92 protein-coding genes, 1 tRNA gene and 1 riboswitch are annotated in these 84,756 nt (G+C 41.5%); of the genes, 27 read left to right on the forward strand and 66 right to left on the reverse strand.

The window, feature by feature from the left end:
* The first annotated feature begins 154 nt into the window (after positions 1–154).
* Entirely contained in the window at positions 155–1,432 is a 1,278-nt protein-coding gene (locus tag ACTG7L_RS02715) for an O-acetylhomoserine aminocarboxypropyltransferase/cysteine synthase family protein (RefSeq protein ID WP_439287388.1), read from the forward strand.
* 165 nt (positions 1,433–1,597) lie between these two features.
* Here the strand turns inward: ACTG7L_RS02715 and argH are convergent, their stop codons facing one another.
* Genes argH through argC form a run of 3 tightly spaced genes read right to left on the reverse strand, consistent with a single transcriptional unit; the run spans position 1,598 to position 4,798 of the window.
* On the reverse strand, positions 1,598–2,974 hold the full coding sequence (gene argH, locus ACTG7L_RS02720) for an argininosuccinate lyase (protein ID WP_439287389.1): 1,377 nt from the start codon (positions 2,972–2,974) through the stop codon (positions 1,598–1,600).
* 24 nt (positions 2,975–2,998) lie between these two features.
* Positions 2,999–3,772, reverse strand: a complete 774-nt coding sequence (gene argB, locus ACTG7L_RS02725; protein ID WP_439287459.1) for an acetylglutamate kinase — start codon at positions 3,770–3,772, stop codon at positions 2,999–3,001.
* 15 nt (positions 3,773–3,787) lie between these two features.
* Positions 3,788–4,798: an N-acetyl-gamma-glutamyl-phosphate reductase gene (gene argC / locus ACTG7L_RS02730; RefSeq protein WP_439287390.1), complete on the reverse strand. Its 1,011-nt coding sequence runs from the start codon at positions 4,796–4,798 to the stop codon at positions 3,788–3,790.
* An 86-nt stretch (positions 4,799–4,884) separates the two neighbouring features.
* On the opposite strand from argC, the gene argE reads away from it, so the two are divergent.
* Complete coding sequence (argE, locus tag ACTG7L_RS02735) at positions 4,885–6,027, forward strand: acetylornithine deacetylase (RefSeq protein WP_439287391.1); 1,143 nt, start codon at positions 4,885–4,887, stop codon at positions 6,025–6,027.
* A gap of 184 nt (positions 6,028–6,211) precedes the next feature.
* Complete coding sequence (gene glnA, locus ACTG7L_RS02740; protein WP_439287392.1) at positions 6,212–7,633, forward strand: type I glutamate--ammonia ligase; 1,422 nt, start codon at positions 6,212–6,214, stop codon at positions 7,631–7,633.
* A gap of 128 nt (positions 7,634–7,761) precedes the next feature.
* Here glnA and ACTG7L_RS02745 read toward each other — a convergent pair whose 3' ends face one another.
* The gene (locus ACTG7L_RS02745) at positions 7,762–9,186 is read right to left on the reverse strand and encodes an FAD-dependent oxidoreductase (RefSeq protein WP_439287393.1); all 1,425 of its coding nucleotides are present in this window, start codon (positions 9,184–9,186) and stop codon (positions 7,762–7,764) included.
* Positions 9,187–9,275: 89 nt separating this feature from the next.
* Positions 9,276–13,742 (reverse strand): glutamate synthase large subunit, encoded by a 4,467-nt coding sequence (gene gltB / locus ACTG7L_RS02750; RefSeq protein ID WP_439287394.1) that lies wholly within the window; start codon positions 13,740–13,742, stop codon positions 9,276–9,278.
* Between the two features lie 499 nt (positions 13,743–14,241).
* Between gltB and gdhA the strand changes: the two genes are divergently transcribed.
* Positions 14,242–15,591 (forward strand): NADP-specific glutamate dehydrogenase, encoded by a 1,350-nt coding sequence (gdhA, locus tag ACTG7L_RS02755; protein WP_386692479.1) that lies wholly within the window; start codon positions 14,242–14,244, stop codon positions 15,589–15,591.
* A 119-nt stretch (positions 15,592–15,710) separates the two neighbouring features.
* Here the strand turns inward: gdhA and rplI are convergent, their stop codons facing one another.
* The 7 genes from rplI to nanQ form a co-directional block, all read right to left on the reverse strand.
* Complete coding sequence (gene rplI, locus ACTG7L_RS02760) at positions 15,711–16,160, reverse strand: 50S ribosomal protein L9 (RefSeq protein WP_439257148.1); 450 nt, start codon at positions 16,158–16,160, stop codon at positions 15,711–15,713.
* Between the two features lie 17 nt (positions 16,161–16,177).
* Positions 16,178–16,405 (reverse strand): 30S ribosomal protein S18, encoded by a 228-nt coding sequence (rpsR, locus tag ACTG7L_RS02765; protein WP_005759927.1) that lies wholly within the window; start codon positions 16,403–16,405, stop codon positions 16,178–16,180.
* A 12-nt stretch (positions 16,406–16,417) separates the two neighbouring features.
* Positions 16,418–16,744: a primosomal replication protein N gene (gene priB, locus ACTG7L_RS02770; RefSeq protein WP_439257149.1), complete on the reverse strand. Its 327-nt coding sequence runs from the start codon at positions 16,742–16,744 to the stop codon at positions 16,418–16,420.
* Entirely contained in the window at positions 16,731–17,111 is a 381-nt protein-coding gene (gene rpsF, locus ACTG7L_RS02775) for a 30S ribosomal protein S6 (protein ID WP_439239846.1), read from the reverse strand. The genes priB and rpsF overlap by 14 nt, the downstream gene beginning before the upstream one ends.
* Positions 17,112–17,300: 189 nt before the next feature.
* Entirely contained in the window at positions 17,301–17,453 is a 153-nt protein-coding gene (locus tag ACTG7L_RS02780) for a hypothetical protein (RefSeq protein WP_439287395.1), read from the reverse strand.
* A gap of 8 nt (positions 17,454–17,461) precedes the next feature.
* Positions 17,462–18,865: a membrane-bound lytic murein transglycosylase MltF gene (mltF, locus tag ACTG7L_RS02785; protein ID WP_439287396.1), complete on the reverse strand. Its 1,404-nt coding sequence runs from the start codon at positions 18,863–18,865 to the stop codon at positions 17,462–17,464.
* Positions 18,866–18,872: 7 nt separating this feature from the next.
* Positions 18,873–19,343 carry an N-acetylneuraminate anomerase gene (gene nanQ / locus ACTG7L_RS02790; RefSeq protein ID WP_439287397.1) on the reverse strand — a complete coding sequence of 157 codons (471 nt, stop codon included), beginning with the start codon at positions 19,341–19,343 and terminating at the stop codon, positions 18,873–18,875.
* A 178-nt stretch (positions 19,344–19,521) separates the two neighbouring features.
* Here nanQ and ACTG7L_RS02795 point away from each other — a divergent pair.
* A tRNA-Ile gene (locus ACTG7L_RS02795) sits at positions 19,522–19,598 on the forward strand.
* 11 nt (positions 19,599–19,609) lie between these two features.
* Here the strand turns inward: ACTG7L_RS02795 and ACTG7L_RS02800 are convergent.
* Together ACTG7L_RS02800 and ACTG7L_RS02805 are read right to left on the reverse strand one after the other, a co-directional pair.
* Complete coding sequence (locus ACTG7L_RS02800) at positions 19,610–21,016, reverse strand: sugar porter family MFS transporter (protein WP_439287398.1); 1,407 nt, start codon at positions 21,014–21,016, stop codon at positions 19,610–19,612.
* Positions 21,017–21,019: 3 nt separating this feature from the next.
* The gene (locus ACTG7L_RS02805; RefSeq protein ID WP_439287399.1) at positions 21,020–22,138 is read right to left on the reverse strand and encodes an alpha/beta fold hydrolase; all 1,119 of its coding nucleotides are present in this window, start codon (positions 22,136–22,138) and stop codon (positions 21,020–21,022) included.
* Between the two features lie 108 nt (positions 22,139–22,246).
* Here ACTG7L_RS02805 and ACTG7L_RS02810 point away from each other — a divergent pair, with 108 nt between their 5' ends.
* The 10 genes from ACTG7L_RS02810 to lipA all read left to right on the forward strand — a co-directional run bounded on the left by ACTG7L_RS02810 (position 22,247) and on the right by lipA (position 31,042).
* The gene (locus tag ACTG7L_RS02810; RefSeq protein WP_439287400.1) at positions 22,247–23,170 is read left to right on the forward strand and encodes a helix-turn-helix domain-containing protein; all 924 of its coding nucleotides are present in this window, start codon (positions 22,247–22,249) and stop codon (positions 23,168–23,170) included.
* Positions 23,171–23,291: 121 nt separating this feature from the next.
* Positions 23,292–23,600 (forward strand): ribosome silencing factor, encoded by a 309-nt coding sequence (rsfS, locus tag ACTG7L_RS02815; RefSeq protein WP_439239838.1) that lies wholly within the window; start codon positions 23,292–23,294, stop codon positions 23,598–23,600.
* A gap of 28 nt (positions 23,601–23,628) precedes the next feature.
* The gene (rlmH, locus tag ACTG7L_RS02820; RefSeq protein WP_439257155.1) at positions 23,629–24,096 is read left to right on the forward strand and encodes a 23S rRNA (pseudouridine(1915)-N(3))-methyltransferase RlmH; all 468 of its coding nucleotides are present in this window, start codon (positions 23,629–23,631) and stop codon (positions 24,094–24,096) included.
* A 6-nt stretch (positions 24,097–24,102) separates the two neighbouring features.
* Positions 24,103–26,088, forward strand: a complete 1,986-nt coding sequence (gene mrdA / locus ACTG7L_RS02825) for a penicillin-binding protein 2 (protein ID WP_439287401.1) — start codon at positions 24,103–24,105, stop codon at positions 26,086–26,088.
* The gene (rodA, locus tag ACTG7L_RS02830) at positions 26,085–27,206 is read left to right on the forward strand and encodes a rod shape-determining protein RodA (protein WP_439287402.1); all 1,122 of its coding nucleotides are present in this window, start codon (positions 26,085–26,087) and stop codon (positions 27,204–27,206) included. Before mrdA ends, rodA begins: the two co-directional genes overlap by 4 nt.
* 55 nt (positions 27,207–27,261) lie before the next feature.
* Positions 27,262–27,753: a septal ring lytic transglycosylase RlpA family protein gene (locus ACTG7L_RS02835; RefSeq protein ID WP_439287403.1), complete on the forward strand. Its 492-nt coding sequence runs from the start codon at positions 27,262–27,264 to the stop codon at positions 27,751–27,753.
* A 20-nt stretch (positions 27,754–27,773) separates the two neighbouring features.
* Positions 27,774–28,955 carry a serine hydrolase gene (locus ACTG7L_RS02840; protein ID WP_439287404.1) on the forward strand — a complete coding sequence of 394 codons (1,182 nt, stop codon included), beginning with the start codon at positions 27,774–27,776 and terminating at the stop codon, positions 28,953–28,955.
* A 94-nt stretch (positions 28,956–29,049) separates the two neighbouring features.
* A complete protein-coding gene (gene ybeD, locus ACTG7L_RS02845; RefSeq protein WP_439257160.1) occupies positions 29,050–29,355 on the forward strand; it encodes a DUF493 family protein YbeD in 306 nt (101 codons plus the stop codon).
* Between the two features lie 13 nt (positions 29,356–29,368).
* Positions 29,369–30,040, forward strand: coding sequence for a lipoyl(octanoyl) transferase LipB (lipB, locus tag ACTG7L_RS02850; RefSeq protein ID WP_439287405.1), 672 nt, complete (start codon positions 29,369–29,371; stop codon positions 30,038–30,040).
* A gap of 39 nt (positions 30,041–30,079) precedes the next feature.
* Positions 30,080–31,042, forward strand: a complete 963-nt coding sequence (lipA, locus tag ACTG7L_RS02855; protein WP_439239829.1) for a lipoyl synthase — start codon at positions 30,080–30,082, stop codon at positions 31,040–31,042.
* 70 nt (positions 31,043–31,112) lie between these two features.
* Here lipA and rapZ read toward each other — a convergent pair whose 3' ends face one another.
* The 6 genes from rapZ to ACTG7L_RS02885 all read right to left on the reverse strand — a co-directional run bounded on the left by rapZ (position 31,113) and on the right by ACTG7L_RS02885 (position 35,107).
* Positions 31,113–31,970, reverse strand: a complete 858-nt coding sequence (rapZ, locus tag ACTG7L_RS02860) for an RNase adapter RapZ (protein ID WP_439287406.1) — start codon at positions 31,968–31,970, stop codon at positions 31,113–31,115.
* Positions 31,971–31,990: 20 nt separating this feature from the next.
* A complete protein-coding gene (locus ACTG7L_RS02865) occupies positions 31,991–32,485 on the reverse strand; it encodes a PTS sugar transporter subunit IIA (RefSeq protein WP_439287407.1) in 495 nt (164 codons plus the stop codon).
* Between the two features lie 11 nt (positions 32,486–32,496).
* Positions 32,497–33,222 carry an LPS export ABC transporter ATP-binding protein gene (lptB, locus tag ACTG7L_RS02870; RefSeq protein WP_439239799.1) on the reverse strand — a complete coding sequence of 242 codons (726 nt, stop codon included), beginning with the start codon at positions 33,220–33,222 and terminating at the stop codon, positions 32,497–32,499.
* An 11-nt stretch (positions 33,223–33,233) separates the two neighbouring features.
* Positions 33,234–33,755: a lipopolysaccharide transport periplasmic protein LptA gene (gene lptA, locus ACTG7L_RS02875; RefSeq protein WP_439287460.1), complete on the reverse strand. Its 522-nt coding sequence runs from the start codon at positions 33,753–33,755 to the stop codon at positions 33,234–33,236.
* A complete protein-coding gene (gene lptC, locus ACTG7L_RS02880) occupies positions 33,733–34,335 on the reverse strand; it encodes an LPS export ABC transporter periplasmic protein LptC (protein WP_439239800.1) in 603 nt (200 codons plus the stop codon). Before lptC ends, lptA begins: the two co-directional genes overlap by 23 nt.
* Positions 34,336–34,402: 67 nt before the next feature.
* Positions 34,403–35,107 carry a YggS family pyridoxal phosphate-dependent enzyme gene (locus ACTG7L_RS02885; RefSeq protein ID WP_439287408.1) on the reverse strand — a complete coding sequence of 235 codons (705 nt, stop codon included), beginning with the start codon at positions 35,105–35,107 and terminating at the stop codon, positions 34,403–34,405.
* Between the two features lie 324 nt (positions 35,108–35,431).
* Between ACTG7L_RS02885 and thrA the strand changes: the two genes are divergently transcribed.
* The 10 genes from thrA to ACTG7L_RS02935 all read left to right on the forward strand — a co-directional run bounded on the left by thrA (position 35,432) and on the right by ACTG7L_RS02935 (position 46,249).
* Positions 35,432–37,882: a bifunctional aspartate kinase/homoserine dehydrogenase I gene (gene thrA, locus ACTG7L_RS02890; protein WP_439287409.1), complete on the forward strand. Its 2,451-nt coding sequence runs from the start codon at positions 35,432–35,434 to the stop codon at positions 37,880–37,882.
* A gap of 11 nt (positions 37,883–37,893) precedes the next feature.
* On the forward strand, positions 37,894–38,844 hold the full coding sequence (thrB, locus tag ACTG7L_RS02895) for a homoserine kinase (protein ID WP_439287410.1): 951 nt from the start codon (positions 37,894–37,896) through the stop codon (positions 38,842–38,844).
* Between the two features lie 140 nt (positions 38,845–38,984).
* Entirely contained in the window at positions 38,985–40,259 is a 1,275-nt protein-coding gene (gene thrC, locus ACTG7L_RS02900) for a threonine synthase (RefSeq protein ID WP_439287411.1), read from the forward strand.
* Positions 40,260–40,325: 66 nt separating this feature from the next.
* Positions 40,326–40,673, forward strand: coding sequence for an ArsC family reductase (locus ACTG7L_RS02905; protein WP_439287412.1), 348 nt, complete (start codon positions 40,326–40,328; stop codon positions 40,671–40,673).
* Positions 40,674–40,846: 173 nt separating this feature from the next.
* Positions 40,847–41,119, forward strand: coding sequence for a BrnT family toxin (locus ACTG7L_RS02910; RefSeq protein WP_439239805.1), 273 nt, complete (start codon positions 40,847–40,849; stop codon positions 41,117–41,119).
* Positions 41,082–41,375: a BrnA antitoxin family protein gene (locus tag ACTG7L_RS02915; RefSeq protein ID WP_439239806.1), complete on the forward strand. Its 294-nt coding sequence runs from the start codon at positions 41,082–41,084 to the stop codon at positions 41,373–41,375. Before ACTG7L_RS02910 ends, ACTG7L_RS02915 begins: the two co-directional genes overlap by 38 nt.
* 49 nt (positions 41,376–41,424) lie before the next feature.
* Positions 41,425–42,555, forward strand: a complete 1,131-nt coding sequence (gene dapE, locus ACTG7L_RS02920; RefSeq protein ID WP_439287413.1) for a succinyl-diaminopimelate desuccinylase — start codon at positions 41,425–41,427, stop codon at positions 42,553–42,555.
* A 272-nt stretch (positions 42,556–42,827) separates the two neighbouring features.
* The gene (locus ACTG7L_RS02925) at positions 42,828–43,508 is read left to right on the forward strand and encodes a M15 family metallopeptidase (RefSeq protein WP_439287414.1); all 681 of its coding nucleotides are present in this window, start codon (positions 42,828–42,830) and stop codon (positions 43,506–43,508) included.
* Positions 43,509–43,556: 48 nt separating this feature from the next.
* On the forward strand, positions 43,557–44,723 hold the full coding sequence (locus ACTG7L_RS02930; RefSeq protein WP_439287415.1) for an EmrA/EmrK family multidrug efflux transporter periplasmic adaptor subunit: 1,167 nt from the start codon (positions 43,557–43,559) through the stop codon (positions 44,721–44,723).
* 11 nt (positions 44,724–44,734) lie between these two features.
* The gene (locus tag ACTG7L_RS02935) at positions 44,735–46,249 is read left to right on the forward strand and encodes a DHA2 family efflux MFS transporter permease subunit (RefSeq protein WP_439287416.1); all 1,515 of its coding nucleotides are present in this window, start codon (positions 44,735–44,737) and stop codon (positions 46,247–46,249) included.
* Between the two features lie 65 nt (positions 46,250–46,314).
* Here ACTG7L_RS02935 and folB read toward each other — a convergent pair whose 3' ends face one another.
* From folB to ypfJ, 15 genes are all read right to left on the reverse strand, one after another.
* Complete coding sequence (folB, locus tag ACTG7L_RS02940) at positions 46,315–46,662, reverse strand: dihydroneopterin aldolase (RefSeq protein WP_439287417.1); 348 nt, start codon at positions 46,660–46,662, stop codon at positions 46,315–46,317.
* Between the two features lies 1 nt (position 46,663).
* On the reverse strand, positions 46,664–47,332 hold the full coding sequence (gene thiE, locus ACTG7L_RS02945) for a thiamine phosphate synthase (RefSeq protein WP_439287418.1): 669 nt from the start codon (positions 47,330–47,332) through the stop codon (positions 46,664–46,666).
* Entirely contained in the window at positions 47,322–48,131 is an 810-nt protein-coding gene (gene thiD, locus ACTG7L_RS02950; protein ID WP_439287419.1) for a bifunctional hydroxymethylpyrimidine kinase/phosphomethylpyrimidine kinase, read from the reverse strand. Before thiD ends, thiE begins: the two co-directional genes overlap by 11 nt.
* Positions 48,124–48,921, reverse strand: coding sequence for a hydroxyethylthiazole kinase (thiM, locus tag ACTG7L_RS02955; protein ID WP_439287420.1), 798 nt, complete (start codon positions 48,919–48,921; stop codon positions 48,124–48,126). The genes thiD and thiM overlap by 8 nt, the downstream gene beginning before the upstream one ends.
* Before the next feature lie 51 nt (positions 48,922–48,972).
* Positions 48,973–49,074, reverse strand: a riboswitch (TPP riboswitch).
* 41 nt (positions 49,075–49,115) lie between these two features.
* Positions 49,116–49,607: a type 3 dihydrofolate reductase gene (gene folA / locus ACTG7L_RS02960; RefSeq protein WP_439287421.1), complete on the reverse strand. Its 492-nt coding sequence runs from the start codon at positions 49,605–49,607 to the stop codon at positions 49,116–49,118.
* Positions 49,608–49,611: 4 nt separating this feature from the next.
* Positions 49,612–50,133: a DUF1523 family protein gene (locus tag ACTG7L_RS02965; protein WP_439287422.1), complete on the reverse strand. Its 522-nt coding sequence runs from the start codon at positions 50,131–50,133 to the stop codon at positions 49,612–49,614.
* A 72-nt stretch (positions 50,134–50,205) separates the two neighbouring features.
* Entirely contained in the window at positions 50,206–51,099 is an 894-nt protein-coding gene (locus ACTG7L_RS02970; RefSeq protein ID WP_439287423.1) for an Rpn family recombination-promoting nuclease/putative transposase, read from the reverse strand.
* Positions 51,100–51,300: 201 nt separating this feature from the next.
* Positions 51,301–52,083 carry a TatD family hydrolase gene (locus tag ACTG7L_RS02975; protein WP_439287424.1) on the reverse strand — a complete coding sequence of 261 codons (783 nt, stop codon included), beginning with the start codon at positions 52,081–52,083 and terminating at the stop codon, positions 51,301–51,303.
* A gap of 8 nt (positions 52,084–52,091) precedes the next feature.
* Complete coding sequence (locus ACTG7L_RS02980) at positions 52,092–53,069, reverse strand: DNA polymerase III subunit delta' (RefSeq protein ID WP_439287425.1); 978 nt, start codon at positions 53,067–53,069, stop codon at positions 52,092–52,094.
* Positions 53,070–53,210: 141 nt separating this feature from the next.
* Complete coding sequence (locus ACTG7L_RS02985; RefSeq protein WP_439287426.1) at positions 53,211–53,609, reverse strand: hypothetical protein; 399 nt, start codon at positions 53,607–53,609, stop codon at positions 53,211–53,213.
* Positions 53,610–53,624: 15 nt separating this feature from the next.
* On the reverse strand, positions 53,625–53,903 hold the full coding sequence (locus tag ACTG7L_RS02990; RefSeq protein ID WP_439239822.1) for a hypothetical protein: 279 nt from the start codon (positions 53,901–53,903) through the stop codon (positions 53,625–53,627).
* Positions 53,904–54,162: 259 nt separating this feature from the next.
* Positions 54,163–54,807: a dTMP kinase gene (tmk, locus tag ACTG7L_RS02995; RefSeq protein WP_439287427.1), complete on the reverse strand. Its 645-nt coding sequence runs from the start codon at positions 54,805–54,807 to the stop codon at positions 54,163–54,165.
* A 1-nt stretch (position 54,808) separates the two neighbouring features.
* Positions 54,809–55,837, reverse strand: a complete 1,029-nt coding sequence (mltG, locus tag ACTG7L_RS03000; RefSeq protein ID WP_439287428.1) for an endolytic transglycosylase MltG — start codon at positions 55,835–55,837, stop codon at positions 54,809–54,811.
* A 9-nt stretch (positions 55,838–55,846) separates the two neighbouring features.
* Entirely contained in the window at positions 55,847–56,443 is a 597-nt protein-coding gene (plsY, locus tag ACTG7L_RS03005; protein WP_439239825.1) for a glycerol-3-phosphate 1-O-acyltransferase PlsY, read from the reverse strand.
* A 149-nt stretch (positions 56,444–56,592) separates the two neighbouring features.
* Complete coding sequence (gene ypfJ / locus ACTG7L_RS03010) at positions 56,593–57,429, reverse strand: KPN_02809 family neutral zinc metallopeptidase (protein WP_439287429.1); 837 nt, start codon at positions 57,427–57,429, stop codon at positions 56,593–56,595.
* 176 nt (positions 57,430–57,605) lie between these two features.
* On the opposite strand from ypfJ, the gene lysM reads away from it, so the two are divergent.
* A complete protein-coding gene (gene lysM / locus ACTG7L_RS03015) occupies positions 57,606–58,049 on the forward strand; it encodes a peptidoglycan-binding protein LysM (RefSeq protein WP_439287430.1) in 444 nt (147 codons plus the stop codon).
* Between the two features lie 66 nt (positions 58,050–58,115).
* On the opposite strand, the gene rdgC is transcribed toward lysM, so the two are convergent.
* From rdgC to ACTG7L_RS03170, 31 genes are all read right to left on the reverse strand, one after another.
* Positions 58,116–59,033: a recombination-associated protein RdgC gene (gene rdgC / locus ACTG7L_RS03020; RefSeq protein WP_439287431.1), complete on the reverse strand. Its 918-nt coding sequence runs from the start codon at positions 59,031–59,033 to the stop codon at positions 58,116–58,118.
* 27 nt (positions 59,034–59,060) lie between these two features.
* The gene (locus ACTG7L_RS03025; RefSeq protein WP_439257196.1) at positions 59,061–59,357 is read right to left on the reverse strand and encodes a helix-turn-helix domain-containing protein; all 297 of its coding nucleotides are present in this window, start codon (positions 59,355–59,357) and stop codon (positions 59,061–59,063) included.
* A gap of 42 nt (positions 59,358–59,399) precedes the next feature.
* Positions 59,400–59,669 (reverse strand): type II toxin-antitoxin system RelE/ParE family toxin, encoded by a 270-nt coding sequence (locus ACTG7L_RS03030; protein ID WP_439257197.1) that lies wholly within the window; start codon positions 59,667–59,669, stop codon positions 59,400–59,402.
* 164 nt (positions 59,670–59,833) lie between these two features.
* Positions 59,834–60,217 (reverse strand): hypothetical protein, encoded by a 384-nt coding sequence (locus ACTG7L_RS03035; RefSeq protein ID WP_439287432.1) that lies wholly within the window; start codon positions 60,215–60,217, stop codon positions 59,834–59,836.
* Between the two features lie 126 nt (positions 60,218–60,343).
* On the reverse strand, positions 60,344–60,544 hold the full coding sequence (locus ACTG7L_RS03040) for a hypothetical protein (protein WP_439287433.1): 201 nt from the start codon (positions 60,542–60,544) through the stop codon (positions 60,344–60,346).
* 114 nt (positions 60,545–60,658) lie between these two features.
* Positions 60,659–61,753: a hypothetical protein gene (locus ACTG7L_RS03045; RefSeq protein ID WP_439287434.1), complete on the reverse strand. Its 1,095-nt coding sequence runs from the start codon at positions 61,751–61,753 to the stop codon at positions 60,659–60,661.
* Positions 61,754–61,922: 169 nt separating this feature from the next.
* Positions 61,923–62,408, reverse strand: a complete 486-nt coding sequence (locus ACTG7L_RS03050) for an Lrp/AsnC family transcriptional regulator (RefSeq protein ID WP_439287435.1) — start codon at positions 62,406–62,408, stop codon at positions 61,923–61,925.
* 132 nt (positions 62,409–62,540) lie between these two features.
* Positions 62,541–64,067, reverse strand: coding sequence for a YfcC family protein (locus ACTG7L_RS03055; protein WP_439287436.1), 1,527 nt, complete (start codon positions 64,065–64,067; stop codon positions 62,541–62,543).
* Between the two features lie 50 nt (positions 64,068–64,117).
* Positions 64,118–65,047 (reverse strand): carbamate kinase, encoded by a 930-nt coding sequence (arcC, locus tag ACTG7L_RS03060; protein ID WP_439287437.1) that lies wholly within the window; start codon positions 65,045–65,047, stop codon positions 64,118–64,120.
* A 9-nt stretch (positions 65,048–65,056) separates the two neighbouring features.
* On the reverse strand, positions 65,057–66,061 hold the full coding sequence (locus ACTG7L_RS03065) for an ornithine carbamoyltransferase (RefSeq protein WP_439287438.1): 1,005 nt from the start codon (positions 66,059–66,061) through the stop codon (positions 65,057–65,059).
* A 337-nt stretch (positions 66,062–66,398) separates the two neighbouring features.
* On the reverse strand, positions 66,399–67,637 hold the full coding sequence (locus ACTG7L_RS03070; RefSeq protein WP_439287439.1) for an NAD(P)/FAD-dependent oxidoreductase: 1,239 nt from the start codon (positions 67,635–67,637) through the stop codon (positions 66,399–66,401).
* 12 nt (positions 67,638–67,649) lie between these two features.
* Positions 67,650–69,983 (reverse strand): MMPL family transporter, encoded by a 2,334-nt coding sequence (locus ACTG7L_RS03075; protein ID WP_439287440.1) that lies wholly within the window; start codon positions 69,981–69,983, stop codon positions 67,650–67,652.
* A 17-nt stretch (positions 69,984–70,000) separates the two neighbouring features.
* Entirely contained in the window at positions 70,001–70,588 is a 588-nt protein-coding gene (locus tag ACTG7L_RS03080; protein WP_439287441.1) for an outer membrane lipoprotein carrier protein LolA, read from the reverse strand.
* 19 nt (positions 70,589–70,607) lie between these two features.
* On the reverse strand, positions 70,608–71,054 hold the full coding sequence (locus tag ACTG7L_RS03085) for an acyl-CoA thioesterase (protein WP_439287442.1): 447 nt from the start codon (positions 71,052–71,054) through the stop codon (positions 70,608–70,610).
* 21 nt (positions 71,055–71,075) lie between these two features.
* Positions 71,076–71,498 (reverse strand): excinuclease ABC subunit A, encoded by a 423-nt coding sequence (locus ACTG7L_RS03090; protein WP_439256798.1) that lies wholly within the window; start codon positions 71,496–71,498, stop codon positions 71,076–71,078.
* A 71-nt stretch (positions 71,499–71,569) separates the two neighbouring features.
* Complete coding sequence (locus tag ACTG7L_RS03095) at positions 71,570–72,832, reverse strand: AMP-binding protein (RefSeq protein ID WP_439287443.1); 1,263 nt, start codon at positions 72,830–72,832, stop codon at positions 71,570–71,572.
* A gap of 1 nt (position 72,833) precedes the next feature.
* A complete protein-coding gene (locus ACTG7L_RS03100; RefSeq protein WP_439287444.1) occupies positions 72,834–73,784 on the reverse strand; it encodes an LpxL/LpxP family acyltransferase in 951 nt (316 codons plus the stop codon).
* The gene (locus ACTG7L_RS03105) at positions 73,781–74,503 is read right to left on the reverse strand and encodes a glycosyltransferase family 2 protein (protein ID WP_439287445.1); all 723 of its coding nucleotides are present in this window, start codon (positions 74,501–74,503) and stop codon (positions 73,781–73,783) included. The genes ACTG7L_RS03100 and ACTG7L_RS03105 overlap by 4 nt, the downstream gene beginning before the upstream one ends.
* Entirely contained in the window at positions 74,496–75,779 is a 1,284-nt protein-coding gene (locus ACTG7L_RS03110) for an AMP-binding protein (RefSeq protein WP_439287446.1), read from the reverse strand. The genes ACTG7L_RS03105 and ACTG7L_RS03110 overlap by 8 nt, the downstream gene beginning before the upstream one ends.
* Positions 75,760–76,329: a hypothetical protein gene (locus tag ACTG7L_RS03115; protein ID WP_439287447.1), complete on the reverse strand. Its 570-nt coding sequence runs from the start codon at positions 76,327–76,329 to the stop codon at positions 75,760–75,762. The genes ACTG7L_RS03110 and ACTG7L_RS03115 overlap by 20 nt, the downstream gene beginning before the upstream one ends.
* 181 nt (positions 76,330–76,510) lie before the next feature.
* The gene (locus ACTG7L_RS03120; protein WP_439287448.1) at positions 76,511–76,870 is read right to left on the reverse strand and encodes an ApeI family dehydratase; all 360 of its coding nucleotides are present in this window, start codon (positions 76,868–76,870) and stop codon (positions 76,511–76,513) included.
* Complete coding sequence (locus ACTG7L_RS03125) at positions 76,854–77,108, reverse strand: acyl carrier protein (protein WP_439256791.1); 255 nt, start codon at positions 77,106–77,108, stop codon at positions 76,854–76,856. The genes ACTG7L_RS03120 and ACTG7L_RS03125 overlap by 17 nt, the downstream gene beginning before the upstream one ends.
* A gap of 4 nt (positions 77,109–77,112) precedes the next feature.
* On the reverse strand, positions 77,113–77,373 hold the full coding sequence (locus tag ACTG7L_RS03130) for a phosphopantetheine-binding protein (RefSeq protein WP_439256790.1): 261 nt from the start codon (positions 77,371–77,373) through the stop codon (positions 77,113–77,115).
* Positions 77,351–78,148 carry a lysophospholipid acyltransferase family protein gene (locus ACTG7L_RS03135; RefSeq protein ID WP_439287449.1) on the reverse strand — a complete coding sequence of 266 codons (798 nt, stop codon included), beginning with the start codon at positions 78,146–78,148 and terminating at the stop codon, positions 77,351–77,353. The genes ACTG7L_RS03130 and ACTG7L_RS03135 overlap by 23 nt, the downstream gene beginning before the upstream one ends.
* On the reverse strand, positions 78,133–78,882 hold the full coding sequence (locus ACTG7L_RS03140; protein ID WP_439287450.1) for a beta-ketoacyl synthase chain length factor: 750 nt from the start codon (positions 78,880–78,882) through the stop codon (positions 78,133–78,135). The genes ACTG7L_RS03135 and ACTG7L_RS03140 overlap by 16 nt, the downstream gene beginning before the upstream one ends.
* A 31-nt stretch (positions 78,883–78,913) precedes the next feature.
* Positions 78,914–79,345 carry a hypothetical protein gene (locus ACTG7L_RS03145; RefSeq protein WP_439256787.1) on the reverse strand — a complete coding sequence of 144 codons (432 nt, stop codon included), beginning with the start codon at positions 79,343–79,345 and terminating at the stop codon, positions 78,914–78,916.
* Between the two features lie 55 nt (positions 79,346–79,400).
* On the reverse strand, positions 79,401–80,645 hold the full coding sequence (locus ACTG7L_RS03150) for a beta-ketoacyl-ACP synthase (protein WP_439287451.1): 1,245 nt from the start codon (positions 80,643–80,645) through the stop codon (positions 79,401–79,403).
* 26 nt (positions 80,646–80,671) lie between these two features.
* Entirely contained in the window at positions 80,672–81,400 is a 729-nt protein-coding gene (gene fabG / locus ACTG7L_RS03155) for a 3-oxoacyl-ACP reductase FabG (protein WP_439287452.1), read from the reverse strand.
* A gap of 12 nt (positions 81,401–81,412) precedes the next feature.
* Positions 81,413–81,850: an ApeP family dehydratase gene (locus ACTG7L_RS03160; RefSeq protein ID WP_439287453.1), complete on the reverse strand. Its 438-nt coding sequence runs from the start codon at positions 81,848–81,850 to the stop codon at positions 81,413–81,415.
* Complete coding sequence (locus ACTG7L_RS03165; RefSeq protein ID WP_439287454.1) at positions 81,843–83,075, reverse strand: beta-ketoacyl-ACP synthase; 1,233 nt, start codon at positions 83,073–83,075, stop codon at positions 81,843–81,845. The genes ACTG7L_RS03160 and ACTG7L_RS03165 overlap by 8 nt, the downstream gene beginning before the upstream one ends.
* Complete coding sequence (locus ACTG7L_RS03170) at positions 83,068–83,616, reverse strand: hypothetical protein (protein WP_439287455.1); 549 nt, start codon at positions 83,614–83,616, stop codon at positions 83,068–83,070. Before ACTG7L_RS03170 ends, ACTG7L_RS03165 begins: the two co-directional genes overlap by 8 nt.
* 193 nt (positions 83,617–83,809) lie before the next feature.
* Here ACTG7L_RS03170 and proC point away from each other — a divergent pair, with 193 nt between their 5' ends.
* Positions 83,810–84,640, forward strand: a complete 831-nt coding sequence (gene proC / locus ACTG7L_RS03175) for a pyrroline-5-carboxylate reductase (protein WP_439287456.1) — start codon at positions 83,810–83,812, stop codon at positions 84,638–84,640.
* The last annotated feature ends 116 nt before the right edge of the window (positions 84,641–84,756 follow it).

The following is an 84,756-nucleotide window of genomic DNA, read 5'->3' on the forward strand; positions in this document are numbered from 1 at the left end:
AGTGGGGATGCGGGGTGTTAAAGTGCGGTGTTTTTTATTGATTTTTTAGAACGAATGGTTTTATCTTAATTGAAAATATTCTATGCAGATTGTATTGCACTGGAATAAAAACTGTTGTAATTTTGTTAAAAATCATCATAAAAAGGAAAAAATTATGTCAGAACTTCATTTTGAAACCCTACAGTTACACGCAGGACAAGAGGTCGATAGTAGCAGTAAATCTCGAGCTGTACCAATTTATCAAACCACATCTTACGTATTTGATGATGCACAAGAGGCGGAAGATTTATTTGCTTTGCGTAAGCTAGGCAATATCTATACCCGCATTACTAATCCCACTGTGGCAGTGTTTGAGAACCGTATTGCAGCACTGGAGAAAGGCGTTGGAGCGTTGGCTACGGCATCAGGCATGGCAGCGATTACTTATGCGATTTTAGCTTTAGCCCATGCGGGTGATCATGTGGTAGCAGCAAGTACCATTTATGGCGGAACCTTTAATTTATTAAAAGAAACCTTGCCACGTTATGGCATCACAACGACCTTTGTCAATGTAGAAGATCTCACAGAAGTGGAAAATGCGATTCAAGAGAATACCAAATTGGTATTGATTGAAACCCTAGGCAATCCGTTAATTAATATTCCAGACCTTGAAAAAGTAGCGGATATTGCACATCGTCATCGTATTCCGTTGGTGTGTGATAATACGTTTGCCACCCCTTATTTGATTAATGTGTTCTCACACGGCGTGGATATTGCCATTCATTCTGCCACTAAATTTATTGGTGGACATGGTACCACCATTGGCGGTGTGATCGTGGATTCGGGCAAATTTGATTGGGTAGCATCAGGCAAATTCCCACAATTTGTGGATGAAGATCCGAGTTATCATAATATTAGCTATACTCGAGATATTGGGGCAGCTGCTTTTATTGTGGCGGTACGAGTGCAGTTATTGCGTGATACAGGGGCAGCCCTTTCACCATTTAATGCGTTTTTATTATTACAGGGTTTAGAAACCCTGTCATTACGAGTGGAACGCCACATTGAGAATACACAAAAAATTGTGGATTTTTTGAGCCATCATCCGAAAGTGGAAAAAGTCAATTATCCAAGTTTGCCAAACAGTCCATATTATGCCTTAGCACAAAAATACTTGCCAAAAGGTACAGGGTCGATTTTTACTTTCCACGTCAAAGGTGGAGCCAAAGAAGCCCGTCAGATGATTGATAAATTAGAAATTTTCTCAAATTTAGCCAATGTGGCTGATGCAAAATCTTTAGTGGTTCACCCTGCGACCACCACGCACGGTCAATTAACCGAAAGTGAATTGTTAGCTTGTGGTGTCACCCCAAATCAAATTCGTTTATCGATTGGATTAGAAAATGTGAATGATTTGATTGCGGATTTAACTGTGGCGTTGGAGAGTATTTAACTTTATACACAAACAAGAGTGCGGTGAAAATTGTGAGAGATTTTCACCGCATAATTTAGTGTGATACCACATCATTTTTACTCAATTAGCCATTATTAGTCATGATTTGTCTAATTAGACAAAGTGATGTACAACGATGGCTAATTTTATAATGGATTGCCATGCCTATGCGTGAATCCGTTTTTTCGCATCTTCAATCGCCTCCGCCACTCGCAACGGCGACACCCCACCCTTGGCATTACGTTTATCCAAACAGGATTGCAATGATAAAATAGGGTAAACATCTTCGCCAATGACATCACTAAATTGACGAAATTCTTGCACGGTTAAATCTTCTAAGCCTTTTTGAACTTGAATTGCATAAACCACGGTTTCACCCACAATATGATGTGAATCACGGAACGGCACGCCTTTTGCGACTAAGTAATCAGCGAGTTCGGTCGCATTAGAGTAGCCTTTGAGTGCAGCCTCTCGAGTACGGTTGACATTAACTTTGATGTCCTCTAATACAAATGCAGCCATGGTTAAGCAATCGTGCCAGGTGTCTAAGGCGTCAAAAATGCCCTCTTTATCTTCCTGCATGTCTTTGTTGTAGGCCAATGGCAAGCCTTTGACGGTGGTGAGCATACCCATAAGTGAACCGATCACACGCCCAGTTTTACCTCGAATCAATTCGCACGCATCGGGGTTTTTCTTTTGTGGCATGAGTGATGAACCTGATGTGACTCGATCAGATAATTCCACAAAATCTGCTTCGCCACTGTTGAAAATAATCATATCTTCAGCGAAACGAGAAAGGTGTGCCATGCTTAATGACGCAGTGGAAAGCAATTCAATAATATGATCACGGTCAGAAACACTGTCTAAGCTGTTGCGAGTGGCGAAGTCAAAACCAAGATCTTGTGCTAATTGTTCACGGTCGATAGGATAGGCTGTACCTGCTAATGCCCCACTGCCGAGTGGGCAAGTATTCATACGGCGATAGGCATCTGCTAAACGGCTATAATCTCGTTCTAACATTTCTACATACGCCATACACCAGTGAGCAAAGCTGATGGGTTGGGCACGTTGTAAATGGGTATAACCAGGCATCACGGCGTGTTGATTATTTTCTGCGGTTGCTACTAATTTGGCTTGTAGTTCACGTACGCTGTATTGCAATTCCGTGACTTGCTGTTTGCACCACATTTTTATATCAAGGGCGACCTGATCGTTACGGCTACGTCCTGTGTGTAGTTTTTTACCTAAATTGCCGACTTTATCGATGAGCTTACTTTCTACCCAACTATGAATATCTTCCGCATCATCTTGCAAAATCGCCAGCGGATTTGACCGCACTTCAATTAACAACTGATTTAACGCTTGTTCCAGTTGAGCCTGTTCATCTGTGGTGAGAACACCGACACTCACTAATGCCTTTGACCACCCCACTGAACCCTCAATATCTTGTTCAGCTAAACGATAGTCAAAACGTAGTGAATCATTAAAATCTTTAAAACGTTTATCTGCCGCTTGGGTAAAGCGACCGCCCCATAATGCCATATTTTTTCCTTTTTTAGTGTAGGTTTAGGGATAAATTCTTGTACCAATAATTTCACCACGTAAAAGTGCGGTGAGTTTTTCAGGATATTTCCAATTCGCAATATCTACGCCACGTTGTAATAATTGTGCCGCATCGAGTGCCGCTTTTACTTTCACAATCATGCCGTCAGTAATCACTTTTTCCGCAATAAGTTGCTCAATTTGCACCGCAGTTAGCTCGGCAATACGTTGCTTATTGCCGTCCAGTACGCCGTCAACATCAGACAACATCACCAAATCCGCATCAATCAACGCTGCAATAGCGGTGGCAGCTTGATCGGCGTTGACATTCATTAAACGCCCTTGATCATCAACAGCAATAGAGCTAATAATCGGTAAAAATTTGCTGGTTAATAATTGCTCTAACAGCGTAGCGTTTTGTGCTTGTACATTGGCGACATGACCTAATTCAGGATCAAATTGCATCGCACTGGTCAAATTGCCGTCAGCAAGACTTAATCCGACAGGATTTAACTGAAATTTTATGGCTTGTGCTAACAGTTTTTTATTGGCAATGCCAGCCAACGCTCCCACGATAATGTCAATTTGATCGCTTGGGGTTACTCGTAAACCATTTTTCTTTTGCACCGGTAAGCCTAGTTTTTTCATTAAATCATCAACTACGCAACCGCCACCATGAACGATAACTAAAGGGCGAGTAGCCTGTTGTAGATAATCTGCTAAGGCTAGGAATAAATTTTCCATGGCAGCAGGGGTATCTAATAACACACCGCCTAATTTAATCACTAAAGGTCTAATCATTGCGATAAATCCTTAAAATAAACCGAGCGTTTCATTATAACCGAAACGAATATTGGCACATTGTACCGCTTGTGAGGCAGCCCCTTTCAGTAAATTATCTTCCGCCCCGATAATCACAATATGCCCGTTATGGGTGGCAAAACCAATATCACAATAAGGGGTAAATTCCACCGCTTTAATGCTTGGTAAACCTTGCTCATACACTCGCACGAGCGGGCAATTAGCGTAATATTGTTGATAAGCGGATCTGATTTGCTCGTCGGTGACGCCCTCTTTTAATTTGGCCGTAATGGTGGCTAAAATACCTCGTTTAAAATTGCCTAAGTGCGGTGTAAAAATGACTTCGGTGCCTAAATGGGTAGCAATTTCAGGTTGATGACGGTGGGTAAAGACACCATAAGCGTTCAGGCTCACTTCGCAGAAACTGCTAGTAATGGCTGGCCGACGACCGGCACCGCTCACGCCACTGACCGCATTAATCACCGGTAATTGATTGAGATCTAATAAATTATTTTCAATTAATGGTTTTATACTTAATTGTGACACCGTTGGATAACAACCGGCTACCGCAATTAAATCGGTTTGTTGAATCTGCTTACTGTTCCATTCGGCAAGGCCATATACCGCAAAATTGAGAAGTTCAGGATATTGATGTTCAAAACCATAATATTGGGTGTAAAATTCTGCATTATTGACACGGAAAGCCCCCGACAAATCGAATACTTGGCAATCTTGTTGTAAAAAAATCGGAGCAAGGTTATGGCTAACTTCATGTGCAGTGGCGAGAAAGACAATATCGGCATCATTTGCCAATAAGGATAAATCTTCAGGCAAGGGATGCAAAGGCAGATCACAGAATGTACGTAATTGCGGATACAGATCAGAAATGCGTTTGTTGGCATCTACACTTTGCTGTGAAACATAAAGTCCTGCTAGCTCAAAATGCGGATGACGAGTGAGAATTTGAGCAAGCTCTGCACCAGTATAGCCACTGGCTCCGACAATAATGGCTTTTTGTGTCATAATGTAATCCTGTTTTTGTTATAGTGATTATTTATGCTATTATTCTGCATAAATATTTAAAAAGCAACTGTTATTAGGCAAATTAAATGAAAAAACATCTCTCTTTTATCCAAATGTATCAACAACTGATTGCCATACCGACCATTAGCAGTATTGAAAAAAAAGCCGATCAATCGAACCGCACTTTAATTGAATTGTTAGCGAATTGGCTAAAAGATCTTGGTTTTCAGACGGAAATTCTACCTGTGGCGGGCAGTAATGACAAATATAATTTACTGGCAACCTATGGTGAGGGCGAAGGCGGTTTATTATTGGCAGGGCACACGGACACCGTGCCATTTGATGAGGGGCGTTGGACGTTTGATCCCTTCAAATTAACGGAAAAAGATGGCAAATTTTACGGCTTAGGCACGGCGGATATGAAAGGCTTTTTTGCTTTTGTGTTGGATGCTATTCAGCAGATTGATTTAACCCAATTAACCAAACCTTTACGTATTCTTGCCACCGCTGACGAAGAAACCAGCATGTTGGGGACAAGAACCTTTATTCAACACAGCCACATTCGCCCCGATTGTGCCGTGATTGGTGAGCCGACGTCATTACGCCCTGTGCGTGCCCACAAAGGGCATATTGGCAAAGGCTTGCAAATTATTGGCAAGTCGGGCCATTCTAGCGATCCCGAAAAAGGTGTGAATGCCATTGAAATTATGCACCAAGCCACAGGTTATTTAATGCAAATGCGAAATGAGCTGAAAGAAAAATATCATCATGCGGATTTTGCTATTCCTTATCCTACTATGAATTTTGGTTCCATTCATGGCGGAGATGCGGTGAATCGCATTTGTGCTTGTTGTGAATTGCAATTTGATATTCGTCCCTTGCCTGCTATGCAGTTAGAGGATTTGGAAAGCATGTTGCGAGAAAAATTGGCTCCGCTATTTGAACAATATGGTGATCTTCTCACCTTGCGAAATTTGCATGAGCCGATACCGGGTTATGAATGTGAGCATTCTGCACAAGTCGTGCAAGTGGTGGAAAAATTGTTGAGAGAAAAATGTGAAGTGGTAAACTACTGCACCGAGGCACCCTTTATTCAACAACTTTGTCCGACGCTTGTGTTAGGGCCAGGTTCCATTGAACAAGCCCATCAGCCGGATGAATTTTTATCGGCAGAATTTATTAAACCAACACAACAACTGTTGACGAAGTTGATTAATCATTTCTGTTAAGGATTGTATTAGAAATAATTTAATTGAAAAGCATTAATTTTAGATATAATATAACAATAGTATTTATTTGTTAAATGTAACTAAAAATATTATTGTGATCTTTGAAATAATTGGTTACTTTTTCTATGCAACCACATTGCAAGAATTTACTGACTCTTAAAATTTAACTTGGAAGGAAGTTTCTATGTCAAACACACAAGCGATTGCTAACGTATTTAAACTTATCGAAGAAAACAATATCAAATTTGTTCTTCTTCGCTTTACTAACATCAAAGGCAAAGAACACGGCGTATCATTACCTGCCAGTGCCATTGATGACGATTTCTTTGAAGAGGGCAAAATGTTCGACGGATCTTCCGTTGAGGGCTGGCGAGCGATTAATAAAGCCGATATGCTATTAATGCCAATTCCAGAAAGTGCCGTAGTGGATCCCTTTGCACAAATCCCAACCCTATCAATTCGTTGTAGTATCTATGATCCGAACACCATGCAAAGCTATGATCGTGACCCACGTTCTATTGCCTTGCGTGCCGAACAATATATGCGTTCAACCGGTGTCGCAGATAATGTGATGTTTGGGCCAGAACCAGAATTCTTTTTATTTGATGATGTGCGTTTTTCTACGGAGCCAAATAAAGTATCTTACGCCATTGATGACGAAGAGGCCATGTGGAACACCAACCGCAAATACAAAGAACAAGGCAACAATGCTTATCGTCCATTGAAAAAAGGCGGTTACTGTGCAGTTGCTCCGATTGATAGCGGACATGATATTCGTTCTGAAATGTGTTTATTGTTAGAAGAAATGGGCTTAGTGATTGAAGCTCATCACCATGAAGTAGCGACCGCAGGTCAAAATGAAATTGCGACAAAATTCAATAGCTTAACTTTGAAAGCGGACGAAACTCAAATCTACAAATATATCGTGCAAAACGTGGCATTAGAACACGGCAAAACCGCTTGCTTTATGCCAAAACCGTTTGCCGGTGACAATGGTTCAGGTATGCACTGTAATATGTCATTAAGTAAAGACGGTAAAAATATCTTTATGGGTGACAAATATGCGGGCTTGTCTGAAACAGCGTTATATTATATCGGTGGTATTATCAAACACGCTAAAGCCTTAAATGCCTTTACTAACCCAAGTACAAACTCATACAAACGTTTAGTGCCAGGGTTTGAAGCTCCCGTATTATTAGCTTACTCGGCCAGCAACCGTTCTGCATCTATCCGTATTCCTGCGGTGACCAGTCCGAAAGCAACCCGTGTCGAGGCTCGTTTCCCTGATCCAATCGCAAATCCGTATTTATGTTTTGCAGCTTTGTTAATGGCGGGCTTAGACGGCGTGGTAAACAAAATTCACCCAGGTGATGCCATGGACAAAAACCTTTACGACTTGCCACCAGAAGAATTAAAAGAAATTCCAGCGGTGTCAAGCTCATTAGAGGAGGCTCTTGATAATCTTGCAAAAGATTATGAATTCTTAACTCAAGGTGGCGTATTCACTAAAGACTTTATCGAAACCTATATCGGTATGAAACGTAAAGAAGTGGAACGTTTGAACATGACCCCACACCCAGTGGAATTTGAAATGTATTATGCTTAATATTTGATTAAGTGGGAAAAACAGGATTAGAGATAATCCTGTTTTTTTATGTTGTCATACTGACGAAAAAAAGTGCGGTGAAAAATATTTGATATTTTTTCACCGCACTTTGGATCTAACGATTTAAATTACACATCCAAATATTCCATTATCCCCTCTGCGGCACGGCGTCCCTCGGCAATGGCGGTTACCACTAAGTCCGATCCTCGGGTAATGTCGCCACCGGCGAAGATTTTTGGGTTAGCGGTTTGTTGGGTGAGTTCGCCGTTGGCTTTAATACGGCCACGTTGATCCACTTCCACACCCACCGTATCAAGCCATGGCATGGCATGGGGTGCGAAACCGAATGCCACAACCACCGCATCACATGCCACCACTTCTTCACTGTTTGGAATGACTTCCGCACGGCGACGGCCGTTGTTGTCAGGTTCGCCCATTTGGGTGCGGACAATTTTAATGCCAGTCACTTTGCCAGAGGCGTCGGTTTGAATCTCAAGCGGTTCGGCTTCAATTTCTACCGGTTGAGCGTTAAATTCAAAATCGACACCCTCTTCTTTCGCGTTATGATATTCTTTTTTCGAACCAGGCATATTGGCAGCGTCACGGCGATAAACACAGGTGACTTCCACCGCACCTTGTCGAACCGAAGTACGCACGCAGTCCATAGCAGTATCACCGCCACCCAGTACCACCACACGTTTACCTTGCATATTCACAAAATCAGGGGCATCAAAGCCGAGTAAATGTTGCGTATTGCCGATTAGAAATGGTAAGGCAGAATAAACGCCAGTGGCATTTTCATTGGGAATATCTGCTTTCATGCCTTGATAGGTACCGACACCTAAGAATACTGCATCATACTGTGCGACCAGTTCGTCTAGTGTGATATCTTTGCCAATTTCTACTCCTAAGTGGAATTTTACGCCTAATTCGGTAAATAGCTCACGGCGGCGTGTCATTACGCTTTTTTCCAGTTTAAATGCTGGAATACCAAAGGTGAGCAAGCCCCCAATTTCTGGCTGGCGTTCGTAAATACTGACTTCTACACCGTTACGAAGTAATACATCGGCACAACCTAAGCCAGCAGGTCCAGCACCGATAATAGCCACTTTTTTACCCGTTGGAACGGCATTAATAGTTGGTTTCCAGCCCATTGCAAAGGCCTTTTCAGTGATATATTTTTCCACATTACCAATGGTGACAGCGCCAAATCCGTCATTTAAGGTACATGACCCCTCGCATAAGCGATCTTGTGGACAAACGCGACCACAGACTTCTGGCAAACTGTTGGTGGAATGGGCTAATTCTGCCGCTTCAATAATGCGTCCCTCATGGGCTAAACGTAGCCAGTTCGGGATATTATTATGTAACGGACATTTGTTTTGACAATAAGGATTGCCACACTCCAAACAGCGATCCGCTTGAGATTGTGCCTGTGTATCGCTAAATACATTGTAAATTTCCACAAACTCGGTTTTTCTTACGTTAAGTGGAATTTTCGGTGGATCCACACGTTGCAAGTCGATAAATTGATAGACGTTTCCACGACCCATAGTTTATTCCTTCAAATCTTTAAAAACTTTTTCTTTTTCCACCGCACTTTGGTTTAAATAAAGTGCGGTGAAAATCCCACAAATTTTTATTACTGAGCTAACGCACCTAATTCATTCACGGTACGGCGTTTATGCCCTAATAACCCATTGACATCATTGGCTTTTGGTTTAATTAACACAAATTGCGAAACATATTGTTCCCAGTTAGCCAAAATACGTTCACCGATACCACTATGGGTTAATTCCACATGGCGAGAAATTAAGCCACGTAAATGCTCTTGATGGGTTGGTAAATCCACAATACTTAAACCCTCTACTAATTCAGGGTTAAGCCGTTGTTTAAAACCGCCATCTGTATCAAGCACATAAGCGAATCCACCCGTCATGCCAGCACCAAAGTTAATCCCCGTTTTGCCTAACACGGTGACGATACCGCCAGTCATATATTCACAACCGTTATCGCCGATACCCTCAACCACTGCAGATGCACCAGAGTTACGCACCGCAAAACGTTCGCCAGCACGTCCTGATGCAAATAATTCACCGCCAGTGGCACCATATAAACAAGTGTTGCCCGCAATGGTGGCATCTTCCGCCTTGAATGAAACACCGGCGTGCGGTTTGATCACAATACGACCACCAGCCATACCTTTACCCACGTAGTCGTTAGTATCACCTGTTAAGGTCAAATTTACACCACCTGCCAGCCATACCCCTAAACTTTGTCCAGCGGTACCAGTTAAATTAATATTGAATTCTTGCAATGGATTACCACGATTGCCGTAACGTGCTGCCAAAATACCAGAAAGCGTTGCACCAATAGAACGATCCACGTTGGTTATATCAAAGTTCATTTCGGTACTCAAACCACTTTCAAGGGCATCTTGTGCTTGTTCAATAATGGCTTTGTTTAACAAGCCTTTATCAAACGGTGGATTATGTTGTGTACAATATCTTGCACTGCCATCTGGTACTTTTGGCGAGTAAAGCAGTTTACTTAAATCTAAACCACGTTGTTTGCTCGTCTTGCTGTTAATGATTTCTAACAAATCAGTGCGACCGATTAAGTCGGTGAGTTTTTCTACGCCTAATTGGGCTAAAATCTCACGCACATCTTGTGCAATAAATTTAAAGTAATTCATGGCTTTTTCTGGCAAGCCAGTATAATGTTTACTGCGTAAGGTTTCGTCTTGGGTCGCAATACCTGTGGCACAGTTATTTAAGTGACAAATACGCAAGTATTTACAACCTAATGCCACCATTGGACCTGTACCGAAACCAAAACTTTCTGCCCCTAAAATGGCGGCTTTGACAATATCTAAACCAGTTTTTAAACCACCATCCACTTGCAACCGCACTTTATGACGCAAATTATTTTCCACTAACGCCTGTTGTGCTTCGGCTAAACCCAATTCCCACGGTGAACCTGCGTATTTCACGCTGGATAATGGACTTGCCCCAGTACCGCCGTCATAACCTGCAATGGTGATCAGATCGGCATAGGCTTTAGCAACGCCAGTAGCGATTGTTCCCACGCCAGGGAGCGACACCAATTTCACTGAAATCAAGGCTTTCGGGTTGATTTGTTTGAGGTCGAAAATTAATTGAGCCAAATCTTCAATGGAATAAATATCATGGTGTGGTGGTGGTGAAATCAAGGTTGACCCTGGTACCGCATAGCGTAATTGTGCAATATAAGGAGTCACTTTATCCCCTGGTAATTGCCCACCCTCACCGGGTTTTGCTCCTTGTGCGACTTTAATTTGAATCACTTCCGCACTCATTAAATAAGCAGGCGTTACCCCAAAGCGACCAGAGGCGACCTGTTTGATTTTAGACACTTTTTCAGTGCCATAGCGTTTCGGATCTTCACCGCCCTCACCTGAATTTGAATAACCGCCTAAACGGTTCATTGCCGTGGCTAAGGCTTCGTGTGCTTCTGGACTTAATGCACCGATAGACATGGCGGCACTGTCAAAGCGTTTATATAGATTTTCCGCTGGTTCAACTTGTGCAACATCAATCGCATTATTGGGATCGGTTTTGAGCTTTAACATATCACGAATGGTCGCCACAGGACGATGATTTACAGCATCACGATAGGCTTTGTATTGCTCATAATCCCCGCTATTGACGGCTTTTTGCAAGTTCATCACCACATCTGGGTTATAGGCGTGATATTCCCCTTGCGGTTTGAATTTCAAAAATCCACCCATATCCAAATCTTGACTTGGTCGCCATGCCCGTTTGCGTAATTGACTAAGTTGCTGGTCAAAATCCGCAAAGCTGGCACCCTCAATTCGACTAGTAATCCTAGGGAAACAAAGATCAGTAATTTCTGAACTCATACCCACTAACTCAAATAATCTGGCACAACGATAAGATGAAATGGTGGAAATCCCCATTTTCGACATAATTTTATACAAGCCTTTATCAATGCCATAACGGAAATTTGCCGTAACTTGACGTAAGGATTTTTTGATTGAACCCGTTTTCACCATTTGCCCCAAGGTTTCATAGGCAAGATACGGATAAATAGCGGTCGCCCCTAAACCAAGTAACACCGCAAAATGATGCGGACTGCGAGCTTCGGCAGTTTCGACTAAAATATTGGTATCACAACGTAAATTGGCAGACACTAATTGATTTTGTAATGCCCCTACTGACAAGGCAGTTGGAATCGGTTGATAGGATTTACTAATATTGCGATCGGATACGATTAATAAAACTGCACCATTTTGCACCGCACTTTTAGCTTCTTTACACAGATTTTCAATGGCTTGTTTTAAGCTCATTTCATCGGGGTTATAGGTTGCGTCTAAAATTTGGTGTTTATAATATTGCTGTGGTAAATCCAAAATTTGTTGCATATCGGAATAGACCAAAATCGGTGATTTAAAACTGACTCGATGGCTCATTCCTTCCGCTTCAAAGAACACGCTCATTTCACGTCCGATACTCGTGTTTAATGACATCACATGCGCTTCACGTAATGGGTCAATCGGTGGGTTTGTTACCTGTGCAAAATATTGACGGAAATAATCAAAAATTACTCGTGGACGTTCAGATAGTACCGCAAATGGCGTATCATCACCCATCGAACCGACCGCTTCTTGCCCGTTCTCACCCAGTACACGAATGATATTCTCAATTTCTTCGTTATCGTATAAGAATTGTTTTTGATACACCAATAACTCTTGCTCGCTTAAGGTTGTCGCACCAATTTGGCTATCATCTACTTGATCAAATGGCACTAAGCGTTTGACGTTTTTATCTAGCCATTGGCGATAAGGATGTCTGGAGCGAACTTCATTATCAATTTCATCGGAATGCACTAAACGCCCTTTTTTGGTATCAATCACTAATAATTGCCCCGGTCCAACCCGTCCTTTTTCTACAACTTCATCAGGTGCATAATCCCAAATACCGATTTCTGATGCGATAGTAATTAAGCGATCTTCGGTGATCACATAACGAGCTGGGCGTAAACCATTACGGTCTAGGTTACAAGCAGCATAACGACCGTCAGACAGCACAATCCCAGCAGGACCGTCCCAAGGTTCCATGTGTATAGAGTTAAAATCATAAAAAGCTCGCAGATTATCGTCCATGTCAGGGTTATGTTGCCACGCAGGCGGTACTAATAAACGCATGGCACGGAATAAATCCATACCGCCACACACAAACAGCTCCAGCATATTATCCAACGAGCTAGAATCCGAGCCACTTTCATTGACGAACGGTGCAGCAGTTTGTAAATCTGGAATTAACGGCGTGCGATATTTATAACCCCTTGCTCTCGCCCAAGCTCGGTTGCCTGAAATGGTATTAATCTCACCATTATGGGCTAAATAGCGGAATGGTTGAGCTAATTTCCAACGGGGTTGGGTATTGGTGGAAAAACGTTGGTGGAATAAACAAATCGCAGATTGCATGCGTAGATCGGCTAAATCTGTATAGAATTTCGGCAAATCTTTCGGCATACACAAACCTTTATAAATCACAGTTTGATTAGAAAAACTACAAATATAAAAATCATCATGGCTGATACGTTTTTCAATACGACGACGAGCCACAAACAAACGGCGTTGCAAGTCTTGATTTCGCCAACCGCTCGGTGCATTAATAAACACTTGTTTGATCGCTGGCATATCTGCAAGAGCGATTGAGCCTAAAACCGATGGATTGGTTGGCACATCACGCCAATAGGCAATGCCTAAGGTTTCTTCGGTCAGTTCTTGATTAATAATCTCAATAAATTCGGCTATCAATTTCTCATCTTGCGGTAAAAAAATCTGACCCACCGCAAAATTTTTAGCTAAGGAAAAGCCATTCTCATCGGCGATATGGCGAAAAAAGGTTTCTGGCATTTGAATAGATAAACCGCAACCATCGCCAGTTTTACCGTCTGATAAAATCGCCCCACGATGTTGCATCCGAGATAAGCCTAAAATGGCATTACGTACGACTTTGTGGCTCTGCACGCCGTCAATATTGGCGATCAGCCCAAAACCGCAGTTTTCACGCACTTCACTGCGATCATATAGCGTTGTCATAAGTTGTCTTCCTGCAAATAGAGTAAAAGTAAAATTGTTTTAGCTAACAAGGTGGGAAAAATAACAGATTTTACACCCGCACTTTGTTATTTCGTTATATAGGTAAAGTCATCTTAGATTGAATAATGGTTTATGTAAATATATCAAACATTATATTTATATAAACGCCGTAATAATTAAATAAAACATAAATAAATGTCGTTCATTTTATATCTTATCTAATTCTAGCTTGGGAATAATTTTATCTATATAATTTAATGATTATTTAAGGCTTATTTTAAACAAAAATAGCCTATTTTGTAATTTATTTAGAAAAAATATAATTTTTGCACTTATTAACTGAATAAAAATAATTTTCATTTAGTTGTGTTGATTTATCTTTTGAGAAGATGAAAAAAAGCATTGCATTTTGAATGGTGTTTTTGCATAGTAGAACCCGAGCTGTTCAAACAGCGATTGCAAACAAACATATTACTCATATTAAAAAAGGAAACATATTATGTCTAACTCAGTATCATCATTAGAAGACTTTCTAGCTTACGTTGCACAGCGTGACGGTCATCAACCTGAATTTTTACAAGCAGTGCGTGAGGTATTTACCTCTATTTGGTCTTTTATTGAAAAAAATCCAAAATACCGTTCACAAGCATTATTAGAACGTTTAGTTGAGCCTGAACGTGCATTCCAATTCCGCGTAGCATGGACAGATGACAAAGGTCAAACCCAAGTCAACCGTGCTTTCCGTGTTCAGTTCAATAGTGCGATTGGTCCATTTAAAGGCGGTATGCGTTTTCACCCATCAGTCAACTTATCTATCCTAAAATTCTTAGGTTTTGAACAAATCTTCAAAAATGCCTTAACAACTTTACCAATGGGCGGGGCGAAAGGCGGTTCCGACTTCGATCCAAAAGGTAAATCTGATGCGGAAGTGATGCGTTTCTGCCAAGCATTAATTGCAGAATTATATCGTCATATTGGTCCAGATACTGACGTGCCAGCAGGCGACATTGGTGTAGGTGGTCGTGAAGTGGGCTATCTTGCAGGGTATATGAAAAAATTATCTAACCAAGCTGCTTGCGTATTCACTGGTCGTGGGCTTTCCTTTGGTGGGAGTTTAATTCGCCCTGAAGCCACAGGTTACGGCTTAGTTTATTTTGCACAAGCCATGTTAGCGGAAAAAGGTCAATCTTTCCAAGGCAAAACCGTTTCAGTTTCAGGTTCAGGTAATGTTGCACAATATGCGATTGAAAAAGCGTTACAACTTGGTGCAAAAGTGGTTACCTGTTCAGATTCATCGGGCTATGTTTATGATAAAGACGGTTTCACCGCAGAAAAATTAGCTGCCTTAATCGAAATTAAAGAAGTGAAACGTGGTCGTGTGAAAGATTATGCGGAACAATTCGGTTTAGAATATCATGCAGGTCAACGTCCTTGGGGAGTAAAAGTCGATATTGCATTGCCTTGTGCAACCCAAAATGAAATTGAATTAGCGGATGCACAAAAACTCATTGCCAATGGCGTACAATTAGTGGCTGAGGGAGCTAATATGCCAACCACCATTGAAGCGACCGATGCGTTCTTAGCGGCGGATGTATTATTTGGACCAGGTAAAGCTGCCAATGCCGGTGGGGTAGCGACATCTGGTTTAGAAATGGCACAAGGTTCACAACGTTTATACTGGAGTCGTGAAGAAGTGGATGCCAAATTACACAGCATTATGTTAGATATTCATGCCAACTGTAAAAAATATGGTTCAGGTGAGGGCAAAAATATTAACTATGTGGTGGGTGCAAACGTGGCTGGTTTCGTTAAAGTCGCTGATGCCATGTTGGCACAAGGTGTCTATTAATTTTTTACTGCTTTGACTAAAATAGAGTAGGGCGAATCAATGGATTCGCCTTATTTTTTGCATTTTTCGATAAAATAAAAAACCCAGCCAAAGCTGGGTTTTTTTAAGCAATTTGCTAATTATTCAGCAACAACGATAACGTTTAATGCTGCGAATACTTCACCGTGAAGTTGGAAACGAACTTCGTGATCGCCAGTGGTACGTAATGGACCTGTGGATAAACGAACTTCTGATTTTTCAATTTTCACGCCGGCTGCTGTTACGGCTTCAGCCACATCACGTGTGGTGATAGAACCGAATAAACGACCGCCGTCACCTGCTTTAGAAACGATAGTCACGCTTTCTAATGCGGTGATTTGTGCTGCACGAGCTTGTGCTTCTGCTAATTCAGCAGCTGCTTTGGCTTCAAATTCAGCACGACGTGCTTCAAAGTGTTCAATGTTAGCGGCGGTTGCCATCACTGCTTTCCCTTGTGGGATTAAGAAGTTACGTGCAAAACCTGATTTAACATTGACTTGATCACCCACTTTACCTAAGTGAGCAATTTTATCTAAAAGAATGACTTGCATTACCCTGTTCTCCTTGATTACTGATGATTGTCAGTGTATGGAAGTAACGCTAAATAGCGTGCGCGTTTGATTGCACGAGCTAGTTGACGTTGATACTTCGCACGAGTACCGGTAATACGGCTTGGGACAATTTTGCCGCTCTCTGTGATATAGTTCTTTAATGTTGCGATATCTTTATAATCGATTTCTACGACATTTTCCGCTGTGAAACGGCAGAACTTACGACGACGGAAATAACGTGCCATTTGGCTACTCTCCTAATCTATAAATTCGATTTGCTCGGCATGCAAAACTAATTGGCTTAAGCCGTTGGCTTGTTTGTGTGAGCTAATAAATCCCACCACCAATAATTTGCTACCGACCGTAATGCTTTGAGTATGTTGCATTAATTGATTGCCACTGATTTGGATTGGCATTTTGCACCATGCTTGACGTGGTAGTCCAGCTTCTTTTTGTTCAGAACGGTGTTCTAAATAAAAGCGGCAATGTTCAATCCCATTTGGGCTTTTTGATCGTTTGGGTAAATCCGCAACGGTGCCGATTAACGATAAACGATTATCAATGTTCAACTTACTCCTCAGCATCCTCAAAATCGTTGGTTTCAACTTCAGCTAAAGCTGGACGACGATCGTCTTTGGCTTTAACCATTGGGGACGCTTCTGTTACGGCGTGCTTAGTACGAATAACTACGTTACGAAGAATAGCGTCGTTGTAACGGAATGTTGTTTCTAGCTCGTCGATGACGTGTTGAGGCGCTTCTACATTCATCAGCACATAATGTGCTTTGTGTAATTTGTTAATTGGGTAAGCCAATTGGCGACGACCCCAATCTTCTAGGCGATGTACTTGACCGCCAGCTTCTGTGACAGAACCTGTGTAGCGTTCAATCATACCTGGTACTTGTTCGCTTTGGTCCGGATGAACCATAAAAACGATTTCGTAGTGACGCATTACTGCTCCTTACGGGTTAATCAGCCTCCGACGGTAAGACCAGTCACCAATCTTGCGGAAGCAAGGAACGAAAATAGGATGTGACTGTAAGGCGAGGATTATACAGAATTGTGGTGCGAATTCAAGTGAATTTGTGGAAAAACACCGCACTTTTGATTTATTTTGCTGAAAAGTGCGGTGTAAATAGGGTTACATTTCTTGCTGTGTATGAAAAAGCACCTCATGACGCATGGCAAGGCTGCGTTTAGCTCGTTTTAAACGATGGATCCGTGCAGTGCGTCGGGTTTGTTCGGTAAAAAATTTTTTCACTTTTTTTAATTGGGGTTTACGTTTGAATGCCATGATTCCTCCTATTCTTGGGGTGGATTTTCATTATTTTGATTTTCTTGTACACGGTGATAGTTCACAATACTGTTCATATAACGGCGGATATTTTCCACATATTGAAAGGCCTCATAACCTCGTGCATAGCCGTATTTTAAGGTGCTGTAATAGCGTTTTTCTGCCAATAGTGGTAGATTTTTTTTCACATCAGACCAATTATCGGGATCTCCACCTAAATTTTTGGTTAAACGTCGAACGTCTAATAAATGCCCCAATCCCATATTGTAGCCGACTAACGCATACCAAATACGATCTTCTTGTGGAATGCTGTCAGGCACTTGTGAAATTAACCAATGTAAGTATTCTGAGCCGGCTTTAATGCTTTGTTCTGGATCTGTTCGATCTCTAATTTTCATTCGTTCAGCCGTGGCTTTGGTCAGCATCATGATACCTCGCACGCCAGTTGGCGAGGTGGCATCTTTATCCCAGTGAGATTCTTGATAAGCTATCGCTGCTAATAATCGCCAATCCAGATCGCCTTTATATTTTTCAAAAAGTGTGGTGTATTTGGGCAAAATATTTTCAATAGCATTAGTATAAGAACGCATATCGACATAATCAAATTTGGAAAAATGATTAAAATATTTTTCTTCAATACGAGCAATTAAACCGTTTTCAATGGCGTTGTGCATAAAATCCAACAATGCAGCTTGCAATTCATTATAGGAACTGTTGGGCAAATACCAATGTACCGTGGATTCATCCGCCACATCAAAGGCCACCGCAATTTGTGGTTTCACTTGTTGTATGGCTGACACATCAAGGGAGTTGGCAATGGTGTAAGCAATTTTGCCATCCGCTACTTGCAATAACAACGCCTCTTGATTTTGTTTGTGATCAATGGACCAACGCAAGGCGGGAAAGCTGTCTTTTTTGCTTTGCAACAAACTGTCTAATTCATTACCGCCAGCGATCACTACTTCCTGTTGCAGTTTATCTAACCCGCTTGGTCGAGGTTGACCTTGGCGATAAACTAATTGCCACGAGGCAGAATGATAGGCAGGGCCAATTTGGAAGTGTTCGTTTTTTTGTGGTTGATACAGCAAATTGGCTGCCGCAACATCAATTTCATGTTGATTTAAGGCCTCAAACAGCGCCTCGCTGTTCTCTAAGGTGCGAATTTCTAATTGCACACCGAGATAGTCCGCAAAGGCTTTGCTCAGTTCATACTCTAAACCCGTTTCACCATTGGCGTCAATAAAATAGGACACCGGATTATTGATGGTGCCTACCACAAGGGTTTTGCGCTGAATAATTTCTGCGTAATGATTGGATTCTGAGCGCATAATCTGTTGCCATGGGAACACCATATCAATGGCCCACAGCAACAATGCAAGGCTCGCAATAATACGTAGGAAGAGGCCTTTCATCTGAACCTTATAGCAACTTGACTGGCACTTTCACCACTAATTTTTTCAATTTCGCCACTTTGCCGTCCACATTGACACAAGGTTTATGCGGTTCATAAGGTAAAAAGACCACAAACATATTCGGGCGCATTAAAATGGTATTTTTGTCGGCAAATTCGCTGGCGGTAACTTGATAATCATCTTCTGCATTGTAGGGTTCGTATTGGGATAAATCGGGGCTAGCAATACCATATTCAATATTTTCAGTACCCTCGATTAACAGTTGCACATCAATATAGTCATGATGTAATTCTGCTTTTTTGCTTTCTGACGCACCCGTTTCAGGTGACATCACGTTCATATAAATGTCTGCGGTCAAATCGTGACGACCATTTTCCAAACTTGCTAAATCCAAGGTTTTTAAATGTTCGCAAACATCCACAATCACTTTTGGCAAACCACGGGCATAATCAGCATTGGTTAAACTACCAGTAAACATAACAATTCTCCTTAATGAGATAAAATAATCATTTTTTCACCGCACTTGAACAGTGCATGGTGAAATAATACTACAATCATTTGGCAATATGCTAAAAAATTCTGCAAATCCGCCAGAATATTTTTGAAAAACTAGACTTACATCAAAGTTTTGCATATAATCACCGCACTTCTCAACCGCCCCCATAGCTCAGTCGGTTAGAGCAGTCGACTCATAATCGATTGGTCACAGGTTCAAGTCCTGTTGGGGGCACCAGCATCTAAAAATTACTGACTAATTCCATATGACATATCTTCTAATTCTTTATTATTGGTTTCAGGGATAAGATATTTGACCATAAAAAATGATCCAATGCAGCAAATACCATAAAAGAAATAAGTTGGTGCTAAACCAAAGTATTGAAGCATTGGAGGAAATGTCCAAGTCACAATAACATTTCCTATCCAGTTTGCACAAGTCGCCACACCAAGCCCAGTTGTTCTAATCGCATTCGGGAAAATCTCCCCTAACACAACCCATAATGCAGGTCCCCAAGTGCAACAGAAAAAGATATAAAACAAATGTGCACTAACCAATGCAGCCCAAGATAGTACAGGAGATAAAACAAGCCCGCTTTCACCTTGTGTCGCATTGGTAAAAATAATCCCCGTAATCCATAAAGAAATACCCATACCAATAGAGCCAATTAAGAGTAATTTACGGCGACCTAATTTATCAATAAACAACATCCCTACAATCGTCATTAATACACCGATGATGGTTGTGCCAATAGGGACCGCAAAAGAAAGCGATTGTGAAAATCCAACAGCACTCCAAAGTGATGAAGCATAATAGAGAATAATATTAATCCCCGTAAATTGAGCAACAAAAGCAAAACAAATTCCCACCCAGACTACAGGGACAAAACCTGTTTTCTTGGATAGTACGTTACGAATTGAAATAATTTCATCTACATTACCTAAACTTTGTTTAATTTGTTGTAATTTATCATCAGGATTTAATTCTCCCGTATAATCAACTAAAACCTGTTTTGCTTGTGTCAATTTATTTTTACTCACCAAATAACGTGGTGATTCAGGTAATTTTAATGCCATTACACCGTAAAGCACTGCAGGAAAGACTTCAACGAGTAACATCCAACGCCAAGCGAGCAAGCCCCCCCACAAGGTCGCATTTGGAGAATGTTCTGCATTAGCTAAGAGATAATTAGAAATAAAAGAAATAAGTAAACCAATCGCAATAGCTAGTTGTTGTAAACTGCCTAATCTTCCTCGTAAATGTGCTGGAGAAACTTCTGCAATATAAGCAGGTGCAATAACGGCAGCGATACCAACACCTAATCCACCAATAAATCGCCATAAGGAGAAATCCCATAAACCTACCGCTAAGGCAGAGCCGACAGCTGAAATAGAAAAAAGTACGGACGCCACTAGCATGACCTTGACTCGTCCAAATCGTATTGCACCTAAGCCTGCATACCAAGCACCAACAGCAGAACCAAATAAAACGGATGCGACTGCAAAACCTAACTCTGTTGAAGAGAGAGCAAAACCAAATTCTGCACTACGAATTGATTCCACTGTGCCACTAATTACTGCGGTATCAAAGCCGAATAAAAATCCGCCTAATGCAGCTATCATAGAAATGTAGATCACTGGGTTGATATTTTTCATAAGTTACTCCTTGTGTTGAGAGGCAAGCCATTGAAAGACTGATAATTTTTTATTGCTAATGTGATCTTCATAAAGATCCAGAAAAACACAATGGGGATCTATCTCTCTATCTTGAATAATCACTTTCGCATAATCAGTTTTTTCAATATTGTCATTGTGTGATTGTAGATAATTTACAATCGCATTGGTATATTGAATAGGAACGGTATCATCTAGCTGACTATGAATAAACCATAAAGGAATATGTTTTAATGTATCTAACTGATGGAAGAGCGGCACTTTTGCTGGGCAACAGATAACGCCAGCACAAAACAAATCTGGCATACAAGATATTAAACGTAAAGCCTGATATCCTCCCATTGATGCACCAATAACATAAACTCTACTTGTATCTATATTATATTTCTGAATAATCTCTTTAACTAGATTTACCAAGGTGTCGGTATAATCCCGTACACCATAATATCTATTTTGTTTAAACTTAAATTCATCTAACCAATATGATGGGCATTGGGGAGCTAATATATAGGGATAATCAAATTGTTTTTGATGTATTGGTTGTAAGAAAGAAGTTACCATTTTATCTGCAATAATATGGCATCCATTCATTCCCCCTTCTCCACCTCCATGTAAACAAATGATTAGTGGATGCTTAACATTATTAGGTTCTGGTTGATATAAGTTATAGTGAAGATCATCAAAGGTAGAGGTAATGAATTTTTCGACTTCCAACACTCTAATAGGCTGCATCTTAATCTGTTGATTTGAAATAGTACAATGTACTTTATCTACAACGAGATCAAATGAAATATTAAATTGAATATGACATATTTGTTGCTTAAATTCTTGTTCTAGGAATTTGAGTAACTTGGTTTTCTGGCAGAAAATATCTTTCTTCACATATACCAGTAAATATTGTTTAATTTTATCAAAATGATAGGTGGTTATTTCTAACCCTTCCCATTTATTATCCGTATTTTCACTTAAAATAGCGACTTTTAATTGTTTAATCTCAATATTTTGACAGGGGTGGGATAATTTAAATTGAAATTGCGTGATCTGCCCACCTAAAATACCCACCTCAGCAATAGGCTGACAGTCACAAGATAAATGTGTGTTCATTATTATCCTCTATTAGTGAAATTTTTTTTATGATATTATCAGATGATATTAATCCATTTCTAACAGGATTTTCGCTATTTTTTAGCAAAATCGTATTTTGGTGATAAGATGAAAATAGAATTAAAACTCATGAAAGATGCGGCAGAAATCGTTCAGTCCTATCTTCCTTATACCAATATTGGCATACAAAAAAACAGACTTTCCTACTTTGATGGGATGAAAGCATTGTGTCATTGGCACGATGATGTTGAACTCGTCAAAATTATTGATGGTGAGATGAATTATTATGTTAATGGTAAGACTTACCATTTAAAGAAGAATGACGGCATTATTGTTAATTCTAAAGCGATGCACTATGGTTTTTCCCATCATAATAGGGATTGTCATTTTATTTGTGTCCTGATTAATCCTTACATTTTAGGCGAAAATTCACCAATATATCATCATTTCATTTTTCCAATTATCTCATCTTATCATTTAGATGTCTGTTGCCTATACGAACATAATATTCAACATCAAAATATCTTAAAAAATATAGAACAATTTGGTGCTATCTATTCTGAACAAATACATCATCATCAATCTATTGATTTTGATTGTATCGCTATTGCATGCTATTTCTGGAAAAATTGGTATAACCTCATTAAAGAAAAAATAGATAATAATCCACATGAAGATGTCAGGGAACTCTTGTTACAAAAGAAAATGACCCAGTTTATTTACCAAAACTATATGCACCCATTGAAACTAGATAATATTGCATCTTCTGCCAATATTTGTCGTAGTAAATGTTGTCAATTATTCAAGAAATATGTTCAGCAAAGCCCAATTTCTTTTTTAAATGAATATAGAATTGAGAAAGCAAAAGAAATGTTACTGAATACGTCAAGCAGGATTACGGATATTGCATATAGCTGCGGTTTTAATAATTTAAGTTATTTTTCAAAACAATTTTACAAAGTAACACAATATACACCCAAGAAATATCAACAAGAAAAGCTGACAGAGATAAAAGGGAGCGATAGTCATTAGACTTACTTATACTCGGCAACACACTTGTTATAAGCCGTTATTAGCGGGCACCAAACATTTCCTATCCTTTCAATCCTGTGTTAAAATTGCTCTCTTTTAAATAGCATATAGAAAATACAATATGAATTTAACCGATTTTTTACTCCATAAATTAGATGATCTGAAAGCCACGGACATTCAAGCCATTGATGTGAGAAAGAAATCATCTATTACCGATGATATGATTATTTGCACCGGAACATCTAGTCGCCATGTTGCCTCGCTTGCTCAAAAATTGATTGATGAAAGCAAACAAGCTGGCTTTGAAACCTTTGGCGAAGAGGGCAAAGCCACGGCTGATTGGGTGGTGGTGGATTTTGGCCAAGCCATGGTACATATTATGCAAGCCGATAGCCGTGAACTTTATCAGCTTGAAAAACTTTGGGCGTAAAAATTAACCGAAAATTGACCGCACTTTTATGAAAATACAGCTCATTGCCGTGGGAACCAAAATGCCTGACTGGGTAAAAACTGGGTTTGAAGAATATCAACGCCGTTTCCCGAAAGATATGCCCTTTGAATTGGTGGAAATTGCTGCCGGTAAACGGGGTAAGAATGCCGATATTAAACGCATTTTGGAACAAGAGGGCAAAGCCATGCTCAATGCTTGTGGGAAAGGTAAGATTGTGACCTTGGATATTCCGGGCAAACCTTGGACCACGGCAGAATTGGCGCAGCAGTTAGAGAGTTGGAAAAATGATGGGCGTGATCTGTGCTTGTTGATTGGTGGGCCAGAGGGACTGTCGCCAGAATGTAAAGCCGCAGCGGAACAAAGTTGGTCCTTATCGCCCTTAACCCTGCCTCATCCGTTGGTGCGAGTGGTGGTGGCCGAAAGCCTGTATCGGGCGTGGTCGCTGAGTACCAATCACCCTTATCACCGTGAATAAATGATTATGCGTTGGTTAACTCAATTATTTGCCACCTTATTTGCCAAACCTCGGCATGAACCGATCCGTGATAATCGTGCGGAGCGGAATTTATTTGTGCGCCGTGCCTTGGTGGCATTTATCGGTACTTTGGTGTTGGCGGTGGTGTTGCTGACCAATTTATACCATTTACAGGTGGTGGATTTCGATAAATATCAAACCCGCTCTAATGGCAATCGGATTAAATTATTACCTGTCGCCCCCACAAGGGGCTTGATTTATGATCGTAATGGCACCTTGTTAGCGGAAAATTTAACCTTTTTCGGTTTGTATATTGTGCCAGAAAAAGTGGAAGATTTAGACCGCACTTTTGAAGAATTACGCATGATTGTGGGGTTGACCGACGACGATATCGCCCAATTTAAAAAAGAACGTCGCCGTTCGACCCGTTACACGCCGATTTTATTAAAACCCAATTTAAACGAAGAACAAATTGCCCGTTTTGCCGTCAATCAATATAACTATCCGAGTGCTGACATTCGTCCGTATTTTAAACGCAATTATTTATACGGCGAAGCCATGACCCATATTCTAGGCTATGTGTCAAAAATTAATGATAAAGACGCCGAACGCCTGAAAAAAGAAGAAAAAGACGCCATGTATGCGGGGACCACGGACATTGGAAAATTGGGGATTGAACGTTATTACGAAGATGAATTGCATGGCAAACCGGGTTATGAACAGGTGGAAATTAATAGCCGTGGTAAGGTGATTCGCAAACTCAGCGAACAGCAACCGGTGGCGGGCAAAAGTATTCATCTCACCATTGATTTGCCGTTACAGCAATTTATTATGGAACGTTTAGGCAAACAAAAAGGCTCCGTGGTGGTGTTGGATCCGAAAGACAGCAGTATTTTAGCCATGGTATCCAGCCCGAGTTACGATAATAATTTATTTGTTGGCGGCATTTCAGGGGCGGATTATAAACGTTTATTAGAGGATGAAGATCGTCCGTTGTATAGTCGTGCGACACAGGGCGCTTATCCGCCCGCTTCCACCGTGAAACCCTTTGTGGCGGTGGCAGCATTAACGGAAAATGTGATCACCACCAGTACCACCGTGTCTGACCCCGGTTATTGGGTGTTGCCGAATACCACCAAGCGCTTTCGTGACTGGAAAAAATCGGGTCACGGCAACACCGATTTACAAAAAGCGATTACTGAATCTTCTGATACCTATTTCTATCAAGTGGCTTATAAATTAGGCATTGATCGCTTATCGGAATGGATGAAAAAGTTCGGTTTTGGCATGCCAACAGGCGTGGATATTAAAGAAGAAACCGCTGCCATTATGCCCGATCGGGAATGGAAACAAAAACGCTATAAAAAACCTTGGGTGATGGGCGATACCATTCCGGTGGGCATTGGGCAAGGCTATTGGACCGCCACGCCGTTACAATTAGCCAAAGCCTTGGCGGTGTTAATCAATAATGGGCGTGTGAATACCCCGCACTTAATGCAAGAAATTCATGGCTCTTTGGTGGAACCCTATAAAGATCCATTGTTGTATGAAGACATTAGCGAGCCCACGGAGGGCGCTTGGGCGGCCGCCAAACGCGGCATGTACGGCGTTATTCATAGTGCCTTTGGCACGGGGCGTAAAGCCTTTGCGGGCGCCACTTATGACGCCGCAGGAAAATCCGGTACCGCACAGGTGTTTAGCCTGAAAGAGGGGCAAAAATATGATGCCCATAATTTGAAAAAATTCTTGCACGACCACGCTTGGTTTATGGCCTATGCGCCTTATAACGAGCCAAAAGTGGTGGTGGCCATGATTCTTGAAAATGCCGGCGGGGGATCCAGTAATTCTGCACCGATTGTGCGCCAAATTATGGATTATTATTTGTTGCAACGATTACCAAAACGTAATATCGATCCAACTGACAACGTTGATAATGCGCTTGCCCCTGAAAGTGCGGTGCAAAAAAGTGAAGAAACAGAGATAACAGAATGAATGAAAAACCGGCGTTGATCCCCAATTTATGGGGCAAACTGCACCTCGATTTTTGGCTACTCATTGGCTTGATTGTGATTTCAGGTTATGGTTTGCTTGTGCTTTATAGTGCCTCGGGTGGCAGTGAAACCATGTTCCGTAGTCGGGTGATTCAAGTGATTTTAGGTTTTGCGGTGATGTTTGTTATGGCACAATTACCGCCAAGGTTTTACCAACAAATTGCGCCTATTTTGTATATTGCGGGGGTGATTTTATTGGTGTTAGTGGATTTAATCGGCACCACCAGTAAAGGCGCACAACGTTGGCTCGATTTGGGCATTGTCCGTTTTCAACCCTCGGAGATCGTGAAATTAGCGGTGCCGTTAATGGTAGCGGTGTATTTAGGCAATCGACAACAACCGATTAATTGGAAAGAAACCCTGATTGCCTTTATGATGATTATTTTCCCGACCTTATTGGTGGCCATTCAACCTGATTTAGGCACCTCGATTTTAGTCAGTGCGTCGGGCATTTTTGTGGTATTCTTAGCAGGCATGAGTTGGTGGATCATTCTGGCCGCCGTGTTAGGATTAGCCGCTTTTATTCCGATTATGTGGCTGTATTTAATGCACGATTATCAACGCACAAGGGTATTGACCTTGCTCGACCCTGAAAAAGATCCTTTAGGGGCGGGCTACCATATTTTGCAATCAAAAATTGCCATTGGTTCTGGCGGTATGTGGGGCAAAGGTTGGATGGAGGGTACTCAATCTCAGCTCGAATTTTTACCCGAACCTCATACCGACTTTATTTTTGCGGTATTAAGCGAAGAACATGGTTTAATTGGCGTGTTAATTTTATTGGCAATTTATTTTTTTATTATTAGCCGTGGATTAATCATTGGGGCGCAAGCGAAAAATGCCTTTGGACGGATTTTAACGGGCGCCACATTTTTAATTTTCTTTGTGTATATTTTTGTGAATATCGGCATGGTGAGTGGTATTTTGCCCGTGGTTGGTGTGCCATTACCGCTCGTGAGTTACGGTGGCACCTCCTTTGTGACATTAATGGCGGGGTTTGGTTTGGTCATGTCCATTCACACCCATAAAACAAAAAGTCTGTATGGGCAAGGGAACTAAATGACCATGTTAATACTCTATATAAATTGGGAATAATCCATTTGGGAACGTTATGATGAAATTAAAACTCTTATTAGCCATTTTCTTAGCGGCTTTTTTAACCGCCTGTACCTCCTCGGCGCAAGCAAGCAAAAGTCAACATACGGTGGCGGCAACATCTGCGCCTAAGGCACAACCAACGACAACGAATAAAGCGCCAGTTTACACGCATAATGGTAAGCAATATGCCGTGGTTGAAAAAGCCGCTGTACAAAGGGGAAAAGCCAGTTATTACCATAAAAAATTTAATGGCCGTCACACCGCAAGTGGTGAAATTTATAGTGGAGCAAAATTGACGGCCGCCCACCGCACTTTACCGTTTGGTACTCATGTGTTGGTGACCAATTTACGCAATAACCGTCAGGTGATCGTCAAAATCAATGATCGTGGGCCGTTTAGCAAAACAAAAATTATTGATTTATCGACCTCGGCGGCCTCAAAATTGGGGATCATCACTGCAGGTATTGCCGATGTGAAAGTCGAAAAACTCTATCTTGTTCATAATTAAGCATTTAAAGGATTATTGAAATGTTGCAACATTCACTTAGAAACACCAAAATTGCCTTAACGGCGGGGTTATTATCATTATCATTTGCCAGTGTCGCAGATGTCGATTTTGGTATGACACCTCCGCAAATTAACGCCCAAACCTATATTTTAATGGATTACAATTCGGGTGCGGTGTTAGCGAGCCTAAACCCTGATCAACGTCAATATCCCGCCTCCTTAACCAAAATGATGACCAGTTATGTGGTGGGGACGGCGATTCAACAGGGGAAAATTAGCCCAACGGACACGGTCACCATTGGGGAAAGTAGTTGGGGACAAAAATTCCCAGGTTCGTCTAAAATGTTCCTCAACCTTAATCAACAAGTCTCGGTGTCCGATTTAAACCGTGGTATTATCGTGGTTTCAGGCAATGACGCTTGTGTGGCCATGGCCGAACATGTGGCGGGTTCCACCGATAAATTTATTGAATTGATGAATCAATACGCTGATCAGTTTGGCTTGAAAAACACTCATTTCACCACGCCACACGGCTTAGACGACCCAAATCAATATTCTTCTGCTCGTGATATGGCCATTATTGGTTCGCATATTATTCGTGATCTTCCAGAAGAATATAAAATTTATGCCGAGAAAGATTTCACCTTTAACAAAATTAAACAGCCAAACCGCAATGGTTTATTATGGGATAAAACTCTGTACGTGGACGGCATGAAAACCGGTCATACGGATCAAGCTGGCTATAACCTCGTTGCCTCTGCCACCAATAACGGTGATATGCGGTTAATTTCGGTGGTGATGGGCGTCGCAACGCAGAAAGGCCGTGAAGTAGAAAGTAAAAAATTATTACAATGGGGCTTTAACAGCTTTGAAAGTATTAAAACCTTACAAGCGGGCAAAGCCATTGAAGAAAAAAACGTTTATTATGGTGATGAAAATAAAGTCGCTGTGGGCATGTTGCAAGATGGTTTTATAACCATTCCAAAAGGCCGACAAGCGGATTTAAAAGTGCGTGTAGAATATGATGGCAAAGGCCTAGAGGCGCCATTAGCGAAAGGCCAAAATGTCGGAAAAGTGATTTATCAATTAGACGGTAAAGATATTGCCGCCGTCAATGTGCAAGTCATGAAAGATGTCGGCGAGGCGGGTATCTTTGGCCGTGCATGGGACTGGCTAATCTTAACCATTAAGAGCTTATTCTAATTAACGTCACGCATTACTCGCAAAAAACTTTCAGAAAATATACCGCACTTTTTATTGAAGTGCGGTGCTTTTTTAACAAATTTAAGGAAAAATCATGGCAGAGATCAATGTCAAAGAAATTAATTTAGCAGATATTCCACAACAACAATTAAAAGATCTGTTAGACTTTCCTTGTGCCTTTACCTTTAAAGTGGTCGGTAAAAACCGCCCTGATTTAATGGATGATGTGGTGGTCACCACGCAAAAATACGCCAAAGGCGATTATAAACCCCGTGAGCATATCAGCTCAAAAGGCACCTATAATTCCATTTCTATTGATATTATTGCAGAAAATATTGCGCAAGTGGAAACCCTTTATACCGAATTAGCCAAAATTGAAGGCGTCAGAATGGTGCTTTAAAGCGGAGGCCTGAATGAATATTCCTTTGATTGTCCGCCAACTTGGCACGCAAGATTACCAAGAGGTTTGGCATAATATGCAAGCCTTTACTGACGAACGTACCGCAGACACGCCAGATGAAATTTGGTTGGTCCAACACCCCGCTGTATTTACCCAAGGACAAGCGGGCAAACCTGAACATCTATTGCAAGCAAGCAATATTCCTGTGGTGCAATCGGATCGAGGCGGACAAATTACCTACCACGGTTTAGGCCAACAGGTGATGTATGTGTTGATTGATATTAAACGCCATAAAGCACAAGGTCATGATATTAGCGTGCGTGATTTAGTGACGGCGCTTGAACAGTCGGTGGTAAAAACGCTGGCGGATTACCATGTCACGGCTTATCCAAAACCCGACGCCCCAGGGGTGTATGTAGATTGTCAGGGGATTGAGAAAAAAATCTGTTCCTTGGGTTTGCGTATTCGCAAAGGTTGCTCCTTTCATGGACTCGCCTTGAATATTCAAATGGATTTGCAACCTTTTCATTATATTAATCCTTGTGGTTATGCCGGACTCGAAATGTGCCAGCTCGCCGATTTTGTGGATCCCGTTGAAGCAGAATGCGAAAAAGTCGCCCCGAAATTAGTTGCACACTTTACCGCAATTTTAGGCTATAATACGCAACAAATTTTTAACAATTAAACATAATTTTAATTTGAAAAAGACAGCATAGGATATAAAATGGGTACTCCCTTTAAAATGGAACGTGGCGTTAAATACCGTGATGCGGCGAAAACGTCTATTATTCAGGTGAGAAACATCGATCCCGATCAGGAATTATTAAAAAAACCCTCGTGGATGAAAATCAAACTGCCTGCCAGTTCGGCTAAAATTGACAGCATTAAGAACGGCATGCGTCGTCATGGCTTGCATTCCGTATGTGAAGAGGCCTCTTGCCCAAATTTACACGAATGTTTTCATCATGGTACCGCCACCTTTATGATTATGGGCGCCATTTGTACCCGCCGTTGTCCGTTCTGTGACGTGGCACATGGTAAACCCTTGCCATTGGATCCCGAAGAACCACGCAAAGTGGCGGAAACGGTGCAGGATATGAAATTAAAATACGTGGTGATTACCTCTGTTGACCGAGATGATTTGGCCGATCGTGGCGCCGCTCATTTTGCTGCTACTGTGCGTGAAATCAAAGCCTTAAATCCTGGTTGCAAAGTGGAAATTTTGGTACCCGATTTTCGTGGACGCATCGAACAAGCCGTAGCGATTTTGAAACAAAATCCGCCCGATGTGTTTAACCACAATCTTGAAAATGTCCCTCGTTTATATCGTGAAGTTCGCCCAGGGGCAGATTATCAATGGTCGTTACGCTTGTTACAAATTTTCAAAGAAGAGTTTCCCGATATTCCAACCAAGTCGGGCTTAATGGTGGGCTTAGGTGAAACCAACGAAGAAATTTTGGCGGTAATGCAAGATTTACGTGATCACGGTGTGACGATGTTGACCGTTGGGCAATATTTGCAACCAAGCCGTCACCATCTAAAAGTGGAACGTTATGTGCCACCAGAAGAATTTGATATGTTCCGCCACGAAGCCGAAAAAATGGGCTTTGAACACGCCGCTTGCGGGCCTTTCGTGCGTTCGTCTTATCATGCGGATTTACAGGCCAGTGGTGGCGTGGTGAAATAATTAGGCTATATAGAAGTGAATGAAGTGCGGTGGAAAAATGAAGAGTTTTTCCACCGCATTTTTTTGTTGGTTAGCTTTTATGCTTTTTCAACGAATTATGCTGAATCGACACATTTTTTTCTTTATCTTGAAAATACTTGCCGATTTGTTCCGCAATATACACCGAACGGTGTTTTCCGCCAGTGCAGCCAATGGCAATGGTCAAATAACTGCGGTTATTTTTTTCCAACATTGGCAACCAAGTTTCAATGAAATGGCGGGTTTGGTAAATAAAATTATAGACTTCGGTATGCCGTTCCAAAAATTCAATCACGGGTTGATCGAGGCCGGTCATCGGGCGTAGCGCAGGATCCCAGTGGGGATTAGGTAAGAAACGCACATCAAATACATAATCGGCGTCAAGGGGAATGCCGTATTTAAAGCCAAAGGATTCCACCACGATTTTCAGTTCTTTATTATGATTGCCACGTAAGAAATTTCGTAATTTTTCGGCCAGTTCGTGAGTGGATAATTCGGTGGTATCCACAATAATATTGGCTTGTTGATATAGCGGTTCCAAATAATCCCGTTCTGCATTAATGGCCACTTCAAGGGAAATATCTTTAATGGATGAAAGCGGATGAGGGCGGCGGGAATCACTGTAACGGCGGATTAAGACATCTTGATCGGTGTCGAGAAAAATAATTTTCACCTGATGTTGGGTGGATAACAGGTTGATCATCTGCTCGAGGGATTCGGCTGAATCTGGTAAGTTGCGAATGTCCACGCTGACCGCAGCGAGCTGTTGATTTTTAGAGAGAATTTGGGCTAGCTGAGGGAGGAGTTCAATGGGTAAATTATCGACACAGTAGTAACCAATATCTTCTAAAGCTCGTAGGGCGACGGATTTTCCTGCCCCTGAGCGTCCGCTAACAATAATTAATTCCATAATTTATCTCAATAATGTGGTTATGTGGGTAAATCTGAATCTTCTGTTATTTTTTCATCAAACTGTTGGAAAACTTGCCAAATTTCCTCCGCACTTTGTGCCGCTCGGAGCTGTTTATGCAAGGCTTTGTCTTTTAATTTTTCGCTAAATTCCACCAACACTGGCGTATAATCGGGGCAAAATGCCTCGGGAATAAGAATGGCTAAAATCAGATCCACTTCTCGTTTATCCGCTGCGTCATAATCAATGGCGTGGCTTAATTGCAAAAATACGGCACAGACTTTATCACCGTTTGGAATACGTGAACGAGGCATGGCAATGCCATTACCAATCGCTGTGCAGCCTAATTTTTCCCGATTAAATAGGCTTTCAAAGCATTCTATTTCGCCAAAATCGTCTATGTTGACTTGTTCGGCTAAGAGGTTGGCGGCCATTTCTAGTGCGGTTTTTTTACTCGTACAAATAACGCCTTGACGAATGGTTTCGGGGGTTAAAAGTGCGGTGAATTTTGTCATATTTTTCTTCTTTATAATTTAAATTGTTCACCGAGATAAACACGTTTAACCTGCTCGTTATTCATCACTTCGCTTGGTGTACCGGTGGCGATCATGTGGCCAGCACTGACAATATAGGCTCGTTCACAGACATCTAAGGTTTCACGCACATTGTGATCGGTAATTAACACGCCTAAGCCTCGATTACGTAAGTCAGTGATAATTTTCTTAATATCGATCACCGAAATCGGGTCAACCCCCGCAAAGGGTTCATCTAATAAAATAAATTTCGGGTTAGCGGCTAAGGCACGGGCAATTTCCACACGGCGACGTTCGCCCCCTGAAAGCGATTGGCCCAAGTTATCACGAATATGGCCGATATTAAATTCTTCAATGAGTTCATCGGCTCTTGCACGGCGTTGTGCGGTATTTAAATCTTTACGAATTTCTAGCACCGCCATTAAATTGTCATAGACGCTTAAACGACGAAAAATAGAGGCCTCTTGGGGCAAATAGCCGATCCCTTTTTGCGCTCGATTGTGCATAGGTAACAGGCTAATATCTTCGCCATCAATGGTAATTTTTCCCTCATCATGACGAACCAAGCCCACCACCATATAAAATGACGTGGTTTTGCCCGCTCCGTTAGGACCGAGCAAGCCGACAATTTCATTAGATTTGACAGTAAAACTCACGTCCGACACAACTTTTCGACTTTTATAACTTTTTGCGAGGTTTTCCGCATTTAACACAGACATAATTGGTGACCTTATTTTTTCTTATTCTCGTTTAATTGGTTTGGAATTAACACGGTTTTCACTCGATTACCTTTTGCGCTGTTGGCTTTAAGTTGTTGTTTTTTCACATCATAGGTAATACGGTCACCATTGATTTTGCTGTCTAATTGTTTAAGCTCTGCGTTGCCAGTTAGGGTTAAAAATTCAGCGCCTAAATCATAATGCACTTTATTGGCTTTGCCGTCCACCGGTTTACCGTTGTCTAATTTTTGGTGAAAACTCACTGGGCTACCAAAGGCCTCCACGGTTTCTTTTTTGCTCGAATTTTCCGGTGGGCGAGTGATGGTGACTTTGCTGGCTTTGATTAAAATCGATCCTTGGGTAATTACCACGTTATCCGTGAATGTCACCACGCTACTTTCCATATCTAAAGACTGGTTGTCAGAGGTAATGCTAATCGGTTGATTGGTATCATCTTTTAAGGCAAACGCTGACACAGAGGTCATCATCATTGCCGTTAATAAAATAAGTTTATGGTGTATTTTTTGTTTCATCATTTGATTTACTAATCTCATAGTGTGTTTTGACTTGTTCTTTCAATGTCGCCACTTGTTGTTGCAAATTGCCGGTTAATTTTAGCCCCGTAGAGGTAAAATTTAAGCCGTTAATTTTCACTTGTTTATCGGAATGAATGTCTTGCGTGGTTAAATTGACCACCGCACTTTCCGTTTCAATGCGTTGTAATTTAGACAAGGGTAACAAACTTTCGCCCAGTACATTTCCCTCTAAATACAACATATTATCCTTGCTTAAGGTGGCTTTATTGGCCTGCAATTTCCAACTTTCTTTTTGTTGTGTTTTTTCGTTTTCTATGTCGAATAAATACACAATCGGCGTTTGGAAATCCGTATGACCGTCATTTTCGTAATATTCTACTTTATCGGAAATGGCCACATATTGTTTTGCCCCCGTGGGCGAATATACCACCGTGCTCATTTTGTCACCGGTGTATTCGGGGCTTTCTTCTTTCTTGATTAATTCAGTTAATCCGCTATCTGTCTGATTTAAGGAATAATACCACCCCAATAAACTCAGCATAATAATAGCGAGAATCGCTGTCCAACGAATATTCATGTCTGCTCTTAAAATTCATGTAAAGTTAAACCCGTCGATTATAACATAGTTTTGCTAAATACAATCGTTAGTTACTGGAATAATTGCGTTTACCAAAAATCGCCGTGCCAATTCGTACCATGGTTGAGCCACAAAGAATCGCACTTTCCACATCACTGGTCATCCCCATGGAAAGCGTGTCAATTTGTTGTGTTGGTAAGGCTTTTCGCAGTTGCTCGAATAACGCATGCATGGCACTTAATGCCATTTTTTGTTGCGCAATTTTATCAGTTGGTGCCGGGATGGCCATTAACCCACGTAAACGTAAGTGCGGTAAATTTTCGAGATGTTTTGCTAAAGCCAACATGTCTTTCGGTTGAATGCCAGATTTACTCTGTTCATCGCTGATATTAATTTGGATTAATACATTTAACGGTGCTTTTCCCTCAGACCGTTGTGCATTCAAACGATCCGCAATTTTGGCCCGATCAAGGGTTTGCATCCAATCAAAATGTTCTGCGACTAAACGTGTTTTATTGGATTGCAACGGCCCAATAAAATGCCATTCTAAGGCGACACCGACTGCGTTAAAATGTTGAATTTTATCCACGCCCTCTTGCACATAATTTTCACCGAATGCCCGTTGACCGGCGTCAATTGCTTGCTGAATATCTTCCACGGTTTTGGTTTTTGATACCGCTAATAATTGTACTGAATGCGGTGCGCGGTTGGCTTGTTGACAGGCTTGTTCAATTTGCTGATGAATCTGATCTAAATTATTTTTAATTTGCATATAGCGAGCCTTTAATTTTCCTTAATTTTGAACCGCTATTTTAGCTGATTTCTAAAAAATAAGCACCAAAGATAATTTTTTAGTATTATTTTTTATTTTCTATTTGACAATGTTATAAAATTTCGGTATTTCTAACGTCAGTTAAAAATTTCGGAAAAAAATAATGAAATTAAACCGCACTTTTACCATGATTATGACCACCACCATTATGACGATGAATGGGGCGGGTTAGTGCGTAATCAAATTCAACAAAACCCGCAACAACGATAAAGTGCGGGTTTTTTTATACAAGATTTTAAACATTCACAACATTAAGGAAACATTATGCGAGTACTCAAATTTGGTGGCACATCTTTAGCCAACCCAGAACGTTTTTTACAAGCCGCCGAGCTGATCGAAAAAGCCCATTTAGAAGAACAGGCTGCAGGGGTTTTATCGGCACCTGCCAAAATCACCAACCACCTTGTCGCCATTTCAGAAAAAGCCAGTCTAAATCAACCTACCGAAGATCATTTTAGTGAAGCCCTTGATATTTTCTATCATATTATTAATGGATTACATGCAAAAAATAATAAATTTGATCTGGCAGGGACGAAAGCCTTAATTGATGCGGAATTTGCTCAAATTAAACAATTAGATAGCCAAATTCGTCAAGCGGGTAAAGTGGAAGATAGCGTCAAAGCGACCATTGATTGCCGTGGGGAAAAATTGTCTATTGCTATGATGAAAGCCTGGTTTGAGGCTTGCGGTTATGAGGTGACCTTAGTTGATCCGGTGCAAAAATTATTAGCCCATGGTTCTTATTTAGAAAGCAGTGTGGATATTGCGGAATCCACCAAACGAGTGGACGCCAGTTCTATTCCAGCGAAAAATGTGGTGCTTATGGCAGGTTTTACTGCCGGTAATGAAAAAGGCGAATTGGTGTTATTAGGCCGTAATGGTTCTGACTATTCCGCCGCCTGTTTAGCCGCTTGTTTACATGCCTCAGTATGTGAAATTTGGACCGACGTGGACGGCGTGTTTACTTGTGATCCTCGTTTAGTGCCAGACGCTCGTCTATTGCCAAGCCTGTCTTATCGTGAGGCCATGGAATTGTCTTATTTCGGGGCCAAAGTGATTCACCCACGGACGATTGGGCCATTAGTCGAACCACAAATTCCGTGCTTAATTAAAAATACCGGCAATCCAGACGCTCCGGGTTCAGTGATTGATGGCAATGAACGTGTTTCAGACGGCCTACAAGTGAAAGGCATTACCAATTTAGATAACGTTGCTATGTTTAATGTATCGGGTGCCGGTATGCAAGGTATGGTGGGCATGGCCGCTCGAGTATTTTCGACCATGTCAAAAGCCGGCGTATCCGTGATTTTAATTACGCAATCTTCTTCCGAATACAGTATCAGTTTCTGCGTGCCAACGAAAGCCATGGAGAAAGCTAAAGCCGCATTAAATGCCGAATTTGCCCAAGAGTTAGCCTCTAAAGCCTTAGACCCCGTGGAAGTCATCCATGATTTATCGATTATTTCCGTGGTCGGTGACGGCATGAAACAAGCCAAAGGCATTGCAGCGAATTTCTTCTCTGCCTTAGCCAGTGCGAATATCAGCATTGTGGCCATTGCACAAGGTTCTTCCGAGCGTTCTATTTCTGCCGTGGTGCCGTTAAATAAAGCCATTGAGGCAGTGCGTGCGACGCACCAAGCCTTGTTTAATAATAAAAAAGTGGTGGACATGTTTCTTGTCGGCGTCGGCGGTGTCGGCGGCGAATTAATCGAACAAATCAAACGTCAAAGAGAATATTTGGCAAAAAAGGACATTGAAATCCGAGTTTGTGCCTTAGCCAATTCCAACAAAATGCTATTGAATGAAAACGGCTTGAATTTGGATAATTGGAAAGACGATTTAGCCAATGCCACTCAACCGTCAGATTTTGATGTGTTATTGTCTTTTATTAAATTACATCACGTGGTGAACCCAGTATTTGTGGATTGCACGTCTTCCGATTCGGTACCAGCTTTATATGCTCGAGCATTAAGCGAGGGTTTCCATGTGGTCACGCCGAATAAAAAGGCCAACACTCGAGAACTTGAATACTATAATTTACTGCGTGAAAATTCACGTGGTACACAGCGTAAATTCTTGTATGACACCAATGTGGGTGCCGGTTTGCCAGTGATCGAAAACTTACAAAATCTGCTTGCCGCAGGTGATGATGTGGTAAAATTTAACGGAATTTTATCTGGTTCATTGTCCTTTATTTTTGGTGAATTAGAAACGGGCAAAACCTTATCAGAAATCACCGCACTTGCTCGTGAAAAAGGCTTTACTGAACCTGATCCAAGAGATGATTTATCGGGAACGGATGTTGCTCGTAAGCTATTAATTTTAGCCCGTGAAATTGGTTTAAACCTTGAATTAGCCGATATTGAAGTAGATAGTGTGCTACCAAAAGGCTTTAGCGAAGGCAAAAATGTCGATGAATTTATGGACATGTTACCGCAATTAGATGCGGAATTTGCAGAGCGAGTCGCAAAAGCCAAAGCCGAGGGTAAAGTATTGCGTTATGTGGGGCAGATTGAAAACGGCAAATGTAAGGTGTCTATTGTTGCTGTGGACGGCGATGATCCTTTATATAAAGTGAAAAACGGTGAAAATGCGTTGGCATTCTACACTCGTTATTACCAGCCAATTCCATTGTTATTACGTGGTTACGGAGCAGGTAATGCGGTGACTGCCGCAGGGATCTTTGCGGATATTTTAAGAACCTTAAAATCCTAAGGACAAACACAATGACGACATTACGAATTTATGCCCCAGCCTCCAGTGCCAATATCAATGTGGGCTTTGACACCCTCGGGGCGGCAATTTCGCCGATTGATGGCTCGTTGCTCGGTGATGTGGTGCAAATTGAAGACATTCCGCAAGGATTTGAGTTGGAAAGTGCGGGCTATTTTGTGCGAAAATTGCCAAAAGAGCCGCAAAAAAACATTGTGTATCAAGCCTATGTGTTATTCAGCGAACGCTTTAAATTGCGTGGTGGCAAAACCAAAGGCTTGCGTTTAACCTTGGAAAAAAATATGCCGATTGGCTCAGGGCTAGGATCCAGTGCTTGTTCCATTGTGGCAGCCTTGGTGGCGTTAAATAAATTCCATGATGAGCCGTTTTCCAAAATGGAATTATTGGAAATGATGGGCGAATTGGAGGGGCGAATTTCAGGCTCCATCCATTATGATAATGTTGCCCCTTGTTATCTCGGTGGCTTGCAATTAATGGTGCAAAGTCTAGGCAATATCAGTCAAAAATTGCCTTTTTTTGACAGTTGGTATTGGGTGTTGGCGTACCCTGGTATTGAAGTCTCTACCGCCGAAGCCCGTGCTATTTTGCCGAAAAGCTACACACGTCAAGATATGATCGCCCACGGTCGTCATTTAGGCAGCTTCGTCCACGCTTGCCATACAGGACAAGATGTATTGGCGGCGTTAATGATGAAAGATGTCATCGCCGAGCCTTATCGAGCCACCTTATTGCCAAATTTCGCCGAAGTGAAACAAGCCAGCCGAGATTTAGGGGCGTTAGTCAGTGGCATTTCAGGATCAGGACCGACCATGTTTAGCATTACCCCTGATCTGGTGACTGCCACCAAAGTGGCAAATTACCTTGAAAACCATTATCTACAAAACAACGAAGGCTTCGTGCATATTTGTAAAGTGGATAATGCAGGGGCAAGGGAATTAGCGTAGAATAATGCAATCGTCCCCTCTCCCTCTGGGAGAGGGCTAGGGTGAGGGAGAAAACCCTCACCTCCCGAAAATTTCGGTGAAATATTCTCCGTCCTCTCCCAAAGGGAGAGGCTGTCATTTTAAATAAAATCGGACAACAAATGAATTTATACAACATCAAACACCCAGAACAACAAGTCAACTTCGCCCAAGCCGTCCGTCAAGGCTTAGGTAAAGATCAGGGATTATTTTTTCCAGCAACCATTCCGCAATTAAGCAATATTGACGAATTATTGGCATTGCCTTTAGTGGAACGTAGCCAAAAAATCTTAGCTGCATTAATCGGTGATGAAATTCCAGCAGATAAACTTAATGCGATGGTAAAAAATGCCTTTACGTTCCCTGCTCCTGTGGCGAAAGTGGCGGAGAATATTTATGCTTTAGAATTATTCCACGGTCCAACATTGGCCTTTAAAGACTTCGGCGGTCGCTTTATGGCACAAGCCCTTGCTACCGTGCGTGGGGATGGTAAAATTACCATTTTAACGGCAACTTCAGGCGACACAGGGGCGGCGGTGGCTCATGCGTTCTACGGTTTAGAAAACATTGAAGTGGTGATTCTTTACCCGAAAGGCAAAATCAGTCCGTTACAAGAAAAACTGTTCTGCACACTCGGTGGCAATATTCGCACAGTGGCGATCAATGCGGACTTTGACGCTTGCCAAGCCCTTGTGAAACAAGCCTTTGATGATGAAGAATTACGTCAAGCGATTGGCTTAAACTCAGCGAACTCCATCAACATCAGTCGATTACTGGCTCAAGTGTGCTACTATTTTGAAGCTGCAGCCCAGTTGAACACCGAACAACGCCAAAATTTGGTGGTGTCCGTGCCAAGTGGTAACTTCGGTAACTTAACTGCTGGCTTAATCGCCAAAACCTTAGGCTTGCCAATCAAACGCTTTATTGCCTCCACCAACGCCAACGACACGGTGCCACGTTACTTACAAACAGGCGAATGGCAACCCAATGCAACCGTGGCTACGCTATCTAATGCCATGGACGTAAGCCGACCAAACAACTGGCCTCGGGTAGAAGAATTATTTAAACGCAACGGCTGGCAGTTAAGCGAATTAGGCTCAGGAGCATTAAATGACGCTGAAACGGAAATCGCACTGAAAGCCCAATATGCCCAAGGTTATTTGTGTGAACCACATGGTGCGATCGCTTACCAAGTGTTAAAAGATCAGTTGCAAACAGGCGAAACAGGCTTATTCCTTTGCACCGCTCACCCAGCCAAATTCAAAGAAAGCGTTGAGCGAATTTTAGGTATCGAATTGCCATTGCCCGATGCCTTAGACAAACACAACAAATTGCCGTTATTGTCTGATGAAATGGACAATGATTTTGCCACTTTAAAAGCGTATTTGTTGAAATAATCAGATGGAGTGCGGTGAAAAAAGCGAAAATTTTTAACCGCACTTTTATTTTATAAAGGAAAAATGATGATAAAAGTTTACGGTATCAAAAACTGCGACACGGTGAAAAAAGCCTTAAAATGGCTTACCGATAATCATATTGAACATCAACTGCACGACTATCGTGTGGACGGTTTGACAGCTGATTTTTTAGCTAAAGCAGAACGTCAATTCGGTTGGCAAAATCTGGTTAATAAACGTAGTACCACGTGGCGAAATTTAGATGAAACGGTAAAAAAAAATCTTGAAAAAAACACCGCACTGCAAGTGCTTGCAGAACAACCTACGCTAATTAAACGTCCGATTATTTTGCAAGATGGCATGGCGTTAATTGGATTTGACCAAACTGAATATCAAAACGCATTTAATCTATAAAGATCACAGGGGATAATAGGTGGTTTTCCCCTGAATAAAATTCATTTTTGTGATCTGTATTCCAAAAATGACAAAGGAATATAGCTATTTAACATTCTCTTTTGTATTCTCTCACTTATTTGACATTCTTATTTTTTGTACATACAATTATTAAAGGATTCGTGAGCGTTTAGATGTTAATTAGTTATGATGAAAATAAACGAATTATCAATATTGCTAAACACGGTATTGATTTTATTGGCTGTGAAGTGATTTTTGATAATCCTATGTTAACCACTGAAGATAAAAGACTTTTTTATGGTGAACAACGCTTACAAAGCTATGGGATATTACATCATCAAGTTGTTTTTATGGTTTGGGTGGACAGAGAATTTCCCCATATTATTTCAATTAGAAAGGCGGATAAATATGAAACGAGAAAATTCATTGACATCATTTATGGATAAAAATGTACTGCTTGCCAACGCTCCTGATAAGGTAGTAAAAGATGACTCTGAGCAACAGTTTGATTGGGACAATGCAATGATGAGCTCAGATTTAAATGAGTTAAGAAAGAAAATAGGTCGCCCCTATTCGGTAAATCCTAAAAAACCTGTAACAATTCGCCTTGATGATAAGATATTAGAGTATTTTAAATCCACAGGAAAAGGCTGGCAAACTCGAATGAATAGTGCATTGCTTGAATGGATTGCAAGTCATTAATGCCACATCATCTACTCATAATATAGAAAAATAACATATTGAAAATAAAATGAAAAACGACATTCTCTCTCTCGCTCAAAATCTTATTCGCCGTCCCTCTATCAGCCCTGACGATCAAGGTTGCCAACAGGTGATTGCTGACCGCCTTGAAAAATTAGGCTTTAGCATTGAATGGTTTCCCTTTAATGACACCTTAAATCTGTGGGCAAAACACGGCTCAACCGCTCCGATTGTTGCGTTTGCAGGGCATACCGATGTAGTACCGGCGGGGGATGAAAGCCAATGGACGTATCCACCTTTTTCTGCAGACATTGTGGGTGATATGCTGTATGGCCGTGGGGCAGCGGATATGAAAGGATCGCTGGCGGCGATGGTGGTGGCGGCAGAAGAATATGTCAAAGCTCACCCAAATCATAAAGGCACTATTGTCTTGTTGATTACTTCCGATGAAGAAGCCGCCGCCAAAGACGGCACCGTTCGTGTGGTGGAAACCTTAATGGCTCGTGGTGAAAACATTGATTATTGCCTTGTGGGCGAGCCGTCTAGCTCAAAAACGCTCGGTGATATTGTGAAAAACGGCAGACGAGGATCGATCACGGGCAATCTGTATATTCAAGGCATTCAAGGACATGTTGCCTATCCCCATCTAGCTGAGAACCCTGTACATAAAGCGGTGCCCTTTTTGCAGGAACTGACCACTTACCAATGGGATAACGGCAATGAATTTTTTCCGCCTACCAGTTTGCAAATCGCCAATATTCAAGCGGGCACAGGCAGTAATAATGTGATCCCAGGGGAGCTTTTTGTGCAATTCAACTTACGCTATTGCACCGAAGTTACCGATGATAGCATTAAAAATAAAGTGGCTGAAATGTTGGCAAAACATGGATTAAAATATCGTATTGAGTGGAATCTGTCGGGAAAACCGTTTTTAACCCAACCCAATAAATTAGTCAACGCCGTGGTCAATGCTCTTGAAAAAATCGTGCAAATTTCACCGCAGTTAGACACAGGTGGCGGTACGTCCGATGCCCGTTTTATCGCTTTAATGGGCGGTGAAGTAGTGGAACTTGGCCCACTTAATGCCACGATTCATAAAGTGGATGAATGTGTGAGTGTCAGCGATTTGGTGACATTAGGCGAAGTGTATCGGGAAATGTTGAGGAATTTACTTAACTAAAATGGTGAAAATAAATATAGTGGTTTAAAATCCAGTTGTGATATAATCCACTCGCTAGCATGGGGCTAGGAACAGCAAACCCCACGCTGACGAGTGGGGCTTACAAAAAGGAACTGGATTATGACAGTTAAAATACTAATCCTTGTTATCTTATTAGTTATAGCACTACCTGCTTACTAATGATTTAACGTAAAGTCCTAGCAGTAGCTGCAACTACTGCTAGGCAGTTCCTAAATAATAGCGTTATGTTTACTAAAAATCAAGACAAAAATATGAAATTAACTATCGATCAATTAACCGGTAAATCTCGCACACATTTAGTGCCATTGCCTTGTCCACACTCGTCAAATCATTTTTTGCAACCGCAGGCGGTGAAAGCCTTTCAAGGGTTACAACAAAGTGCGGTGCAAAATGGCTTTAATTTACAGCCAGCCAGTAGCTTTCGGGATTTTGGACGCCAGCAGTTAATTTGGAATGGTAAATTTAATGGTGAGCGGAAAGTCCATGACGATCAAGGTCATGCCATTGATTTCAGCCTACTTGACGATTGGCAAAAAGCACAAGCGATTTTGCGTTGGTCGGCTATGCCGGGAGCTAGCCGTCATCATTGGGGGACAGAAATTGATTTTTTTGATCCTGATTTATTACCAGTCAATCAACCTTTGCAACTTGAACCTTGGGAATATCAACAGGGTGGCTATTTCTTTGAGTTGAGCCAATTTCTGCAAGAAAAATTACCGCACTTTGATTTCGGTTTGCCGTTTATGCAACCCGAACAATATCAAGAAGTCGGGCGTGAACCTTGGCATATTAGCTATTTGCCTTTGGCAGCAGTGGCACAACAGCAATTTACCCCAGAAATTTTATTAGCCGGTTGGGAAAAAGAGGATATTGCTGGAAAATTTGTGTTAATCAACAAGATAAATGAGATTTTTGACCGCTTTTTGCGTTAAAATAGGCAGTCGTCTTGTAAACGAATCTGTCAAATAAGGAAACATAATATGTCAGAAGAAAAAAACTTTCCTTCCAGCAAAAAAAGAAACCGTAAAAAAGCACTCTCTATTTTCATCGTTATTTTATTGTTAATTGCCTTAGCCACAGGGCTTTATTGGTTCTTTTTTGTTAAAGGCTATGAAACGACTGATGATGCCTATGTGAGTGGAAATCAAGTGATGATTTCATCACAAGTCAGCGGTAATGTTCAGCAAATCAATGTGGATAACATGGATTTTGTGCGATCCGGTGAGCCGTTATTATCTTTAGATAACAGTGATTTACAGCTTGCTTTTGAACAAGCTCAAAGTAATTTAGCCAGTGCAGTGCGTCAGATTTCACAATTAAATTATAGTATAAAACAACTTTCTGCCACGGTACAAAGTAAGACTGTTAGTCTTGAACAAGCACGTGGAAATTTACAACGTCGTGAACAGCTAAATAGAACCCAATCTATTGATAAAGAAAGTTATTTACATGCGAAAGAGGCGGTTGAATTAGCCAAAGTAGATTTACTCGCTACGCAAAATCAGTTGGCTGCAAATCAAGCCTTGTTGCTTGATGTACCCTTAGAACAGCAACCTGCAGTATTGAGTGCCGTCAGCCAATTAAAACAGGCGTGGTTAAATTTACAACGTAGTCAAATCGTCAGTCCGATTGATGGTTATGTAGCACGCCGTTCGGTGCAAGTGGGGCAAAAAGTGGCGGTTGGATCGGCATTATTAGCGGTGATTCCAGTGGATCAAATGTGGATTGATGCGAACTTCAAAGAAACCCAGTTAAGACATATGCGACTTGGCCAACCGGTGAAAATCAAAGTAGATTTATACGGTGATAACGTTGAATTTAATGGCAAAATATCGGGGATTGATATGGGAACAGGCAGTGCGTTTTCCTTGTTGCCCGCACAAAATGCCACAGGCAACTGGATTAAGGTGGTGCAACGTGTGCCAGTTCGCATTGCGTTAGATCCTGAACAGTTGCAAAAATATCCGCTCCGTATCGGTTTATCTTCTCAGGTGGAAGTGAATGTCCAGCAAACTGATGGTGAGGTATTACGAACCGCTCGTGATCAAAACCAACAGCAAACCCGCTATTCCACATCAAGTTTAGTCTATGATCAAACTGCGGTGGAAAATTTAGTGAATTCGATTATTTCACAAAATACCTATTAAGGCGGTTGGCGATGCAAAAACCAGTTCATGGGGCCGCACTTGCGATCATGACCATTGCTTTGGCATTGGCGACCTTTATGCAAGTATTAGATTCCACCATTGCCAACGTGGCGATCCCCACCATTGCAGGTGATCTCGGGGCATCAAGCAGTCAAGGGACTTGGGTTATCACCTCCTTTGGGGTGGCGAATGCCATTGCTATTCCGATTACCGGCTGGCTAGCTAAACGCTTTGGCGAAGTGCGGTTATTTTTATGGGCGGTTTTTGGCTTTGTGGTGGCCTCTTGGTTATGTGGTATCTCGCATAGTCTTGGCATGTTGATCTTATGTCGAATTCTGCAAGGCTTGGCAGCAGGCCCGATTGTTCCCCTTTCGCAAAGTTTATTGCTCAATAACTATCCTCCAGAAAAACGTGGCATGGCGTTGGCATTTTGGTCCATGACCGTGGTGGTGGCACCGATTTTTGGCCCGATTTTAGGCGGTTGGATCAGCGATAATATGCACTGGGGCTGGATCTTCTTTATTAATATTCCGATTGGTTTAGCTGTGCTATTTATGACATGGAAAACCTTAGGCGACCGTGAAACCGCAACGGAACATCGCCCAGTGGATCTGGTGGGCCTGAGCTTACTCGTATTAGGTGTAGGTTGCTTGCAATTAATGCTAGATGAGGGCCGTGAGCTAGATTGGTTTAATTCCACCGAAATTGTGGTGTTGACCATTATTTCCGCTATTGCATTGATTACCCTAGTGATTTGGTCGCTCGGCGATGATAATCCTATTGTGGATATTTCCTTGTTTCAACAGCGAAACTTTGTGATTGGTTGTTTGTGTACGAGCCTTGCCTTTTTGGTGTATTTAGGTTCCGTGGTATTGCTACCGCTGTTATTTCAACAGGTTTATGGCTACACTGCTACATGGGCGGGGCTGGCAGCTGCACCAGTGGGGTTATTGCCTATTTTCTTATCACCAATTATCGGCCGATTTGGGCATCGTATTGACATGCGGATTTTGGTCACTTTTAGTTTTATTATGTATGCGGTAACGTTCTATTGGCGAGCAGTGACCTTTGAAACCGCAAGTACATTCTGGGATTTTGCATTACCACAGTTTGTACAAGGCTTTGCAGTGGCTTGTTTCTTTATGCCATTGACGACCATTACGTTGTCAGGTTTGCCACCACAAAAAATTGCTTCTGCCTCGAGCTTGTTTAACTTTTTACGGACCTTGGCAGGTTCCGTTGGGACATCCTTGACCACATTTATGTGGTATCGGCGAGAGGCTTTGCATCATACGAGATTAACAGAAAACATTACCCAATATGACTTCAACACGCATCAATACTATCAACAGATGGCGAATCTCGGTTTTAGTGATCAACAAAGCAGTATTCAATTAGCACAAACGATTTCAGGACAAGGTTTTATTATTGGTGCCAATGAAATTTTTTGGCTATCTGCCATGTTGTATTTGTCTTTGATTATTGTTGTGTGGTTTGCTAGACCGCCATTTGGGTCACGGCATTAGATAAATTATTGAAATGAGAGTCAAAAAAGTGCGGTGAAATCATCGCACTTTTTTGTTGATAGGAGTTATCTTTCCACAATGACACCCACTGAACGCGCTTGCGCTACCGCTTTCGGTTTATGCAATTCAATACGCAGGGATTGAATGCCATATTGTTGTTGTAACAAATCCGCCACTTTGTGTGCGACGGTTTCCACTAACTTAAACGGCTGACTTTCGACAAAATCAATGATTTTCTGCGAAATTTCCGCATAATCCAAGCAATATTGCAGATCTTCAGTTTCTACCGCTTGACGAAAATCCCATGCCATTTCAAGATTAAAAATCAGCTTTTGCTTAATGGTCTGTTCCCAATCATAGGCGCCAATACGGGCAAATGCCGTTAGTTCATGAATAAATACTTTATCTGTCATCTTATTCCTTCAATTTTTTCACCGCAGTTTGGATATTTTCCGCTTGGGTAATGGCAGAAATCACAGCCACACCATCTGCGCCCGCTTGTTTTAATGTGTGAGCATTATACTGATTTATGCCGCCAATCACCACAAAAGGCTTACTTAATGCGTAATCCTTTAATTTTTCTAAAAATTCTACACCTAACACAGCGGAATGATCGGCTTTTGAGCCAGTAGGGAAAATCGGGCCCACACCAATATAATCAATCTCCCCTTGTTGTTGAGCGGCTAAAACCTGATCTAAGTTATTGGTGGATAAGCCAAGGATCAGTTTGTGTTGCGTTTTTTCTAACACTTGCTGAATGGCCATATCCGATTGCCCGACGTGTACGCCATCTGCTCCTATTTCCACAGCTAATGCGACATTATCATTAACGATAAATGGCACTTGATATTGGCGACATAACGCCAAGCATTGTCTGGCGAGCTGTTTTTGTTGTTCTGGCAGATGTGCTAACGAATGTTTACCTTTATCCCGAAATTGGAAACAGGTAATGCCCGCTTGCAAGGCTTGTTTTAATATCTCCAGTAGATTTTGAGCGGGATCACCCGACAAGTGTAGGCAATCTTGCGTACCCGCAATAAAATACACCGACAACATTTGTTGAATTTGTTGCTTATTGTTCATCTTGATACGCCCAATGGTTAGTCGGTCCGTGTCCATGACCGAGATTTAACGGGTGACTAATCGCCGCCGTGATATAGGCTTTGGCAGTGCGAATGGCTTGTTCCACACTGTTGCCTTTGGCAAGTTCAGCGGTGATGCATGCGGAGAATGTGCAACCTGTGCCGTGGGTTTGGTTGGTTGGGAAACGGGGAACTTGCAAGGTGAACTGTTCCGTTGGGGTGAAAACCCAGTCCAAACAGACCGCACTTTGTGAATTGCCACTGTGTCCGCCTTTAATCACCACAGTTTCCACGCCCCATTGTTGTAACAAGCGAGCCGCTTTTTCTGCACTGGCATTATCCACCACTTTAATCCCTGTTAAGGCCTCTGCCTCAGGCAAATTCGGCGTAATCACTTTCACTTTAGGCAAAATAGACTGTTTCAAGGCGGTAACCGCATTTTGTTGTAATAAAGAGGCACCGCCCTTGGCGATCATCACCGGATCTAACACAATTTGCGGAAACCGATATTGTGCTAAATTTTCCGCCACGCACTGAATAATCTCCGCATTGCCGAGCATACCAATTTTGACCGCTTGAATATCAAAATCTTCCGCTACGGCTTTAATTTGCGCAGAAATGGTGGCAAGGGGAATCGGGGCAATATCAAAGACACCTAAAGTATTTTGGGCGGTCACCGCAGTAATCGCTACCGTGCCAAATACGCCTCGCATTTGAAAAGTTTTTAAATCCGCTTGAATACCTGCTCCGCCACCGCTATCGGATCCTGCAATGGTTAAGGCTTGTGCTACGTTAGACATGGTTAATCCTCGCTAATTGGTTAATTTTTTCAGGGGTTAAATCGGCTAATTGATTGATAAATTGTACGGCAAAATCGCCTAATTGATTGTGTAATCCTTGGGCGGCGAGTTCGCCAGCTACGGCATAGGCGGTGCAAGCCTCGACGCAAGCGTTAAATTCATCGTTTTTTTCCGCCACACCGAGAAACGCCCCAACCACGGCACCGAGTAGGCAACCTGACCCCGTGACTTTAGGAAATAGTGGCGTGCCGTTGGCAATTTTGGCAACCCGTTTGCCATCGCTGATATAGTCAATTTCACCGCTGATCGCCACACAACATTGGTATTTTTGAGCGGCGACTCTAGCAATGTCGGCAATATCACCTTGCCCTTCGCCTGCGTCCACGCCTTTCGCTTGCCAAGCCACATCTGCCAAAAACGCCACTTCGCCCACGTTGCCACGAATCGCAGAAATCTTAACCTGATCTAAAATTTTCCGCACGGTGGCACGGCGATAGGCTGTTGCGCCTGCACCCACGGGATCTAACACCACAGGCACGCCGTGCTGATTAGCAGCTTGCCCTGCGATAATCATGGCCTCTACATCAAAATCATGAATGGTGCCAATATTGAGTAAAAGTGCGTTGGAAAATTGTTGAATTTCTGCCGCCTCCTCCGACATGGTCGACATAAAAGGGGAGGCACCGAGCGCCAGTAATCCATTGGCAGAAAAGTTGGTGACCACAATATTGGTCATACAATGCACCAGTGGATTATGTTCTCGAACAAGATTTAAATAGTTGAATTGCATAGAATTTCCTTTACCTATCCGTGAAAAGAAAAGATGCAGCATAATGGGGCGGATAAAATGAAGATAGTTCCCTACGCCAGTATTAGCTGTATCAGGTTTTACGGGTATTTTCTCAGCCGCTATGTCGTTATAGCAGCACCCCGACTATGAGTTTAGTTTAGAATGGTTTTGAGTTTAAAACAAGCATAAATTGACTATTTTCTGGTTAACACCAAAAACCGCAGATCATAGGCATTCTGTTCATCTTTTTCCCGAAATTGTTCAACCTCAATACGCCACTCGTCCCAGTTAATCGCAGGGAAAAAGGTATCACCATCCAGTTCGATTTGAATTTGCGTGAGATAAAGTTTGTCTGCTTGGAGAAAATATTGCTGAAATAATTGTCCGCCACCGATCAACATCAGCTCTTGATCAGGGTGTAAATCTCGGGTAAATTGCACCGCACTTTCTAGGCTGTCTTTCCAAATAACGCCCTCCGCCTCAAATGGCTGACGTGAAAGCACGATATTGGTGCGTTTCGGCAAGGGACGGCCGATACTTTCAAAGGTTTTCCGCCCCATAATGACCGTTTTGCCTTGGGTATTTTGGCGAAACCACGCCAAATCCGCAGGCAAGTGCCACGGCATTTGGTTATCTTTGCCAATGACCCAATTTTGGGTGGTGGCGACAATGAAACTTAATCCCATAGACTTATTCGCTATCAAACCAACCACGGATAAATTGAATGGAGAAGAACAAGGTAATCAAGCCTAAGAAATAGAAAATATAGCTTAAAATCGGCATACTTGGACTCGTCTCTGTCGCTTCTTTCATGGACACCATATTGCGGTATTCATCAAAAATCACTAAACGCCAGCCATAGTATTTCACTTCCACCATTTGTTTATTGCCTGCAAAGTTAGAGGCTTTGGCTTGTAAATCCGCTGATCCAAATTTGAAATAGAACGGAAAACCCCAACGGGTATCTTCATTGCGGTATACCATGGGTTTTTCTTCGCCCGCTTTTTGGGTATAAATATAATACACGTCACGGGTTGGGCCATCTGCTGGATTGGCTTTGGTAATCGGGCCGTCTTTATCCACTCGTTTGACTTCTACGCCGGTAATATAGGTCGTGTCGTAATGGGGGAAAATAAAATGGATACCCGAAAATAATACCACGTGGAATAAAATCACCACCAAAAAGAGAAAATATTTGATTGTTTTACGCATAATAAAAGTTCCTATTAAAAGCCCCCCTTTGGAAGAGGGGAAAGTTTTTACACATCTATGATTAAATTCTAATCAATGTCCCAATTTCTTGATTTCATCAACAGGCAAATTAAGGTATTTAGCCACAAGATCCACGTCAAGCCCAAGATTAAGCATATTTTTGGCACTCTTCCGTAACCCGTTTAATTCGCCTTGTTGCATTCCTTGCAGCATACCTTGTTGTATTCCCTGTAAAATCCCCTGTTCGGTAGCATATTCTAACGCAGAAAATTCATCCCATTTACGTTTTAAGCTCACATCATACATTTCTTTTTCTCCCTTGCTTAAATTGGTGTATTCGGCGATTGTAAACAGTTTTTGGAAAACCGGTTTTTTTAAGAAAGCAGGCAATTTTTTTAAGTTTGCCATATTTTTCAATACGTATAACCACTTGTCCAAATCGCTTTCCAACGCATATTCAGCTTTGTGAAAATTCAGTAATTCAATATAGATGAACCCAAGTTTATCATAAAAAATTTCGCCTGTCTTTTTGTTGAACAGGCAAATATCGTGTAAATATTCATCAGTGTCCGAAAAATGAAAACCGTCCATCAGGGCGATCACATAAACTTCCGTAATCGCATAATTCCAACCGCTGATTCCCCCTTGTGGCGCTTGATCGCTGATCAGTTTGCTACCGTAGTAAATGGTGCGTTCTTTAAAATACGTCTGCTTGCTGCGTTGCACTTCAATAATAAATTGCGAATCGTCATCCGTGGTGCAAGTGAGATCAAAGATAACGTTGCCTTGTTCTGCCGTGTCGCCTACGTGTTCATTTTTGTTGTAAACCAAGTCTTTGATGATTTTTTTGCCTTGAAATAATTCATTGAGAAAATCCATCAGTAAGTCTTTGTTAACTTCGGTGCCAAAAATGCGTTTAAAACCGTAGTCGGTGGTGAGATCAATATAGCGTGAGGGTTGTTTCATTGCTTGCTCCATGTGTTGAGTGAATGGGAGCATTATCAAGTGCGGTGGTAAATAGGCAAGATTTTTAATTCAATTTTGGAATTGAGATCACAAAAATAAAAATTTTTTGGTGCTTTTTTAGGGGGAATTTCATGAGTTTTAACCCTCACCGCCCGAAAATCCTGACGGATTTTCTCCGTCCTCTCCCAAGGGGAGAGGCTGTTATTGTACCTGAATTTTAAACAAACGCTCAAAGTTTTTGGTGGTTTGTTCGGCAAATTGTTCTAGCGTTAACCCTTTTAAGGTGGCTACATAATCACAGACTTCACGAGTATAAGCGGGTTGATTTTGTTTACCACGATAAGGCACGGGCGCCAAATAGGGGCTGTCCGTTTCCACTAACAAGCGATCCAACGGCACATAGCGGATCACCTCCCGAATGTCCTCAGCATTTTTAAAAGTCACAATGCCAGAACAAGAAATATAAAATCCCAAATCTAACGCTTGTTTGGCAAAATCCATGGTTTCTGTAAAACAATGAATGACGCCACCGCACTTTTCCGCCTGATTATCTTGCAACAACCGAATGGTGTCATCACCCGCTGCACGAGTATGAATAATCACGGGCTTATCTAATTGATTGGCCACTTGAATTTGGCTGGCGAAAATGGCCTGTTGCAAGGCTTTATTATCCGCACTGTAATAATAATCCAAGCCGATTTCGCCAATGGCCACCACTTTTTGATGTTGGGCCAACTGAATTAAACGGTCCACATCATAGGGTTCATCCTCTAAATCCAAGGGATGGACGCCACAAGCAAAGGATACGTCATCACGGTGCGCCAAACTGTCCCGCTGTTTTTCAAAACGGCTTAATGTGACGCCAATGGTGAGCAAATGTTGTACGTCACGGGCTTTTGCCTTGTTAATCACATCATTCACATCTTGATGTATATTTTCATAATCCAGTGCGTCTAAATGGCAATGGCTATCTACAATAAACATATTTCCTCTTATTGTTCAAATACTTCTGTAATCAGTTTAGTTAAACCGTCTAATAAAATAATTTCTTGATTGACCGCATTAATTTGAATTAAATCCAACCGCATATTCTGCACAATTTGATTGGCTTGTAATAATCCCAACATGGTCTGTTTTTGGTTAAATTGTTGTACGCCTCGGGCTAAATCCTGACAAATCCAATTTTCTTGAACGCCTAATTTATCTTTTAAGGCATCTGTTAGAAATGCTAATAACCAATCAATTTGATGAAAAATCAATTCCTTTTCAAATAGCGGCAATAATTCCAACGGTGAACGACGCACATAAAATACCCAAAATTGGCGTAAAAATTCTCGCCGTTTTTCCATTAAGCCTTGTTGTAAGAAAGTCAATGCCGACAACGGCCGTTGATAACTAATACGAAGTGCGGTGGAAATTTCTTCTGTTTTTTCATTGGATTGTGTTTGTAACCATTGTTCTGCCAACGCTGTCTCAGGCACATTGACTAACCACATTTGACAACGGCTGTAAATGGTCGCCATTAAAGGTGACGCCAAATCCGCTTGCAACAAAAAATAGCTATTTGGACGAGGTTCTTCTAACGTTTTCAAAATGGCATTGGCTGCTGCCTCGGTCAACCGCTCCGCTCCCTGTACCCAGACAATTTTATTACCGCCTTGTTGAGCATACTGATTGACGATTTCATTAATCTCACGCACCTGATCCACACCAATATCTTTGTTATCAATAGGCGCCAACAAATGCACATCAGGGTGATTCCCCGCTTGGCTTAACTGGCAAGCATGGCAATGTCCACAAGGCTTTTCCGATTCGGTACAAATCAAAAACTTCGCCACCGCATCAATTAACTGTTCCACACCCACGCCCATTTCTGCCTTAAACAGCAAAGCATGATGGCCCCGCCCTTGTGAAAAAGACTGAGTGATTTGTTGGTAAGTGGGGGTGAGCCAAGGGTAGAGTGTTGCCATTTTTTCTGTATTAATGCCCGTTACTATATGAAAAGAAACTATACCCGATCTGTTCGGAGATAGCAAAAAATATAAAAAACCTGTTTTGGAAATTTTTTCTAAAACAGGTTTTGGTTTGTATTATGGGTAAGTTTATAAGTGCTAATTTAAATTCTTTTTGGCTTCTTCTATCAAATCACAAGCATCTGAATATCCGCTTTTGCAAGATTCAATTAGAAGATCCGCCGCTTTATCTGTATTTTTCTTTAGAGAAAAGTAAGTAATAGATAAATAAAATTTAGTTTCTGCATCACCGTATTTTGTTGCTTTAGTTAACCATTGCTCTGCTTTTTTTAAATTTTTCTTACAACCGTAGTCACTCAAACCCTGTAGATAACAAATGCCGATAGCTTTTTGAACTTGAGATGCTTGTTGAGGATCTTTCAGGTTTTTTACCTTTTCTTCTAGTAATTGAACAGGCGTTGTTGCTGCCTGTGTTTCCATTGAGAATAACATTAAGCCAGCAAGTGTAACGCCGAGTAATTTTGTGTGTTTTAACATTTGAATGCTCCTGTTTTAGACATCTAAAATATTTTGAAGATCTTGAAGTGTGGTTTTGTTAATATTTAACGAAGAAAACTGCTCTAATTCTTCGTCAATCTGTTGTTGAGCCTCTTCTAATAACTCGAACTGCTCATTGTCGTTATATTCTTCTCCGTCAGATAAGTCGGTGTCATAGGCTAACGACTCGCATTCCGCCAATAATTTGCCAAATTGTTCGACATCTTTTACTTGTAGATAATCGTCATGCAACTCGAAACTATTATCAGAAATATATTCTAATAGATCTCGCATTTCTTGATATTTATCCTCAATAACACCTAATAGATGGTAAATACTAATAGACATAAAAAAAACTCCATAGGTAAATGATATATTCAGTATCAGTAAAATTACTGATTAAAATGAATACTACCATTGTTTTTTTTTTGAGCAATATGTTAGACTAAAAAGTATAGAAATGAGTTAAATAAAAAGGAGAGAAAATGATATTATCAGCATTCCCTGTACTTTCGTACGGGGTTAGGCATTGTTGCGCCACGCTGTGGCTAGTTTATGTGGGTATATTAATGGCAACAGCATTAACAAACTTCTGCACTGCCGCTTTCACATCCGCAGTAACCTGTTCCAATGCTTGACCCGCATTAATAGTGGTAGCATTTGGATCTTGAGCAACTAATTCCAAATACCGCTCCCGAGTGCGGTGGAAAAAATCTAAATTTTGTTGCTCAATGCGATCTAGCTCGCCACGGCCTCTGGCTCGGGCTAGCCCTTGTTCGGGTTCAATGTCTAAATAAAGGGTAAAATCAGGTTTAAAATCACCGAGGACGCTGTTTTTTAGGTTGAGCATAAATGATTGATCTAACTGACGACCGCCGCCTTGGTAGGCTTGGGAGGACATGTCATGGCGATCACCGATAACCCATTTGCCTTGTGCAAGGGCTGGTTTAATCACATTTTCGACCAACTGAATACGTGCGGCATAGAGCATTAATAATTCCGCTTTGTCAGTGACAGGTTCTTCGGTTTCGTGTTTAATTAGTTGGCGTAATTTCTCTGCTAAAGGCGTGCCACCGGGTTCTCGGGTGAACACTAAATCGGTGATGCCGTTAGCATGCAGTTGTTCCACAATGGCGTGACGTGCGGTGGTTTTGCCGGCACCCTCTAAGCCCTCGAGTACAATAAATTTTCCAGTCATATTATTTTTTATCCATTTTTTTGTTCTGTTTATACCAACGTAAATAGTCTTGCACGGCCCGATTGTGTTCGGTTAAATTTCGGCTAAACTTATGTCCACCGGTGCCGTCTGCCACAAAATAGAGAAAATCGGTTTTCTCGGGGTGAGCTACCGCTTGCAATGCACTTTCGCTTGGATTGGCTATCGGTGTTGGGGGTAAACCATCAATCACATAAGTATTATAAGCGGTCGGGGTTTCCAAATCTTTTTTACGAATATTGCCGTTGTAATTGTCGCCCATGCCATAAATAACCGTTGGATCCGTTTGTAATTTCATATTGGATTTTAGACGGTTAATAAACACTGAGGCAATGCGGCCACGTTCGGCTTGTACGCCACTTTCTTTTTCCACAATAGAGGCCAAAATTAGCATTTCATAAGGGCTTTGTAACGGTAAATCTTCATCTCGCTCGGCCCAAAGTTGTGCCAACAATTTTTGTGTACGGTCAGTTGCTCGCTTTAATAGGGCTAAGTCGGTGGAGTCTGGCACATAATTATAGGTATCGGGATAGATCCAACCCTCTAAAGAATGTTGGCTATTTTCAGGTAATTCAAGTAGTTGTAATAATTCTTGCGCAGTTTTGGCTTGAATGGAGGAGGCCAAGTGCGGTGCATTTTGTAGCGATTTCTTTACATCTCGCCAAGTTTCACCGTCCGTAAAACGTAAGCTAAATTGTGCCTCTTTCCCCTCATTTAGGATTGTTAAGACATCCGCAAGGGTATTCACCCCATTGAGTGAATAGGTGCCTGCTTTCACATTATTGAATTGTGGCTGTAATTTTAATGCCCAAGGCAACCATTTTGCGTCCGCCACTAAGTGTTCTTGCTCAAAAAGATCCGCCAGTTTTTTGCCTGTGGTGCCACGTTTCACGGTTAATAGTTGATCGGGTCGCACGGTGACAGCTTGGTTCACAACTTGTTGCATTTGGCGATAGCCCCAACCGCTGATAGCCAATAGCAAGATGACGAGAAGAAGTAAAAATTTTTTCATTATTTTTGTTTATTTTTTGAATTTAGACCAAATTTTGCTTTCTTGCCCACGCCATAAACGTTGAATATTATCATGATGGCGATAAATTAATAAGCAACACACCAAGGCGACAGGGAAAGTATATTCAGGTTTGAAATACCATACATATAACGGCGTTAATAACGCCGCAATTACTGCACTGAGAGAAGAATAACCGCTAATTAAAAATACCAACAACCAAGTGCCGATCATGGAACCAGCGACGCCCCAAGCAATCGGGGCAATGGAACCAAAGGCCGTCGCCACGCCTTTGCCACCTTTAAATTTAAAGAATATCGGGAAAATATGGCCTAAACAAGCGCCTAACGCCACCATACCTAATTCAAAATGGGTTAAGCCTAAATAATAACCCGCCCACACGGGTAACATGCCTTTTAACATATCGAAAATCAGCACTGCCAAAGCCGCCCATCGGCCACCTAAACGCAATACGTTGGTCGCTCCCGGATTATGCGATCCCACCGTGCGGGGATCGGGTAAGCCAGTAATACGGCAAATTAAAATCGCACTGGAAATCGAACCTAGTAAATAGGCAAATAGCATATAGAACAAGGCAAATAGGCTCATGGATTTTTCTCGATAAATAAATAATCCCTATTCTACCTAAATTTAGGCGGGTTAGGCTAATGATATTTTCGACAAACGCATAACGGTGTGACTGATCGGATTTTTGAAAAAATAAAATGAGGCCAATCATGCCTCATTTATGTCGTCAATTAGAACGTATTACACTGACTTGGATCGCCCGTTTTTAGCCCTCGTTGAAACCATTGTAAACGCTGTGCCGATGTGCCATGGGTGAAACTATCTGGCACCACATAACCTTGGCTGCGTTTTTGTAGTCGATCATCCCCGACCGATTCCGCTGCAGCAAAGGCCTCTTCTAAATCACCTGTTTCTAATAAATCATTTTGAGCCGCTTGATAGCCCCAAACGCCCGCAAAACAGTCCGCTTGTAATTCTAATTTCACCGACAACGCATTGGCTTGCGACGGATTTTGTTGTTGTAAACGGTTCACTTTAGGCAAAATACCCAATACATTTTGCACGTGATGGCCGACTTCGTGGGCGATTACATAGGCAAAGGCCGTATCACCAGCGGCGCCTAATTGGTTTTTCATGTCCGCATAGAAAGACAAATCTAAATAGACTTTTTTATCATTGGGACAATAAAACGGCCCCATAGCAGCTTGACCCGTGCCACACGAGGTTGAGGTGGCGCCAGAATATAACACCATCGTTGGTGCCACATAGCGTTGTCCGTTTTTGTTAAAATAACCTTGCCATGTGGTTTCGGTATCTCGTAATACCACACGAGAAAGTTCATTTAAATTTTGTTCATCTTGTGCCGATAATTTAGAGGAACTGCTCATTGTACCGCCTAAACTGGCAGTATCAACACCGACTAAACCCGATAAATCCACACCATAATAAGCGCCCACTAACAACACAATAAAACCCAATACACCTGTTTTTTTACCACCACTGATTCTTGAGCCACTGCCACGTCTATCTTCTACATTTGAACTTTGTTCTCGACCTTGCCAACGCATAAATTTTCTACTCTCTCATAATTAAAACAGGGCTATTTTACCTGAAAAAGCAGCAAGTGCGGTTAATTTTTTAAAAATTTATAGACATCCGTGTAGGCTTTGGTTATTGTAGGCGAGGTTTTATTGGTTTCGACTGATAAATATATTTGTCACTATACAACAAGAAGGAAAGAAACGTGGGTTTATTTGATTTCGTAGGAAATATCGGTAAAAAAATTTTTGGTAAAGATGAAGATCCATCACAAGCGGTCACCAATCACATTGCGGAAGACAATCCTGGTATTGATAATGTCGCTGTAACGGTGGAAGATGGCGTAGCCAAAATCTCAGGCGATGCTACTTCAGCCAGTGCATTAGAAAAAGCTATTCTTATGGCGGGTAATATTGTTGGCGTGGAATCCGTTAATGTGGATGCAGTAAAAGTTGCAAACGGTGAACAATTAGCCACCGAAGACGAATTTTATGTGATTCAAAAAGGCGATACTCTTTCTGCTATTGCGAAAAAATTCTATGGCAATGCAGCAAAATATCCGGCTATCGTGGAGGCGAATAAAGAAGTGATTAAAGATGCTAACAAAATCTTCCCAGGCCAAAAAATTCGTGTACCAAAAGTACTTTAAGCGACATTAAACGTGATTAAAGCATGACAAAGCCCACATAATTTTGTGGGCTTTTTTTGAATCCGTTTAAGCGTTGTCCATACGCATTTTTTCACCACCAAATTCATCTAATAAATGTTCGGTTAACTTGGCAAGTTCGCCAGTCATTAACAAAAAATCGGCATCAAAACGCTGTGCCACATCTTCTTTTAAAATATCGTCATTCTTTTCCCGAATATTATCGGCAAATTTCAAACGTTTTAATGTGCCGTCATCATGTAACACAAAACGTAAATGATCTTCCCATTCTAATAATAACTTGCTGATAAATTTATCTTTTTGCAAATGAGATAAAATTTCTTCGCTTTCTAAATCCTGATTTTTACAACGAATAATGCCTTGATTATCCGCCGCTTTGAGTTCGCCCTCATCAAGTGCGGTGAAAAATGTGGGTATTTTTTGTTGCACCAACCAATCGGTCATCACAATGGCGGGTTCATTGGCAAAAGCCAACGGCACTACAGGTAACGATCCTAATGATTTACGCAACAATGCCAAGGCATCTTCCGCTCGTTTATAAGAGGCCACATTCACATAAATTAAATTGGTTTCGGTGTTAATCCAAATCGCCGTTTGCTGATGTTTACTAAACGCCCGAGGCAACAATATGGCCACCACATCATCTTTCAATGCCTGTTTTTCGGTCTTTTTCAATTTGCGATTTTCTTTTTCTTCCAACTGACGCACACGTTCATCTAATTCTTGTTTAATCACGGGACTTGGCAAGATTTTATCTTCTTTGTGTGCCACCAATAAAATTTGTTTGCCGTTGGAAAAATATAATGCCTCCGATTCGCGCAACGGTTTAGTCCAGCCAAATTTGCTCATGTCAGATTGGCTACAAGGGTGGTATTCATTGGCAGTTAAACTTTGTTGCAACGTGCTATCTGACCAATCCAGATTTTTGGTTAAGCGGTAAATAATGGCGTTTTTGAACCAGTACATAGGGTGTCCTTAGAGTTAAGTTGGGAATTACGCATTCGGTTGAAAAACAATCGAACCACCGAGTGCTTGCGCATAACGGGTGATGGTTTCCAAGGTTGGACGCACCAAACCACGCTCAAGGCGGCTAATGTTTTGCGCTTTAATTCCCGTACGTTTAGCAATTTCGCCTTGTGAAAGATGTTGGTTCAAACGATATTGTCTGAGTTCTTCAATCATTTTTTTTTGCACGTCACGCGCTTGACGTAATTCGACAAATTCGGGATCTTGCATTAATTCTTGTTCAAGTTCCGCAAGGGTAACAAATTCATAGGTTTCAGTTTGCATGGAGTTGCTCCTTAATGGCTTTCATTCGTTGTTTAGCAAGATCTAAATCTTGTTTGGGTGTTTTTTTATGTAATGCGTGAATAACATAGATTTGTTTGCCAATGTAAAAAAGAAAAAACTGCGTGATATACCATCTTTTGACGACGCTCGCAATTCTTTTAAACCATTTCCCATATCTCGCACATTCGGCTCTTTTAATTGATTGCCTTGTCGTTCAAGCTGTTTAAGTGCTTCAAAAGTCGCATCTTTTAATGAGGCGGGCATTTTTAAAATCTCTTTTTGTGCTTGTTTGATGAGATGTAAGTTAAACATAACTGACTCGGTTAATTAATCTTAGGTGATTATGCTAACATATTTTTTATTATAATCAAGAAAGATTATAAAAGATGAATAATTTCTAAGTAAAAACGAGAACATTCAGGTTAAACAAAATAAATAACAAGCCGCAAGTTTTATATGCGGCTTGCTATTCAACATTAAAGCGGTTTATCTGACTCTTTATTTTCGGTGGAATCCGTGGTTTCTGTTATTTCGACATCTTCCTCCGTTTCCCTATTTTCTGTGGTTTCTGGCGTGATTTCCGTTTCTACATTGTCGGCAGAATCCGTTTTTGATTTTTTCGGAATGAATTTCATCAACGACAATAACAAGGTTTTCATTCCCCCAAGCAAGAAACCAATGAACGCAAACAAGCCTTGTTCTTTGCTTGGAATGGCACTGCTGTCAACAACTTCGCCATTTAGCCGATTTTCTAGCAAATTAAGATGTTTTTTCAATTTTCGTTGTTGGCATTTTAAACATAAAACTTGAATTGCCGCCCAGCTCAACGGCAGTAGCCCTGTGAGAATCATTGATTTCATTGTTTTCAATGAAACAATAAGAAAATAATTTCCAAGCACTGCTGATGACATAATAAAAACGCCAACCAAAATACAGCCTAATGCTTGTTTTTGTGAGTTCATTATACGTTGATGTAAAACTCTTTCTTAGTCATCACTAAATACTTTGTATTTATACTGAATGATTTCAATTTTTCGTTCGGTAGAAACAGGTTCATCTTTAGGTAATTTAATATAATCAGCTATAACTGGAATGAATTTCTCCGCAGACGTGCCATTTTCTTCTACATTTTTAATAACTTTAGACAAATGGAAATAGAGTTCATCTTTGGCTTTCGTTTTATACATTATGTATAACGCCCAGCCACAAAATAGAAATGATAGCCCAATCACAATAGTTGATAATAAATCCATAATCATAATCATAATCATAATCATAATCATAATTTCATTCTCCTTTTTTTAGTTTTTCTCAATGTCTACATCATATTCTGCAAGTTCACGATACTCTGGGAAATTACATATACTCCCCGATTTGTGTAAATATACATTCACTTCATGCTCCCAATGAAATATAGTACAAAATTTTGATTTACGAGCTGGAGGAACATACGCTAATTTTAACTTAATATCCGTTGGTTTAACGGCAATCCCTTTTGTTGAAACGGTTTCATCAAGACGTTCAAATGTATACTCAATAATAGCTAGAGAATCCCCATTTAACCTCCTGCCTCCCTCGCTATAAGAGATTTGTCTAAATAAATAGGCTAAGCGGTCCATATCAGAGAATAGACTATGGTGCATTCTATCTGCTAAGGTATCTAAACTTTCGTTAATAGAAAAAGTATAGTTATCAGGAGAGTAGATAGGTAAATCGAGAGCTAATCTATAATAATTTGCTTTCATATTTTCCCCATCTTTTTCATTTTCCCTTGTCTTTTCGGTTTCAAAAAACACTTTATTTTTTTGTAAAGATAATACGGTTTTGCCATTGTTACTTTTGGGAACGTCAATAATGGATTTAAATGGACTTTCTATTGGTCCGTCAAACAGCGCTATCCCATAGCGTAATTTAAATTTATTTGGTAAAATGTCAGCTTGTGCCTTGGCAATTTGGTTATTAATTGATTGAATAATACTCTCTTTGTTTTCTAATGCTTCTTTCTGATATTTTTCTAAATCGCTTCTTAATGCACTCTCAGCACAACCCTGAATTACAGAAAAAGCGAAGTCAAAATATTCCTCTCCATAAGAATGATAGATTTTCTCCTCGCCATTGACCCGTCCCGTTTCATGGGTGCTAAGAAATTTAATAACACCAAATTGAGTATTTTTGCTAACAGAACGGGGTTTGTAACAGCCCACAGGTGGATAATCTATAAATTTTTGAGATGTATTCCAATACTCATAATCTTCATATTGAAACTCAGAGGCAGGTTGCCAAAAAAACAACACCGCCAACAAGCCAACGCCAACTGCCGTGCGTAGCTTATGTGCTTTCGCCCATTGCAATGAACGTTTGAAAGACTGACCGCTATTTTTTAATGAAATTTTCATTGTTAAATCCTTGTCAAGATGATGTTCAGGGAAAGTTTTTTGAACAAAAATGCCCTTAGCGGAGTGTTCCCACAAAGAACACTTCACTCGACGAATGATTATACATTAGCTGGAAAAAAAACAGGGTTTTGTGCGGGTTTTATTGACTAAGGGATCAATCCTATTCGTTCTATTTCTTATAATAAGACGACAACGGCAATTCCGTGGTATTTTTCACGGTTTGTAAAATAATCTCGGTTTTGAGATTTTTGATACCAAGTGAGGTGGTGAGATATTGTTTTTGTAGGCTGTAAAATTCGTCTAAATCGTGGGTTTGGATTTTTAGGATAAAATCAAAATCGCCGGCCATTAAATGGCATTCGGTAATTTGCGGGATCAGCTTCATTTCAAAAATAAAGCGTTCTTTGAGTTTCAAATCGGCTTCAATAAAGGAGCCAAGCACATACACTGTGACATTGAGTTGCAATTTTTTCGGATCAAGCAAGCAAACGTATTTATCAATCACACCGCATTGTTCTAATAAGTTCACTCGTCTCAGACAAGCGGAATTAGACAGTCCGACGGTTTCGGCTAATTCGTTGTTTTGTTGTTTGCCATTTTGTTGCAGTGATCGCAAAATGCGTAAATCAGTATTATCAAGGGTTTTGGTTGGCATTTTACATTCCTTGTTTGGTTACTCATATGATACAAGTCATGCCCCTTTTTGTAAACAAGTAAACCGAGGCGGCGAGATTAGTAGGCGACTACCGCACATATTGTACAGTAGTCGCATGTGTTAATTTATGGGTTAAGCATAAAGCGATACTTGCACCACCAATAAAATGGAACCAATTAACAACAACATTCCTATCATTGGCATGACAAATTTCACCCATTTATTAAATGGAATATGCAACATTTGTAAGGTCACTAACACCAAGCCAGTTGGGGCTAAGAATAACATGGCGTATTGTCCCCAGTTGTAGGCAGAAACCACAATGTGACGTGGAATGCCCACCGCATCGGCAAGCGGTGCCATAATCGGCATAGAAAGCACAGCTAAACCAGAAGATGACGGTACAAATAAGCCTAAGAAGATGAAGATCACCAATTGTGCAAGAATAAACACACTACTTGGCATACCTGCGACGAGATTGGAGGTGTAGTTCAAAATGGTATCGGAAATCATCCCTTGATCTAACACTAAGTTGACGCCACGAGCTAACCCGATAATCAAAGAGACCCCCACTAAATCTGATGCACCAGCAGTGAACGCATTAAGCACATCTTCTTCGGATAAGCGAGAGATAAACATGATTAAAATCGTAATCGCCAAGAATGAAGACGCCATTTGTGGGAACCACCAGCCGCCAGCCATCACGCCCCAGACCATAATTGGGAAAGCAATACAGAATAGGGTTAAGATGACTTTACGTTTTTTGGTAAATTCTAACTCTTTGTTGTCATCGGTTTGGAAATTTTTCAAATAACGTTGGTTAAATTCTTCTCGTTCTTCATAGCAGAAAGAGAAAGTTGGATCTGCTTTGACGCGTTTACAATACCAGTAAAGATAAGTGAGAACAGAAATACCACCCAAGACGAGTCCGATAAAACGGAAACCCATTCCCTCAGTGAATTGAATACCCGCTGCATTAGATGCAATGACGACGGAGAACGGATTGATGGTAGAGAATGCCGTTCCCATTGATGATGCCAAGAAAATGGCACCAACGCACACAATCGCATCATAGCCCAAAGCAATAAATATCGGGGCTAAAATCGGGTAGAACGCCACCGCTTCTTCTTCAATACCGCAAGTGGTACCACCGATCATCATTAGTACGGAAACGCTAAACACGATGAAAAATTCTCGTCCTTTGGTGCGTTTCGCCAGTGCGGTTAAGCCAGCATTAAAGGAACCGGTACGATTAATTACCCCAATCATACCGCCCAATACAAAGATAAAGACCATAATATCGGCGGCTTCGATCGTTCCCTCCACCATACTTAAGGTAATATCTTTCAAGGTTTTCGGTTGTTGTTCAACTTGTTGATAGGTTCCTGGAATGGCAATGGGTTTTCTAATCGTTCCTTCAAGGAAGTTATTGAGTTTGATTTTAATATTGAGATTTTCCAAGGATTCTTGCGTGGCTGGCAAGAATTTATCGTCTTGTTGATAGGTTTTTACCACAAATTGTTGTGTGGTGTTGTTGTAGGTTAATTTGGAATAGGAGCCGGCTGGCACAATCCAAGTGAGTCCTACGGCAATAATCAAAATCGCAAAGAGAATGGTAAATGCGGTAGGAAATTTAAATTTTTTTGTACTACTCATCATAAACTCCTTACAAGAACAGGGGGCGACGTCCCCCTATTCTCAAGCGTTAATTAGTAATAAGTGGTTTGCTCCACCTTGGTGCTTAAGCGTGTGCCAGCAGTGCCTTTCACAATGTCCACAATGTCAGACAAGGAGCCGATCACGGCGTCTTTGCCAGTTTGTTTTACAAAGTTAATAGCCGCTTGCACTTTTGGTCCCATTGAACCGGCAGCGAAATTAAGTTTCGCCAAGTCATCTGGGTGTGCTTTGGCAATGGCTTTCTGATCTGGCTTGCCCCAATTTAAGAATACCGCTGACACATCAGTAGCGATAATAAATAAATCCGCTTCCAAATTTTCCGCTAACAACGCAGAGCAGAGATCTTTATCAATCACTGCTTCCACGCCACGCAAGGATCCTTGATCATCGTAGTAGGTTGGAATACCGCCACCGCCAGCACAGATCACGATACTGCCTTTTTCCAACAACCATTTCACAGGGCGAATTTCAAAAATCCGTTTTGGTAATGGACTTGGTACCACACGGCGATATTTGTCGCCGTCTTGGGCAATGGTCCAATTTTTTTCTTTCGCCAAGCGTTCCGCTTCTTCTTTGGTGTAAACAGGGCCAATCGGTTTGGTTGGATTCTGGAATGCGGGGTCGTTTTTATCCACTTCCACTTGGGAAAGCAACGTAGCGAACGGCACTTCAAACGGTACCAAGTTCCCCAATTCTTGTTGAATCATATAGCCGATCATCCCCACGGATTCCGCCCCTAACACATCTAATGGATAGGTTGGTACATCTTTATAAGCCGCCCCTTGCAAAGCAAGCAAGCCGACTTGTGGGCCATTACCGTGGGCGATCACCAATTCATTATGCGGATAAATTTTGGCAATTTGTTCGCAAGCAATACGAACATTTTGCCGTTGATTTTCCGCTGTAAGTGGTTCGCCACGGCGTAATAAGGCGTTGCCGCCTAATGCAATCACAATTCTCATTCTGTCCCCCTAAGCAAGGCTTGCCACCATCACGGCTTTAATGGTGTGCATACGGTTTTCTGCTTGTTCAAATGCCACGTTCATTGGAGATTCAAACACATCTTCAGTGACTTCAATACCCTTGGCAAGTGCGGGGTATTTTTCCGCAATTTGTTTGCCCACTTTGGTTTCGCTGTTGTGGAACGCCGGTAAGCAGTGCATAAATTTCACTTTTGGATTGCCGGTACGTTTCATTAATTCTGGGGTGACTTGATATGGCATTAATAAATCAATGCGTTTGCCCCAACTGTCTAACGGTTCGCCCATTGACACCCACACATCGGTATGCACAAAATCTACCCCTTTCACTGCACGATCAATATCGTCAGTGACGGTAATTCTTGCCCCACTTTCAGCACCAAATTTTTCGCACATGGTCACTAATTCAGCTTCAGGCAATAATTCTTTTGGACCGCAAATCCGTACGTCCATACCCAATTTTGCCCCGATTAACAACAAGGAATTCCCCATATTGTTGCGAGCATCACCAATATACACATAGCTAATTTGGTTGAGCGGTTTGTCGCAGTTTTCAATCATGGTAAGCACATCGGCGAGCATTTGGGTTGGGTGGAATTCATCGGTTAGCCCGTTAAACACTGGCACACCAGCATAGTCGGCAAGTTCTTGTACAATGGTTTGTTTAAAGCCACGATACTCAATGGCGTCATACATCCGTCCCAACACACGTGCGGTGTCTTTCATACTTTCTTTATGCCCGATTTGGGAAGAATTTGGATCAATATAGGTGACATTTGCCCCTTGATCGTAAGCAGCGACTTCAAAGGCACAGCGAGTGCGCGTGGAGGTTTTTTCAAAAATTAACGCAATATTTTTACCTTTGAGTTTTTGTTGTTCGGTACCTGCGTATTTCGCACGTTTCAAATCACGGGAAAGATCAAGCAAATAACGAATTTCACGTTCAGAATGATTTACAAGACTAAGTAAATGTCTGTTTTTAATATTAAAAGCCATAATGTTTCTCCTATTGATGATTAAATCTTTGTGTCATTCGTAGGGTATGTGTTCCCTACGATGTGATTTATCATACAAAATAATACTTGGAATTAGCTGCGGTTTTCTGCGGTGAAATGTAAAGATTTGCAATAAAATGCGAAAGAAAAAGGTGATATTGAGATTGAATTTGAAAAAAGCATTTAGTGAATATGGGTTGTTTTATGATGATGGTAAGTAGACTGAAATTTTTGTACACAATTCACTTTGTGTGTTCACTCACTTAATAATACATTAAGCGAGTGAACTCAACATTTCTTTTTATGTATTGCAATTAGAGGATAAAATCCCGTCTAATTTAATCTGTTATTCGTGCGATGCCACATATCTCTGCTAATGCTTTCAAACGACTATCCGATTTGGCTACGTAAGGGTTACTCGTATCCCAAGCATAGCCTGCCAAAATAGACGAAATCATGGCTCGAATTTCTGGGTTGGCATTTTTAGCGTACACCACATCTTGGAAAGAACCCTCATACCAGCCATTCACATAGGTACGGAACGCATTGACCCCTACCATCAGTGGATCAGAAAATTCCTGTTGCCAATCCACCGTTTCACCTTGCAACTGGCGAACAATTAATGGTGCAGCCAAACGTGCGGAATGAAGCGCAATGGTTACTCCTGATGAAAAGACGGGATCAAGAAATTCTGTAGCATTGCCTAATAAAGCAAAATTTTTACCGTGCAGGCTTTTCACATTGGCTGAATAACCTTTGATATTGAGATAAGGAAAATCGGTTTCCCATTTGGCATTAACCAACAAACGTTTTAACACGGGCGAATCCAACGCAAATTGCTTCAATACAGATTCACTTTCTCCCGTTAATTTTTCGGGTAATCCCACCACACCAATGGAACAGCGATTATCCGAAAAGGGAATTAACCAAAGCCAGATATCCCGATGTTCAGGGTGAGTAGTGATTAAAATTTTATTACGATCATAAGTCGGATCGGAAATATTGTCTTCAATATGGGTAAAATGTGCAATTCGCATTGGCAAGTTAGAGGGAATATCTAAATTAAATAAACGTGGTAACACACGCCCATAACCACTTGCATCTAACACAAAACGAGCTTCTACTTGATAATGTTCAGATTGATCGGTATTCACCGTTAAAATCACGTTGTCATTGTGATTATCTACGGCTTCAACTGAATGCCCATAACGCACTACGGCACCTTTTTTCATCACTTCATCCGCTAAAATTTTATCAAAAATCGCCCGTCTTACTTGTAAGGTTGTGCCAGGTCCTGAGGTGAATTTTTGGTTAAAGTCAAAATAAGCATAACGCTCGCCCCAGCTAAAGGCTGCACCATTTTTAAATTGAAACGTTGGTTCTGCTCGCACCGCATCAGCCAGTCCTGCCTGTTCGAGAATATCCATGGCATAGGATAATAAACTCTCACCGATCACAAAACGTGGAAAATGCTGTTTTTCCAATAGCAACACGCTTAATCCTTGTTGTCTTAACAATGCAGCAGATACTGTACCTGATGGACCTGCACCAATAATCACGACATCAAATTTTTCCATAATATTTATTCCCTATCTTAAAAATCTAAACGTTAATAATAAACTGCATAATAAACCAATACTGACACTCAGCCCAAATGATGCTACCGCTGGTGTACTGCTTAAACAAAGTAATATAAATGAAATCAGCGTTGTGGTTGCCGCTAACGTCACCGCAATACGTTTATGTAAAATACTTTCTTGCACCGTTTGCATATACGCTGTGTAATCAATACTAATAGTTGACACCAACAACAAACCAAACATTGTAAATAGCGTAATAGGCAAATTTAGCCAAGCAAAAATAGCAATCGTGAAAATCACCGATGTAATCGGAATAACTAACATTTTAGCACTACACTTAACGCCAAAAAAGCGTATTAATAGCAAACTTGCTAAAACAAATGAAAGTAATTTAAGCCATGCGGCTTGATTGCGAGTTTGTTGAAAAGATTGATTTAAATGAGTACGTTTATCTTGCCAAAAAATATGTTGGTTATCGGCTAACAGAGCAATTTGATCAGCGTTTTTTAATCCTGAAAGTTTAATAATTGAGGCGACATGCTTTTCAGTAAAATGCCCCAAATAAAGACTTCGCCAACCTTCGCCTAATTGCATAGAAAGTGCTTGTTCAAGAGAAATCGGTTTAAAAGCATGAATTTCTTGCTGAATTAAATCAAAAGGCACACCAAATTGATCTAAAAGTGCGGTATTTTTTGCTGAAATTTTTTCAGTGAGTCGAGAAATAAAATCTTGTTGCTCGGAAAATGGCATTATCCATTGGCTTATAGATTGAAATTTTTCAATATTACCTTGTATTTTTTGTTGTGCTAACTGTTCTGATAATTGCTTATCTAATGCCAATAATTGCTCGGTATTTTCTGCTTGCAATAAAAAGTATTGGCTATTCAATTCAATGCCTGTAATTTCACTGATTTTTTGTACTTGTTGAATCAAATCCATGGGTAAAGCCACCCATTGACGAATATCATCTCGCCATTGACTGCGGTATAAACCGATAAACGTCAAAATAATTAATACTATCGCTAACCCTTTTTCCATGGAAAAATAGTATTTTTTTAACCGCACTATGTAGGAAGAAAAAGAGAAAGAAAATGACGAAATAAGCGAAGTAGGTTGATAATGTTTAAAGAATAAGGGTAAATAACACTGTGTACAAAGCATCGCACAGATTAATGCTACGCTAGAAAATAGTGACGTTTGTTTTAAGATAGGTAAATGAGTAAATCCCAACAATCCATAGCCAAGCAAAGTAATCAATAAGGTTAGCCCGAATGTTAAGGTTAATCCTTGCATCTGTTTTTGTGCTTGCCAAGGAAAAACAAAAAGTGATGAAGCAAACCAATGCAAGGGAAAATCAATCAACACCCCAACTAAACTTGTGCCAATGACTAAAGTTAAAATATGAATTTGCCCGAAAAATTGCACGGTCGCCACAATACCACAGAGCATACCGACAATAATCGGCAAAAATAAACTGAATATTCGCCACGTTCTAAATACACTGAATAACAATAGCAAGGTTAAACCCATGCCTAAACTTGCCATTAAAGTACTTTCCGTGCTAGCTTGCTGTTTAGCGTGAGCAGAAAAAATGGCAGCCCCTGTCATATAAAATTGTCCCTTTTGTTGCAAAACCTGTTGTTGACTTTGTTGCAACAAGGGTAACAAATTCTGATCTGGCGAAATAAAATTTTGTGGTGATAATTCAGCTCTAATCACGACCCAAGTGAAATCGCCTTGCGTACGATATAACATACCACTTTGCATATCCCATTGTAACTGACTTAACTGTTGTGACTGAGCTAATACAAATCGCCCCAATCCTAGCCAATCTTGCGATAAAGGAAGTAAGTTAGTTTGATGAAAAGGATTAACGATCTGTTCCGTATATTGCTGAAAATATTGTTCGGGCGTATTGAGTAACTGATCCCTGATATTCGATGGCAATACCGCTAATTTTAATTGCTGTATTTCCTGTTTAAGTTGATTTAAATCAGGTTGAATTTTATGAATAACCTTTTGAAAAATAGTGCTAGTTTGCCAAGTTTGGCTAATCTGTTCAGCTAACCTAAAGGCATTTTCTCTGGAATGATGACCGATTACCGCAATAATTTGCTGATTGAATTGACTTTCTTGCTGGCTATCCGCCCATTGCTGAATAGGTTGCCATTGGCTTTCTTGTGGTAATAGGCTATGTAAATCTGTGTCTAACCATTTTTCAGATTGCCATTGTTGCATAAATAACAAAACCATACCGACTAAAATCGCTAAAAAAAGCCAGCGAAACCATTTTATTAATTTGGTTTGATAAAGAACATAAAGTGCGGTGCTTTTTTTAAGCATTTTTATCTCTCTATGGCTTACTGCAATGATTGTTGTGCAAACCCTGATAAAGGTTGATTTTGTAATAGTTGGTTAAACTGAATTTCCGTACGATCACCTTGTTTTTCATCTAAACGGATATGTTGCACATTGTCATTCCCCGTAATCACGATTTGCGTAAAAATCTGCTGCATTAACAAGCTACTCGGTTTAAGTGTTAACGTCCAATGCTCGGCTTGCCCCGTTAAAGCCATATCAAATTGTGATTGCAAAGCAGATAAATTGCCTGAAAGCAAACCTAGAAATAAACCGATCTGTTCCGATTGCCCTAATTTATTTTGAGTAACCCATTCACCATTTAAATATTGGCTAATGCCTTGTGGTGTAATACGTAATTGACTGCTGAACGGCTGTTGCATTTGCCATAACAAACCACGGTTTTTAACCAAGCAAAATTCACCTGTGGCCGTAATGGGTTTAGGTAACGCATTTAAAAAACGTTGTTGCTCAAATTGACCTTGTACATTATCAGGCTTTTGCAATAACGCCACTAAGTCAGCTTGTGAAAACGCTAAAGCCAAAGGTGAAAATAGGCTAAACAAGAAAAGTAAAAGCGTCTTTTTCATTTTTATTCCTTTTTATTTCTTATTCCTTGGGACAAAATCCGCTATATTGCTCAATGGCAGCACGCCACGATGCTGGCGTTTGAAATTGCATTTCTTTGCTTGCAATCTCAACCGCCACTTGTGTTGTACTGGCAGTAGTGAGCTTTTGCCCTGTTTGAGCATCAAAAAATGTATAATCAATGCGTAAGCAGGTTTCATATTCCACCACACCCAACTCCACCCGAATTTTTTGACGAAAAAAAGTCGGTTTAATGTATTTCACATTAAGCTGAACCACTGGCCAAGCATAGCCTTGCTCTCGCATAATATGATAATGGTAGTGAATATCTTCTAAAAAGGCACAACGTGCTAATTCTAAATATTTCACATAATGACCATGCCACATAATATCCATTGAATCCACATCAAAAAAAGCGATGTCGTATTCAGAGCTATGTTTGGCATAATAATGAGATTTGCGTTTCATTTAGCCTGCTTACGTTTTGAATTACTTAACAATGTCGCCTTTAAGTGCCACACCTGAAATTAAATTGCCTGCATGGCATTCAAATTCTGTCGCACTGGAATAAACGTTTTTCTTATAGTAGCTGACTAAATTCGTCACTTTAGTTGCGCCCATAGAAACTGCTCTGTCTTGGAATTGTTTCACTGCTGATAAGAATGCCCATTGACAAGCCTCTACGTCCGTTTTATTGGCTGCATTGGTTTTTTTGTTGGTGACTAAATCTTTGGCTAATACCTTACCTGAGGCGGATTTAGCAAAATAAAGTTTAACATTTGGATTGAGAACGGTCTTGGCTTGTGCGCTATTTAATGCCTCATTGATAGAAAGGTGATGTGTGGTATCACGAGGGGCGCAAGCTGCAAGTACCAAGGCTGCGATGCTAATTGAGATTAATTTAAGTTTCATAAAGACTCCTTGTTATGATGATAAGTGATGGTTTACTTTACTGGAATACAAGCCAATAAGCAATGATTCCGTTAACTTTGTTGCATACAAATTTTCTCAAAATCTGCACGCCTAATTTTAGATTGACTATTGCGTGGCAACTGCTCACTAAAGCGCCAAAACCGTGGCAACGCTAAGGTTTCTTGCGTTCGGCTCAAATACTGTTTTAGGGCGTGAATCAAGGCTTTACGATCTTGCAAAAGTTGCTGTTTTCCCACCGCAGTTAAGGCTATCCACGCCACGGGGCGTTGGTATTCTGGATGCAGCCCGAGGTAACAATCTTCCACCCAAGTATGGGTTAATAAATCTTGCTCAATTTTCACTAAAGAAATGCGCTTATCCCCTAATTTGACAATGCGATCCGCACGCCCAAGCAACATAAATTGACCTTGTTCAATGTCAACCACATCTTTGGTTTGTTCTCGTGCCTCCACCCATGGGGATTGTACCCAAAGCTCACCTTGTTGATTTTGCCCAATTTCCACCCCAATAAACGGTTGCCAATAGGGGCTACCCGCTCGAATTGCCACGCCCCCTGTTTCGCTACTGCCATAAATTTCCGTCACAGGAAAACCTAATGCCTGTTGCAGACATGCAGCGGTCTTTTCAGGTAAGGCCCCGCCTGAAGAAAATAATCCCACCAATTGATGCTGAATAGGCGGGAGAATCGCCAGATTCATATTATTTAATAATGCCGGACTGGTGACCCACACCACTTTGTCGCATTTTTGGGTTTCCGCCACAAGGGTTTCTGGATAACGTTGTTGCGTCACCCCAATTTTCCACCCCATAGTCAAAGGCACAAAAACACGAAAGGTTAACCCATACAAATGCTGTACACTGACGGAGCTTAAAACAGTAATGTTCACCCCTTTTTCAAACGGCAACATTTGCGCTAAGGCTTGGGTTTCCTTATATAACTGGCTTGCTGTGCGTGGAATAATTTGTGCCTCGCCAGTACTGCCTGATGTCTTCAGCAAGATTGGTGTGCGGTTATCTGCCGCTAAATAAGGGACAGCCTCGTCCATCTTGGGGATAATTGACGGACATAAAAATGGCTGAATATTGTCTTTCGTCACCCATAAATCCGCATTATTTGCTACCCATTGTTGATTTTCTGGCAATAAATTGGGGGGCAATAATACCTTAATATCCTGTTTTAAACAGGCCAATAACATACAACTGAATTGATAGGCATCCTCAAGCCATAATGCAATGGATTGAAGCTGTCGGCTTTGTAATTGTTGTTCAATATATTGGCATTGTTGTGCCATGGATTGAGGAATAAAAAACATGTTAGTTGCTATCCATTATAGACTGATTATGCGGTTCATCCGCCCAAAAATCATAAAAATTAAACCATTGTAATGGATTTTTAGCACATTGTTGCGCCAGTAAATCGGCGTAATGTTGCATAGCGTGCTGAATTTGTTGCTGACGTTTTGTGCTACGACCATTGAGCTGAATATCTAATTTATGCAAGGATAAGTGATATTTCCCCTGTTGCTTGACGCAAAATAAGGTGTTAACAGAGGTTTTAAGTAAACTGGCCAATAACCATGCACCTTGCGGGAAAAGCGCTGGCTGGCCTAAAAAATTCACGGCAGCCGTTTTATCGCCTTGCAAAGGAATGCGATCCACCGCCAATGCAATCCATTCCCCCCGCTCAATATATTGCGACAATTCCCACATTTTCGCCGCATCAAGTTCACTCACTTGTATCAAGGACAATTCATCCGCCCCCGCATCTACTAAGGCTTGGTTAAAGGCTTGGGCGTGTTTACTGTGTACCAGAATATGCAATTTAAAGTGTGCATGATGACCATTGGCAACTAACGCTCGACTAACTTCCGTATTGCCAAAATGGCTACACACTAAAATTTGCCCACGAGCGTTCGGATCGTTCATCTCCTGATAAAGCTGTTCAGGATCCTCAATCACCAAATCCGCATAGCCTATTTTATGTTGCCACACTGCAAAGCGATCACAAATAGATTCACCAAAAGCAAAAAATTGGCGTAACAAGGCGAAACGCCCTAATTGCACGTTTGGAAAGGTATGCGTTAAATGCGTTTGATAGGTTCGAATATGGCCACGAGCGGTTTTACTGGTCACAAAAAAATACAGCACCACCCAAAAGGTCACAAATTTCATCAACCACAATGGGAAATAACGTACCATCCATCGCGTTAATTGCAAAAAGACAGGATGACCTCGTTCATTTAAACTCGCCCAATGTTGACTCATAACGGTTGTCCTGTAAGTAAACGACGCAACATGCCAAAAAACAGACGAGCGTGCATTCGGCTGATACGTAAATTATCTTGCCAAGCATGAAAATGTGACACCCCGTCCGTAGGATATTGCACCTGCGTTGATAACCATTGCAATGCAATCTGTTGCCAGTGGGCATAGACCAATAATTCAATATCAAAGTCCATACGATCGCCCACTTTAAAACGATCCAATAACGGCACCACGGCATCAAGCGGATAACAACGAAAACCACACATTCCGTCTTTGATGTCCGTCGATAACGTATTGACAGCTAACCAAAAATTGGTAATCTTGCGTCCATATAACCGTGCTTTTGGGGCATCTTCGCCATAAATAGGCAATCCACAAATAATGGCGTTTGGTGACTGCTCCGCCCGTTCAAGCATGGCTTGCACATCGGTTAAATTATGCTGTCCATCTGCATCCACTTGTAACGCATGACTAAACCCTTGCTGTTGCGCATAACGCAGGCCGACTTTAAGTGCGGCGCCTTTTCCGCCATTTTGGTCACAATAATAAATATCGGCTTGATCCGCATAGGTGGCCAATTTCGAGCGTTGTATTTCCGTTGAACCATCATCAATGATAATGACCGCCAAACCTAAATCACGCAAGGCGTGAACCACCGCCCCCACGCTGTTGGCATGATTATAATGGGGAATAACTGCCACGGGACGAAAGTTAGCCATTGTCGTTTCCTATTTTTTGCTGACAAATCGCCACAAAATCTGCATGACTAATTTTCCCTTGCAAATTACGTGGTAGATGTTCACTAAAACGCCAAAAACGAGGTAATCCAAAACGTTCATGGTGAGGCGCAAGATATTGTTTAAATGTTTTCACTAACATTTTGCGTTCATTGCATTGTTGGCTATCATGTAAGGCAATCCAAGCGACTGGCCGTTTAAATTCAGGGTGAGGGGCAACATAGCAATCTTTGACCCATGGATGTTGACTTAAATCTTGCTCCAGTTGCACCAAAGAAACTCGTTTATCGCCAAATTTCAGAATACGATCCAGACGCCCAAGCAGTTCAAATCCATTGGCATGAAATTCCACGGCGTCTGCCGTTTGTTGGCGTTCATCACTCCATGCCGATTCAACCCATAACGCTCCTTGCTCATTCACCCCTAAGGTGGTTTTCTCAAAAGGGTGCCAGATGGGATGATTCTGTTGACGATGGGCGATCACACCGGTTTCGCTACTGCCATAAATTTCCACTAAAGGCGTATCAATGACTGCCCGTATGCCTTGTGCAATATGGGAATACAACACACCGCCGGCGCAGGTTAAGCCGACAATATGTTGCTTAATATCGGCTAATTTCTCCGGTTGAGTATGATTCAGCAAAATCGGGCTAGTCACCCATAAACAACGTTCAAGTTGACGTGTTTCTGCCATTAAAAATTCGGGAAACAGTTTCGGTTGACGATTCAGAATAAAGCCTTGCAATAAAGGATAAAACACACAAAATGTTAAGCCGTAAAGGTGTTGCGTACTGACGCTCGCTACGATATCCAGTTGCTGACTTGAAGAAAAAGGCAAGGTGTCCGCTAAAATTTGGGCTTCTTGCCACATTTGTGCGGTGGTTTTTCGAATAATTTTTGCCTTGCCACTGCTGCCAGAGGTTTTCAGCCAAATTAGGCTGTCATTATTAAACAGGGCAAGATCCGTTTCGGCCACAACATTTTGCGTGACACCGTAGGTGACAATATTTTCATCATTCAGCAACAGCGCTTTATGCTCGTCAATCCAGGTTTGATTATCTCCCCATAGACTTTGTGGCAATAACACTGGCACCTTGGCCCGAATACAGGCAAGCAAGGTACAAGTAAACAGCGCACCATCCTCAAAGTAAAGTGCGACAATACTGACCTTATCCGCTTGTAATTGTGCTTTTATCTGTGCCACACGCTGATAAAAATCTGCTCGTGTCCAATCTGGATTACGGGCAATCAATGTCATGTTGTCGTTCCTTCTTCATTAAAATCTGACGAATCCCATACTCGCCAACCATAAGTCCACCCATTAACACATAGGCAATCACCCCTGAATACCACGCCCAAAGTTGATATTGTTGCATGGCTAAAAAGAGGCTCAATAACACAATATTCAGTATAAACAACCCGCACCAAAGTTGCGTCACCACTCGGGTGTAGCGCACGGCAAATTCAGGGAGAGCCGGTTCTCGCAAGCGGGCTAAACGTTCCACTAAGGTTTGCTTTTGCCATAAACTGCCACCAAATAACGCCAGCATTAACAGGTTTACCCCGATCGGGTAAAAATAGAATAATTCGCTGCGAACTAAGGCAAACAAGGCGAACAGCACAGCAATCACCAAGATAAAAAAGCGCCGCTCTGGCGGATCAATCAGCCCTTTTACCCCCCACAACAACGCCATTAGCAACGCGACAGAGTTCCAGTTTTCCGTGCTTCCTTGCCAGAGATAGAGTAAGGGGAAAGCAAGGCTTGCGATATGAGCCAGAATATTGAGTAATAGACGTAAGGTTTTCATTTTGGTTTTAGCTATGTCTTAAATGTTGTGTATGGACTTGTAGGGGCGTATTGCATACGCCCTTTGATGTCGCCCAAATTTTTAAAGGTATTTGCAAATTTTCGGTTAGGGCGTATGCAATACGCCCCTACAATCAGATCTAAAATATAATTGACGCAGAAACCAAAAAATTGCTTACTTATTATTCAAACACCACAAACCCACTCGCATAAGGCTCGTTTTGCTCACTTAACAATTTAAACGCTAAACGATTTTTCGCTGATTGCCATTCCAGTTTTAAGCAAAACACATCATTCGGGCGTAGGAATTTTTGAAACTTCAAATTATCCACGCGTACCATTGTTTTATCAGCCATTTCAAGCCCAAACAGCTCGCGAACTTTAGCGATCACCCATTGCAATTCCACCACGCCAGGCACTAACGGGAAATCGGCAAAATGCCCCGCAAAATAACGTAAATCAGGGGGAATCTTCCCCTTGAGATGATAGCCATCTGCCCGTGATTCGAGGTCTAACCAAATGGGATTAGTCGGTTTTGGCATCGCTTAACTTTTTCACGGCATCAATCACATCACGCACGGTACGCACGTTGCGGAAATCTTCTGCTTGTAATTTATATCCGGTTTGACGTTTGATGTAGTCGATCAAATCAATGGCATCAATACTATCAATTTCTAAATCTTGATAAAGATGCGTATCCAGTGTAATTTGGCTTTCGTCCACTTCAAACAGCGAAACCAGTGCATTAGTCAGAATTTGTTGAATTTCTTGTTCTGTCATTGAATTACATTCCTTTTTGAGTACGCACAAAATCCGCTAGCGTAGCGACACTTTGAAAATGTTGACGTAAATTTTGTGGATCACCATCAAGTTGTAAACCAAAGGTTTTTTGTACCACCAAACCGAGCTCAAGTGCATCCACAGAATCCAGCCCTAAGCCATCTTCGCCAAACAAAGAAATATGACTGTCAATATCTTCCACCGTCATATCTTCTAAATTCAGGCTATCAATAATCAGTTGTTTAATTTGTTGTTCTAATTCCATTTTCAATCCTTGTTTGAGTATTAAAATAATCTTCTAAATAAGCGTTTAAACGCCGTGCTGCAATGGGTAACGGTTTTTCGGCTAGCCACGTGGCGGGTAAAATATCCTCACCCACCATGAATTGATACCGAATGCGACATTTTGGCAGTTTGTACCACGGTTGCCCTTTTTTGAAATTTAGCGGCGACATCTTTATCACCACAGGCGTAATCACATCTGCACTACGCAAGCCCACCGACACCGCCCCACGGTTAAATTTGACCACGCCATCCCAGCCAGTGCGTGTGCCTTCGGGGAAAATCAGCAAGGCTTCACGGCTTAGGGTAGCGGCACATTTTTCTAATAAGGCTTCCGACTGGCAATTTGGAATAAAACCGCATGCTTTAATCGGACTCGACATGGACGGATTATCCATTAAATCGGGCTTAACAATACAATTCATATTGGGCTGTTTGGCAAAAATCAGCACCACATCCAACAAAGAGGGATGATTGGCTAAAATCAACTGTCCTTTTCGCCCAAGTCGTTCAAAGCCTTGGTATTCCACGCTTAAAATACCAAACCAATGCAGACATTTCACAAAAAATGCCCAAGTGCCACTTACAATCGCACGCCCTTTTGCCAGACTTTCAGGCGTATGATTGGGGTAACGCTTGGCGTAAGGATAGAGCACGATTTTAAACAGCACGCCGACCACACCAAACAGCACAAAACCGAGTAATGTCCCGATAAAACGGCGTAGCCAGTCGAGTTTTTGCACTAGTTTTTTTGCCATAACCATTGTCCATAACGACTGGATGGGGTTTGCCAATGTCGACTATTCAAGGCTTGCTGTTTCATCCAAATTAATGTGCTATCCATCGCAAAATATTCTGAATTTTCGACCGCACTTTGGGGATGTAAGGTTAAACCGAATTGTTCACCACGCTCAACGACCAATGCTAACGCATAGGCGAAAGGCGGACGACTCATTGGCACTACATCATATTCTTGCTTTAAAGGCGTTTCTACCACGACCACAAGCACTTTTTCTGCCCCGTCATTGAGCATTAAATAGGCTTCAAGCAACGCCATTTCTAGATTGTCTTGTGCGGCAATGGCAGTACATTCTTGTTTGACTTGACGCATTTCTGACCATTGCCCGATTAACGCATTATGCACAGAAAGACTAAAGGACGTGGGGGAAATGTCTCCCTCCGTTAACAGGGATTGCCACAAGGCAAAACTGCGGTTCATTTCACTGTTCAGGGAAGCATAAACCACAGGAAAGTGCGGTGCATTTGGGGTCAATTCCCAACAGGCAGAAAAAAATAGCCGTGCCGATTCACTGAGGCGACGACGTTTTAACGGTGGCAAAAAATCTAACTTAGGAGGAGAGACAGGCCACTGCTTAGCATCTTGTAAAAAAGCCATTTCATCCAATTGCCAAGCATGAGATGGAATTTCCCGATCAGCAACAAAGTGCCAATCCAACACATTGAAAGAAAAATGACAAATCCTTTCTGACATACCTTTCTCTCACCCCAAAGATAACGATTAATTAATAATTTTTGAATAATTCATTAATGATACGATCTGTCTGACCTTGAACACCGCTGACTTTCACTAACTCTTTCTCATCACCACGCTGTTTATAAGAGACTTCACCTAAGGCAGTACGACTGCCATTATTCACTTCAGATAAACGAAGTTTCGCTCTTAAAATAAGATTATTTTCTTCTCTTAGGCTATAAGCTAGCACATATTTACAATTTGCAGGTGGATTAACGCTGACTTCCGCCGTAAATCCTTTTTTCTGCAGACTGTTGGCTAAATATTGTCCAATATTGGCAATCGCAGGCTTGTTCACATCTTTTACGCAAATATGTTTAATATCCGCTTGTTTAGCTACTGGTTCACTATTGGTGACAGAAGATGAACAACCGGCCAAAGCCAATGTACTTGCCATAATAACAAATAATGTTTTTTTCATTGCAATTCTCCTTACCTTATTTTACAGATAATTTAGCATAGATTTTCTTTCTTTGCTATGCTTGCCAACGTTTAAAAATCAACGATGTATTCACGCCCCCAAAAGCAAAATTATTATTCATCACATAATCGGTTTGGATCTGTTTTCCATCGCCCTGAATATAATCTAACTTTCCGCAACGTTCGTCAATATTTTCTAAATTAATTGTAGGTGCAAACCAGCCATCACGCATCATTTCAATGGCAAACCAAGATTCTAATGCCCCACAAGCGCCAAGGGTATGCCCCAAATAGCTTTTCTGTGAACTTAATGGAATACGCCCAAATACCGCCTCCGTGGCCAAGGTTTCTGCAATATCTCCTTGCTCGGTGGCCGTGCCATGTCCGCTGACATAACCAATTTGCTGCGGGGATAATTGCGCATCTTTTAAGGCCAGTTCCATACAGCGTTGCATGGTTTCCTTTTGCGGACGTGTCACATGGCTACCATCACTATTGGCGCCATACCCCACCACTTCAGCAATAATATTCGCTCCACGAGCCAGTGCATGTTCAAGTTCTTCTAACACAAACATTCCTGAACCTTCGCCGATCACAAGACCATCTCGATCTTTATCATAAGGTCGTGGCGTTAATTTAGGATTATTACAATTCCGACTCGCGGCGTAAAGACTATCAAAAACATAGACTTCGGATGGACAAAATTCTTCGCCACCACCTGCTAACATCATTGGAATTAAGCCGTATTTAATGGATTCATAAGCGTATCCAATGGCCTGACTACCGGATGAACAAGCACTTGACGTCGGAATAATCCGCCCTGTTAAACCAAAAAAGATCCCGATATTCGCCGCTGTCGTATGTGGCATCATCCGCACATAAGTATTCGCATTAAAACCGTCTGACTTGCCTGTCATCAAAAGCTCTGCGGCATCTTTAATATCATTCGTTGAACCTGTGGACGAACCGCAAGCCACGCCCATTCGCCCGTCTTTTAGCCAGTCTAAAATCACGCCATCTTCATCTAGCAAATTCGCACTTTTTAACGCACGTTCGCTAGCATCCACCACAAACTGCGAGACACGCCCAAGACTGCGTAATTGCTTACGATTCCAATGTTTCGGTGGCTGATAATCCGGAATTTCCGCCCCAAGTCGTGCTTCTAATTCAGGATAACGTTCAAGCCAATCTTGCTTGGTTTCCACCGCATTTTGCTTACGCTGAAAAGCCGATTTAATACTTTGCCAATCGTTACCCAACGCAGTTAAACCACCGATTCCTGTTACGACTACTCGTTTCATTTTTTATTCCTTTCGCTACTTATCATCTAACATAACCCACCATTCACCGCAATCACTTGTCTGGTAATATATGCTGCTTTTTCATCAAGCAAAAATGCAACCGCATGGGCGATTTCATCAGGGTTGCCCATTCGCCCTGCTGGGATCATTTTTAAAATTTCGGCAACAGGCACATTTTCGTCAATAATATCGGTATCAATCAAACCAGGAGCAACGCAGTTTACCGTAATTTTGCGTTTGGCTAACTCTAATGCTAAGGCTTTTGCCGCACCAATAATGCCCGCTTTGGAGGCACTATAATTCACTTGCCCACGATTACCAATTAAACCAGATACAGAGGTAATACACACAATGCGACCGTCTGTGCGACGGCGGATCATGGGCATCATAATCGGGTGTAGCACATTATAAAAGCCGTCTAAATTGGTTCGTAACACCTGATCCCAATCTTCATCTGAAAAAGCAGGAAACGCATTATCTCGAGTTAATCCCGCATTTAAGACGACGCCATAATAAGCGCCAAATTGCTCCACATCTGCGGTTAATTTTTGACGAGTTTCGCTCCGATTGGCCACATCAAACTGCAATATTCGGGCATTTTGCCCAAGCTCACGAATACTGTCGGCGACCTTTTCCGCCTCCTCCATTCGGCTACGGCAATGTACCACAATATCATAACCTTGCTCGGCTAAATTCAACGCAATCGCTTTGCCAATGCCTCGGCTTGAGCCGGTGATTAAAACGGTTTTGTTCATGTTATTCTCTCTTTATTCTTTCGGACTAAACACATTCAAGGCACCGCTTAATAGCAATTTCTCACCATCAAACAACTGCGTATCAAATACGCCCATTCCTGTGCTATCTTGCAATGACAGTTTTACTTTAATATCCAAACAGGTACCAAGCGGAATCTGTGCTTGATAAATATGCAATTTGCGTGTACCGAGCAAATAACCTAAGCGTACTGGTTCGCCGACCTGATGTGCCATACAACCTGCCCAAGCCGCCACACCTTGTGCTAAAATTTCAAGGGCGCTCAAGGTTTCAAACACGCCATTTTGAATCAAAATATGTTCAGGGTAAATTGTGGCTTGTGCGTGCAAAAAATCATCGCCAAAGGCCAGCACACGATCTAATAAAGCCATTTCACCACTTTGTGGAATCAAGGGAGCAACATCATTAATTGGACAAGTTAAATCAATCATGACATTCTCCTAAAATTAACACCGCGTTATTGCCACCAAAGGCAAAAGAACTGCTTGCACCGATACGCTGTTCCCCTTGCCAACGGCTATTTTTATCGGCTAGACAAATGTTAGCCATGGTCGGATCGGGCTGATTATCCCATAATTGAGCCGGTAATACACCATTCGGATTGATTTTTCGGCTAATCGTCGCCCATAAAATAGCGGCCTCCACGGCCCCTGCCGCCCCTAAAGTATGCCCTGTATAAGGTTTAGTGCTAGTACAAGGTACTTGCTCGCCAAATACAGCCACGACCGCCAAGGCTTCCATGTGATCATTATGATTTGTGCCTGTTCCATGTAAATTAACCCAACCTACTTGATCAGCATTTAATTCCGCTTTCCTTAAGGCATGCTGAAAGGCAGACATGGCGCCATTTCCAGTCGGATCGGGAGAGGACATGTGATGTGCATCACTGCTTGAGCCATAACCCAAAAGTTCCACGCAATCCTCTTGGTCATCCAGCAGAAGTGGCGTTTTGGTCATCAAAAATACAGCAGCCCCCTCGCCAATATTAATGCCCTGTCTATTCGCAGAAAATGGGTTAGTTTGCTGTTCGGACAATACTGAAAGGGAATGGAAACCGCTCACTGTTAATGGCGAAAGCGTATCCACGCCCCCACAAATCACGGCATCACACAAATCGGCTTGCAATAAACGTGCCGCACTGATTAAGGCTCTAACTCCCGAAGTACAAGCGGTTGAAATGCCATAAGTCAGCCCTTGCAAATCATAAGCTGCAGCAACAAAATCGGCCGGCGCTGAAAATAAATATTGTTGTTGATTAAACGCTTTTTCTTGCCAGTTTTGATGACGAACAAAAGACTGAAATACGGGAATATTTTCATCTGCGCCGGTGGTAGAAGAACCCATCACTACGGCAATGCGTTGTTTACCAAATTGCGTTATTGCCTGCTGAATTTGTGGCTCAATTTGTTGCAAACTATGCCATAACAACTGATTATTACGACTACAATGAATAGGATCAAGATCCGCAGGCAAGGCTCGCAAAGGGCTCATTACTTCACCTAGATAATGCGGTTTAGCTTGGATTTGATGCTGACTAAATACATGATCCGTGGCTTGTAAAGGAGAATTTCCGGCAAAAAGTGCGGTGAAATTTTGTTGAATTCCGTCCCCTAAACAGGTGGTGATCGCTGGCGACATTAAATAAAGTTTATTCATGATGCTCCCCTTGTGAAATTTCACTAATTCGCCAATAAGAATTATCATCTAATATTATTTGGAAACTTTGTTGATTATGCTGAATCAGCCAAATTGTCTGATCACCTAACTTGTAAATCTTATGATGGCGATCAATGTTAATCTGACTAAGTTGAAATATTGCGGTGGTGGGATTCAATTCAGTGGCCAATGCAGAAAACAGTTTCTCTGCTTGCTTATTTGGCATAATAAAACCGTCATTTTGCCAACCATTTTGCGTGAGAACGACTCTGGCTAATGGTGCGCCCAAAATATCCGTCTGCACCCAACGCCATTGTGTTGGACTAAATTGTATAGATAATAAACTTTGCTGCTTAAGTGTGATATTGATATTTTCTAATAATAATGGATTTTGTATGAGGCTAGTGAAGTCAGTCGAATGGTTAAATTGTTCAATTTTAAACACACGAATGTTTTCTTGTTGAACAGGCAGTTGTTGCACTTGTAACGATGTGCAACTGGTGATAAAAAAAACGAAAATAAAGAAAAGATATTTTTTCATCTCAGTAATCAATATATGAATTAGCATTATTTGCCCAATATTAACATATAATCTACAACGTGCAGTGATTTTTAACATGTCAAAAATCAAAAATTGTGTGAAATTGTATGGTATTTCGCCATAAATTTCATGCCATTTTTATGAAATCTCCGTATAATCTTTAGTAAGCAAAAACATCAAAAGGAAAAAAATCATGCAACAAAAATCAATCTGTTTTATCGGTGGTGGCAATATGGCACAAGCGATTGTGTTTGGCTTGTTGAAAGCGGAGTATCCTGCAAATTTGATTGCGGTTTGTGATCCCGATGCGGAAAAACGCCGTTTATTTGCGGAAAATGGCGTGTTAGTTTCTACGGATAATGTCGCCAGTGCGAAAGCCTGTGACGTTGTTGTGTTGGCCGTGAAGCCTCAAGTGGCAAATGAAGTCTGTTCTGCTTTGAATGTGGGCGAAAGTGCGGTGGATTTTTCGCAAAAATTAGTGATTTCTATTATGGCAGCCATTTCTGTGGAAAAAATCACCGCACTTTTACATCAGGCAAACAATGTGGTGCGTGTGATGCCGAATACGCCAGCTTTGGTATCACAAGGAATGTTTGGGTTATTTGCCAGAAATAGTGTGAATGCGGATTTCAAAAAATTTGCTGAGAATTTATTGCAAGCCGTGGGCAAAACCTGTTGGGTGGATGATGAGCCAGATATGCACGCAGTTACTGCGGCGTCGGGTTCAAGCCCAGCGTATTTCTTTTTGTTTATGGAATCCATGCAACAAGCCTTGTTAAAGATGGGATTAACCGCAGAACAAGCCCGTTTATTGGTGCAACAATCCGCATTGGGTGCAGCGCAAATGGTGGTGGAAAATCCTACTGTTGAGTTGGCGACGTTACGTCAAAATGTGACATCGAAAGGGGGAACTACGGCGGCCGCATTAAATGTGTTTAATGAGAAGCAGTTAGGGCAAATTGTGGAGCAAGCGATGTTGGCTTGTGTGGCGCGGTCGAAAGAAATGGAAAAATTGATGGGATGACCCTCACCCCGACCCTCTCCCATAGGGAGAGGGGGGCTGTACAGAGGGAATGGTTAGATCGACTATAATACCAAATATCGTTCCCTCTCCCATAGGGAGAGGGGGCTGTACAGAGG

The organism is Lonepinella sp. BR2357 (assembly GCF_051851525.1).
GTDB lineage: Bacteria > Pseudomonadota > Gammaproteobacteria > Enterobacterales > Pasteurellaceae > Lonepinella.

Excerpts from the sequence above, each read along its gene's own strand:
- ypfJ (WP_439287429.1), bottom strand. The coding sequence starts at position 57,429 with ATGCGTTGGCAAGGTCGAGAACAAAGTTCAAATGTAGAAGATAGACGT.
- ACTG7L_RS03025 (WP_439257196.1), bottom strand. The coding sequence starts at position 59,357 with ATGCAAACTGAAACCTATGAATTTGTTACCCTTGCGGAACTTGAACAA.
- arcC (WP_439287437.1), bottom strand. The coding sequence starts at position 65,047 with ATGAGAATTGTGATTGCATTAGGCGGCAACGCCTTATTACGCCGTGGC.
- ACTG7L_RS03120 (WP_439287448.1), bottom strand. The coding sequence starts at position 76,870 with ATGCCAAAACCGACTAATCCCATTTGGTTAGACCTCGAATCACGGGCA.
- ACTG7L_RS03045 (WP_439287434.1), bottom strand. The coding sequence starts at position 61,753 with ATGAAAATTTCATTAAAAAATAGCGGTCAGTCTTTCAAACGTTCATTG.
- priB (WP_439257149.1), bottom strand. The coding sequence starts at position 16,744 with ATGCTGAGGAGTAAGTTGAACATTGATAATCGTTTATCGTTAATCGGC.
- ACTG7L_RS02865 (WP_439287407.1), bottom strand. The coding sequence starts at position 32,485 with ATGACAAAATTCACCGCACTTTTAACCCCCGAAACCATTCGTCAAGGC.
- ACTG7L_RS02810 (WP_439287400.1), top strand. The coding sequence starts at position 22,247 with ATGAAAATAGAATTAAAACTCATGAAAGATGCGGCAGAAATCGTTCAG.
- rdgC (WP_439287431.1), bottom strand. The coding sequence starts at position 59,033 with ATGTACTGGTTCAAAAACGCCATTATTTACCGCTTAACCAAAAATCTG.
- rapZ (WP_439287406.1), bottom strand. The coding sequence starts at position 31,970 with ATGGAATTAATTATTGTTAGCGGACGCTCAGGGGCAGGAAAATCCGTC.
- ACTG7L_RS03115 (WP_439287447.1), bottom strand. The coding sequence starts at position 76,329 with ATGAAAACCTTACGTCTATTACTCAATATTCTGGCTCATATCGCAAGC.
- lipB (WP_439287405.1), top strand. The coding sequence starts at position 29,369 with ATGAATATTCCTTTGATTGTCCGCCAACTTGGCACGCAAGATTACCAA.
- ACTG7L_RS02910 (WP_439239805.1), top strand. The coding sequence starts at position 40,847 with ATGTTAATTAGTTATGATGAAAATAAACGAATTATCAATATTGCTAAA.
- ACTG7L_RS03090 (WP_439256798.1), bottom strand. The coding sequence starts at position 71,498 with ATGAAACTTAAATTAATCTCAATTAGCATCGCAGCCTTGGTACTTGCA.
- ACTG7L_RS03055 (WP_439287436.1), bottom strand. The coding sequence starts at position 64,067 with ATGATGAGTAGTACAAAAAAATTTAAATTTCCTACCGCATTTACCATT.
- proC (WP_439287456.1), top strand. The coding sequence starts at position 83,810 with ATGCAACAAAAATCAATCTGTTTTATCGGTGGTGGCAATATGGCACAA.
- folA (WP_439287421.1), bottom strand. The coding sequence starts at position 49,607 with ATGGGATTAAGTTTCATTGTCGCCACCACCCAAAATTGGGTCATTGGC.
- rpsF (WP_439239846.1), bottom strand. The coding sequence starts at position 17,111 with ATGCGTCACTACGAAATCGTTTTTATGGTTCATCCGGACCAAAGCGAA.
- ACTG7L_RS03150 (WP_439287451.1), bottom strand. The coding sequence starts at position 80,645 with ATGAAACGAGTAGTCGTAACAGGAATCGGTGGTTTAACTGCGTTGGGT.
- ACTG7L_RS02885 (WP_439287408.1), bottom strand. The coding sequence starts at position 35,107 with ATGCAAATTAAAAATAATTTAGATCAGATTCATCAGCAAATTGAACAA.
- plsY (WP_439239825.1), bottom strand. The coding sequence starts at position 56,443 with ATGAGCCTATTTGCCTTGTTCTATATGCTATTTGCCTATTTACTAGGT.
- ACTG7L_RS02930 (WP_439287415.1), top strand. The coding sequence starts at position 43,557 with ATGTCAGAAGAAAAAAACTTTCCTTCCAGCAAAAAAAGAAACCGTAAA.
- ACTG7L_RS02975 (WP_439287424.1), bottom strand. The coding sequence starts at position 52,083 with ATGTTTATTGTAGATAGCCATTGCCATTTAGACGCACTGGATTATGAA.
- thiE (WP_439287418.1), bottom strand. The coding sequence starts at position 47,332 with ATGAACAATAAGCAACAAATTCAACAAATGTTGTCGGTGTATTTTATT.
- lipA (WP_439239829.1), top strand. The coding sequence starts at position 30,080 with ATGGGTACTCCCTTTAAAATGGAACGTGGCGTTAAATACCGTGATGCG.
- ACTG7L_RS03110 (WP_439287446.1), bottom strand. The coding sequence starts at position 75,779 with ATGACATTGATTGCCCGTAATCCAGATTGGACACGAGCAGATTTTTAT.
- gltB (WP_439287394.1), bottom strand. The coding sequence starts at position 13,742 with ATGACAACGCTATATGATCGCAGTGAAGTGCGTGAAAACTGCGGTTTT.
- rplI (WP_439257148.1), bottom strand. The coding sequence starts at position 16,160 with ATGCAAGTCATTCTTTTAGATAAAATTGCTCACTTAGGTAAAGTGGGT.
- thrB (WP_439287410.1), top strand. The coding sequence starts at position 37,894 with ATGACGACATTACGAATTTATGCCCCAGCCTCCAGTGCCAATATCAAT.
- ACTG7L_RS02990 (WP_439239822.1), bottom strand. The coding sequence starts at position 53,903 with ATGCGAGATCTATTAGAATATATTTCTGATAATAGTTTCGAGTTGCAT.
- ACTG7L_RS03040 (WP_439287433.1), bottom strand. The coding sequence starts at position 60,544 with ATGTATAAAACGAAAGCCAAAGATGAACTCTATTTCCATTTGTCTAAA.
- ACTG7L_RS03065 (WP_439287438.1), bottom strand. The coding sequence starts at position 66,061 with ATGGCTTTTAATATTAAAAACAGACATTTACTTAGTCTTGTAAATCAT.
- rodA (WP_439287402.1), top strand. The coding sequence starts at position 26,085 with ATGAATGAAAAACCGGCGTTGATCCCCAATTTATGGGGCAAACTGCAC.
- folB (WP_439287417.1), bottom strand. The coding sequence starts at position 46,662 with ATGACAGATAAAGTATTTATTCATGAACTAACGGCATTTGCCCGTATT.
- ybeD (WP_439257160.1), top strand. The coding sequence starts at position 29,050 with ATGGCAGAGATCAATGTCAAAGAAATTAATTTAGCAGATATTCCACAA.
- ACTG7L_RS03050 (WP_439287435.1), bottom strand. The coding sequence starts at position 62,408 with ATGCCAACCAAAACCCTTGATAATACTGATTTACGCATTTTGCGATCA.
- ACTG7L_RS02905 (WP_439287412.1), top strand. The coding sequence starts at position 40,326 with ATGATAAAAGTTTACGGTATCAAAAACTGCGACACGGTGAAAAAAGCC.
- ACTG7L_RS03165 (WP_439287454.1), bottom strand. The coding sequence starts at position 83,075 with ATGAATAAACTTTATTTAATGTCGCCAGCGATCACCACCTGTTTAGGG.
- lptB (WP_439239799.1), bottom strand. The coding sequence starts at position 33,222 with ATGTCTGTGTTAAATGCGGAAAACCTCGCAAAAAGTTATAAAAGTCGA.
- ACTG7L_RS02915 (WP_439239806.1), top strand. The coding sequence starts at position 41,082 with ATGAAACGAGAAAATTCATTGACATCATTTATGGATAAAAATGTACTG.
- ACTG7L_RS02835 (WP_439287403.1), top strand. The coding sequence starts at position 27,262 with ATGAAATTAAAACTCTTATTAGCCATTTTCTTAGCGGCTTTTTTAACC.
- fabG (WP_439287452.1), bottom strand. The coding sequence starts at position 81,400 with ATGAACAAAACCGTTTTAATCACCGGCTCAAGCCGAGGCATTGGCAAA.
- mltF (WP_439287396.1), bottom strand. The coding sequence starts at position 18,865 with ATGAAAGGCCTCTTCCTACGTATTATTGCGAGCCTTGCATTGTTGCTG.
- dapE (WP_439287413.1), top strand. The coding sequence starts at position 41,425 with ATGAAAAACGACATTCTCTCTCTCGCTCAAAATCTTATTCGCCGTCCC.
- ACTG7L_RS03075 (WP_439287440.1), bottom strand. The coding sequence starts at position 69,983 with ATGCTTAAAAAAAGCACCGCACTTTATGTTCTTTATCAAACCAAATTA.
- thiM (WP_439287420.1), bottom strand. The coding sequence starts at position 48,921 with ATGCAATTCAACTATTTAAATCTTGTTCGAGAACATAATCCACTGGTG.
- rsfS (WP_439239838.1), top strand. The coding sequence starts at position 23,292 with ATGAATTTAACCGATTTTTTACTCCATAAATTAGATGATCTGAAAGCC.
- argE (WP_439287391.1), top strand. The coding sequence starts at position 4,885 with ATGAAAAAACATCTCTCTTTTATCCAAATGTATCAACAACTGATTGCC.
- mltG (WP_439287428.1), bottom strand. The coding sequence starts at position 55,837 with ATGAAAAAATTTTTACTTCTTCTCGTCATCTTGCTATTGGCTATCAGC.
- lptA (WP_439287460.1), bottom strand. The coding sequence starts at position 33,755 with ATGAAACAAAAAATACACCATAAACTTATTTTATTAACGGCAATGATG.
- ACTG7L_RS02715 (WP_439287388.1), top strand. The coding sequence starts at position 155 with ATGTCAGAACTTCATTTTGAAACCCTACAGTTACACGCAGGACAAGAG.
- ACTG7L_RS02985 (WP_439287426.1), bottom strand. The coding sequence starts at position 53,609 with ATGTTAAAACACACAAAATTACTCGGCGTTACACTTGCTGGCTTAATG.
- nanQ (WP_439287397.1), bottom strand. The coding sequence starts at position 19,343 with ATGTTTACTGGTAGTTTAACCAATGCTGATTATGCCCGTGGTTTGCCA.
- ACTG7L_RS03080 (WP_439287441.1), bottom strand. The coding sequence starts at position 70,588 with ATGAAAAAGACGCTTTTACTTTTCTTGTTTAGCCTATTTTCACCTTTG.
- ACTG7L_RS03070 (WP_439287439.1), bottom strand. The coding sequence starts at position 67,637 with ATGGAAAAATTTGATGTCGTGATTATTGGTGCAGGTCCATCAGGTACA.
- ACTG7L_RS03170 (WP_439287455.1), bottom strand. The coding sequence starts at position 83,616 with ATGAAAAAATATCTTTTCTTTATTTTCGTTTTTTTTATCACCAGTTGC.
- ACTG7L_RS03125 (WP_439256791.1), bottom strand. The coding sequence starts at position 77,108 with ATGACAGAACAAGAAATTCAACAAATTCTGACTAATGCACTGGTTTCG.
- ACTG7L_RS03100 (WP_439287444.1), bottom strand. The coding sequence starts at position 73,784 with ATGAGTCAACATTGGGCGAGTTTAAATGAACGAGGTCATCCTGTCTTT.
- ACTG7L_RS03145 (WP_439256787.1), bottom strand. The coding sequence starts at position 79,345 with ATGAAAAAAACATTATTTGTTATTATGGCAAGTACATTGGCTTTGGCC.
- thiD (WP_439287419.1), bottom strand. The coding sequence starts at position 48,131 with ATGTCTAACGTAGCACAAGCCTTAACCATTGCAGGATCCGATAGCGGT.
- ACTG7L_RS02965 (WP_439287422.1), bottom strand. The coding sequence starts at position 50,133 with ATGCGTAAAACAATCAAATATTTTCTCTTTTTGGTGGTGATTTTATTC.
- ACTG7L_RS03085 (WP_439287442.1), bottom strand. The coding sequence starts at position 71,054 with ATGAAACGCAAATCTCATTATTATGCCAAACATAGCTCTGAATACGAC.
- thrC (WP_439287411.1), top strand. The coding sequence starts at position 38,985 with ATGAATTTATACAACATCAAACACCCAGAACAACAAGTCAACTTCGCC.
- ACTG7L_RS03105 (WP_439287445.1), bottom strand. The coding sequence starts at position 74,503 with ATGGCTAACTTTCGTCCCGTGGCAGTTATTCCCCATTATAATCATGCC.
- ACTG7L_RS03130 (WP_439256790.1), bottom strand. The coding sequence starts at position 77,373 with ATGGAATTAGAACAACAAATTAAACAACTGATTATTGATAGCCTGAAT.
- ACTG7L_RS03135 (WP_439287449.1), bottom strand. The coding sequence starts at position 78,148 with ATGGCAAAAAAACTAGTGCAAAAACTCGACTGGCTACGCCGTTTTATC.
- lptC (WP_439239800.1), bottom strand. The coding sequence starts at position 34,335 with ATGAATATTCGTTGGACAGCGATTCTCGCTATTATTATGCTGAGTTTA.
- argH (WP_439287389.1), bottom strand. The coding sequence starts at position 2,974 with ATGGCATTATGGGGCGGTCGCTTTACCCAAGCGGCAGATAAACGTTTT.
- thrA (WP_439287409.1), top strand. The coding sequence starts at position 35,432 with ATGCGAGTACTCAAATTTGGTGGCACATCTTTAGCCAACCCAGAACGT.
- ACTG7L_RS03160 (WP_439287453.1), bottom strand. The coding sequence starts at position 81,850 with ATGATTGATTTAACTTGTCCAATTAATGATGTTGCTCCCTTGATTCCA.
- ACTG7L_RS02935 (WP_439287416.1), top strand. The coding sequence starts at position 44,735 with ATGCAAAAACCAGTTCATGGGGCCGCACTTGCGATCATGACCATTGCT.
- ACTG7L_RS02970 (WP_439287423.1), bottom strand. The coding sequence starts at position 51,099 with ATGAAACAACCCTCACGCTATATTGATCTCACCACCGACTACGGTTTT.
- ACTG7L_RS02780 (WP_439287395.1), bottom strand. The coding sequence starts at position 17,453 with ATGGCATTCAAACGTAAACCCCAATTAAAAAAAGTGAAAAAATTTTTT.
- mrdA (WP_439287401.1), top strand. The coding sequence starts at position 24,103 with ATGCGTTGGTTAACTCAATTATTTGCCACCTTATTTGCCAAACCTCGG.
- ACTG7L_RS02925 (WP_439287414.1), top strand. The coding sequence starts at position 42,828 with ATGAAATTAACTATCGATCAATTAACCGGTAAATCTCGCACACATTTA.
- ACTG7L_RS02980 (WP_439287425.1), bottom strand. The coding sequence starts at position 53,069 with ATGGCAACACTCTACCCTTGGCTCACCCCCACTTACCAACAAATCACT.
- argC (WP_439287390.1), bottom strand. The coding sequence starts at position 4,798 with ATGACACAAAAAGCCATTATTGTCGGAGCCAGTGGCTATACTGGTGCA.
- ACTG7L_RS03140 (WP_439287450.1), bottom strand. The coding sequence starts at position 78,882 with ATGTCAGAAAGGATTTGTCATTTTTCTTTCAATGTGTTGGATTGGCAC.
- glnA (WP_439287392.1), top strand. The coding sequence starts at position 6,212 with ATGTCAAACACACAAGCGATTGCTAACGTATTTAAACTTATCGAAGAA.
- rpsR (WP_005759927.1), bottom strand. The coding sequence starts at position 16,405 with ATGGCACGTTATTTCCGTCGTCGTAAGTTCTGCCGTTTCACAGCGGAA.
- rlmH (WP_439257155.1), top strand. The coding sequence starts at position 23,629 with ATGAAAATACAGCTCATTGCCGTGGGAACCAAAATGCCTGACTGGGTA.
- ACTG7L_RS03030 (WP_439257197.1), bottom strand. The coding sequence starts at position 59,669 with ATGTTTAACTTACATCTCATCAAACAAGCACAAAAAGAGATTTTAAAA.
- ACTG7L_RS02745 (WP_439287393.1), bottom strand. The coding sequence starts at position 9,186 with ATGGGTCGTGGAAACGTCTATCAATTTATCGACTTGCAACGTGTGGAT.
- ACTG7L_RS02805 (WP_439287399.1), bottom strand. The coding sequence starts at position 22,138 with ATGAACACACATTTATCTTGTGACTGTCAGCCTATTGCTGAGGTGGGT.
- tmk (WP_439287427.1), bottom strand. The coding sequence starts at position 54,807 with ATGACTGGAAAATTTATTGTACTCGAGGGCTTAGAGGGTGCCGGCAAA.
- ACTG7L_RS03095 (WP_439287443.1), bottom strand. The coding sequence starts at position 72,832 with ATGTTTTTTATTCCTCAATCCATGGCACAACAATGCCAATATATTGAA.
- ACTG7L_RS02840 (WP_439287404.1), top strand. The coding sequence starts at position 27,774 with ATGTTGCAACATTCACTTAGAAACACCAAAATTGCCTTAACGGCGGGG.
- gdhA (WP_386692479.1), top strand. The coding sequence starts at position 14,242 with ATGTCTAACTCAGTATCATCATTAGAAGACTTTCTAGCTTACGTTGCA.
- ACTG7L_RS02800 (WP_439287398.1), bottom strand. The coding sequence starts at position 21,016 with ATGAAAAATATCAACCCAGTGATCTACATTTCTATGATAGCTGCATTA.
- ACTG7L_RS03035 (WP_439287432.1), bottom strand. The coding sequence starts at position 60,217 with ATGAAATCAATGATTCTCACAGGGCTACTGCCGTTGAGCTGGGCGGCA.